This window comes from uncultured Granulicatella sp. (assembly GCF_963515095.1).
Taxonomy (GTDB): Bacteria; Bacillota; Bacilli; order Lactobacillales; family Aerococcaceae; genus Granulicatella.
The window spans coordinates 1-115,343 of the sequence record NZ_CAUPXD010000002.1 but is presented as its reverse complement, the minus strand read 5'-3'; the positions used below and the strand labels follow the sequence as shown (position 1 = coordinate 115,343).

The following is a 115,343-nucleotide window of genomic DNA, read 5'->3' as shown; positions in this document are numbered from 1 at the left end:
TAGCTTCTTCTATTTTTTCTTTCGTCAACAATCTAGTTTCCTCTGTAGCATTAGAAGTACGAGGTAAATAAGGTCTACAATCTTGTGTATCTAATCCTTTTTTTCCTTCAAACCCACCTTCATATTGACTAGCGGCAGTTGCTCCACCCCATAATATTTTCATGACATTTCCAACCTACTTATCATAATCTAAATTTAAATTTCTGCCACGGTTTAAGTTCATCTAATATAAAATGTTCAATATCAACAACTTTACCAACCACATTCGATTTCCCAGAATTTTCCATATCTTTCAAAGCAATTTGTAACTCACCTGCATAATGTCCATATTCACTACTTTCAATAATGATATCTCCTCTCTTAATAACACTAGGAGCATTAAAAACTTTGAAATTATGACCTTTATATTTTACTCTACTTTGGGTTGAACGAATGAAATAATCATTTTGATCTCCTCTATTAAAATGAAACTCTTCTAATACAATTTTCTTTTCAATTTCAGGAATATCTTTAACTAGTTCAACATTGAATGTTACAAGATTCAAATTTAATCCTTTTAGACTTTCTAATTCATCTTTAGTTGGGTAACAATTAGAAATTAAAATATCATCTACTAATTCCATTGCAATATGATGTTTCACTTGAACATCTAATGGTAAATTGCGATGAATTTCTAATGTCGGTAACCCCTCTGTTGTTGGCCATGGACCAAAAGCTCTTTTATCTTGCGAAGTCACAAACGCTGCGGTATTTAAGCCATATTTATTAAATCTTTGTGTACATTCCTTATAAAAATCTAAATTCAATCCTGAAAAACGATGTGGATAAAAATTATGACATCCGTATAATTTGTATTTATTCGGTCTATAATCCATTATTGTGTCTATTGTATGAACATTATTACTCATATTAATTTCAACAATTAATCCTTCAGGATTATACGTCATTATAGATTCTTCCAACCCAGAAAATCCCGCATCCAAACGAATTCCATCTGCTCCAATTTCTTTAAAAAAAGATAAATCTTTATAAGATATATTTAATTCCCCGAATACTCTTGGAGACACATCCACAATAACTTCATAATTTAACTCATGCGCATAAGTATTTATTTCAGTAAATTCTTTTTTTATTTCTTCTGCTGGTTTATTTACAGATAACAAACAAGAAAACACTCTAGAAAAACCTAATTCACTCGCATCTTTAAGATAACTTTTAATTTCTTCTAAAGTACTCTTCTCAGGATAAATCGACAATCCTAATCTTTTCATTCACTTACTCCTTAAAATATATTAGTAAAAAGCCCTGTTACAAGAACAGGGCTAAAAGATACATTCTTACTGCTCTTGTTCTTGAGCTAATAATGATTTGTCATACATTGCGAAGAATGGATAATAAATTAAAATTGATAATACAATTAATACAACATTTAACACAAGCGCTCTCCAGTCGCTTCCTGTTGCTAAAAATGCACCAATTGGTCCAGGAAGTGTCCACGGAGCACTTGCTACAACTCTACTTACTAACCCTGTAGACATTGCAACCCAAGCAACTACACTATTTACTAGTGGAGCTAAAATAAACGGAATAATTAATTGAGGATTTAACACAATAGGTGTACCAAAAATTAATGGTTCATTAATATTACAAACAGCTGGAATTAAAGCTGTTTTTCCAAGCGATTTACCATAAGCTGATTTTGAACGCCAAACTAGTAAAATAGCCAAACCAATAGTAGCCCCTGACCCACCAATCATTACAAACCATTGATAGAATGGTTCTGCAGCAATATTTGGAATAGCACTTCCACTAGCAAAAGCAGCAGTATTTTCATCTAATAATACTAACCATAGTGGTCTTGCTAGAGAACCTACAATTGACCAACCATGAATACCAAATGACCAGAAGAATTGTGTTAAGAAAATAATAATGATTACTGAAAAAATAGAATCTGTTGCTTGTACTAAAGGTGCAACAATCCCTCCTACAATTTTATGAACATCAATACCAATAAACATTGTAATTGTAGAAACTAATAATAATACAATAACTGTAGGCGTTAATGACTCAAAAGATCTAGCAACTGAAGCTGGCACTTGTGGTGGCATTGAAATTTTGAATCCACTCTTTTGAGTAAAACGATAAATTTCTACTGCTAAAAAGGCCGATAAAATACCTATGAACATACCTGCTGAACCTAAATTCGCCATCGGTAAAACAAAACCTGAAGGTAATGAAGATAAATAATTTTTTAATGGCTCACTAGTTTCTGCTAAAGTTTTTATTTCTGCAGAGGCAGCAGGAACAACTTTAGGAACAATTGTTAATAAATAAGCAAGTTCAGCTAAAATCCCTCCTGATAAACCATCTAAATCATATGAAGATGATAAAGAAAAACCTATACCAAAAACCGCATATAGTGTCATAATATACATTGAAACACGATATGGTAATAAAATTTTTGCTTGATTAGCTTGAATAAATTGTGTAATTCCCCAATCTTTTGGTAAAGAATTTGGTAAAAATGCGATTACTAAAAACATAGACGCAACAATAATAATTGGTAATGTTGCAATAATACCATCACGAACTGCTCTTAAATGACGCTGTTCGGCTAATTTTGCCATCGGTGTCGATAGCTTTGTATCCATAAACTCTGTTATTTTATCAAACATAAATATCCCCACTTTCCTATTTTATTTCCAATTCTTCTTTAATTTGTTGAAGTAATTTTGGTCCTCCAAGAGGAGTGTAACCTTGAGGTTTTATTAACAAGCAAGGAACACCTGCTTCATCTGCGCTAGCTTTCAATACATCATAGCGATGTCTAATTTGCGGTGCTACAAGTGAAATGTTATAGTCTTCTTTTACTTTTTCAGCAAAAGCTTGTGTACCACATTCATCTACCACTAATTCCAATCCTTCTTTTGCACCAGCATCATGTAATGCTTTAGCAACTATAGCACTTGACATGCCACCTGAACAAACTAATAATATTTTCATAATTTCACCTCCACTTCTTTATAAAATTACTCCAGTCATAACAATAAAGTAATAAATTATTCCAATAAGAATAGACCAAATTAAACCTATAAACCAAAATGATTTTGTGATACCTATTTTAGAATTTATAAAATACTGAGAATAAGATATTGTAAAGCCTGCAATAAGACTTCCCACAATAATAAATGGCCATTTAAAATCAATTTGAATCAAATTACAAAAAGCTGGAATCAAGAACATTGATAGGATAATTGAAACAAAAATCAACGTAATACTTTTATACCCAAACATAGGAATATCATAATCAGTAATCCCTAAAGAGGTTTTGTATTTTTTATTCTGTTCCGTATTTTTTACAGTCCACTTTCTAAATCTAGCCATTCTTATTCCTACTCTCTATTCTCCAACTTCCAAAGTCTTTCATTCATTCGAATAATATTTTCTGCCAATGTTCTAACTTCTATTGAAGTCATTAAATGATCTTGCGCATGAACAAATAGCACTGTAACTTCATTTCTTTCTCCGGCTGCTTCTTTTTGAATTAAATCTGTTTGTACTTGATGAGCTTTATTTAAAAAAGTATCTGCCTCATTAAGGAGCTCTCTCGCTTCCTTAAACTTTCCATTTTCAGAAGCCTCAATTGCTTCATAGACTAATGCTTTTGCATTCCCACCATTACTAATAATTTCAAAAACAATCAATTCCATATCCTGCATCAAATTTCACCTCCTAAAATTTGAATAGCACTCTTAATATGCCCATTAGCTTTTTCTAATGCTTCCTCAGCGGAATTTCTATCTACATTCATAATTTCCATGATTAATGCTTTTTTCACATTATGTCCACTTTCTTCATAAAGTAAATCTGCCTTTTCTTGAGAAACGCCTGTAAGAGTTCTAATCATATTTTTTGATCGTATCACCAACTTTTGATTAGTTGGTTTTAAATCTACCATATAATTTTTATATACTTTCCCAAGTTTTATCATTACACTAGTAGAAATCATATTCAAAATTAATTTTTGAGCAGTCCCCGCTTTCATTCTAGTAGATCCCATAATAGCTTCAGCTCCTGTTACAGCTTCAATTGAGCACTCTGCATATTTTGAAATTTCTGCATTTGTAACACATGAAATAGCTGCAGTTAAAGCTCCTACTTCTTGTCCAAATTTTAGGCCTCCAATTACATAAGGCGTCCTACCACTTGCTGCTAACCCTATTAATACATCCTTTTCACAAAAGTGATACGACGATAAATCTACTACTGGCAACTCCATTGAATCCTCTGCGCCTTCTTGTGCAACAAACATTGCATCATTACCACCTGCTATAACGCCAATTACTAAATTATTATCTACTCCATATGTTGGGGGGCATTCTGCAGCATCTAGAATACCAAGTCGTCCAGAAGTACCTGCACCAATATAAAATAAACGTCCACCAATTCGAATCCGTTCTACTATTTTATCTACTAAAATCGAAATTTTAGGTATACATTTCTCAACTACTTTTGCTACACTCTGATCTTCCGCATTAATTTTTTGAAGAATCTCCTCTGTAGATAAAATATCTATATCAGTAGTACGTTCATTATTTTTCTCAGTATCTAATCTAATTATTTCTGTCATTATCCCACCTCCTTGTAAATTTATTTTAACATAAAAGCGCTAACAATGAAATAGTTTTTTATAAAAAACACGTCTTTTTTAAAATGTAATTTCGTTATTATGATTTTTTCCCCTTGTAAAACCAGTTGTGTCCTCCCCTCTAATCAAAAAACAAAAAGGACTCCCATAGTAGCATGAGACTCGCCTAGCGAGGCTGCTGCCGTCTTTCAGCTACTATTCCAAGAAGTCCATTTGTTACGTATATCATACACATACAAAAAAGATAGAAAGGATTTTTCCCGTAGCATGAGTGCTAGAATCTGTCACAACAGATTCTAGCACAGGAAAACTTGAGACCTTAGGCTCAAGTTTTAGCAATGAGACAGCTTTAGCTGGCTGCTTGCGTCTTAATGCTACAATTAGAAAAATCCTTTCTATACACAAAAAAGAGCCGAGACAACTCGACTCTTTTCTTATTGTTAAAATTATAGAGAAGCTACGTCTACTTTAACCCCAGGGCCAAAAGTAGTTGTCACAGCAACGTTACGTACGTATTGACCTTTAACTGTAGCAGGTTTGATACGTAATAATGTTTCGTGAATTGTTTTGAAGTTTTCTACTAATTTTTCGTTTTCGAATGAAACTTTACCGATTGGAACGTGGATGTTACCAGCTTTGTCAACACGGTAAGTTACTTTACCAGCTTTGATTTCTTCAACAGCTTTAGTTACATCCATTGTAACAGTACCTGTTTTAGGGTTTGGCATTAAACCTTTAGGTCCTAATACACGACCTAAACGACCAACTTCACCCATCATGTCAGGTGTTGCAACGATAACGTCGAACTCAAACCATCCACCTTGGATTTTTTGAGCTAATTCGCTGTCACCAACGTAGTCTGCACCAGCTGCTTCAGCTTCTTTAGCTTTTTCACCTTTTGCGAATACTAATACACGTTGAGTTTTACCAGTTCCGTTTGGAAGAACTACTGCTCCACGTAATTGTTGGTCAGCTTTCTTTGGATCTAATCCTAAACGATATGCAACTTCTACAGATGCATCAAATTTAGCGAAGTCTGTTTCTTTTGCTAATGCGATTGCTTCTTGAACTGAGTAAGCTTTTGAAGAATCGATTTTTTTAGCGGCTTCTAAATATTTTTTGCTTTTCTTTGCCATTGTATAATTTCCTCCTATTGTGTGGTTTTAACGGTTCTACCTCCCACAAAGTCCATGAGTGAAACACTCGTGCTAGGGACTTTTGGAAGCTGCATGTTTGTTAGCCTTCTACTACAAATCCCATTGAACGGGCTGTACCTTCGACCATGCGCATTGCAGCTTCAACATCTGCTGCATTTAAGTCAGGTGCTTTTAATTCAGCAATTTCTCTAACTTGATCACGAGTTACAGTAGCAACTTTTTTCTTGTTTGGTTCGCCTGAACCTTTTTCTACTTTAGCAGCTTTCTTTAATAATACTGCTGCTGGTGGTGTTTTACAGATGAAGTCGAATGAACGGTCTTCATATACTGAAATCACTACCGGAATGATTAAACCAGCTTGATCTGCTGTACGAGCGTTGAACTCTTTACAGAAGCCCATGATGTTAACTTGTGCTTGACCTAAAGCTGGACCTACTGGTGGAGCTGGTGTAGCTTTACCTGCAGGAATTTGTAATTTAACTAGTTTTACAACTTTTTTAGCCACGAGACATTACCTCCTTGATTGTTTCGCGCGTGGTTTAAATGGAGATGAAGATTTCTCCTCCCACGTTTTGTTCCAGTGCACATAAATGCACTTTGATATTTTAGCAAGAATTATTGTGAAATGCAAGCTGTTTTGTAACTTTTTCGATATATTTTTTGCCAAATTAATGATGATCTCTAAAATAACAAACTTTCAGATCAATAAAACGTTGTAAATCCCTTAATAACTGGAATAATGTTGCACGATATTCAAATTCATCTCTCGTTTTTGGTAGCTCTAAGTTTCTAAATTCATCAATATAATCTTGAATCTCATCCATTAAATCTAACCCAGTGTTCGTTAAGTGCAATTGTTCTGCTGTTGAATCAAACATTTCTGCTAATAACTCTGCTTCTCTAGCAGGACAATGAAAATCATTTAAATTTTTCGCCATCACTTCTAATAACTGTATTTGTTCCGCTCGCATTTCAAAATAACATAAATCTTTATTAAATTGACTAAATAACTGATTTTCACTTTCAATAAATAAAAGTTTTTGAGCCTGAGCTAACTTTTCTTTTGCTTCAATAATGAGTTTTGCATCATTTGTTCCATTTCCCATTCGTAAAAAGTATGCCATTTTTCTTAAAATATCTTTTAATTTATCTTCAATTTCTTGTCTTTTATCTTCAATATCTTGTTGATAGCTAGGCATATGCCAATTTAACAAAAGAGCTACTGCAGTTCCAACAAGCATTAACAAAGCCTCATTTAGTAATAACTCATTCGTGATTGTCTGACTTAACCAAAGGTGAATAGCTAACACTGAACTTGGAGCAATCCCTGCTTCTGCTTTTAATAAAAATGCAAGAGGAATATAAATGATTAAATACACTCCAAAACTAATGGTAGAATGTCCCATCACTAAAAAGACACAAACAGCTACTGTTAAAGCTAACAACATAGCCACTATCCGTTTCCAAGCTATTACAATAGAGGACTTTTTCGTATTTCCAACACTTAAAATTGCAATAATCGATGCTACCGAAGCTGACGATAATCCAAAATATTGTGCCACTAATAATGACCCAAATGCAGCCAATACCATTTTAATTCCTTTTAATACCATTCATTTTCCCCTTTCTAATTTCAACAATTGTTCTTTTCTATGAACTCCACCTGCATATCCGGTTAATGTACCATTTTTTCCAAGTACTCGATGGCATGGAATGAGAATACTAATTGGATTTTTTCCAACTGCTTGTCCGACTGCTTGAGCAGAGTATGTTGCTACACCTTTTTCTTTTGCGATTCTCTGCGCAATTTCTCCATAAGTCATCGTTTTTCCATAAGGAATTTCTTGCAATATTTTCCAAACTTCTTCTTGAAAAATGGTTCCTTTTGGTTGTAATAGAATCGTTATCGCAGTTTGCTTTCCAGAAAAATAATTTTCTAACCATCTTTCTACTTGTCGAAAAATTGGCAAATCATCTTTTATCTCAAGATCATGGTTGTCCTTGGCATCATTCACTTGCCCTACAAACCATAAACCTGTTAATGACTTTCCATCACTTCTTAATCGAACTTCTCCTAGAGGGGTTTGTATTCTACTCTCAAACACTTCTCAACCTCCCATTCCTTAGAATAAAAATAGTATACCATTTACTTACAAAAAAAGAAGTGGTATGTTTGTATTACTAATATTTTTAAGGAGTTCTTATGATTTTACACCAAGCTTATTTACACATTTTCGATAAAAACAGCGGAAACTTACTGTTATCCCAAAAAGAATTACCTTTATCGAATCCCTATATTACAGAATATTTTACAAAAATAATTGAAAAGACATTAAAAAGCGACCCTCGTCATGGTGTCTTACCTCCAGAAGAACCACTTCTAGGATTTTTAGCAGACGATAGCGTTCCTTTTATTGAAAAAACTCAACAACTTGCTCATAAATTATATGAAATTATCGCCCCTGCAGAAGATATCCCTGCTGCTGATTATGTATTCGCATCAGGCATTAATGATCAAGGTGGAACTTTCTTTGCGATTTTGCGATTAGATTATAGCTCTAAATATACGCATTTTTTAGATTATGAAGACGACCAAGTATTAAATACCGTTTTGCAAAATCATGCGATTTTACCAAATCCTTCTCAAAAATTATCAGAAGCATTCATTGTAGATACAAGCAATGGACAGTATCAATTAATCGAACGAAAATATATTGTAGAAGGTAAAAAAATACCGTATTTCTCTGAACAATTTTTAGAAATCACACCTCCAACAAGCACACAGGAACAAATCAAAGAAATTAAAAAAACCGTCACACATGTTGCTAAAAAATATGACGAAGAAAATTATCTAGCACTTGCAACGACACAACAAGCAATCTTTACACAGCTAGAAGAAAGTGATGAGATTGATGCAGGAATTATTTTCGATACAGTCTTCAAAGATAAACCTCTTGCAAAAGAAGCAGCTTACCAAGCCATTGCGACTGAAAAAATCCCAGAGAAAATTCCAGTTACAAATGTTCCAAAATATGAGAAGAAATATAGTAAACAAAAATTCAAACTCGATAATGGAATTGAAATTACTATTCCAAGTGACATATACGAAAACAAAGAAATGGTTGAATTTATCAACAATCCAGATGGATCCATTTCTGTATTAATTAAAAATATCGACTCAATTATGAATCGATTTAATGCATAAACAATCATGACCACCCGTCTAACGGGTGGTTTGAACCGGGGCTATAAGCCCTGATTACAAGCCAGCGCCTCAAGACGCTGGCTTTCACTTCGTTCAAGCCTTATTGCTTTTGACTCGTCACTTGCCTCTTAAAGAGGCGTTTGTATTACTTACCATCATCCCTGAAGGGATCCTCATACTCTTTTACACTTAATTTATCGATTGCTATATCATGTTTTTCTTGTTCTTGTATATACTTTCTTATGGTAGCTTCATTAAGTCCTACTGTACTTACATAATAACCTTCTGCCCAAAAATGACGGTTCCCAAATTTATATTTTAAATTTGCGTGTTTATCAAACATCATTAGTGCGCTTTTTCCTTTTAAATACCCCATAAAACTTGAAATACTTATCCTTGGTGGAATACTTACCAACATATGAACATGATCTGGCATAAGATGTCCTTCTATAATCTCTACCCCTTTATAACTACACAATCGACGAAATATTTCTCCCAAACTTTTCCTATATTGATTATAGATAACTTTCCGTCTATACTTAGGTGTAAAAACAATGTGGTATTTACACATCCATTTTGTATGTGATAAACTATTAGCTTTTTCAGCCATATTTTTTCTCCTCTCGCTATATGATAGGCTTGAACACCTTTATTGTATCGCGATTGGAGTTTTTTTGGTATAACCGTCGATGCGCACCCGCATAGCGGGTGGTTTATTTGTCACGCACCTACGGAGCGTGACGGACTGAAAGTCACATAATAAAAGACGATGACTATCCAAAGCCATCGTCTTTTTGACATTTCATTTAGTGAAGGTTTTCTATTCGCTAATCCTACACTAATTCACTCGTATGATTAGTGATACATACGAACCATTTGATCTTCTGTTTGATTAATATCAATCATAATACGATCATTTGCTAAACCAGCCATATCTTTCTTGTTAAAATCTGAAACATCTTTTGATAAACGTTTCATAGAAATAACTTCCCCTTGTTTATTTGCTAAAACAAGTAAGTTATAACCATTTTCTGAACTTTGTCCTAACAAGAATTTGTAACCTGGACGTAATGTACCTTCATTAGGATTTTTTAGTACATAAAGTTTATTATTCACAATTGTAAAATGATCTAAAATTACTAAACGTGGGTTGAAATGATCAATAACAAATTCATTGTTTTTCTCAACAATTGTTGAAGTAATCGACATTTCTGGTAATTTTTCTACACGTTTCCCATTTTCACCAAAGTAGAAGCGATCCATAAATTGTTGTAATCCTTTAACAACTGAGTTAGGATCAATCATTCCACCAGGTTCTTGATGATCTACTAATGTATCTAATAAGTCATAACCTACTTTTCCTAATCGAGCATTACTTTCTACAAACCATTCATTTTGTGCAATATAGACACCGTCTTTTGATTTATGAAGTAAGTATTCATCGCCACCCATACGATAAATTTCTGACACTAAATGATAAGGCGTATCTGTTAACATATAGCCATCTTTACCAATAACATATGAACGACCATCACTTGCTTTCACCGGTTGATCTGCTAGCATTGAACCATTTGATTCAAAATAAGACCATTTATCTCCTACTTTTGTCCAACCTGTTTGCATATCTCCTTGGTCAGATAAATAGTACCATGTATTTCCTTCTTGATACCAACCTGTACGCATTGCTCCATCTCCATTTAGAGAGTACCATGCTCCGCCAGTAAATACCCAGCCAGTTTGCATCACACCATTATTATCAAAGAAATACCATGTACCTTTATCCTTAGCCCATCCAGCTTTCACTAGTTTACCTTCTTGGTATAAATTCCATTGATTGCCACTTTGAACCCAACCATCATTTGTCGCAGCAAACACTTGACTGCTTGCTAATGCTGCTACTAAAGCTGTAGAAGCTAATAAACTACCAAACCATTTCTTTTTCATCTTTCATCTCTCCCCTTCATTATTGGTACTTTATCCAAAGAAATTCTGCAAAAATCTCTCTACAGTTATTTTACTCCTCCTCCAATTTAAAAAAAACATTTTTTCACATTCTTAACATTCCTTTAATTTTTTTGTAACAAAAAAGACTCTTCTTTGTAACAGTTGCTAAACGTAAAGCTAACCAACTCTGCTACAACAGAAAAGTCTTTCTTCTTTTATAATGGTTTCTTCAATGGAATACCAGGTTTTCGTGGATATTTATTTGGAGTTTCTTTTGTTTTTAAAATCGTTACGACATGACGATTTCCACCTTCATATGGTAAATCAAAGGACACATCGCCTTCCACTTTCCCACCTAAAATGGCAATCGCTTTTTTCGCTTCTTCTAACTCCACTTCTGTATGAGCAGCTTTCAACGCCAAAAAGTATCCTTGTTTCTTCACTAATGGCATACAAAATTCGCTTAGTACACTTAATTTTGCTACCGCTCTAGCTGTTACGACATCATAAGATGCTCTGAAATTCTTATTTTGTCCAAAAGTTTCTGCACGATCATGGAAACATTGTACATCTGTTAATCCTAACGTTTCCACTAAAGTGTTTAAAAACGTAATTCGTTTATTTAACGAATCCACAATTGTCACTTTTAAATCAGGAAATACAATTTTTAATGGAATACTTGGAAATCCTGCTCCAGCTCCGACATCACACAATGTTTGATTTGATAACTCATGATGAAATCCTAACGCTAAAGAATCATAGAAATGTTTCAAATACACTCCTTCTTCATCAGTAATCGCCGTTAAATTCATCTTCTCATTCCATTCCACCAATAATTGAAAATATTGATGAAATTGTTCTTTTTGCACATCTGTTAACGTAATACCATGAACTTCTTGGAGTCTTTGATAAAATTCTTCTGGTTTCATACAATTCTCCTATTCTTGAACTTTCGCAATTTTTCCTTGTTCGATATACACCATTAAAATCGATACATCGGCAGGATTTACCCCACTAATACGGCTTGCTTGCGCAATCGTTTCTGGTTGAATTAATTTCAAACGTTGACGTGCTTCTGTGGCAAGTCCATTAATAGCATCATAATCAATATTCGATGGAATACGTTTTGCTTCCATACGTTTTAATTTTTCTACTTTTTCAATGGCTTTGGCAATATAGCCTTCATATTTCACAGAAATCTCTACTTGTTCTTTCACTTCACGAGAAACAACTACCTCTTCTTCTGCAAAACCAATTAAGTCATCATAAGATAACTCTGGACGTTTTAATAAATCACTTAATAAAATGCCGTCTTTTAATTCTGCAGATTCTTTTTCTGCTAAAAACGCTTGAAGTTGTTCCGTTGGTTTCAAACGGATTGATTGGATACGTTTAATTTCCGCTTGAATGGCTGCTTGTTTTTCTTGGAACGCTGCATAACGTTCGTCTGAAATTAAGCCTAGTTCACGACCTTTTTCTGTTAAACGTAAATCTGCATTATCATGACGTAATAATAAACGATATTCCGCACGAGAAGTTAATAGACGATACGGTTCTGTCGTTCCTTTTGTCACTAAATCATCTACTAGTACTCCAATATACGCATCACTACGACCTAAAATAAATGGTTCTTCTCCACGAATTTTGCGAACGGCATTAATTCCAGCATAAAGCCCTTGACCGGCAGCTTCTTCATATCCACTTGTCCCATTCATTTGTCCAGCTGTAAATAAGTTTTCAACAATTTTTGTTTCAAATGTATTTTTTAATTGATGAGGAATAACAACATCATACTCAATAGCATAACCCGTTCTCATCATTTCAGCTTTTTCCAAACCTTCTACCGTATGAATCATTTGAATTTGAACATCTTCTGGTAGTGAAGTTGATAATCCTTGAATATAAACTTCTTCCGTATTTTCTCCTTCTGGTTCTAAGAAAATTTGATGGCGAGGTTTGTCGCTGAAACGTACGATTTTATCTTCGATAGATGGACAGTAACGTGCTCCTACTCCTTCTACAATTCCTGTAAACATTGGCGCACGATGCAAGTTCTCACGGATTTTTTCATGAGTTCCTTCATTGGTATATGTTAACCAACATGGAATTTGATCATAGCGGTAGTCTTCATCTTTAGAAGTAAAACTAAATAAGTTTGGTGTTTCATCTCCAGGTTGAATTTCTGTTTTGCTATAGTCAATTGAAGAACTCTTCACTCTTGGAGGTGTTCCTGTTTTAAAACGAGCTAATTCAAATCCTAATTCTAATAAGTTCTCTGATAATTTAATCGAAGGTTGAGAATTATTAGCCCCAGAAGAATATTTCAATTCTCCAATAATAATTTGACCACGAGAAGATGTCCCAGCTGTTAAAACGACTGCTTTTGAACGATAAATCGCACCCGTATGAGATACGACCCCTTTACAAACACCATCTTCTACAATTAAACGTTCCGCAATTCCTTGTTTTAAGTCAAGATTTTCTTGTTGTTCAATTGTTTTTTTCATTTCTTGCGCATATAGATGCTTATCTGCTTGCGCACGTAAAGCACGTACTGCAGGGCCTTTCCCTGTATTTAACATACGCATTTGAATATAGGTTTTATCAATATTTCTTCCCATCTCTCCGCCTAGTGCATCAATTTCACGCACAACAACTCCTTTAGCAGGGCCTCCAACAGACGGATTACAAGGCATAAATGCCACCATTTCTAAATTCATTGTTAATAATAATGTTTTAGCACCCATACGAGCACTTGCTAGTGCAGCTTCACTTCCGGCATGACCCGCACCTACTACGATAACATCATAGTTACCAGCTTCATAAGTTGTTACCATACTTCCTCCTACTTTCTATTGTTCATTCGTTGTATAAAATTCCACTTGATGGCGAATGTATTCACCATTTTCATATATAAATTTAGCTGAGAAAAATGGACGATTCTCTAATAGCCAACTCATAAAAATTAAATCGCCTTGCCAAGTTGGCTTCTTCAATACTTGATCATAAGGAACCCACTCTAAAGTGCCTTCAGGAGAGTCGATTAATTCCCCGGAAAAGTCCGTTACTAGAAACACATACGTGTACCAATCATGTTCGGGAGTAAATTCAGGAAAAGTAATAATCCCTTTTAAAGCCATTTGATGAACTGTCAAACCTGTTTCTTCAAAAATTTCACGAATGGCACATTCTTCTGGAGATTCACCTGCTTCAATTTTACCACCTACTCCGATGTATTTGCCTTCATGCACATCATTAGGTTTCTTATTGCGCTTTAGTAATAACAATTCTTTTCCATTATCGATATAACAAATCGTTGCTAATCTTGTCATACAATACTCCCTTTCTCCAACAGTGGCTTTCTCTTATTTTCCTAAACAGAATTGGCTAAATAATTGCGTTAGAAGCTCATCTTGAACGCTGTCTCCTGTAATTTCTCCTAACAAATCCCATGCTCTTGTAAAATCGATTTGAATTAAATCGACTGGCATTTCCATTTCAATCCCATTTTGCACTTCGACTAATGCTTGTTCTGCTTTTTCTAACAAGGCAATATGACGAGTATTCGATAAGTAAGTCGCATCTCGTTCATTCATTTGTCCTTGGAAGAAATATCCCGCAATTTTTTCTTCTAATTGATCAATTCCTTCTTTATTTAGCATAGAAGTTGTGACAATTTCTTCTTCCTTAGCATAAGGAGCAATGTTCTCTGTTGAAAGTTTTGAAGGTAAATCTGTTTTATTGAATAAAATAATTCGCTTCATTCCCTTTGTAGTTTCTAGTAAACGAATATCTTCCTCTTGTAATATTTCGCTTTGATTTAATAATAACAATACAAAGTCTGCTTCTTTTAATGCTTTACGACTACGCTCTACCCCAATTTTTTCTACGACATCATCCGTTTCACGAATTCCTGCTGTATCGATTAATTGTAAAGGAACTCCACGTACATTGACATATTCTTCAATCGTATCCCTTGTTGTCCCTGCAATATCAGTTACAATTGCCTTTTCTTCTCTTAATAGCACATTTAATAAACTAGATTTCCCAACATTCGGGCGACCCACGATAGCTGTTTTTAATCCATCTCGCAAAATCTTCCCTTGACTAGCTGTATTTAATAAAGTACGAATTCCTTGCAATACTTGTTGCGTCTTTTCTCGTAATAATTGCAAAGTCATTTCTTCTACATCATCATATTCTGGATAATCTATATTTACTTCTACTTGCGCTAATGTATTTAAAATTTCTTGACGTAAATTTTGAATTAAATGTGATAATTGACCATCTAATTGACGCATCGCTAATTGCATTGATTTATCCGTTTTTGCACGAATTAAATCCATCACTGCTTCTGCTTGAGACAAATCGATACGTCCATTTAAAAAGGCACGTTTCGTAAATTCTCCAGGCTCCGCTAATCTAGCTCCCATCCGTAGCACTAATTGCAACACTCGATTAATCGCCACAATTCCTCCATGGCAATTAATTTCTACAATATCTTCTCGTGTAAATGTTTTTGGAGCTCTTAAAACACTCACCATTACTTCATCATAGACTTCTCCAGATTTTGGGTCGACAATATGCCCATAATGAATCGTATGAGTCTTTTGTTCTTCTAATTGTTTTGTTCCACATTGATAAATCGAACTTGCGATTGAAATCGCCAAATCTCCACTAATTCTGACAATCCCAATAGCCCCTTCACCAGGTGCTGTCGAAATCGCAGCAATCGTATCAAATTCTGTTTGCATACTGATATCCTTTCTTAGCTTCATTGCACAAAAAAAGTGCACACTCCACCCTTTATCGATAAAAGGGTGGCTCGCACTTTGACTGCTTACCTATATTTCAGTGATATTATACAATACTTTTTGAACTTGTGCTAGTAGAAGGAGTGATTAGTAGACTTTTTTCGTTTTTCCTCTTTTATACGCAACACGAATTGCATAAGCATCTAACAAAATTCGACTAATAATTTGCAAAGGAAGGCGTGAACGTACCTCATACTCCGGAAAATAAGATCCTTCTGACTTAAATCCTACAAAAGTAATATCACTTAATTGTGCAAGTGGGCTTACTCCATTTGCTGTAATAACAATTATAGGAACTTCATTTTTATGACAAACCTTTGCTGCCTCTACTAACTCATCGGTATGTCCATTTAAAGAAACAATAATAGCTAAATCTTGTTCATTCAGTCGATGGCTAATAGTTTTAATAATATTTGGATCTACATATTGCTCACAAGTTCTTTCTAACAAATGAAATTTAATCTCCATTTCACTAGCTATCATCTCACTTAGTCCTCTTGAAAAAATAAACACTTTTCTTGCACCAAAGATTGCTTGCATAGCATCTTCTATTGTCTTACTATCCAATTGCTCTATCGTTTTTCTTACTTCTTGCTCATTCTTGTCAACAACGTCTTGAATTTTTTTATCGACAATTTCTAAACTATTAAAAGTTGGAAATTCCTTATTAGATAATTGATATTGTTTTTTCAAATCATACTTAAAACTTGTAAATCCATCATAACCTAACTTTTTCATTGTACGCACTATTGATGCTGTAGAAACATTAGCTTCTTCACTTAACTTAACAATTGATATTGACGGTATTAATTCTAAATGCTCTTCAATATATTTAAGAAGATATTTTTCAGTATTAGTAAGTCCCTGCATATTAAACATGATAACTCTCCCATTCTGTAAAGTTTTACTAATATAAATACCTATTCAGAAAACTTTTACAAAGTTATTTATGTAATAATAAGTATAACAAAAAAACAAAAGGAGGTGAACATATGATTTATACGTGTACCATGAATTTAGCTATTGATTTGTATATCAAAACACTCCAAATGAAAGCATCTGAAGTAAATAGAACAGAAGAAGCAGTTTACATGCCTAATGGGAAGGGGGTTAATGTAAGCTTCATACTAAAAGAACTAGGAATCGATAGTGTCGCAACAGGATTCAAAGCAGGATTCACAGGAGAATTTATCGAAAGTGAGCTACATAAAGCTGGTATCAAGACTGATTTTGTATCGATAAATGGTATTACACGAATTAATGTTTTTGCTCATGTAGTAGCTAATAACGAAGAATTTAAATTAGTAAATCAAGGCCCTACTGTCACTTCGAAAGAAGAGTTACAATTACTTTCAATTATTGATACTTTATCTTCTGAAGATACATTATTCGTTTCAGGCAGTCATCCTTTAGGAATAGAAAAAAATACTTACGAAAAAATTGCCGAAGCCTCTCTACGAAATGGTTTCAAATTAATACTTGATACTTCAGCAAATTTCGTACCCGAATTATTAAAATTTCATCCTTATCTTATCAAACCAAACGATGAAGAATTAGCTAGTTGGTTTGGACTGAAAGAATTATCTTTAGAGCAAATTAAAGACTACGGAAATAAATTATTACAGCAAGGTGCACAAAATGTACTAGTTTCATTAGGAGAAAAAGGAGCTATTTTAATTACACCAACAGAAACTATACATGTCAGCGCTCCAATAGGAAATGTTGTTAATACTGCTTGCGCAGGGGATACATTACTTGCTACTTTTGTCGGCTGCCAAATGCAAGGGATGTCAAAAGAAGATTCTTTAATTAAAGCTGTTGCTGCTGGAACTTCTACTGCATTTAGACCTGGATTAACAGATTTTTCAGATGTTCCAATATTGATAAAACAAATCAAACGCTTATACTAATAAGTAATAATAAAGGGGGAAAACAAAATGACAAAATATGATATTATTGCCGCTACTGGTTGCCCAACGGGAATTGCGCACACCTATATGGCTCAAGAAGCACTTGAACAAGCAGCAAAAAAAGTTGGAGTAAACATTAAAGTTGAAACACATGGACAAATTGGGGTAGAAAATGAATTTACGGAAGAAGAAATCGCAAACGCAAAAATAGTAATTATCGCAGCTGATAAAGATGTACAAGCTCATAGATTTGTTAATAAAAAAATTATTGACGTTTCTGTAGGGCAAGGAATTAAAAATGCAGATGAACTAATTGCTCAAGCATTACGTGGAGAAGGTATCGTAAAATATCCATCTGATGAACCTATTAAAAAAATTGAATCTACTCAAACCACTTCTAGTGGTAGCTCGATTGGGCGAGAAATATATAAACATTTGATGAATGGAGTTTCTCACATGTTACCATTCGTCGTTGGTGGTGGAGTATTAATTGCTGTATCATTTGCACTATTTGGAATTTATTCTTTTGATCCAAACCACGCAACTTATAATCCTTTTTCTGCTCAATTAAAAGAAATTGGTGGACTAGCAATGGGATTAATGACACCAATTTTAGCAGCATACATTGCACAAAGTATTGGTAATAGACCTGCTCTTGTTAGTGGTTTTGTAGCAGGACTTATGGCTAGTAACGGTGGTGCTGGATTCCTAGGCGGAATTATTGGTGGTTTCTTCGCAGGATATTTAGTTGTACTTTTAGAAAAATTATTTAAAAAATTACCAAAAACACTAGACGGATTAAAAGCTATTTTCCTTTATCCGTTATTAGGAGTATTAATCACTGGACTATTTATGAGTATTATTGTTAGTCCTATGGCAGAAATCAACCAAAACTTAATGGTATTCTTAAAAGGATTCCAAGATTCTAACCCTGTTCTTCTTGGTTTAGTAATTGGCTGTATGTGTGCATTTGATATGGGAGGTCCTGTAAATAAAGCTGCATATGTAACAGGTACAGTACTATTAGCAGAAGGAAACACTGCGTTTATGGCTGGTGTTAGCGCAGCTTGTATTGCACCTCCATTAATTACTACTGTAGCAGTTTTATTGTTCAAAGATCGTTTTGATGCCAATGAACGTAATGCAGGTTTAGTAAATTTCATTTTAGGGTCTACTCACATTACTGAAGGGGCTATTCCTTTCGTTGCAAAAGACCCTCTACGTGCAATGCCATCAATGATGTTAGGTTCTTCAATTGCTGCTATTTTAACTTATTTATTTGGAGTACAAGTTCCTGCACCTCACGGGGGATTTTTAGTACTACCTGTAGTTACACATCCATTATTGTGGGTAATCGCAATTGCGACTGGAGCAATTATAGGTGGAGTTGTCTTAGGAGCAACTAGAAAACCTTTATCTAAATAATATACAATCCTATATTTTTATATTATTCTATGCTATAAAAATAAAAGTTAGGAGGAATTTTAAATTGATAAATCAAAATGCAATTTTTTTCAACATAGAATTAAATTCTCAAGATGAGGTTTTTCATTTTTTATCAAGAAAAGCAATCGAATTGAGTATTGCTACTAATGAGGAATCTGTTTACAAAGGATTTATTGAACGAGAACAGCAAGGTACTACTGGTATGATGGATGGTTTTGCAATCCCTCACACAAAATCAAAGGAAATATTAACGCCTAGTATCATTATTGTTCGTTTAGAAAAAGGGTTAGATTGGAATAGTATGGATGGGAAACCTACTTCTTTCATTATTAGTTTATTAATTCCAGATAACGAAGCTGGAACTACTCATTTAAAAATATTAGCATCAATTGCACGTATGCTAATGAAAGCTGATATTAAAGAATCTTTACTCTCAGCAAATTCTGAACGTGAGATTGAAACTATTTTAAATAATTATCTTAAACAATAATTTAAGAAATTCTATTTTAAATTAAACTACTTCATATAAATACATTTTAATGTGGAATAAGAAATTTAACTACTTTCTTATTCCACATTTTTTAATCATAAACTGAATTAAAAGTTTTCTATTACATTCTATTTACTCTTCTTCGACTTTTTTCGTTTCTATATTGCTAATATTTGATAAAAAAGGTACAATTTATCTATCTATAACACAGGGGGTTAACAAATGTTAGAACATCCATTCAATCAAGTCGTTGAAAAAATTGCCGTTTCAGATATTCGTCAATTTGATGCAGAAGTTTCTCAAATTCCTGGAATCATCAAATTAACACTAGGTGAACCAAATTTCAACACACCAGAACATATTAAAGAAGCTGCTATTCAAGCCATTCGTGATAATCATTCCCACTATACTCCAAATGCTGGGATTCCTGAATTACGTCAAGCAACTGCAGCGTACTACAATAAAAAATTCAATTTAAACTATACAGCAGAACAAGTCATCACAACTATCGGAGCAACTGAAGCGATTAATGCTAGCTTCCAAGCTATTTTAAATCCTGGAGATACAGTTATTGTTCCTACTCCAGTTTTCCCATTATACATGCCAATTACAATGGTGAACCAAGGAAACTTTATTACAGTCGATACTAGTGAAGATGGATTTATTTTAACTCCAGAAAAATTACGTGCAACTATCGAAGCTCATCCAGAAAAAACTTTTAAAGCAGTTGTATTAGTATATCCAAGTAACCCAACAGGGGTAACGTACTCTAAAGAACAATTAGAAGCTTTAAGTGTTGTTTTAAAAGAATATGGATTATGGGCATTATGTGATGAAGTTTACGCAGAATTAACATATAGCGGAACGCATACATCATTAGCTTCATTCTTACCAGATCAAACAATCGTGATTACAGGTTTATCTAAATCTCACGCAATGACTGGATGGAGAATTGGATACATTCTTGGACCTGTTCCATTTATTAAAGAAGTTGTTAAAACTCACCAATATATGGTTACTTCTCCAAGTAGCTCAAGCCAATACGGTGCTTTAGCTGCAATGTTACACGGACAAGGTGACTGCGATATTATGAAAGTAGAATACCAACAACGTCGTGACTATCTTGCAAAAGAATTACGTCGCTTAGGATTTGAAGTAGCAAGTCCTGATGGAGCTTTCTATTTATTTGCTAAAATTCCTGCAAAATGCGGAACAGACTCATGGGCATTCGTTCGTGACCTTGCACAAAATGCTAAAGTAGCATTAATACCTGGGGTTTCATTTGGACCTGGTGGAGAAGGCTACGTTCGTTTCAGCTACGCTGCTTCAATGGAAAACTTAACAGAAGTAGTTGCTCGATTAGAAAAATATTTAGCTTAATACAAAAGGCTGGGATTCACCCCAGCCTTTTTACTTTATATTCATAATCTTACTGCAACTCTTCCACTAGAGTACAAACTGCTTCAAATGCATGTCTTGAAGCTAGTTCAAGAGTTGCTTCAAATGTATCTGGAGCTTCTCCTCCAACATGATCACTTACACCACGAATATTCAATACAGGAATGTCATAGAAATGAGCAACTTGCGCTAATGGCGTTGATTCCATATCACTTGCTACAATATCCGGTAAATGTTCACGAATATTTTGTACCGTTTCAATCGAGCTCATAAAAGAATCACTCGTTGCAATAAAACCACTATGAATTCCAAATTCTGTAATACGCGCCTGTAAAATGCGAACAACTCTTTCATTCAATTCACTATCTATGGGATACGATTCTGGCATTTGAGGAACTTGACCCCATGCATAATCAAAACCTGTCGCATCCACATCACTATATCCAAATTTCGTTGAAACAATGACATCGGCAAGCGCAAAATCTTCATTAAAACTCCCCGTAGTCCCCGTATTAATGATCAGTTCCGGTTGAACCTTATCACAAAGCCAAGCTGCTGTAGCAGCAGCATTCGCTTTTCCAATACCAGATTGAACAAGATAGAGATTCTCATGAACTTCAAGGATACGAATCGGACCTTTTGAAAACACTTCTTTTCTTGGTGCGTAGTGTTCTTCAAATGGATAAAGTTCTTCTTTCATCGCAGCAACTATCGCTATTTTCATGAATTATTTACCCCACACTTCAGAAATAGGTTTCTTCACTTCTACTTTTGTTCCTTGGAATTTATCTGAAATGAATTTTTGAACATCTGCATCATGATATAAATCTACTAATTTCTTATAATCATCATTAGATTCATTTCCACTCTTCACAACAATCACATTAATACTTGTAATAGTAGATTCATCTGCTTTTTCATAGAATAAAGCATCTTTCAATACATTTAATCCACCTTCAAGGGCAATCGTATTTCCGATAGCAATTAAATCTGCATCATCTAGCACACGAATACTTGTAGTATCATCAATTAATAAAAATTCAAAGTTTTTCTTATTTTCTACGATATCACTTGGAGTACCTGTACCTTCTTTGAAATCTGCTGATAATTTAATTAATCCAGCAGTTTCTAATAAACGAAGCGCACGTGTTGTATTGTAAGGATTATCTGGAATTGCAATTTTAGCACCATTTGGCAGGTCATTTAATGATTTTACTTTTTTAGAATAAAGTCCCATAGGTTCGATATAAGTTGTTCCAATCGGTGTCAGTTTAGAACTATTGGATGCGTTAAATCCTTGTAAATATCCAATTGATTGAAAGGCATTCGCATCTACGGAACCTTCCGCAACTGCTTGGTTTAATGGCACACCACCATTTAGTTCTTCAACTTCAATTTTTAATCCTGCTTTTTTCGCTTGATCTGTTTCAGCAATATGTCTCCAAATTTCCGCATCAGAACCAACAGAAGCAACTTTTACTGTTTTTAATTCTGATTTTGAATTTGAAGTTATTGAGTTTGATGTAGTTTGATTGCTGCAAGCAGCTAATGCTACAACTGCTGAAAGTGCCAATAAAGATTTTGTAATAGTTTTTAAGTTCATAAGGAAATCCCTCCGTTTAGATATTTACTAATTATTGAATAAATGACATTAAATCACTTTACGTTCAAATGGATCAATACTGATTCCTTGCTCTAATACTTGTTTAGCATATTCTTTTGCTCCAAATAAAGAGTGATCACGGTAATTCCCGCATTGAACAGCAGAAATACCTTGAATATCCTCAAATTGAATCTTTTCAACAATTTGTTCTAATGTTGATTTTAATGCACGAGCAATATCTTCTGCGGAACGTTCTTCCCATAAAATTAAGTGGAATCCTGTACGACAACCAAATGGTGAAATATCGATAATCCCATCGATACGATCACGGAGTAAATCTGCCAACAAGTGTTCAAATGTATGAATCACTCCGGTCGGCATTTCTTGTTTATTTGGTTGTAAAAAGCGAATATCAAAATTCGAAATGACATCTCCTTTTTTCCCGTATTCGTTTGAAATTAATCTCACGTAAGGTGCAATCACCTTATTGTGATCTAATGTAAAGCTTTCTACTTCAGCCATATTGAATTCCCCCTGTCATGATGAAAAAAGAATCATACTTTCAATAGAAAGTATTGCTTTCATTCTTTTCAAATCATTTTAATTAAGTTATATCGAAATGATACAAAAGAAACCTTGAAATATCAACGAAAAAACGACTTTTCTCTTATACTAAATAAATATAGTTTGTTATTCTTTTTAGTTATACCTGCATTGAATCTATATAATTCAGCTATATTAGTTGTTTGTGAATGATACTGAACATAAAAAATGGTTTTTCCTCTTACCTTACCGACACTTATATATTAACCCTCCTTTAAATAAACACAAAAAAGCCTGGGACAAATCCCAGGCCTATTCTCTCTATTATCCTAAAGTTTGCACTTTGACACCATCCGGTGTTCCAATTAAAACTGTTTCTGTCATATTTGTAAATAAGCCTTGTTCCACTACTCCTGTTAGAGCTTTTAATTCTGCTCCGAATGTCACAGGATCTTTAATCGGGAATACGTCTAAGTCAATAATATAATTTTGACTATCTGTTAAATAACGTTCTCCGTTTTCTAATACTCGGAATTTTGGACGATAGCCTTTTGCTTCAAATTTTTTGAATAATTGTTCTGAACCATACGGAATCACTTCTACCGGAAGTGGGAAGCGTCCTAAATAATCTACCATTTTAGATTCATCGACAATCCAAATAATACGCTTTGATTGTTCTGCAACAATTTTTTCAAATAGTAAGGCTCCACCGCCTCCTTTAATTCCTGAAAAATCAGGAGCAATTTCATCTGCTCCATCAACTGTTACATCAATGAAATCTACTTCGTCTACACTCTTCAATGGAATTCCTAACTTTTCAGCTTGTTCTTTTGTACGTTTTGAAGTTGTTACACCAATAATGTCTAAACCTTCTTCTTTCACACGTCTACCAATTTCTTCTACAAAATAATAAGCTGTAGAACCTGTTCCTAGACCTACTGTCATACCTGATTCAATATAAGTTGCGGCCTGTTTGCCGACCATCTCTTTCATGTTCACACGCATACCCTCCAATATGATTCAACTATCCTTATTATAGCATAAATTCTTTTACTCGTTTCAAATCTTCTTGTAATTGTTCATAGATTTGTCGCATTTCTTCAGCAGATAAACTCAATTCCACTTCAACCGTTTTCGTTTGCTCCTTCTCCTCTTCTTCTTGATAAAGAAAGACTTCTTCTTCATCCAATTGTGCTAGGTCGATTCCAATGACTTGAGAAGCCGTTGTTAAAATATTTTCTGGAGCAATGACCCATGTCATTACATACTCGTCTTCTAGTTGTTCTAATAACACTGCTAATCTAGATTGTTCAAATTCTGAAGAATACTCTTCTCCTTTTTCTATTAAGTTCTTCATCGCTTCCAGACATTCTTCCAATTGTGCTACAGATAATAAGTCTATCACTTCTTGATAAGCTTCTTCCTGTTGAGAAACTTGTAAAAAAACATCTGTTTGAATATTGTGAGTTTGAGGATGGATAGCTAAAAATTTTAATTCAAATATAAAATCCCCTTCTGAAATCTTCATGTGCTCACCTCTTTCTTCATTTTATTGCCATATCTATAGTACAAGTTTCTCTTTCATGTTTCAATCATTTCAAAGAAAAAAGGCTGGAGTTTCTCCAACCTTTTAACGTAATATTTCAATGACATCTTTATTCGCAGCTGATTTAGCAGGAAATACGCTAAATACAATTCCAATAAAGACAGATACTCCAACTGTTAAAGCTACTGCTGTCCAGTCGGTATAAATTTTAAATGGTAGGAAATTCGAAATCAGCATCGCAAGCAACACTCCTGTTACATATCCGATTATTCCACCAATCGATGTAATCATAATTCCTTCTAATAAAAATTGTAATTGAATCGAACCTTTAGTAGCTCCCATTGCACGACGAATCCCAATTTCTTTTGTTCGTTCAGATACTGAAATATACATCATATTCATCACGCCTACACCTGCAATGAATAAAGAAATTCCGGCTACTGCTGAAACAAAATAAGTTAAGCCATCTAACACTTTTCCAATAATATCCATTTGAGCTGCTACGTCAATAAAAGTATACTTCCCTGAAGTATGTTTTGAACCCACTTCATTTAAATGAGTCTCTACCTTTTTAGCTACATCTTTTGCGACATAGCCTGGTTTAACAAACACTTTTAGTCCATTCACGTTTTCTTCTTTTTTATGATAATGTTGATGAGTGGTAGCTGGAATATGGACGGCTTTATAAGGATCTGCACCAGTAAAAATGGCTTGCAGCGCATCAACTTTACTAGTTGGCTTCACGCCTTTAATATAATACACTTCTCCATCAATCGTTACCCCATATCCTAGTGCTTGTTTTGGACTAGAAAATAACAATTTTGCTAACTCTTCATCGATAATCGCTACTTTTTTATTCGCATCAATATCTACTTGGGAAATATTTTCTCCAACCGTCAAAGATTCTTTTGTTGCAGATTTTTCTAATCCAAGTACAATATGTTCTGTCGATTTCTTTGTTGGAATCGAAACTCCGAAAATATAATTTTGTTCCTTTGTTTCAGGAATTTCTGTTCCCGAAACTCCTTCAATACTTTCTACACCAATACGGTCTTGTTTTGAAAAAGCTTTTTCTACTTTTCGAACAGATTGTGGATTATCAGGTTGATAGAAAAATTGTACAGTTACTTTCCCATTATCTTCACCAGCTAATCCTGAAACAGCCATTTTTTGGAATCCTTTCCCCAGACTCATAATCGTAATAACAGCTGCAATTCCGATAATAATTCCTAACATCGTTAAAATCGTACGACGAGCATTTCCTTTTAAAGAATGCAGAGCGGATCCTAATAATACACTAAATTTCATATGGAATCCCCTCCTTTTGTTCATGAATCACTCCATCAATTACATGGATAACTCGAGAACAATACTTCGTCAATGTCGGATCATGCGTCACCATTACAATCGTTACACCATCTTCACGATTTAAACGATATAAAATATCCATAATACTCGCAGAAGTTTTACTATCTAATGCTCCTGTTGGTTCATCAGCAATGATGAATTTTGGACTATTCACGAGTGCCCGAGCAATTGCCACTCTTTGTTTTTGACCACCTGAAAGATGGCGAGGATATTTTTCTAATTTATCTCCTAGACCTACTTTTTCAAGAGCTTGTTTTACTTTTGCATGAGTTTGTCGAGGCGTTAATCCACGATATAATAAAGGTAGACGAACATTTTCTTCGACTGTTGCTTGTTCAATTAAGTTAAAATCTTGAAAAACAAAACCAACAGTAGAATTGCGTACTTTGGAAATTTGATTATCACTCAAATTGGAAACAGACTCATCATTAAAAGAATATTTTCCTTCATATTTAGAATCTAAAAATCCTAATATATTAATGAGGGTAGATTTCCCAGAACCCGAAGGTCCCATTATTCCAACAAATTCTCCTTGAGTAATACGGACAGTCACATCATTTAATACATGTAACTGCTCATCTCCAACTTTATAATATTTATGAATATGTTCTAGTTTAATCATGGGACTTCACCGACTCTTCCAATTGTGTAGAAGACACCGCTGCTCCATCTGTAATGTCTGAATCTGGATTTGCAATCACTTTATCTCCAATACTTAATCCTTCTTGAACAATCCATTGGAATCCTTTTTTCACACGTTTAATATTTTTACGTTTAGCTACCCCATTATCATATAAATAAACATATTCTTGTTCTCCATCTTTTTGAATCGCTTGTTCTGTTAATACTAATCCTTTTTGAGGGATTTTTACTTGAACAGTAAATCCATTTGGAAGAGAAATTTCTGGTTTTACAATTACATCATAACGAGCAACACCATGGCCACCACCACTAGAAGCTGCACTTGGAGAAGTTGGCAAAGCTGGAACTGGATTAGCAGCACTTCCTGACGGATCAGTAGAAACAAATGAAATCGTTCCTTTAATCTCTCTATCTTGAGCTTTCACATAGATTGTTACAGAAGCTCCCTTTTCAACTGATTCATAATCATATTCAGAAACAGTTGTTTTCGCTTCGCTGTCTTTACTTGTAATTTTAATGAAGGCTAATTGTACATTTGTTTTTCCTTCTGGATTAATACTAATCGTTCCTGCAATATCTGCTGTTACACTTGAACTTGTTTTTTTAGAAAGACGTTCGATTTTTGTGTTTACATCTTCAATATTATTATTCATATCACGAATTGCTTTTTGAGTTCCCTCGATGGCTTGATCAAAGGCAGTCGTATCCACAGCTCCTACATGAGTCGTTTGATTCGTAGCACCTTGTTGATTTTGAGCAGGGACTTCTTTTTCTAACTCTTGTTTTGCTTGAGCTTTACGATTTTTTTGTGTTTCTAATTCTTGATATAGACGATCACGTTCAGATACTAGACGACTTACTTGTCGATTTAAATCGGCAACTTCGTCACTAATGGTTTCATTATCATATTCAAATAACACATCGCCTGCTTCTACTTCTTGGCCATCTGTTACTTTTACTTGAGCGACTTGCCCTTTTTGAGGGTCCACATGATAGCTTTGCTCTTTAGCCGTTTCAATATTTCCATCTAATACTAGAGGCTCCTGTTCTGTTAATTCCATAATCGTATAATGGTGTTCTTCTTTCTTATCTGGAGAGCGTAATTTTAAAAATCCTAATACGATTACAATAACGGCTCCTAATACCATTACGCTAATCATGCTCCATTTTAATGTTTTACTCATTGATAATTCTCCTTAACGTTTCACTACTTCTTGTGCCCATTTTTGGTATGTCATATATAACCATGCTAGTAATCCAGCAATAATCGCTGGGATAACAAAAGTAGTTACACTGAATTTTTGATGATTGAAAATATCATTAGCAATTTGCATTAAAATCGAAAAGACATGAATTCCAATTACATAAAAGAATAAATTCTTATCTGGTAACGCTTGAGTTTTAGCACTTTTTCCAATTTTGTGATATAAAATCGTTGCAAAAGTACATAATAAGAAGAATAATAGGAAAATTGCTACTCCAACTCCAGCTGTTTCAAAATTATGTTCTACACTCTGTTTTGCTAATTCTTCTTGCACACTTGGAACAAATGTAGACGCTACTCCGATTAATACAAAGAGGTTTGCAAAAATTCCAATAATATTCCAAACTTTTAATCCGGTAGCAATTTTACTAACAACTCCGGCATATTTTTCAACTTTTTGTGTATCCATGATCCATTCCTCCTAACAGTTGTTTTCAAACTTCTAAACATCACATCATTTTTATTTTTTTGCTACTTCTTGTGCCCATTTTTGGTATGTCACATATAACCATGCTAGTAATCCGGCAATAATGGCTGGAACAATATAAGCAGTGAAATCAAATCCTGACGGACTAATAAATTGACTTACAATTTGAATTACAATTGAAAATGCATGAATTCCAATCGCAAAGTTTAATAAATTTTTATCTGGTAATTGTTGTTGTTTCGCACTCTTTCCAATCTTATGATATAAAATCGTTGAAAAAATACATAGTAATAAAAAGATTCCAACAATCGCTCCACTCAAACCAATCGTTTCCGTATTAAAGGCTGGATTATTTAATTTTGCTAATTCTTCTTGAGTATTTGGCAATAATAGAAATACTAGTCCTGCTGTTGCAAAACCATTCCCAACAATTCCAATAATATTCCAAACTTTTAACCCCGTAGAAACTTTTCTTACAACTCCTGCATATTGTTCAACTTTTTGTGTATCCATGATACATTCCTCCTCAAAACTTTTTAAAAAAGAATAGGTTAGTTACTCTTTTAGCTAACTATATACCTAGCATCCTTTTTTGTCAATACGTTTCTTTATTTTTTATTACGCTTATTATACACCCGTTGTTCCCGTTTTCATATAGGAATATTTCTTATTTAATCATTCTTAAGAATAATTAAAAACGCTCTTTCAAAAAGAACGTTTTCTTCACTCTATTAATCTTCTAATTCACAGACAAGCGCTTGATAGCCAGCAAGAGAAAGTTGATCTCCTTGTCCATTCATTTGTGCTGGAATATTGGCTAGCAATACTTTTCTTACAGGCGTTGACAAAGTTACTGTTTGAGGTTCTGCTTGATAATTAACTAATACAAGCACACGTTTTTCCCCACGTCGCTCATAAGCAATCATGTTTTTCACTTCTTCTAAAACAGGAATAAATTCCCCTTCACGAATGGTTAATCCATAAACTTCATCACGATATAAAGCAGTTAGCGCTCTATAATAGTTCAAGATAGATTGTGGGTTATTTTCTTGTTCCTCTACATTAATCTCTCTTTGCGGCTGTTTTGAAACAAGCCAAGCTTTTCCAGTTGTAAATCCTAACTTCTCTTCACTATTCCATTGCATTGGAGTACGAGCATTATCACGACTATATTTTGAAATAGCCTTCAACGCTTCTTCATCCGTTAGCCCTGCCTCTTTAGCAACATGATATTCATTTAATGTATTAATATCATCAAATTCATCAATCGATTCGAAAATTTGATTTTCCATCCCAATCTCTTGTCCTTGATAAATAAATGGAATTCCTTTACGAAGCATTTGCACTGTGGCAAGAGCTTTTTTACTAATTTCTGTCACTTCACCTTCAGGAATATAATGAGAAACTCCACGTGGCTCATCATGGTTTTCAATAATAGTTGATAATACACCAATGGAATCCGCACGACGATGCGCCTTGAAAATACTATCTTTTAATTCTTCTGCTGTTGGTAATTCATGACTATACCAACCATTTCCTTTTTGTCCTAAAATCGTTTGTTTGAAATCAAAAATAGACGAGAACACTCCCTCTTCGCCAATAAAGAAATGTAATTCTTCATCGGTTTCATTAAATACTTCTCCTACTGTAAAAGCATGATAGCGCTCAAATGTTTTTTCCTTCATTTCTTGTAAAAATGGTTCAATTGGCTGCGCATTTGCTAATGAATAACGAACAGGAACAAGCCCATTTTCTTGTTCAGATGGCAATGAACGCCATTCTAAATCTTTTTTAATATTAATAATGGCATCAATACGGAATCCTCCGATTCCTTTTTCTAACCACCAATTAATCATCGTATAAATTTCTTCACGTACGACAGGATTTTGCCAATTTAAATCAGGTTGCCCTTTATGGAATGAGTGTAAATAATATTTATTTGTTCCAGGCACTTTATCCCACACACTGCCTCCAAAATAAGTTTCCCAGTTATTTGGTTCTTTTTCACTTTCAATAAAATAGAAATAATCTGCATAAGGGCCATCTGGATCTGCTAATGCTTTTTGAAACCATTCATGTTGATCAGAACAGTGGTTCACTACTAAATCCATAATAATTGAAATACCACGTTTTTTTGCTTCAGCAATTAGTTCTTCCATATCTTCCATTGTTCCAAACTGTGGATCAATCGCATAATAATCTGCAATATCATATCCTTGGTCAACAAACGGACTCTTATATACAGGAGACAACCATAAAATATCAATTCCCAAACTTTGTAAGTAATCGAGCTTTTCGGTAATTCCTTTTAAATCTCCAATTCCATCTCCATTACTATCATTAAAACTTTTTGGATAAATTTGATAAGCTACTTTGCCTTTCCACCAATCTTTTTCCATCATTGGTAGCCTCCTTCACAATCGTTAATGACTTTATTCTGATACAATTCCCTCACACTGTCAAGCAACAAAAAAAGGTTCTATCATTTATAGAACCCTTTTTTGTATTTATCTTTAACATATCGATACGCATTAAAAGCACTAGAAATCCCAAACAATGCAGCGACTAATGCATACCATTTATTATTAACCACTGCTTAATCACTACTAGTTAATCCATTGTTGATTTTTTCGATACTGATAATATTTATAAGCGTAGTCTACACTGCGACCTAGAAAAACAATTCCTAAAACAACAAGCGACTTCCTATATAGAATTGTTAAAGCAATCAGTACAACTCCAATAACTCCCGTTATAATTGCGTAGATTAAATTTTTCATCCTAAAACCTCTCTCATTCATTTCCTTTTTTCTGTTTGCCTTTAACATATCGATACGCATTAAAAGCACTAGAAATTCCAAACAATGTAGCGACTAATGCATACCATTTATTATCCACCACTGCTAGTAAAGCAAACGAAAGAGTACATAATGCATAAATAATAGTATTCCATAAATACAAAGGAATGTTCTTCATCTGCCTGTCTCCTTATTTCAATTTATCGTGTTCATAGGTATGAACTAATTCTAAGCCTTTAAACTGCTGCTGTCTTAACGCTTCATAAACAACAATTGCTGCTGTATTCGATAAGTTTAAGGAACGAACATGAGTATCATTCATCGGTAATCTTAAACAGCTTTCTTCATGTTCACGCATAAATTCTTCTGGTAATCCTGTTGTTTCTTTTCCAAAAATGAAAAATTGCTCTTCATCCTTTGCCAAATCAACTTCATCATAAGTATGATTCGCAAATTTTGTAATTAAATAAATAGGACGATTACCTAAATATTCCATAAATGCTTCTAGGGAATCATGATACGTAATATCCACATCATTCCAATAATCTAGACCCGCACGTTTTAAATGCTTATCATCTGTTGAAAACCCTAATTGCCCCACTAAATGTAGCGGTGAATTCGTAGCCGCACAAGTACGCGCAATATTTCCAGTATTCGCTGGAATTTGTGGTTCAAATAATACAATATGATTAATTGTCATAAGATCCCTCCTCAGGATTTTTTGGTAGTTTTTCGTGCAATGTTTGAATCGCTTCTTCTAATTCAGTCACTAACTCTGTTTCTTCCTTCGTTGTCGCTTCAACTTTTCGAGCTTTTTCTAACATTTCTGTAAAATAATGAATTAGTTCTTCACTCGATTCAGAAATAATCTCACTCACAGCCCAAGCTGCCGTTCCTTTCATGACAGGGCGCATATCTTCCTTCATCACTTTCAACAATAGCGGAACAGCTGTTTTATCACGGTAATTCGCTAGCGCAATAATAGCATTTCTCTGTAGCGGCTTCTTCCCTCGCCATGAACCAGCCATCTTTCCAAAACGTTCTTTGAACTCCTTATTCGAAATCGTCACTAATGGTTTTAACAATGGATGTGTTTCTTCCACAGACGGTTCCATTTCAGGATGTAAATGAAAATCTTTTCCTTTATTATACGGACAAACTTGCTGGCAAATATCGCAACCATAAATAACATGCCCCATTTTTTTACGATATTCCTTCGGCATAAAGCCTTTCGTTTGTGTTTGATACGATAAACAACGTTGGGCATTCATTTTACCATTTCCTAATAAGGCATTCGTCGGACAAAAATCTACGCAACGTGTACAATCTCCACACCCATAATCAACAGGAGCATCGACTGGAAATTCAATATTCGTAATTAATTCGCCCAAATAAACATAGGAACCAAATTCCTTTGTCACTAATAAACCATTTTTTCCTACAAAACCTATCCCCGCACGTTCAGCAACACGAACATCGATTAGTTCTCCTGTATCCACCATTGGTTTAAACGCAACATCTTCTTGATTCACTTCACTTTTAATATATTCAATTAAAGCTTCCATTCTTCTAGATAAAATAAAATGGTAATCTTCTCCCCAAGAAGCTCTCGCAAAAGCTCCACGTCGCTCACCTTTTACACGTTCAGGTTTCTGACTTGGTAAAGTAGGATATGCAAGGGCAATTGAAATAATCGTCTTAGGAGAATCAAAAATCTTCTCTGGGTAAATTCTCTCTTCTAAAATCGGATGTTCAAATCCTGTTGTATGTCCTAACTCTTTAGATTCTTGCATTCCTTGAGCTAAATGATCAAATGGTGCTGCAGAAGCAAATCCGATTTTATCGATACCAAGTTCCTTACTTTTCTTTTGAATTTTTTCTTTTAAAAGAGCTGTATCCATCGATTCACTTCCTTTCACTTTCATTGATTACTTTTCTTATTGTAACTCATTTCCACCAAAAAAACGATAAAAAAAAAAACGCTAGCCTTCGGTGTCAATCACGGCGAAAGTTAACGTTAGTCTAGAGAGTCGATTATTTAGCAAATACTTACTAAATAAAGCGATAAATTTATCTTAACTTTTTTTTATAAAAAAATCAACATTTTTTACAAAAAAAAGAATGAATTCCTTAACGGAATCCATTCTTCATTCATATTATAATCCAAAGTTAATATATGTTGCTTGAGCTGCAACGCCTGCTGGGATTGTACGTGTTGAAATAACATTTACACCTTGTACGTTCATTTCAGAGATGAATAATGAACCGTCAGCATTTACACGTTCAACGAATCCAACGTGACCATATACAGGGTCTGCTCCACCTACACCGCGTTGGAATACAATTGCTGTACCTGCACGAGGAGTTGAAGAAACTCCGTAACCTGCTGCTGCAGCGTTTGCTGGCCATTCAGCTGCATTTCCTAATCCTGTAGTTCTAATTGGAGAACCTAATTGAGCAAAACGGTTATACATATAGTAAGTACATTGTCCGAAGTAACCACCGTTTAAAGCTGCTACAAATGATGGGTCTGGAGCTGCAAATGAGCCACCTACCACGATATTTGCGGCTTTAGCTGGTGTTGCACTTTTAGCTGCAATTGTAGCTGGAGTTGATACTGTTGCTGCTGCAGGAGTAGCCGCTGCTTGTGCAACTGATTCTTCTGTCGCTTTTAACATTGCTTCTTTAGCAGCTTCTGCTGCTTTTTGTGCTGCTGCTTTTTCAGCATCCGCACGAGCTTTTTCTGCTGCTAATCTTTCTTTTTCTTGAACTAAGCCATCACGCGCTGCAATTGCTTCTAATTCTTCGTTTGAAAGATTTGCTAAAGTTGCTTTATGTTTATTAAATGTTGCACTTAACTCAGATTGTAAGTTTTGTAATTGTGCTTCGTTAGCTTCTTGTTGAGCTAAATTTGCTTTTTGAGCTTGTTCTTTTGTTTCAACTTGCTCTTTATCACGAGCTTGTTCTTGCATTAATTGACGGTTTGCACCTACTAAGTCAACAATTACCCCAATACGATTCACTACATCAGTAATAGAATCTGCATTTAGTAAGAAGTCTAAGTAAGAACGTGCTCCATTTACTTGTACCGCACGAGCTTGATCTTTTAATCGTTCATTACGTTCTGCGATTAATGTTTCAAGTTTTGAAATTTCTGCTTTAAGCACTTCTAAGTTTGCTTTAGCAGTTTCTTGTTCTGCTTGTACTGAGTTAATTCTTGATTGTACATTTGATAAATCTTGAGATAATTGGTCAACTTGACTTGCTACCGCTTGTTTTTGATTATTTAAATTTTGAATTTGAGAATTTGCTGAGCTAATTTGCGAATCAATATCTTGAGCGTTTACTGATGGTGCTAATGCCCCTAAGGCTAACGCTGTCCCTGTTACTACGAATGTTAATAACCTCTTGTTCAAATGATTCCCTCCAAACGATTTCTTATTTATATACATGGCACTATATGAAAGTGCTTATAATCTTGACTGGTATCATCATACCATACGACTAAAGTCTTATGTTAAATTTCGCAGAATTGTATCTTCATTGTAACAAAACTGTAACATTTCGTTTTAAAGCTGATATAATTGCTTCTTTAGCATCCTTATTTGTCATATTTTTTATGACAATTCTATAAAAAAGGCTAGATTCCTCTAACCTTTTCTACATCATTATTTTAATTTGACTAAGAAATATTTTTTCTTACCACGACGGACTAATACAAAACGTCCTTCAAAGGATTGTTCTGGAGTCCATACATGCTCTAAATCTGTAATTTTTTCTCCATTAATTGAAATTGCTCCATTTTGAATGTCCTCACGAGATTGACGACGGCTTGGCTCAATTCCTAAATCTACTAACCATGTTGCTAAATTTTGTTCTACTTTTTCACTTTCAAATGTTGGCATATTTTTGAAGCCTTGTTCAATTTCATCCGCATTTAATTGTTGAACATCTCCAGTGAATAAAGCATTTGTAATTTTCAATGCATCTTGTAATGCTGCTTCACCGTGAACAAAACGTGTTACTTCTTCTGCTAAGCGTTTTTGTGCTTGACGTTTATGTGGTTCTTCTTGTACAGAAACTTCTAATGCCTCAATTTCTTCTTTTTCTAAGAATGTAAAGTATTTAATATATTTAATCACATCACGGTCATCTTGGTTTAACCAAAATTGGTAGAATTCATATGGAGTTGTTTTTTCTGGGTCTAACCATACTGCCCCACCAGCTGATTTTCCGAATTTAGTACCATCAGATTTCAACATCAATGGAATTGTTAATCCATAAGCACGAGCTTCTGCTCCTTCCACTTTACGAATTAATTCTAAACCTGCTGTAATATTTCCCCATTGATCAGCTCCACCAATTTGCAATTGAACATCTTCTTTACGGAACAATTGTAAAAAGTCGATGGATTGTAAAATTTGGTAAGAAAACTCTGTAAATGAAATCCCTACTTCTAAACGACTTGCGACAACATCTTTTGCTAACATTGTATTTAAGTTGAAATGTTTTCCATAATCACGTAAGAAGTCTAATAATGATAATTCTTTAGTCCAATCATAGTTATTTACTAAACGAACTGCTTCTTGGTCTTCTTGACTAGTTAAGAATAAACGTTTCATTTGAGCTGTTAATTTTTCAACATTATGTTGTACTTGTTCTTTTGTTTGTAGAACACGTTCACTTGTACGTCCACTTGGATCTCCAATAGAACCTGTTGCTCCTCCAATAACAATAACTGGACGGTGACCTGCTAATTGGAAACGACGTAAAATCATAAATGGAATTAAATGCCCAATATGCATACTATCTCCTGTTGGATCCACACCACAGTATAATGAGACTGCCTTTTCTTGCGTTAATTGACGCAAACCTTCTTCATCTGTCATTTGATTAATGGCTCCACGCCACATTAAATCATCAATAATATTCATACAAATCCTCCTTATAATGTTGCAATTTTCTTACACAGTTTTCTAGCAAATAAAAAAGTCCCTAATAGCCCAAAAGCTATTAGGGACGACTTTGCCGTGTTACCACCCATTTTGTAGTTAAAAACTACCTCTCAAATCCTTATCGCGGATAGACGCTGTTTGCCACAGTTTGCTCTCAAGTGTACTTCGATTCTAGGTTGGATTGTCTTGCACCTACCGACAATTCTCTTTTTGCTCCGATGCTAGTCTCTACTGCGCTTGATCATTGCTCTCGATTTAATTTGTTATCAGTATACTGACAATCTTTGAAACTGTCAACTGCTTTCCTAGCGAATCCAAGCTCCAGTTGCATCTACTTGATAACCATCTGATGTTTTTTCAGAAACAGCCATTTTACCACTATCTTTTAAGAAATACCATTTACCTGATGACTCAACCCAGCCTGTCTTCATTTCGCCTGATGGTGCAAAATAATACCAAGCATCATTCCATTGCACCCAACCTGTTTGCATACTACCTGAAGTGTTGAAGTAATACCATTTTCCATCTACTTGAACCCAGCCAGTTTCCATTGCACCAGATTCATTTAAGTAATACCAAACTCCATTCAGCATTTTCCAACCTGTTTGCATTCTTCCAGATGTATCGAAATAATACCATTTATCTTTTACTTCTACCCAACCTTTTGAAACAACACCACGTTCTGGAATGTAGTACCAATGTCCATCATCGAACACCCATTTTTCTTGTAAATAGCCTTGTTCATTAAAGTAAAAATAACCTTTATCTGGTACAGATGTATGAATATCATCGCCTTCAACAACATTAATCAACCCTTGTTGAACAACTGGTAATACTTGCCAACCTTTTAATGGTTTAAAGTTATCTCCAATAAATACCCAAGTATTATCGACTGCTTGCCATTTTAACGCACGTTTTCCATCACGATATAATACTTTGCTGCCATCTTTTTCAACTTTCCATTCAGGCGTACTATATCTAAATGGTTGTCCACACTTCGATACAGGTACATGTGCATCCCCTTTAACAAGAGCGTTCTCTTGAACTACACATTTTGGAATGATCCCTTCATTTTCAGCAGCTTGAACATTGTTTGTTGCTACAAAAGTTGATAACGCCATTGCACCTAATAAAAACTTCATTTTACTCATCATTTTCACTCCCCTTTACTTATGTGAATATTATAGCAAACTCTTCTTTTATTTGTCTATATCCGATGAACATATAATAAAGAAGTATATTTTCCATTTTAAAATAGCGAATCGTTATGTTTCGAAGTTCGTTTCATCTTTATACAAAAATAGGGCTCGCCCTCAGATAGAAATCTATCGTCAGACGACTGCCCTATTCAATCAAAATCGTTATTATTTATTAACGTTTTCCCATTTCCAGCTTACTACTTCTGGAATATCTTCACCGTGTTCACGGATATAGCTGTGGTGGAATTCCACTGTTTCATCCATTTTCGCAGCAAATTCACTAGCTTTGTCACCATATACAGCAACTGCAGCATCTTTTGCAACGTGGAAGCGGTCCATTTCAGAAAGAACACGCATATCGAATGGAGTTGTAATATCTCCATTTTCACGGTAACCGTGGATATGAACATTGTGGTTGTTACGATCAAAGAATAAATCACGAATCATACCTTCATATCCGTGGAAGCAGAATACTACTGGTTTGTCAGCTGTAAATAATTTATCGAATTCTTCATCAGATAAACCGCGAGGGTCAACTTTTGGAGAACGTAATTTTAAGATATCTACAACGTTGATGAAGCGGATTTTCAATTCTGGGAATTGTTTATGCAAGATTGAAATACCTGCTAATGCTTCTAAGTTTGGTTCAGTACCTGCAGCAGCAATCACTACATCTGGCTCTTCGCCATCTTTAACAGTTGAAGCCCAGTCAATTACTTTGTATCCTTCGCTTACTAATTCTTTAGCTTCTTCTACTGAGTAGAATTGAGGACGTGGGTGTTTAGATGAAACGATTAAGTTAATTTTATCTTCTGAACTTAAAGCTTCAGCCATAACTGCCATCAAGCTGTTTGTATCTGCTGGTAAATATTCACGTACAAATTCTGGTTTTTTCTCAGCTAAGTGAGTTAATAAACCTGGATCTTGGTGAGTATATCCATTGTGGTCTTGTTGGAACACTGTTGATGTTGCAATCAAGTTTAATGATGGATAGTTTTTACGCCATGGAGCGTGAGTTTTAGATTTACGTAACCATTTGAAGTGTTGAGTAATCATTGAGTCTACAACACGTAAGAATGATTCGTATGAAGCGAAGAATCCGTGACGACCTGTTAATACATATCCTTCTAAGAATCCTTCTGCTTGGTGTTCTGATAATTGTGAATCGATAACACGACCAACTGGTGAAATCCATTCATCATAGCTTTCATCACGACGACCAACCCATTGACGGTTCGTTGCTTTGAATACTTCGTTTAGACGGTTAGATTTAGTTTCATCTGGTCCGAAAATACGGAAGTTTTCTGGGTTAGCTTTTACTAAGTCAGCTGCAAATTTACCAAATTCAATCATATCTTGTTTTTGGATAGCACCTGGAGTTGAAGTATCAACAGCATGTTTAGTCCAATCAGTAATTTCCATTGGTTTTACAACCCCTGCATTAGTGATTGGGTTCATGCTCATACGACGGTCACCTTTTGGTGAAATAGCAGCAATTTCTTCTACTAATTTTCCGTTTTCATCGAATAATTCTTCTGGACGGTATGATTTCAACCAGTCTAATAATGCATCGATGTGTTCCATTGATTCACCTGATACTGGAATTGGAACTTGGTGAGCACGGAATCCACCTTCGATTGGTTCGCTGTTCCATTCTTTTGGACCAGTCCATCCTTTTGGTGTACGTACTACTAATACTGGCCAATGAGGCATTGTTGCTTCTTCAGCTTTTTTAGCACGAGCTTCTTTTTGAATTGCTTGAATTTTTTCAATTGCTTCGTCTAATTTTTCAGCCATTAATGGGTGAACTTTTTCAGGATCAGTTCCTTCAACGAAAATTGCATCCCATCCTAAACCGTTAAAGAATTGAGTTAATTCTTCATCAGTACGACGAGCTAAAATTGTTGGGTTGTGGATTTTACCACCGTTTAAGTAAAGAATTGGAAGTACAGCACCATCATTTACAGGGTTGATGAATGTGTTTGAGAACCAACCAGCTGCTAATGGGCCTGTTTCTGCTTCTCCATCTCCGATAACTGCAGCAGCAATTACGTTAGGGTTATCTAAGATAGCACCTGTTGCGTGAGATAATGAGTAACCTAATTCTCCACCTTCGTGAATAGAACCAGGAGTTTCAGGAGCAGCATGTGATGCAATTCCTCCTGGGAATGAGAAAATTTTACACAATTGTTTGAAGCCAGCTTCATCTTGCGTAATATTTGGATATAATTCAGTATATGAACCGTCTAAGTAAGAGTTAGATACCATTACTTGTCCACCGTGTCCAGGACCTTCAATGTAGAACATATCTAAGTCATATTTGTTAATAGCACGGTTTAAGTGTGCATAAATAAAGTTTTGTCCTGCGATTGTTCCCCAGTGTCCAATTGGATGTAATTTAACGTCTTCTTTTTGTACAGGACGACGTAATAGTGGATTATCTTTCAAGTACATTTGTGCTACTGAAATATAGTTAGCTGCGCGCCACCACGCATCCACTTTTGCTAAGTATTCTGGTGTATCAAATTGTGTCATTTATAATTCTTCCCTTCTAGTTTTCTCTTCCAAAGAAAATTTGAAAAATGGCGTTTCAAAAATCCTTCAAAAAATAACCGTCAAGTATTTAACATATCTTTTTTTGCTTGTCAAGAAAATTTTAAAAATCAATCATTATTTTATACTATTTTCTATTTATTTTAGGAATTATTCCGAAAAAACGGTTATCATTTTGAGTTTTGAAAACGTTCATAACCACTTTTATTTGACTGTTTGGCTACAAATTTCTTTAGTGGAATGATACAATTTTTTAAGACCTTTGTTAGAGTATTCAATAGAAATTTACATAATTTTTAAAACAAAAAATCTAATCGAAAAAATCTATTAAATCCCCATAACAACAGGTATTTCATCATATCATTTAAACGCTACCATTGCAATATATTTGCTTCATGCTCTATATCACAAAAAAATCCCTCCATCATTCGACAGAGGGGGAGTGATTTATTCGATTTCTTCTACAAATTCAGCATCGATTACTTGAGGAGCTGATTTTTCTTTATAAACTTCAATGTTTGCTAAATCATCTTTTGCTAAGTGTTTTCTTAATTTTTCTGCCATGGCATTAAATGTAATATACGTCAATGCGCCCGAAGTTACTGCGCCAACAACTGGAACAGCTTTTGACACTCCATTAGCAAAGATTTTTTTAGACATTTGAACGCCGAGAATAGATGCAATTTTTTTAACGATTGGATAAATGAATCCTTTTGTAAATGCATGTTGAGGTAATTTTTTTGCAACTTGTTTTGCAATTTGCGCGGATAAAGCATGGACCGTGTTTACTGCACTATTAACCCCAAACATGATTCCGATGAATAAAATGAGTAAATTTTTCGTTTCTTCATTCATTTCTTTGGCATCAAAATTCAGTTCACTCCAGCCATATAAATAAATTAACTTTTGCAACACTCGTAAAATATGAGCAAAATATTGTGCCAAATCTGCTGGAAGTGATCCAAGAATCGCAAAACCACCTGGAAGTCCCGCTGCTGCAGAAATCGTACTTACTTGAGTAGCCTCTCCTTTAATACAACTCTTTGCAATTTGATTAATCTCTTCTACTGGAATTCCTGCATATGCCGGATTATATTGAATCGCTAATTCAACTACTTCTGGACGATATCGATCCCTTAATTCTTTTCTTAAAAATAATTCTCTATCAATTTTTACCATGGGAAGTTTTGTCGTTTCCAATAGTAATCGATCAATTTTTAATAATTTCAACATTCTGTCTCCTAATTTATTCCAATACTTTTTGCTTGATTATAGCATAGGTTAAAGCGGGCGTACACTAATGGCATCATAAACCTGACTTTTCTTTGAAATTGTGGCAAGAGACGATAGCAGCCCCCTTTGGGGTCTCATATCCCACTATTTGAGAAAGTCTGGTTTATTTTTGACGTAGAAAATTGATTGATAAGTGTCTTTTAGAATTGATATAATTTGCTTATAAGGAGGGGAATGATTGATGACAGACAGTGCGTTTTTGTACACACTTAATCCAGATGGGTCAGCGATCATCGGATATGAAGATTATGATGTCGATATTTTTTATGGGGACGATTATGAAGTCACTTACTTATTAGATGCAGAGAACTTTACTAATCTCTTGCATCATCTAAATATTCCTTTGAATCATGATACTAAAAAACAATTAAAAAAAGAATTTGGAAAACATTTTGACTCTAGAAAATTTGAAGAGTTTTGTAAGGAACATGTTGTTACTTATGAACGGAATGTACGGATTGGATAATTAGTCAATAAAAGTTTTAAGGGAGAAACATCATGAACAATCAACAAGTACAAAATTTTTACTATGATAAAAAGGATACTCCTTGTCCGATAACAGAATCTTTAATCAAGTCAGGCTATCAACAAGAACGTGAGGGATATATTACTTATGCCAAAGAGCATGGTGTTGAAGTGAATTATCTTGAAGCAAAACCTACACAGTGGTGGCATCTAATCGAATGTTATTGTGCTCAATCAGATCCTCTTAAACCATTCCCTTATTCTGTCAAATGTGGGGAATTGTACTTTTGGATGGCAGAAGTGTCAGGGGCATTTAGCCAAGAAGAACTTTTGAAGTTAAAAGATCAAGCAATTGCTGCTTGTGATAGAGTTATTAGAAGGAATCACTCCCTTCCACCTCTAAAAACTGCCAAAGGAAATTTTATTATTAGGGATTATTGCTTTAACAGGATTTGTGAGGTTGTTGAGAAAGTATGAATGAAAACTCCTGCTGACTAAATTTTCAGCAGGAGTTTTTGCTCATTATTTTCTATTTTTTACTATATTTTCTATCTTCTTCAATTCCCCTAAACAGTCATTTTCAACTTGGTTTAAAGTATATTCAGTATCATTTGTCTGTTCTGTTTCATCTTTTATTTCTATTGATTCACCAAACAGTTTTTCACCAATCTCTATATTATCATCTATTTTACTTAGTAATTGCTCAATATGATAGTTCCAATCTTTCATCCTCATCGTACATTCTTGTTTTGCTTTTTTCTCTGCAAAACCCAAACATTCCGAAACTAATTGATTAAAACTACTCAGTTCTTTTTCAGTCAAATGTCTTTTGGAGTCAGAATATGTTGGAAGTTCTCCTTTAACAAGTTTTACTCCCTGATTATCACCCGATTCAGTTGTTGTTTGTTGGTATATAGGAAAATGTAATTTATTTCGAACCGTAGCAAAAAATCTTTTAGCTTCACCACTATCCTTATTATAATCAACGGATGTTGCAAACAAATCTAATAGTTGACGATAAAATACTTTCTCACTAAGATGAATATCACGAATCCGTTCTAAAAGTCCTTTAAAATAATTGTCTTCCCCTAAATGTTTAAACCGCTCATCATCCATAGCAAAACCTTTAATGAAATATTCTTTTAGAGTTGTAGAAGCATACTTTCTAAATTGTATTCCTCGTGGAGATTGCACACGATATCCTATCGCCAAAATCATATCAAGATTGTAGTAGGCTACTTTACCCTTTGTAAGTTCATCTTCTATCTCACCTTGATTAGTGGCTGTAAATTGATAGTTAATAACCACTTTTTCATCTAATTCTTCATCTTCCAAAATATTTTTGATCTGTTGACTGATAGTTTGTTGAGTTGTTTGAAATAATTCCGCAATCTGGAGTTGAGTTAACCATATCGTTCCATTTTTTAGGGTAAGATTAATCTTTGAATTTCCATCTTCTGTGTGATACAAAATGAAATGAGCCATCACTTTCAACTCCTTAATTATGGTGTTCGTTAATTTATTCATTTTCTCCAATTTTCCGATGTTATTATAACATTATTTTCTCAACTATTTAACAATACATACAAAAAAGCACACAACTAAAAGATTCTATCCTTAAAGCCGTGCGCTCTTATTTATAAATTAATTCATTCAACGAACCAAAAATTATCTAATCCAACCTCTTAATAAACCTCTTTTGAGTTTTATCGCATACATATCCGATACTCTCATAGAATTTATGTGCTTCTACACGATAGTCTGCTGAGTTTAGTCTAACAAATGAAACGGAATCATTTTTAGCATTTACTTCTAAATAACGCATTAATTCTTTGCCAATTCCTTTACCTTGAAACTCCGGCATAACAGCTAACCCCAAAATGTTCAAACCGGCATAAGAATAAAGACTTTCATATACTTCAGCATGCACAAATCCAACTACTTTCTGTAACTTTTCATCTTCATATACATAAACATAATGATGATTTACATCCTCTGATAGTTTTTGTATTTGTCTCATGACTATCTCAATAGATACTGAATACCCTAAAGAAACATTACATATCCTTTGTATTGCTTCAGCATCTTCTATTTTTATATTTCTAATCATGCGCTACTCCTCCATAGTCATTTAGAAATAATATCTCCCAACTTATTCCCAAATATCTTAGGTATAAATTGAGGGATACTTAAATATTATTCCCTACTCCCACTCGATATGTTCATTGATATTGTTTTGTATAAATGTCGTAAAATCAAGGTTTTTATTATCAAATTTAGCCTTATTCTCCGTTTTATTTCTGTTTATCTGATTTTTTGCAAGCATATTGCAAACACAAAGCTATATCATCATTTAATAAAATTCAACTGAACCTGTATCCAAAACGGGAGATTATCATAATGTTGTTTAATTATTTCTCTTATGTTTTCTTCTGACCATTCACTTTTTTCGTTTTCTTTAAAATCCAGAAAAATTTTTTCAAATAAATAAAGTGATGTCTCACGCGGAATCCCCATTTCAATCATCGATCTTGCAATATTATTTATTGCACCTAATTGCATACAAACCAAAAAACTACTCTCTGGATTTTTTATATCATATATAGGCTTTAATAACAAAGGAATATTAAAAGATATTGTTTGTTGCAACAACTCTATTGTTTCATCAATTTTTTCTGCACCACTATCCCCTTTGTATCTATCATTATTAAATATATCATACAACTTCATTCCGTTAGCCCAATCTAATCCAAGTGAAACCATTATACTTCTTGATCTTCCATTCCGATATAAAGAGGGGATATATTTATTATACATAAATGCTGTTTCTTCTTTATCTCTAAGCCATTTGAGTATCTTATCTAGTTTGTTTTTCGCACCTTTTTCAAATGGAGTTTTAGGCACAATCAAGTCAAAATCCGTATAAATTTTTTCTAGAACAAACGGATCCCAATATCGATTTTTATAACATACTTCTTTTGGTATAGTTAAGTTTTCAAGTTTTAAGATTATTGCAGCTACCTGTTTTTGCGTAAGTTTTATTCCTACATTATCCATTCTATATTTTGAATCTTTTCCATATCTTAAAATTGACTGTCTTATGTATGATATTATATATCCATATTTTTTCATGGTTTCATCCACAACTTTGTCATTCTTAAGAGCATCTTCAATTTCCCATTTATACTCTTGAAATCTTTGTTCATAACCAGTCAATAATTCTTTACTTTCATCCTCAAATAATTCTAATTGCTCATAACCTTCTGTTGCTGCGAATGAATCCTCATCCATTACAAAAGTTCTTCCCACATAATCTTTTAATAATCTTCCCGCTCTGCCACGAAGATTAGCCATTTCATAATTCGTTAATTCTACCGCTTCCGAAGTCTTCTTAATATATAAATGAGGGTTCCTAATAAATATATTTTGTGCAGGCAAATTTACTCCTTGAAGTAGCGTAGTAGTGCATACAACATTAGATACATTTTTATTCGCTATAGCCACCTCCAAAGTTCTTCTCACATGCATAGGTAATTTCCCATGGTGATATGCAACACCTTTTATAAGTGTTTCACATAAAGAATAATTTTCACTTACAGAATTTCGATAATATTCTACTAAGTCTAAATTACATTGTGTTACAGGAAACTCTAACGCAACAGCTATTTTTCTCGCAGTTGATGATGTCGGTGCAAAAATAATATTTTGTGAATTCCTACCAATTTTATTCACAATACAACCCAAATATTCCAAATAATCATTAGTATATATTTTCTTGCCATAACACTTTATAAGATTAGTATTTTCAATCTCTATTACTAATGGCTTTTTAGTAATAGTACAGTACTGTTTTAAAAAATATCTTTTATCTTTTTTCTTAATACTATAAGTCAAATTTAAAACCGGGCTAATATTCGTCGTATGATTAATAGTCTCAATACCAAAAATACTCTCTCCTACTTTATCAATTTCTTCTATCCTAGGACCAGAAATAATAATTTGGTCAACATTCTCTTTGTACCTAAATTCTACTAATGTATCGAATAATATTTTCGCTCTTTGATCTGAGTCCTCTTCAATCCTCTCTATATTTTGAATCTCATCTGCCACAAGTATCAATTTTTTAGAAAACGCCTCATCAAAATTATCAAATGCTGCAATAGCTTTTTCTTGTGTCATTACATAGATATTCTTTCTATCTTTTACTTGTTTTTCATCAAAAGAATTAGTAATCCAATAATTCTCAACACCATTTGCTTTTAATTCACGATTAAAGTCCTCCATTACTTGGTTGAGTAGACTCAAAGTAGGAACGATGTATATAATGTCAATATTTTCAGCTCGCAATCTATTTACTATTTTTAATAGAATTACAAATGATTTTCCTGCAGAAGTCGGTGCAGAAATCCCCAAAATCTTATCATTATCCATGCTATCCCAAATTTTCTTTTGAAAATTTGTTAGTAAATACTTCCGACTACCTATATTAACCTCATTATTTAACTGATTTATTGTTGCTGTTATCTCATCAATATAACTATCTAAAACAGTAAATTCACAAGTAGCTCTATCAAAATTCTCATCACATATAATAGCTGAGGTTGGATAACCTATTCTGGATAAAAATTTTACGATGATTTTTCTCAAATCATATTCTTCAAAATTAATATGTTCCCACATTAGACCAATAACAGTAATAATATAATTAACATCGGGGGAAGTAACCATAATAGATTCATAATCTAGGCATCTAATAGATTTGTATATTAATGTTTCATCATAGCTAACTACTCTATCAGCATTTATCAGTCCCATTTTATACGCAACTGAAGTAAATTCAACATTTAACCATTGCTCAAGAATATTGTTCTTTAGTTGTTTCATGAAGCGAACCCTTCCTTCCTCTATATTAGTTTCTGAAATTTTTCAGCTAGTTCTTTTAAATCCCAAACAGGAAATACTATATAAGTAATTCTCGACAATATTGGATTTTTACTAATATCAATCTTATTATTGTCAAAATTTTTATATCTTTCTTCGATTATTTTTTCAATATCCTTTCTAATGGTATCCTCATCTGTTTTGTTGATTTTGGATAACTCATTATAAGTCACTATACTTACCAGCTGAATTTCTACAGGCTTCAATGTATTATTTAGATATTTTTCAGCAATTTTATTCATCTCATCATCTAAAAAATCTTCATGTACATATAACTCCACCTCTGATCTATGCTTATTATATGTATTTAATATGCTATCTATAGCATCAGAAAACGCTTCATTAAATTTATATTTAGATGTATATGTTTTTGCTTCTCCTAATATGATTATATTTTTGCCATTTTCTATTTTAAAATGTATTGCATCCGCTCCAAATCTTTCATGGTCGGGTGATGTTGCTATATTCATTTTTCTAAGCAAAGGAACTGCTTTCATACATTTTTGGATGAAATGATATAACAGCAATTCTCCCATTTGACCTTGTATTAAAATATTTTCACTATTTTTATTAGCTCTAAATTTATTTTTAGCTTTTCTGCCAATATATTGCGAAGCTGACGCCTCAGATTTACCATTTTTAACTAACTCATCCTTGATTTCTTTATATTTTTCCGAACTATAAATCCAATCAACAATACTGTCTGATAGTTCTTCAACAAATCCATCTCTAAGCTCTTGTATATCTTGATATTCTATATATGCACCAATATGTTCTTTGTTATTTGGAAGAATATCATATCGTTTGACAACTACGCCAATCATATTGAATAAAGAATCATTTTTTATTAACCGTTTTAATACATCTTTTTCTTCCAAATTTAACATCCTCCATTAATATTACATAAGGACTTATGCCTTATACTCTCCAGTAGCCTCTTTTATCATCCCATCATGCCAATCTATCGTTTCTAATGACATTTCATGATACTTATCAAATACTTCATAGAGATACTTATAATTAACTCTTTTTCAATTATCTTCTTAAGAGAATCTGTATCCATTGAAATAATCTTCATGCCTGTGATAGTTTCTTCATCTCTAGTATATGGAATTATCTTTCTATACCTAAAATCTGAGATCACATTTTTATCTAAGTATGTGCTTACAAATAGGCTATAATCAAATAGATTATTAAATCTAATTCTATAATCTCCTAAATGTCTTGAAACAGGTTCCATTTCCATTCTTCTTTGATTAGAGCCATCTGCAAGTGTCGCTTCAAGTAGCAACGAATGCTTTGGATAAGAAATACATGCCTCATATTCATATATAATATCTGCATAGCCTCCGGCTGCATGTGTCTTAGGTAATAAATTTGCTTCTAATGATAATTTCATGAAATCAAAAATATTTCCCTGTCTTTCGCTTACCTTGTACCATATAATACCTAAAATATATTCAAAAATAGTTCGTATTGCCGCTTCATCTGTAACAAGTTCTTCAATTCTCTTATCATCACGTTTTTCAAAACAATTTAACAACTCTACAAGAACAGAATCATTAAATTTCTTATCAATTAATATATTGAATCTTCTATATCTTTCATCATTTACGTAAGTTGCTGCTTGTTCCGGACTCTTTATGGTGATTCCTAAATCTTTACTTAATGCAGCATACACTTTGCTCATGTCTAACTCGAAAGCTCTTGATATAGTTTCTAAAGGAACATCTACACTGAGATTATCATCTTTACTATCTGAAAATTAAATTTCTCTACAATATTCCGGGCTTTTGATTTATATTCTTTGCAGCGTTTAGTAAGGACTCATAATCATTCCCACCCTCAAGAAATATCCTTTTTAAATTCTCATATAGTTTATAATAAGGATTGTCATAGCTTCTACTTTTACGATTCATTCTCACTAAACATATTAAATTTCCATCAACATCAAAGGCAATAAATTCTCCTTACCACATTTTAATCTATTTAGTAGATATTATAAAATATTTTCCTTTTTTTATTAAATCTTTTGACAACAAATTCAAATACTAAATTGCATCTAAAAAGAGAGTATCATAAAAAAATACTCTCTAAAATTGTCACTACAACACCATATCATTATTCATACTGTAGTTATTTTCCTATTATTCTTCTTAATCGTACCAACCTTTAACTCTTTACCAGTTTAACTCTGACATCATTATCATTTATATCAACTTTCTTCAGTTACAATTTTTCATACTATGTTACTAATAAATTATATTTATTAAAATTTTCAAATTAAATAAAAAATCAGTTTATTAAAACAATTCCCCATCCTACTCCCACTCAATCGTAGCAGGTGGTTTGCTTGTAATGTCATACACAACTCGGTTCACATGTCCTACTTCATTCACAATTCTTGCACTAATTGTTTGTAAGACTTCCCATGAGATGCGTGCGAAGTCACTTGTCATACCATCGATACTTGTCACTGCACGAATGCCGATTGTGTAATCATAGGTTCTTCCGTCTCCCATTACTCCGACACTGCGGATTCCTGGTAAGACTGTGAAGTATTGCCATACATCTCTTTCAAGTCCGTTTTTAGCAATTTCTTCTCTTAAGATGGCATCACTTTCTCGTACGATTTCTAGTTTTTCTTCAGTTACTTCTCCTAGTACTCGAATGCCTAGTCCTGGTCCTGGGAATGGTTGGCGCCATACGATTGAATCTGGCATGCCTAATGCTGTTCCTAAGGCACGGACTTCGTCTTTGAATAGTGTGTTCAGAGGTTCAATTAATTCAAATTGCATATCTTCTGGTAGTCCTCCCACATTGTGGTGAGACTTAATGGTTTGAGCTGTTTTTGTTCCTGATTCGATAATATCTGTATATAAAGTTCCTTGTGCTAAGAAATCCACATCCGTTAATTTTGCGGCTTCATCATCGAATACATAAACAAATTCATTTCCAATAATTTTACGTTTTTGTTCTGGATCACTAACACCTTTTAGTTTGGATAAGAAACGTTCTTGGGCATTCACTCGGATAATATTTAATCCAAATTTCCCAGAGAGGCTTTCCATTACTTGGTCGCCTTCGTCTTTTCTAAGTAAGCCGTGGTCTACAAAAATACACGTTAATTGGTCGCCGATTGCTTTTTGTAATAGAACACCTACAACGCTTGAATCAACTCCACCTGATAAACCTAATAATACTTTTTTATTGCCAACTTTTTCACGGATTTTTTCAATTTCCATCTCAATGAAGTTTGCCATCGTCCAATCACCTGTTGCACCACAAATATTGAACACGAAGTTTTTCAACATATCATTTCCATGAATACTGTGACGTACTTCTGGATGGAATTGTACGCCATAAATATTTCGTTCTGGGTTTTCAAATGCTGCAAATGGTGTGTGGTCATTCGAAGCTGTTACAGTGAAACCTTTAGGGATAGCTGTAATTCTGTCACCGTGGCTCATTAAGACTTCTTCTGAAGTAGACAATCCTTGGAAAATTCCTGAATCTGTATTAAATACTTCTACTTTAGCAGGACCATATTCTCTTGTCGGTGAAGATTCAACAGTTCCTCCAAATAAATGAGTTGTTAACTGCATTCCATAACAGATTCCTAATACTGGAATTCCTAATTCAAAAATTTCAGGATCTACTGTAAAAGCACCCGCTTCGTATACACTATGAGGTCCTCCAGAGAAAATAATCCCTTTTACATTTCCATGCTTTTTGATTTCTTCGCCTGTAATATCATTATGAAGTAACTCACTGAATACTCCAAACTCACGAATACGACGTGTAATCAGTTGATTATACTGACTTCCAAAATCTAATACAATAATTTTTTCTAACGAAGTGGTTCTTGTTGACATAAAAAGCCTCCTTAGTCTTATTATCTATATTGTAGCAGAAAATCACGAAAATTACCTTAAATATTTATAAAATTCGTTCGGGTTTTTGTTAAATTTTCTTATTTTCCATGTATTATCCTTCCATTCAAAAAAAGAACCCACAGAGACATTCATCCTGCGAGTTCTTTTTCCATTTTTTAGTATTTCTTTACTTGGACATAGTCAATATGATGTCCGTATGTTTTATGCAAAATAAAGTCTGCACGTCCTTTTGTTGGTAAGATGTATTCCTTTAGATTTTTCAAATTCGTTTTTTTCCATACATCTTTTGCCATAGCAATCGCTTCTTCTCGGTCTCCAATCGCAAACTGGTAATAAAAATTATCGGGTTGAGTTTTTGCTCGTTCCATTAATAATTCAAAACGTTCTAAGTACCATTTTTCAATCAGATTTTCTTCTGCATCTACATAAATTGACCAGTCAAAGAAATCACTGACGTAAATTTCTCGATTTGGTGGTAATTGTAATACATTAATTCCTTCAACAATTAAAATATCAGGTGGATAGATCACTTGTTTTTCATTTGGAATAATGTCATAAATTTCATGAGAATAAACGGGCGCTTCGACAGCTTCTTCTCCTGTTTTAATAGCTAATAAGAAATTCACTAATGATTCCATATCATAACTTTCTGGGAATCCTTTTCGGTGTAAAATCCCTTTTTCCACCAAATCCTTTGTTGGCCATAAAAATCCATCGGTTGTCATCAACTCAACAGTTAATTCTGGATATTTTTGTTGGAGCATTGTTTGCATTAAACGAGCTGTTGTACTTTTCCCAACTGCCACACTTCCTGAAACTCCAATAATAAACGGAACTTTCTTCTTCGGTTGTTTTAAGAAATATTGTTCTTGTTCATGAATTTGCCCGTGTTTTTGATAATAGATATCAAAGTAATCTAATAAGGGTGCATATACTTCTTGTACGTCAATTAATGAAATTCTATCATTCAATGATGTTAAATGTTCTAATTCGTGTAATGTTAGTGCCAAGTGATGAGCGTTTTGATATTGTTTCCATTCATCTCGGCTAATATGATAATACGTCGATGTGTCTGTCACAACGATTCTCTCCTTTTGTTGAATTCCTTTTCTTGCGTATTTTACCATAGATTTTTTAGGATGACTAACGATTGGGTCTTTAAAATTCCGTTAAATCCTCGCTTGTTCGTTTACACCTTTAGTGGTTTTTAGTATGATAAATAAGAGAAATTATGAAGGAGTTTTATCATGGAATATACAACAGCTTCCGGTATGGGACAGTCTACTGGAAAAGTCATTTTAATGGGGGAACATGCAGTCGTCCATCATCAACCTGCGATTGCGATTCCTTTTTCCGGTGTGTCGGTTCAAGCAGATATTCAACCAAGCTCTCATCCGCTAAGCATTCATTGCGACTTTTATAGTGGTTTAGCTTATGAAATGCCGGAAGTATTAAAAAGTTTAAAATTTACAATTCATGAAGCATTGAATCAAATTGAACAACTTCGTCCTGAATTAGGAATTATTCCCACTACTCGTTCGTATTGGAATAATGGGAAAGTAGAAAAAGGCGAAGCATCCTTCGTACAAGCACCTTCTATTGAGATTACGATTACTTCTTCGATTCCTGCAGAACGTGGCATGGGATCAAGCGCAGCTGTTTCAGTAGCGGTAGTGAGAGGATTGTTTGATTATTACAATGTTCCTTTAAGCGATACACTATTATTTGAAATTGTACAAGCTTCTGAAAAAATCGCTCATGGAAATCCAAGCGGTATTGATACAGCAACGACTAGTGGAAAAGAAGCTGTATTTTTTATAAAAGGAGAAGCTTTACAACCTCTGTCCATTCAACTAAAAGGAACTTTAATTGTGGCAGATACAGGTATCACAGGGCAAACACTAAAAGCTGTTCAAGCTGTACAAGAAAAAATCCAACAAGAACCCATTTCTACTCAAAAAATCATTGAAGAAATTGGAGAACTAGTACACACTGCTAAAACTTGTCTAGCAAAAGGAGACGTTGATACATTAGGAAGTCTTCTGACTCAAAACCATGCACTTCTTCAACAATTAGAAGTATCAAACGAAACATTAGACCATCTTGTTCAAACGGCCCTTGAAAATGGAGCGATTGGTGCCAAAATGACAGGTGGCGGACTAGGTGGCTGTATGATTGCTCTTGCAGTAAATCTTGAAGAAGCTGAAAAAATTGCTGAAGCTTTACAAGAAGCGGGAGCTGTACAAACATGGACACATTCATTTTCCAATGAATAAAAAGGAGCTTATATGAAAACAACAGGAATTGCACGTGCACATACAAATATTGCACTGATTAAATATTGGGGGAAAAAGGATAAAGCATTATTTCTTCCAATGAATAGTAGCTTATCCCTCACATTAGAGGCTTTTTATACCGATACAAAAATTACTTTAGATGAAACTTTAGAAAAAGATGAATTTTATTTAAATAATGTTTTGCAACAAGAAGCTGAAACACAAAAAATTTCAAATTTTTTAGATTTATTCCGTATTCCTGCAAAGGAAACACGATTTGCTCGTATTGAGAGTTATAACTTTGTTCCTACTGCAGCTGGTTTAGCAAGTTCTGCTTCAGCTTTTGCCGCTTTAGCAGGAGCGATGCATCAAGCAATGGGATGGGATTTATCAAGAAGTGAATTATCAACATATGCTCGTCGTGGAAGTGGAAGTTCTACGAGAAGTTTATTTGGTGGCTTTGTTGAATGGAATCAAGGAACGAATTCAGAAGATAGTATGGCGATTCCTATTGACGATGCTTCTTGGGATATTGGAATGCTCATCGTCGTTGTTAATGGTGCTGCTAAAAAAATCTCCAGCCGTATTGGAATGGAACAAACAGTTGCCACTTCTCCTTTCTATCCTGCATGGGTAGAAAGTGCAAAAACTGATTTAGAAGAGATTAAAACAGCTATACAAGAGAAAAACTTTACTCGAATGGGAGAAATTGCCGAATTTAACGGAATGAAAATGCATGCGACAATGCTAGCAAGTCAACCTCCGTTTTGTTATTTTGAACCAGATAGTCTGATTGCTCAGCAACAAGTCGTTTACTTACGTGAAGTATTAGGAATTCCTGCTTATTACACAATGGATGCTGGTCCGAATGTAAAAGTTCTTTGTAAAGCGAGTGATTTAGACAAAGTTCGTGACCATTTCGAACAATATTTTGCTTCTGAAAAACTCATTTCCTCTCTTCCAGGAGAAGCAATGAGAACTCTAACAGAAGAAGAATGGCAAGAAAGCATTCAACATTTCAATCAAAAAGGAACATCATTATGAATATTCAAGCTACTGCTCCTGGAAAATTATTTATCGCTGGTGAATATGCAGTCGTTACTCCAGGACAACCGGCACTTATTGCAGCTGTCAATCGCTATTTAACCGTTGACTTAACTCCTTCTCTTGAAGAAGTTGGAACAATCTATTCCACTCAACAACCGGATTTAACGCTTCATTGGAAAAGAGAACAAGAACTTTTACAAATAATCGAAGAAAATCATCCATATACATTAATGACTACTGCGATTGAAGTTGCTGAAACTTATGCGAAACAACGAAACTATTGGAATGAAGAGCTCTATCATTTGAAAGTGACAAGCCAATTAGACGATGTTCACTCGAATATCAAATTTGGTCTTGGCTCTAGTGGAGCTGTTGTTGTTGCGACCATTGACACTATTTTACAATGGCATCATATTCCTGTTGAACCTCTACTCGTTTACAAATTAGCAGCTATTACAAATACTCTGCTTGGTAGTAATGGTTCCTTAGGAGATATTGCTTCTAGTGCCTTTGGAGGTATCATTTTATATCAACGAATCGATGCAACATGGATTCAAGAGCAATTACAACAGCATTCCATTTCAGAAGTTGTCAATAAAAAATGGACTGGCTTAGTCATTCAGCCATTATCTTTACCAACAGCGCTAAAAATGCTTGTTGGATGGACAAAAGAAAAAGCCGACACTTCTTCGTTCGTATCATCTGTCACTCATACAAGAACGCAAGCGGAAAAGGATGCGTATTACCAACAATTTTTAAAACAAAACACAACAATTTTAAAACAAATAACGACTGCTTTAACAAACGAAGATACAGAAGTATTTCTACAAGGAATTACGGATAATCGAGCTCTCTTATTAGACTTTGCTAAAGAGATGAATATTGTACTCGAAACTCCATCCTTAACAAAACTTTGTCAAATTGCACTTCAAGAAAACGCCAGTGCCAAAACTTCTGGAGCTGGCGGAGGCGATTGTGGGATTTGCTTTATTACAAAACCTCAACAAGAAGACACCATCACAACCCAATGGGAAAAAGCTGGTATTCTTCCACTAAACTTAGAAATAGCCCCTTCAAAAGGCGCTATTAGAAAGGAGCTCTCATGACACAAGCCTATACACAACAAATGAAAAGAAAAGATGAACATGTGGGTCATGCAACTCAACAATATCAATCCCAGTCGAATTTAGAATTACGACAAACTCGTTTTGTCCATCATCCTCTATCTGAAATGGCTGTAAATGAAGTTTCTCTTCAAACAAAAATGGCAGGCTTCACTTTAGAAACTCCATTTTTCATTAATGCGATTACTGGTGGAAGTCCTCGAACAACTCTCATTAATCAACGCCTAGCACAATTGGCACATGAAACAGGAATTGCGATGGCAACTGGATCGATGAGTATTGCCATGAAAGACCCTTCTACTGCAGAAAGCTTCACCATTATTCGAAAAGAGAATCCTAACGGAATTGTATTGGCGAATTTAGGAGCCCATTATACGGTTGAATCTGCTAAAAAAGCAATTGACCTCATTGAAGCAAATGGAATTCAAATTCATGTGAACACGTTACAAGAATTAGTGATGCCAGAAGGCGATCGCTCTTTCCATTATTGGTTAAAAAATATTGAGGAAATCGTAACTAATGTAGACGTTCCCGTTATTGTCAAAGAAGTCGGATTTGGATTTAGTAGAGAAGCAATACAAGAACTAATCAATATCGGAGTTCAAACGATTGATATTAGTGGACGTGGAGGCACAAATTTTGCAGCCATTGAAAATGCTCGAAGAGAAGATACTTTATTTGATGAATTAGAAGACTGGGGACAAACAACGGTTCAGTCCTTAGTAGAAGGTTATGATTTATCTTGTGAACTCATTGCTTCTGGGGGCATTCATTCACCATTAGATATCGTAAAATCCCTTGCCCTAGGAGCAAGTGCTGTAGGAATGTCTGGAGAATTTTTACACCTAATTCGCCCACAAGACTCCCTACCAACAGCCATACAAACCGTTAATGACTGGAAGAATCAATTGAAAAATATTTACACCCTATTAGGCATTTCAAAAACCGAAGCATTACGCCAAACAGACATCATTCTTCCACACACAACCGCTCACTGGTGCAACGCCCGCCACATAGACTGGACAACCTTCGCAAACAGAAGTAGAAATAGAGCAATTGAATAGTTGGGTTGCTTAATAATTGTATAACTTTAAAAAATGCGAAAATTTAAGGGGATAGTCTGCCTTTTTTTGGGAACAGAGGTTAATATTGAATAAGTATGTCCAAAAATGAAAATAAAAAAAGGCTACAGCGTAAATAATCCGATTCTCATAATTATTGAAAGTATCTATCATTTATGTTAGTTTTGTAGGGAAAATTTAAAAAAGGTTAGGAGCAACTTTATGAACAAATTTTTAAGAGTCCTATTTATCCTAGTCATCCTCGCCATGACTGGTGCTATTGTTTTTCAGCTATTCTTTCCAACTTATATGGGAAGTCATTCGGGGTACGGTATTTCTGTCGGATGGCAGAGGGAGATTGGTATTTGGAATATAGCAGTCCTTGTGATTCTGATCGCTGTCAATCTCAAGTATGATTGGTTTTATTTGAGAGCTGTTCTAATGGCTTTGATTATTGGAGGCCTTGGGATTGGGACTAATCATTTCCTTAGCTATCTTCAATATCATCACTCAGTCAATGCTATTGGTGCACTTGAAAATTATCTTTTAGTCCTTAGCTGGATTGTAGGTTGGAGGCTTGAAAATTCCTCAAGAAATAAAGTTTAATTTCTCTGAAGTTATCGCTGTCAAGCACAAGTTAAAATGTCCCGACAAAATTAGTTTAGTTCAGGTGTGAGGCTGTCCAAAAGTCTCAAATTTTAGCCATGAGACCGCAGGTCTACTAGCGTCCGTCACTACTTCAAAAACTAAATAGAAAAACCAAAGATTTGTTTTAATAGCAAAAGCAACCAAAACCGCAGCAGCGGTTTTAGTTGCCGGAAAATTTGAGACCCTAGGCTCAAATTTTAGCCATGAGATTCGCTTTTGCGAAGCTGCTGGCGTCCGTTGCTATTCAAAACAAATCTTTGGTTTTTTCTATTCTACGACACAAATAAGAAATGTACGATTCTTAATAGATAGGCAAAAAATCCGATTATCAACAAGCAAATCATCACCACATGTAAATAAACTCCAACCATCGAAGTATTTACAAACGATTGAACCGCATTTACCTTCGAAAAAATCAAAATATAAATCAACCCTATCCAAAATCCTAAACTTAATAGGCGCTTCATAAACTCTCCTTCATTCAGGGATTACTTCATTACAAAATATTGAATAAACAAACTAGTCGCTCCTACTACAAACCAAGTTGCCAACCCTGTAGCAATCGGTTTAGCTCCCGCTTCACGGAAACTCTTAAATGATACTTGGCAACCAATTCCTGCTAATGCCATTGCCATTAACCATTTAGAAGCTAATTTTGCATATGGGATAAATTCTTTAGGGAAAATTCCCACACTTGTCACAACAGAGGCAACTAAAAACCATAAAATAAACATTGGGAAAATTTTCTTCCAATTTACAGATTCCCCAGATTTCTTTTGACGTCTTGCCTCAATAAGTGACAAAATTAAACAAGCTGGTAAAATCATTAACGCACGTGTTAATTTTACAATGGTAGCAATATCCCCTGCTCCACTACTATAACTATAACCAGCTGCCACTACACTTGAAGTATCATTAATTGCTGTCCCTGCAAATAATCCAAATTGTGCATCTGTCATTTGTAACACATGTCCTAAAAACGGGAATAAGAACACAGCAATAATATTAAATAAGAAAATCGTTGAAATCGACAAGGCAATTTCCTCATCATCTGCTTTAATAATTGGCGAAGCTGCTGCAATTGCAGAACCTCCACAAATCGCTGTCCCAAACCCTACTAATGTTCGTAAATGATCTGACAATCCTAACCATTTTCCTACAAGAGCTGCTGTTAAGAAAGCTGCTACAATCGTAACCAGTGTTACTTGTAAAGACTCTAATCCTGTTTGTTGCACTTGAGCAAATGACATTGTAAACCCTAATGCAATAATCGAATAATGTAATAATTTTTTAGCGGAATAATTAATTCCTGGTTTAAAATCACTTGGTAATGTATAGAAATTACTTACTAACATCCCAAAAATAATCGCAAATACCGCACTTCCAATAACCGGCATTACGTCTCCTAAAATAACAGCTAATACTGCTAATCCAAAGGTTAATAAAATTCCTTTACTTCGTTGAACCCATTGTTCCATTTTTCTCCATCCTTTCAAAAACAATTACACACAAATGTATCACATCTTCGTTCTTTTTCCATGAACAATTGTTACTCTCCTACAAATTGTTGTAATTGATTTGATAAGGCTGCAAATTCTTCAATAGTTAGTGTTTCTGCTCGACGATTTGGTTCAATCGAAACAGAGTTCAACGCTTCTTGAATTTGTTCTTTTGTTAGTTTTCCTGGCACATAAGCTTTGACCAAATTATTCCATAATGTTTTTCTACGTTGGACAAAACTATTTTTTACTAAATCAAAGAAGAACGCTTCATCTTTGACCATTACTAGAGGTTCTTCTCTACGTTCCAATACTAAAATAGCTGAATCTACATTTGGTGCTGGATTAAAAACTGTTTTAGGAACAATAAATCCGATTTTGGCATGGCACCAATATTGAATCGCCACCGTTAATGAGCCATAAGCTTTTGAATTTGGTTGAGCAGTCATTCTTTCTGCCACTTCTTTTTGCATCATCATTGCAAATCCATCAATTGGTAAACCTGATTCTAAGAGATTCATAATAATCGGTGTCGTAATATAATACGGCAAGTTTGCAACAACTAGTAATCTCTCCTCCACATTGAAGTGTTCCTGAATCACTGTTTCTAAATCAACTTTTAAAATATCTTCATGAATCACAGTGACATTATCATGATCTGATAAAGTATCTTCTAATACTGGAATTAAACGTCCATCAATTTCAAAGGCTAAGACTTTTTTAGCAGCTCTTGCTAAGCGTTGCGTTAATGCACCAATCCCTGGTCCAATTTCAATGACATTTGTTTCCTTGTTAACATCTGCCACATCTAACATTTTTGTTAAAATATTCGGTTCAATTAAAAAGTTTTGCCCTAAACTCTTCTTCACTTTAATACCATGACGTTCCATAATTTCACGTGTTCGAGTCGGCGTGGCAATATCTTTTTCAAACATCTTTTTAGCTCCTTTCCTGTACAATTTGTACCGCATTTCGTAATTCTTGCTCTGAAATGCCAAATAATTTCAATCGTTTTGTTAATTGCTTTCCATTTGTATGTCCAATTCGTAATTCTTTAGACACTTCTTTTCTTAAATAAGACGAGTGAGGATAGCCAATCAGTCCTAGTTCTAAAATCACCGATTGAGCAATCTCTTCTTGAATGTCTGCTACTGGTTTATACACATGCTCCAATGCTTTTTGAATACTTTCATCGCTAGCATGTTCTACCCCAAGACTTTTATGATTCGTTTTTCGAACGGCTTCTTCTCTTTCAATAAAAGCATGACTTACCGTCGGAATCGCTTCTTGAATAATCGAACGAATTCTTTGTCCTGGATAATCTGGATCTGTAAACACAATGACTTCTCGAATTTCACTTGCCTTTTTAATTAATGCAAGTGTTTCATCATCAATAGCTGAACCATTCGTTTCAATCGTTTCAATTTCTGGAAAAACTTCCTTTAATCGACGAGTGTCATCTCGCCCTTCTACTACTATAATTGGATTCATTTTAATCCTCTTTCTTCAAATCGAAATAGCTTCATTGCGTTTTCTGTCGATGCTTTAGCAATTTCTTCCCAAGCCATTTCTCTTTCCTTAGCAATTGTTTCAACAACATAGCGAGTATATCCTGTTTCGTTTCTCTTTCCACGATACGGAACAGGGGCCAAATAAGGGGCATCTGTTTCAACTAAAAAACGATCTAGTGGAACGATTTTCGCACACTCACGAACTTGTGGAGCATTTTTAAACGTCACAACTCCACTAAAAGAAATATGCATTCCTAAATCTAAGAAACGTTTCATATATTCCACATCGCCATTGTAACTATGCATAATTCCGCCGATATCTCGAATATCTTCTTCTTTTAAGATACGATAACAATCTTCTGTCGCATCACGATTATGAATGACAATCGGTAATTTCATTTCTTTGGCAATGGCAATTTGGCGACGGAATACTCGTTCTTGTTCTTCAGGTGTAGAGTCATCCCAGTAATAATCTAATCCCATTTCCCCCATTGCCACTACTTTTGGATGAGTTAATTGTGTGATTAATGTTTTCTCAATTTCTGGTGTATAGGCATGTGCTTCAACCGGATGCCATCCTACAATCGCCACTACTTCTTCAAATGTTTCACTTAATTGGAGAGCTTTTTCAATCGTTGGTGTATCAAATCCGACAACCGCAAAACGTGTAACGGCTAATTCCTTTGCACGCTTAATAACGTCTGCTTCTTCTCCTTCGAATTGCTCTACATTTAAATGTGTATGTGTATCAAAAATCATTTTGAATTCTCCTACTGAGTTCTATCTAGTTGCTCCATTTAAAAACGGGTTACTTGCAATTTCATCTTGTAATGTTGTTGGTTCTCCATGTCCTGGGAAAACAACCGTATTTCCTGGTAACGGTAATAAATATTGTTCAATTCCTGCCATTAATGTCATATGACTACCATATGAGAAGTCGCTACGTCCGACGCTACCTTTAAATAGAACGTCTCCTCCAATAACAAATCCATTATCTTTGAAGATAAACACTGTACTACCTGGAGAATGTCCCGGAATTAACGCTAATTCAGGCTCAAAACTTCCAATTTTCCATTTTCCTAAGTCTGCTGGATAGTATCCGTCAGCAGGCTCTACCGTAATATTTTCGTTTGAATATAATGAACGATTGAAATCTGTATTCGTTAAAAATTCTTTTTCAATTTCATTCATATACATTGGAATGTTGTATGCTTTTCTTAATTCGTCTACTGCTCCAATGTGGTCTCCATGCGCATGTGTTAACACAATCGCAATTGGCTTCAATCCTTCTTCTTCAATTAATTCTTTAATATCCTCTGCTTGTGCACCTGGGTCAAAAATTAATGTTTCTTTATTTTCATCAATTAAAAAATACACGTTCTCTTGTAGGCGTCCTACTGTTAAACTTAATAATTCCATTGAAATTCCTCTTTTCTGATTCATAGTCTACTATAGTTTAGATGCTTTTATGCTTTTTTACAAGTCATGAGGTTACGAAATGCCTTTTTTAATAAACAAACTAGCAACATTTTCCACTAACAATAAAAGGCATACCCGAATTCTCGAATATACCTTTTAAAACCTATATTATGCTTTCATTTGTTTTGTAAAATTAATTGCTTTATCGGCTGCTAACATAACTGGAATTCCCACTAACATGACTACAATTTCGCCAACAAAAGTTTCAAAGTAGCTTAACCAAAATGGTAATTCTAATACAAGTTTTAACTCAATCGCTACTAAGAAAATCATCACACTAAATACGATGGATAATAATAACATTTTGCCTTTTAAATCTTTGGCAAATCGGAACACAAATGAACCAATCACTAAAGATAAAATAGAATGTCCTAAACCAAATACTAAATCATATACTCCTAAACCAGAGCTAGACATAAAAATAGTATTGGCTAAAATAACACCCGCAATAATCCCATACCCATACTTTTTATCAAAGACAAATAAATGGTTTAACATTTCTGAAATACGGAATTGGACATTCCCAAAAGACATAAAGGCAAATACTGTTGTAATCACCACATATAATGCTGCTACAATTGCGTTGATCATCAACACTTTTACATTGTTTTGTTTCATTTCTTTTCCTCCTAGTTTTTTGAATCGAGGGATGGTTGCGAACCTCGAGCGTCCAAAACGCTAGGAATTATTGTACTATAAACTTCTTGAAAATACTAGGAATATCCTGAACGAACCTTTGACAGAATAAGAATTTAAACAAAACTCATACTCCTACCAACTAACTACGCAATAGGTCCTAATAAAATATTTGCCCATGCATCATGGAGAGATTCTTGATCAGATGGTTGGAATAAGCCAGCTAATACATCACGATATAAGCGTGAAAGTTCTGTTGTATTATAATAAGAACTTCCTCCACTAGCACGTACAATTTCTTCCACTGCTTTTTTCGATACTTCAACCGAACGATTTTTAATCGAAGATAAACGTGGTAACCAAATAAAGCTATATTCTTCGCTTGATTCCAATGTTTGACTTAATTCATTAATTTGTGGTTGAATGCCATCTAAAATAATAGCTGCTTCAGCAATTCTCCAACGAATATTTTTATCTTGAGAATACGGCGCATCATTCGATACAGAATGACGAGTTTTTACCGTTTCAATTCCGATTTCTAACGCACGTTTTCCAATTCCATGGTAAGTAGCAGCTAATAAAATTTCAAAATAAGCAAAAATACCAAACACAACTGGATCAAAACTTGGACCAGGAGCTACTTTTGTTAAAATTTGCTCTTCTGCAGCATAAATACCTTTTAATTCGACCGTGTTTGATTGAGTTGCTTTCATTCCTAATGTATTCCAATCATCTTTTACTTCGAATGTTTCTGCATCAGGTGTTAAATAAGCAAAGACAGACAATGGAGATTCTCCAGAAGTGTCTGAACCAAATGAAACTAATTTATCGCAATATTTTCCCATCGATAGGAAAACTTTCTTCCCATAAAAACGATAGCCGCCATCTTCTTGTGGCTCTGCTTTCGAAATAGATCCAAATAAAACTCGGTCATTACTTGGTTCAGAAATACCAAATGCTAACAACTTCCCATCAGCCGCATCTCGTAAAATTTGTTCACCCTTCTTATTACCAAATCGAACCATATGCTTTGCTAAGCCAACAATAATTTGGTGCATATTAATACCAAGAGCTGTTCCTGGTGCTGCCATTGCTAGTCTTGTTTGTTCTTGGGCAATTTCTTGAAGAGATAAGCCATATCCCCCATATTCTTTTGGCACAAAAGCTTTATAATATCCCGCTTCTTTTAATGCCTCATAATCTTCCTTTGGCCACGCATTTTCCAAATCATATCGCGCTGCTCTTTGATGAATTTGTGCTAGTAATTCCTCTGATAAAAACATAAAATCCCTCCTATAAAGTTATGATTACGCTTTAAGTATACGGCAATACCTATACGGATACAACGAATCAAACTTACATTTTCTATGATATTCAACTTTTCTTTATTCTGTGCTACAATATTCTCAATCTTTCTATAAGGAGGCTTTATGAAAAATCAATCCTTACCTGTTTGGAAAACCGTTCGATTCGTATTGAATAATTTATTTTCCAACAAAATTATGTATGTTCGAAATGCTGCCTTCTTACAATTTTTTGTATCCTTTGTTGGCTTTCGAATTTTATCAACCTTATTTAAAGGCATTATTTTTTTGTCGGGACAAAGTAATTTTAATTTTAGCAATATGAAATTATTTTTCTCCTCACCTATTATTATTTTAGCGTTTATTGCGTATTTATTTGCCGTCATTTTATTTGTCTTTATTGAATTTTCGATTCTTACCTTTATGGTGTATGGAACAATTTCTAAGACACATTTCTCATGGCGAACGAGTTTAAAAAATGCTTTTGGAGAAGTGAAGGAATTTTTTAGCCCACAATTTATTTATTTCTTATTGTATTTATTAACACTATTACCTTTAGGAAAATTTGGGATGACTTCGTTTTTAACCGAACAATTGTATATTCCAAACTTTATTACAGAAGAAATTCAAAAAACGACTGCTGGAGCTATCGGTTCTATCCTTTTATTTGTAGTACTAGCTTATTTTCATCTTCGATTCATTTATGCTATTCCACTACAAATTTTGACGAACCATTGTTTTTTAGAAAATCTGAAAACAAGTTGGTCTCTCACAAAGAAGAAATTATGGAGACATATTGGTATCTTCTTACTTGTTGAAATCGTCCTATCCCTTATCGGATTTTTAGTGACGTTTATTCTTACAATTACTTTAGGCTACTTATCTTCTATAATGGATAATGTCTTTATTGTAACAAGCCTGTTCGTTCTATCAAAACTAGTTATTTTCTTTATGGCAATTTATACAAAAATTTCTTTAGTGATTATTTTAGTAAAACTAGCAGATGATCAAGATGCCGTAGATGTAACGATCAAGCATCATATTCCTGAAATTCCCTTTAAAAGTACCATTATTACAGCGGCTGCTTTTATCGGTTTAACGATTTTCTATTCTAGTGAAGCTATTACAAAATATCATTGGGAAAACTCTTCCTCAGCTGCTATCGTCGCTCACCGAGGATTTACCGAATATGGGGTTGAAAATTCTCTTGAAGCTTTAGAAGCTGCTGCAAAAGAAGGTGCCGATTATGTGGAAATGGATATTTTACTAACAAAAGATAATCAATTTATCGTCATGCATGATTATAATTTGAAACGATTAGCCCGTCTCAATAAAAAAGTTAAAGATATGACTTATGATGAAATTGTTGGACTTCCAATTTACCAAAATGATTATGAAAGTCATATCCCTTCTTTTGAAGAATTTGTTACAAAAGCAAAGGAACTCAATGTCAAATTACTCGTTGAATTAAAACCTCATGGTTTTGAAGGAGCTGACTACACCGACCTCTTTATTGCTAAAATGAGAGAATTAGGTGTTGAAAAAACTTACAAAGTAATGTCTATCAACTTAAACGTTATTGAAGAAATTGAACGAAAAGCTCCCGAAATGGATACTGGATATGTCATTCCACTCCAATTTGGCGGATTTGGAAATCCTGCTGTAGACTTTTATGTAGTGGAAGATTTCTCTTATCATGACTTAACAACCATTGCTGCTCAGCAACAGGGTCATGAAGTTTATGTTTGGACAATTAATGAACCCGAAGAAATTAATAAATATCTTCACAGCTCTGTTTCAGGCATCATTACTGACCACCCTGATATCGCCAAAGAAGAACAAAAACACTTACTCGAAGAAAGTACCCCTGTTGAACGTGTGTTAGATGCTATCAATGTTAGTGTGAAAAAATAATTTTATAGGCAAGAATCGTCAAATCTGAATGATTCTTGCCTTTATATTTTTAGAAAAACTCCTATTCTGTTCTCTAAATAAAGTTATCCCAGCCTTATTTTCACTAATTTTTTCGTATATAAGTATTTCATAACGGATATTTAAGAATTATTTTAACTTTTCATTATACTCACTTTATTTTTATCTCTTATAGTAAACACATACAAAACTTAGGAGGTTTTACTATGAAAAAAAATATGCAAGAAAAAATTACTCGTTGGTCAATTCGTCGTTTAAGTGTTGGTGTAGCATCCATCGTTGTTGCTAGTGGATTCTTTATGATTACCTCTCCAGCAAATTCCGTACTAGCAAAAGAAGGCAATGTTACACTGGTTACTCAAACAATCCCAGATAAGGTTAATAAAGAGAAAGAATCAAACCCGAATGATATTAATAAACTTATTAAAAATGCTGCTGATACAGCCTTAACAAATTCAAATGATTCATCTACTTCCCCAAAATCAACTGAAAGTACAACAAATAAACCTGTTGAAAACAAAGTCGAAGATAGAGCTGCAACTCCAGCAGAAACTACTCCTATTACTTCACCACAACAAGTAAAAGATTCCGTAGCAAATAATATTAAATCAAACACTGAAGTGCCTGCTAGCTATCTTGAAAAAGCAAATGTTCCTGGCCCTTTCCTTGCTGGAGTTAACCAAGTGATTCCTTACGAAGCTTTCGGTGGTGACGGTATGTTAACTCGTCTATTACTGAAATCTTCTGAAAATGCACCTTGGTCTGATAATGGAACTGCTAAAAATCCAGCATTACTTCCTCTTGAAGGTCTTGCTAAAGGTCAATACTTCTATGAAGTAGACTTAAATGGAAACACTACTGGTAAAGAAGGACAAGCTCTTCTTGATCAACTTCGTGCCAATGGTACTCAAACTTATCAAGCTACTGTAAAAGTTTACGGTAATAAAGACGGTAAAGCCGATTTATCTAATGTTGTTGCTACTAAAAATATTTCAGTTACTTTAAACGGATTAACTCCTGCTCAAAAGGTAAACGAATCTGTAGTCAACAATATTAAAGCACAAACTGAAGTACCTGCTAGCTATCTTGAAAAAGCCAATGTTCCTGGACCTTTCCTTGCTGGGGTTAACCAAGTGATTCCTTATGAATTCTTCGGTGGCGACGGTATGTTAACTCGTCTATTACTGAAATATTCTGAAAATGCACCTTGGTCTGATAATGGGACTGCTAAAAATCCGGCATTACTTCCTCTTGAAGGTCTTACAAAAGGTCAATATTTCTATGAAGTTGATTTAAATGGAAACACTAAGGGTAAAGAAGGACAAGCTCTTCTTGATCAACTTCGTGAAAATGGTACTCAAACTTACCAAGCTACTGTAAAAGTGTACGGTAATAAAGACGGTAAAGCGGATTTATCTAATGTTGTTGCTACTAAAAATATTTCAATTGCGTTAAACGGATTAACTCCTGCTCAAAAGGTAAACGAATCTGTAGCCAACAATATTAAAGCACAAACTGAAGTGCCTGCTAGCTATCTTGAAAAAGCCAATGTTCCTGGACCTTTCCTTGCTGGGGTTAACCAAGTGATTCCTTATGAATTCTTCGGTGGCGACGGTATGTTAACTCGTCTATTACTGAAATCTTCTGAAAATGCACCTTGGTCTGATAATGGAACTGCTAAAAATCCAGCATTACTTCCTCTTGAAGGTCTTGCTAAAGGTCAATACTTCTATGAAGTAGACTTAAATGGAAACACTACTGGTAAAGAAGGACAAGCTCTTCTTGATCAACTTCGTGCCAATGGTACTCAAACTTACCAAGCTACTGTAAAAGTTTACGGTAATAAAGATGGTAAAGCCGATTTATCTAATGTTGTTGCTACACGTGAAGTTCGTATTACTTTGCATAAAGAAAGCATGGCATCCAACAATTCTTCTTCAACTACAAATACTACTTCTGTAACGAAAGAAGACCATGCTAAAAAAGATGAGATGAAACCAACGACTATGGAGCACTCTCAACAAATGAATTCTCAAGCAATGAAACAAGAAAAATCTAAAAAAGAAGACCTTTCTACTCCAATGATGAAACATCAAAAAGAAGAAGCAAAAGAAATGAAAAATAACGATTCTATGAAAAAAGAAAGTAAAGCTACTCTACCGGTAACAGGAGAAGCTACTACAAACACTTCTGCTTTAGGAGTAATCTCAGCTGGATTAGCATTTGCTCTAGGTATCTTAGGATTAAAAACTAAAAAAGAAAGAATCTAAGTTTAATTCCCCTAAAAATAGTGTTATACTGAGCAAAAGTATAGCACTATTTTTATCAAAGGAGTCTCTAATGGAAAAAACAATATTACTCGTAGATGACGAGTTTGAAATTACAGATATCCAAAATCGTTACTTATCACAAGCTGGTTATACGGTTTTTGTGGCCCACGATGGAGTTGAAGGATTAGAACTATTTAAAAACAAATCCATTGATTTAATTATTACTGATATTATGATGCCCAAAATGGATGGATATGATTTTATTAGTGAAGTTCAATATTTATCTCCCGACCAACCGTTTTTATTTATGACAGCTAAAACTAGTGAACAAGATAAAATATTTGGCCTTAGTATGGGTGCTGATGACTTTATTACAAAACCTTTCAGCCCTAGAGAACTTGTACTTCGCGTCAATAATATTTTTAAAAGAATTTATCGAGGGGGAAATCCTAGTCAAGTACAATTAGGAAATCTAAAATTAAACCACGAAACGTATGAAGTTTATGTCGACAATCATCTACTTAATTTAACAATAAAAGCTTTTGAACTTTTATGGATTTTATGCAAAAATCCTGAACGAGTTTTCTCAAAAACAGAATTATATGAAAAAGTTTGGCAAGAAGAATTTATAGACGATACGAATACACTAAACGTTCATATCCATGCTTTACGACAAGAATTATCTAAGCACTCTAGTTTACATACCCCAACAATTAAAACCGTATGGGGTTTAGGATATAAAATTGAAAAACCAAGAGGTTCATTATGAAATTAAAAAATTATATTATTATTGGTTATCTGATTTCTACTATTTTAACCATACTCGCTGTTTTTTGGGCAGTTCAAAAAATGTTAATCGAGAAAAGTGAAATTTACTTTTTAATAGGAGTTACATTATTCGCTAGCTTCATTGGCGCTGTGATTAGTTTATTACTTCTATCCCCTATATTCTCTTCTCTTAACGAACTTAAAAAGAAAGCAAAAGATATTGCCAATAAAAATTTTAATACTCCCGTCACCATTAAAGGCCCTATTGAATTTCAAGAATTTGGAAAAGCTTTTAATCATATGTCAGACGATTTAAAAAAATCCTTTGATTCACTAGAAGAAAGTGAGAAAGAAAAGAGAATAATGATTGCTCAACTTTCCCATGATATAAAGACTCCTATTACTTCTATACAAGCAACCGTTGAAGGGATTTTAGATGGAATCATTACTCAAGAAGAACAATTTCATTACTTAACAACGATTAACCGTCAAACGGAACGATTAAATAAATTAGTAGAAGAATTAGATGACTTAACGCTTAATACACAAGAAACGGAGAATCATTCTCAAAAAAATGAGGTGATTTTCTTAGATCAACTATTAGTTCATGCTATGAATGAGTTTCACCTTTTAATTGAACAAGAAAATAGAGATATTCATATACAAGTTCTACCAGAATCTGCTAAATTTACAAGTCATTATGATAAATTGTTACGTATTCTAGTCAATTTATTAAATAATGCCTTTAAATATTCTGACCCTGGCACACCAATCGATGTAAAAGGGATTTTAGAAGATAACACTCTTACAATTAGTGTATCGGATAAAGGAAAAGGAATTGATGCTAAAGAATTTGAACATATCTTTAAAAGACTCTATAGAGTTGAAAGTTCAAGAAACATGAAAACTGGAGGCCATGGACTTGGTCTAGCTATTGCTCAAGAATTAGCTCATCAACTGGGAGGAAAAATTACTGTTCAAAGTCAAAAAGATGTAGGAAGTACCTTCATCCTTTCTATCCCATTTGAAAATAAAAATTCTAAATAAGAAAAAGGAATGAACGTGCCGTAGGGTTTGTTCATTCCTTTTTGATTTATCACTTCTCAATAAATTGACTCGCTAATTGGTATACTTGTTTCACAGATTTTTTCTCGATATTCCAAGTATCTAATTCTTCCTGAATGAGTTCAGGGTATTTCTTACTAATATCCCGTAATGCATTTCCAACTGATTTTCTCACATATTCACTACTATCTTCTTTTAATGCAGCAATTCGTTTAATCGCTTCTTCAGGGTGTTCTTTAAAATAAGGTCTGCTCGTCCAAATTCTCAATCCCTCTGTCACAGCTCTTCTTGTATTCGGATGAATATCCCCCAACCATTCATCAATGACCGGTAGTGCCTGTTCATAGCCTATTTTCCTACAATATTCATCAAACGATTTAGCTAACACTTCTTGAACTCGCCAATTTTCATCTTTAGAAACTTCCTTTTTCATAAAGTCTAAAATTTGTTTTTCTTCTGATAAATATCCAAATAAAAAAACACCATACATACGAAGTGACCCCAAAAAGTCTAACTTTTTGGGGTCACTTCATTCTTTTATTCAAAATTATTTAGTAATTTTTGTAACTCCACCCATATATGGAACTAATGCTTCAGGAATTGTTACACTTCCATCTGCTTCTTGGTAGTTTTCTAAGATCGCTGCTACTGTACGACCAACTGCTAAACCAGAGCCATTTAATGTGTGTAATAATTCAATTTTTCCAGTTTCAGCTTGACGGTAACGAATTTTCGCACGACGAGCTTGGAAGTCTACACAGTTTGAGCATGAACTAATTTCACGGTAAGTATCTTGTGCTGGAATCCACACTTCAACGTCATATGTTTTAGAAGCTGAGAATCCCATATCTCCTGTACATAATACAATTGTACGGAATGGTAAGCCTAAACCACGTAATACATCTTCCGCATTATCTGTCATTTTTTCTAATTCATCAAATGATGTTTCAGGAGTTGCGAATTTCACCATTTCTACTTTGTTAAATTGGTGTAGACGAATTAATCCACGAGTATCTCTTCCGGCACTACCTGCTTCTGAACGGAATGAAGGACTTAATGCTGTGAAATAAATTGGTAATTGTGCTTCTTCTAAAATTTCATTTGCATAATAGTTTGTCAATGGAACTTCTGCTGTTGGAATTAATGTTAAATTACGTTCATCATTAATTTGGAATACATCTTCTTTAAATTTAGGGAATTGCCCTGTTCCATACATTGATTGTTCGTTTACTAAATATGGTGTAATCATTTCTGTGTAGCCATGTTTTTCCACATGTAAATCAATCATGTAGTTGTAAATAGCACGTTCTAAACGAGCTCCTAAACCTTTATAGTATAGGAAACGGCTTCCTGATACTTTTGCTCCTCTTTCAAAGTCTAAAATATCTAATGCTTCTGCTACTTCCCAGTGTGGTTTTGGTTCGAAATCAAAGACACGTGGAGTTCCTTCACGACGAATTTCTACGTTTTCGTTTTCATCTTCTCCTACAGGAACATCTGCTGCAGCAATGTTTGGTAAGCGTGAAGCGATGTATTCTAATTTTTCTTCTACTTCTGCTAATAAAGCATCTGTTGCTTTTACATCTTCCCCAACTTGTTTCATTTCTGCGATTTTCGCACTTGCATCTTCTTTATTACGTTTTAATTGAGAAATTTCTTCCGTTACAGTATTACGATATTGTTTTAATTGCTCCGTTTTTAAAATTAATTCACGACGTTTTTCATCTAAATCACGTAATTCTTCTACTACTTGACGTTCTACTCCGCGGTTTTGTAAGCCAACCACAACTTCTTCAAAGTGATCTCTCACTCGTTTCATATCTAACATATTGATTCCTCCATTTTCTTTCGTTTTGCTTGTTGAAAATTTGTTTAAACCATTGTAAAAAAATACACACAACTCATCCCCGACAAATTGTCACTGGGACGAAGTTGTGTGTTTCACTTTTATCTTCGCGGTACCACCCGTATTCAATGTTTCCATTGCACTCATTTGCGATAACGGTTTGCTCCGGATGGCTTAATCAATGCTTTCGCCATGCATCATAGTATGTGGATTCGCTTGTCATACTTTACTAGCTTTCACCAAACGCTAGCTCTCTACAAAAGACTTCAAGTTACTATTCATACAGTTTTATATGTCTGTATTTTACAATATTCTCTAAAGTTGTGCAACAGGTAATCCATAAGAATTAACGATTCAAGACTATACGCGTTTTAATACCATCTAAGTCTGTAAAACTAGCTTCCTGTTCTCCAATTTCAATATTTTCAGCAAATTTCTTCGCTCTTTCAATCGTATCTTGATACAATTGCTCATCTTCGAAAATAACGGTATAGTATGCTAATCCTCGCATTCCTTCTGTTCTAGTGGTTAAATTTTGCCCACCCCATTCATTGACGGCTAAATGATGATGGTAATTTCCAGATGCTAACCATGAAGCAGAACGAACAGAGAATTTATATTGAACTTGAAGGACATTTTGATAAAATTCACTCGAAATACTACTCTTACGAACTGATAAATGAACATGTCCCATTCGACTACCTTCTGGCATTTTATAAGGACTTTCTAAAGGAGTTGCTAAGCGATACAATCCTTCTGCATCCATTGCTTCTGTTGTCCCAATAATACGTCCATCTTCTTTAATATCCCATTCAGAAACAGGTCTATCTCGATAGACTTCAATTCCATTTCCTTCAGTATCTTCTAAATAAATCGCTTCACTATAATCATGATCACTAGCTCCAATTAGCGGAACAGAGTTATCTACAAAATGTTTAAAAATCTGCGCTAAATCTTCCCTAGAAGGAAGTAAAATCGCCAAATGATAAAGTCCATAACTACCTGCAACATCTAGTAATTCCTCAGTTTTGATTAATCGAACTAAAACAGTCTTGCCCACACCTAAATCAATCACCGACTCTTCTTGATGAATCAGGCTAAGTCCAAGAACTTGTTGATAATATTGACTTTGTAAGTCTAAATTACGTACATTTAAGGCAACATATCCTAATTCGAAATCTGATTGATACATAAAGCCTTACCACCTCTATTTTCAAGAAACTTCTTTTAAGCTCCAAATACTTTAAAACGATTTTCTGTTTGAACTTCTTTTTCTCTAGCAGGTGCAACAATCGCTCCAAATGGTGCTTGAGCACGTAATTTCCAGTTTGCTGGAATGTCATATTTTTCTGCTAATTTTGCATCTACTAATGGATTATAATGTTGTACATTCATTCCGATATTTTTTTCTGCTAATGCTAACCATGTTGCATATAATGAAATTCCATGAGCCTGTTCTGACCATAATGGGAAATTTTCAGCATAGCTAGGAAATTGTTCTTGAAGACCTTTTACAACATCTTGATCTTCATAAAATAAAATAGTTCCTTTAGCTTGCGCAAATCCTTCTAAACGTTGTTTTGTAGCTTCAAATGCTTCAGCAGATGTTACTTTTTCTAATTCTGAATAAGCAATTTCATTCCAAAATGCATCTGATTCTTTATCTAATAAAATAACAGCGCGAGTTGTTTGTGAGTGGAATGCTGATGGAGTTTGAAGAATAGCTCCTTGAATTGTATCCACTAATTCTTGATTAGATAATTCCACATTTTTTCCTAATACGTAAATTGAACGGCGTTTTGTTTGTAATTCTGTAAAGTTTGTCATATTGATTTCCTCTTTTCTCTAATTGTTAAATGATTTATCGAGTTTAGAATGAGTGTTCTAACTCTTTTTCTTTATAAATTAATTCTATATAGAAATAAATCGCTTGTCAACAAAAACGTTCTATATAGAAATATTTATCGTTTATAAAAAAAGAGACGACCTCCGTCGTCCCCCTTAACCATTGTATTTCTATGCTTCTTGAGCATGTAAGAATCCTTTCACTTTCTGAATGATACTAGCGAAAAAGTCTTTAATTCCTTGGAATATTTTTCCTACAAATCCTCTCGCTTGTCGATAACTATCTGTCACAATATTTGATGGATCGATTTCATAGCCTGCAAATGCTGGTACATGACCTTCAGCTTGACCATCTACATATCCTAAATCTTCTCCAGGCATTTGGAAATATAGCTCTCCAATCGTTTTTCCTGCAGTAATTGGTGCTTTTAAAGCATTATTTTCATCTAATAATTCTTTAAATGGTTCAAAACGAACTTTTACTTGGCTCATAGCCGTTCCCTTTGGAACAGCTGCTACAAAATTATCACCATAATCCACACTAATTTTCTCATCAGAACCACCGTTGACTGGATAAGATTGGATATTTTGAACCGATTTCCCTGGAATTCCTACTACTAATCCTTCATATTTCTTAAATAATTCATCTAACATTTTCGCTGTTACTTTAAAACGATTCAACGGTTGCTTAGATCCCATGGATACAACAATAACTGAAAAATTATTACGAGTTGCGGTTGTCGTAATAGAAGCTCCACTCAATTCAGAAGTTCCTGTTTTTAAACCATTTACCCCATCATAACCAAATAATAATCCTGGAATTAAATAGTTAAAATTATCCATCTTTGTCATCCCAGCAGTTCCTGGTCTAAATTCCTTTGTTGCAACTGAAGAAATTTTTAAAATTTCTGGAAAATCTAATACTAAACGTCTTGCTACAATCGCAACAGAGCGAGCAGACATACTATTTTCTGCATCATCTCCAAAGTCTGGATTCTTTTCTGTTGTTCCATATTTATTTGGCAATCCTGTCGCATTCACAATCGTTGCATCTTGAATTCCCCAAGATTCAACTTTTTCCTTCATCCGTTCTACCCATTTAGCTTCACTTCCAGCTAAATGTTCTGCCATCGCAATAGTTGCAGCATTTGCAGAATAAATCGAACTGGCTTCAAATAATTCTTGAATGCTATATTTCTCATTTGGCCATAATGGCACATTTGATAAAGAATAATTAGCACTTAATTTACTAACTCTTTCACTAATGGGAATTTTTGTTTCCCATGTAATTTCTGAATTTTTAATCGCTTCTAATATTAAATACTGACTAATCATCTTACTCATCGAAGCAATGCCTCGAACATCATCCTGATTTTTTTCCATCAAAATTTTTCCGCTTGTTTGTTCAATAGCAATGTAAGATGCTACATCTTCTAATGCGGCAATTTCTTCTGCTGTTTTAGGTCTTTCTGGTTCATCAGCGTGAACCATTGTTTGCATCGGACTTGCTAAAAAACAAGCGATTAAAGTTGTCACAACGGCTTTCATCCATTTGAATTTTTTCATATATATATCTCCACAATTCTCTCTTTTGCCTATCCATCGTATCGAATTTTTTACGAAAAAACAACTCTATTTATATTAAGGTTTTATTACTTTTTTTAATCCGCTTTACATAAAGTTTTCACTTAAAATCCTGAATGATTTCGAAGAAATTCTACCTCTTCTTCAGTCGATTTTCTTCCTAAAATTTCATTACGATGTGGATAGCGTCCAAACTGTTCAATAATGTTTCGGTGCATCTGTTCATATTTCGCACGTTTTTCCATTCCAGGTTCAGAAAATAATTTTTCCGCCTCTTCGTGAATCGCTAATGACTCTGAATGCATAAATGGCATATATAAAAAGCTTCGTTCAATGACCGTCAATTCTTTTGAATACGGTAAGGCTTCTTGTGCTAATACAAGCGCCATACCATCATATAAAAATGCTCTTGCATCATCACGATATAAATTCCTAGAAAATTGATCTAATACGATAATTTCTGCTAATCTTCCCTGAACAGTCTTTCTCCAATGACTTAATTCTCCAGCAATAGCAGCTTGATGAATCTTTAAAAAACGTCGATTAATCTCTTCATCTAACACATCTGATTTTACAAACCAGTCTTTTGGTTCTAATTCCTCAAACCAAAATTGTAATACTTCTTGAGCTTCCATACTCTCCTCATTTCTATGCAAAGAAAGAAGAACTCCTTATCAAAGTTCTCCTTTATCTCTTATCCAATTTTTGCTTTTTCTTTGTCACTTAACACTTGATTCATTCGTCCATACTGATAACCTGCTAAGTCTAATGCAACATAACTGAATCCAATCGAGCGTAATGTACTTTCAATTTCTTGACGATGTTCTAGCAATGTTGGAATTAAAGCCTGAGATACTTCAATTCTTGCTAGATCTTGATGAACACGTACACGAACTTGTTCGAATCCTAATTGAATTAAATATGCTTCTGCTTCTTGTACCCAACGAACTTTTTCTGCAGTAATCTTTGTACCATATGGGAAACGAGATGCCATACTGCAAGAAGGAACTTTATTCCAATTTTCTACGCCAAGTCTTTTGGCTAATTGACGAATTTCACTCTTATATAATCCAGCTTCTTGTAATAAGCTACGAATGCCTTCTTCATTACGAGCTTTTACTCCTGGACGAAAATCATCTACATCATCCATAATCGTACCATCTGATAGTACTGTAAATCCTTCTTGTTCTACATGTTGTTTAATTGTTTGGTACAATAATTTCTTGCTGTAATACCAAATTTTAGGAGTATTTGCTGCAATTCGTGGATCTGATAATTCTTCCATTTCTAATCCTATCACACGCGCTCCCATTTCATTAGCCAGATCAATGGCCATATCGAACTCGTAATCCGGGAATAATTCAGAATTCACTACAGCTGCTAAAACATTCTCACTTCCAAGCGTGTCCAATGCTACCTTTAATAAGTAACTACTGTCAATTCCACCTGAGTAAGTAACAACAATTTTCCCAATTCCCTTTAATAATTCTTTTAGTTTTAGTTCTTTTTCATCCATAATGGTTCTCCTTAATACAGGCTCTTATTAGCCTTCTCTTCCAGTAAAATCTGCTAAGTAACTAATATCTTTTACAATAATTTTCTGATTTTTGATTTCGACAACGCCTTCCGATTTTAAATCATGAATAATACGATTCACACTATTACGAGTAGAAATACCACAAAACCCTGCAATATCTTCATTCGTTACTGCAAAATCAATCAGTATGCCGTCTTCCGTTTGTATCCCAAACTGCTTTACTAATTTATAAATAAAAGCACATACTGCACCTTTTTTTCCATTCATCGTCATATATTGTAACGATTCGATATTTTCAGATAATTTTTGACGATAATATTCTCGAATATAGTCTTGTAATTTTCGATCTTCTTTAACATATTCCCAAAACTTAATCCGCTGAATTCTATAAAAACTTGCTTCATCTGATTCTACTCGTACATTAAAAGGTGCTGAAGTATAATTCGATACTTCGTCTCTTAATAATGAAACAATATCGATAGGGGTAATATACGCTAAGTTAAATTCTCGACCATCTTTTAAGATAATACTTGTTTTAACAACCCCTTCTTTCAATACATATGTATAAGATTCCTCTAATCCGTGATACGCTAAATACATGTGTTTTTTCTTTTTAATCACAGGTGCATTATGCGCTTCAAGAAAGTTTACAAGATAATTTTCTTCCATTTTTATACTCCTTTTTTTCAAAAAATTCACTTGCATTTCTTAAACATTATTATCCTCTTGATAAAAATATTTTTGTTAACATATGTTAACACTATTTGTATTCACATTCAAAAGAAAAAATTATATACTATATTGTGTTAGCTATTAACAAAGGAGATGTTAAAAATGGTAGACATTAAATTACCTTATGACAAACAAATAATTACTGCTAGCATTCCTGATAAAAATTTTGCAGGATTGTTAGAATCAGAAGCTGAGAATTTTTCAAATCCTCTTTCTGAACAAGAAACTGTTGAGAAATCAATGGATAATCCTATTGGTAGTAAATCATTAGAAGAATTGGCAAAAGGAAAAAAAGATATTGTTTTAATTAGTTCAGACCACACTCGTCCAGTTCCTTCTCATATTATTACTCCAATTATTTTACGTCGTATTCGTAGTGTTGCTCCAGATGCTCGTATTCGTATTTTAGTAGCAACAGGGTTCCACCGTCCTTCAACTCGTGAAGAATTAATTAATAAGTACGGTCAAGAAATTGTAGACAACGAAGAAATCGTAATGCATATTTCAACAAATGATGACGATATGGTAAAAATCGGTCAATTACCTTCAGGTGGTGACTGCATTATTAACCGTGTTGCTGCAGAAGCAGACTTATTAATCGCTGAAGGATTCATTGAATCTCACTTCTTTGCAGGATTCTCAGGTGGACGTAAATCTGTATTACCAGGAATTGCCTCTTATAAAACAATTATGGCAAACCACTCTGGTGAATTTATTGACTCTGATAAATCAAGAACAGGTAACTTAAAACACAATTTAATCCATGAAGATATGGTTTATGCAGCACGTACTGCTAAATTAGCTTTTATCGTTAACGTAGTATTAGATGGAGAAAAACATATTATCGGTTCATTCGCTGGTGATATGGAAGAAGCTCACCATGTTGGATGTGAATTCGTTCGTGGATTAGCTCATGTTAAGAAAATTCCTTGTGATATCGCCGTTTCAACAAATGGTGGATTCCCACTTGACCAAAATATTTATCAAGCGGTTAAAGGAATGACTGCTGCTGAAGCTACTAATAAAGAAGGCGGCGTTATTATCATGGTTGCTGGATGCCGTGACGGACATGGTGGTTCAGGTTTTTATCACAATTTAGCTGATTATAAAGAACCAAAAGACTTTTTAGAAAAAGCGATTAACACACCACGTTTAGAAACAATTCCAGACCAATGGACTGCTCAAATTTTAGCACGTATTTTAGTACATCACCGTGTCATTTTTGTTTCTGATTTAGTAGACCCTACATTAATTACAGATATGCATATGGAAATTGCGAAAACATTTGACGAAGCATTAGCACGCGCCTTTGAAATTGAAGGCCCAGATGCTAAAGTTACTGTTATTCGTGATGGTTTATCTGTTATCGTTGAAGACTAGGAAATTATTATGGATAAAAAAGAGATTCTTATTCGCTTTCAAGAGGGACAGCTTTCATTAGAGGAAGCTGCCTCTCTACTAGAAGGCATCGACGATATAGGATTTGCCTCTTTAGACCTTTCTCGTAATAAAAGAAATGGATTTCCAGAAATTATTTATGGAGAAGGAAAAACAAAAGAGCAAATCGAAAAAATTATTGAATCATTAGAAAAAGAAAATCTTCCTGTACTAGCAACTAGAGTCGATAGCGAAAAAGGACAATACTTATTAGAAAAAATTCCTCACGGATTTTATTACGAAACCGCTAGAGCTTTTGTTGTTAATCCTTCACCAATTCATAGTGAACATTACATTGCTGTAGTAACAGCAGGAACAAGTGATATGCCTGTAGCAGAAGAAGCTGCGATTACTGCTGAAACATTTGGAAATCCTGTGAAACGGATTTATGATGTTGGAGTTGCTGGTATCCATCGACTATTCAATCGTTTGGATGATATCCGTGGTGCTAGTGTCATTATTGTCATTGCTGGTATGGAAGGTGCTCTTGTGAGTGTAGTCGCAGGATTAGTAGATGTCCCTGTCATTGCAGTGCCTACAAGTGTAGGATATGGAAGTAACTTACAAGGTCTAACGACTTTGATGAGTATGTTAACTTCTTGTGCTTCTGGTGTGACAGTTGTCAATATTGATAATGGATTTGGCGCTGCTTATTCTGCTAGTATGATTAATCAGATTCGAGGTGTTTCATCATGACACATTTATATTTAGAACCTTTATCTGGCATTAGTGGAGATATGCTGAATGGTCTTCTTATTGATTTAGGAGCTAGTTCGGACTATTTACAACAAGAACTTAAAAAATTAGCTGTAGATGGCTATCATTTACATATTCATAAAATTGCTAAAAGCAGTATTTATGGAATTGATTTTGATGTTCATTTAGAACATGGAGAAAAAGACCATGGAGTCCACGGAGATTTTACGCATGAACATGAGCATCATCATGAACATGGTCACCATCATGAACACGATCACCACCATGAACACGATCATCATCATGAACACAATCATCATCATGAACACGATCATCACCATGAACACGATCACCATCATGAACACGATCACCATCATGAACACGATCACCATCATGAACACAATCATCACCATGAACATAGCCACCATCATCACGATGACGTTCGTGGCTTACAAGAAATTATTGAAATTTTTGAAAATAGTACCGTTTCTGACTTTGTAAAAGAAAAAAGTATGGAAGTGTTCCGTGACATCGCTCGTGCAGAATCTGCCGTTCATCAAGTTCCAATTGAACACATTCATTTCCATGAAGTTGGAGCGATTGATTCGATTGTAGATATCGCTAGTTTCTTCATCTTATTTGAAAACTTAGGAATTACAAAAGTATATAGCGCACCTTTAGTCGAAGGTAGTGGTACTATCAAAGTCGCTCATGGCGTAATGCCAGTGCCTGTTCCTGCAGTCATGCAATTAAGAAAAGGTACTTCTATCTTAATTCATCAAGATTTTGATATTAAAACTGAACTCATTACACCAACAGGTATCGCCTTGCTAAAAGCAATTCATCCAGACTTTACCATTCCAGAAAACTTAGAAATCACTACTGTAGGATATGGATTTGGTAAACGAGATACTGGAAAATTCAATGCTCTACGTGGAAGTTTATGTCATCCAACTACTCACTCGTTCAAAGAAGTACATCAATTAGACGATGATATTTATCAAATCGACACTACAATTGATGATCAAACACCTGAACAAATGGGGTACTTAATGGATTTCCTATATGAAAAAGGAGCACTAGATGTCACTTATTTCAGTGTTTTAGCGAAAAAAAATCGCCCAGCGATTCATGTAACTCTTCTAATTTCTCTCACACAATTAGAGGAATTTACTAATATTTTATTTGAGCAAACAAGCACAATTGGATTTCGTTATCAAAAAATTTCAAGAAAAGTCATGCAACGAACTTTCCAAGAAGTCGAAACTAGTTTAGGGATGATTCGACTAAAACAAAATACCTACCAAAACATCTCTAAAGCAACTCTCGAATATGAGGATTGTGCTAGACTAGCCAAACAGCATCAATTACCAATTGGAAAAGTTTATCAACTATTAGAAAAAGAAATATTATTATAATTTAGAAATAAAAAGGAGTCTTATATTTTATATGTTTACACAAGAATTTATTCACTTATTATTATCAGAATTTATGGGAACTGCCCTTATGATTATCTTTGGGGTCGGCGTACACTGTGATGATGTCTTAAAGAAAACAAAATATGCTGGAACAGGACACTTATTTGCTATTACAACATGGGCATTCGGTATTACTGTTACATTATTCATCTTTGGTGGAGTTAGCTTAAACCCTGCTATGGCTTTAGCAAAAGTTGTTTTAGGATTATTACCTGCTGAACAATGGTTATTCGTATCCATTGCTGAATTTTTAGGTGCATTTGCTGGTGCTGTTATCGTATGGTTCATGTATGCAGACCACTTTACAGCTTCTGAAGGTCAAGTAGATGGAATTGCAATTCGTAACATCTTCTCTACAAACCCTAACTGCCGTAACTTACCTCGTAACTACTTCGTCGAAGCATTTGCAACATTTATTTTCTTAACAGCTATCTTAGCTACTGAACATGTGAATAAAGATCAACTCCAAATCGTTGTTGGTTTAATCGTTTGGGCTGTTGGTATGGGTCTAGGAGGTACTACAGGATTCGCGATGAACCAAGCTCGTGACTTAGGTCCTCGTTTAGCTTACCAAGTATTACCAATCAAAAATAAAGTAAATAATGACTGGCAATATGGATTATTAGTGCCAGGTACTGCTCCATTTATCGGTGCTGTAGCTGCTGCATTATTTGTTCGTTATTACTTAGGATATTTCATGTAAAACAAAAAAGCTGCTAACGCAGCTTTTTTTGTTTGCTCTTATTTTGACATCGCCAACACATCATCTAAATCTTGTTGGATGATTTGGTTTGGATTAATGGATGGATTATTACCGAATCGAGTAGCTAGACGTAATCTTAATTTCTCATTAAAGTTACGAATCCAACGACCATTACTACGGTCATTCGTACGAGCATATGCTGTTGCAACAGCTTGACGATATGCTTCTTCATCTACCGTTAAGGAATCACTACCTAATTCATACAATCCAATTTGAGCAATTTCTTCAGATGTATAATCTTCAAAATCAAATGTATTTGGAACACGACTTGCTAATCCTGAATTTGTTTCTAAGAAGGTACTCATTTCTTTATGATATCCTGCAAAAATGACAACCATATCATGACGATGATCTTCCATAAACTTCAAGATTTCATCAATCGCCTCTTGTCCAAAATTATCATTAGGACCATGTTTTAAAGAATAAGCTTCATCAATAAAGAGTACGCCACCTAATGCAGCATGTAATTGTTCTCTTGTTTTAATGGCAGTTTGCCCTTGATAACCACCAATTAAGTCCCCACGGGAAACTTCTACCATTTTATTCGTTGCAATCATGCCTTTTTGATACAATAATTCACCAATAATTCTAGCAACAGTTGTTTTACCCGTTCCTGGATTTCCTAAGAATAAAGAATGTAACGTAATATTTTTTGTTTCAATTCCTTGTTCTTGTCTTACCTTCGATAATTCTACTTGGCTAATAAAGGCGCTGACTTGTTCTTTTACTTTTTCTAAACCGATTAATTGATTTAATTGCTCCCATGCATCAGCTTTATGATCGGATTCTTCATAACTTCCTTGTGACAATGCTTTTTCAATATCTTGGTTTTTAATTAAAGTCATCTCTTCGCCATCTTGTGACATCACACGGAAAATAAATTCTTGCATAATTTGCTCATTTTGATTACGAATCCATCGAGCATTACTCTTATCTAATGAACGTTTATAAGCTTTTTTAATGTTACGAGCATAAAATTCTGGATCTTCAACTTTTCGAGCTTTTCCTTCAAAAATTTTAAGTCCCATTTGAACAATTTCATCAGGTGAATAATCTTCAAACACTAACTGATGTGGCACACGAGAATTAAAGCCTGGATTAACATCGAAAAATTGTTCCATTTCTTTTGTATATCCTGCAAAAATCACCATAATATCATCACGATGGTTTTCCATATACGTCAATAGTTCATTAATTGCTTCTTCCCCTGTGCTATTTGAACCTTTTTTATTCAAAGCATACGCTTCATCAATAAATAACACGCCGCCTTTAGCTTCTTCTAATTTCTTACGAGTCTGTTCTGCTGTTTGATTCACATATCCAGATAATAAATCAGCCGCTGATACTTCTACAAATTTGAACTCTTCCCCTTTTAAGGCTCCATATTGAAATAGGATTTGTCCCATTAAACGTGCTACAGTTGTCTTACCCGTTCCTGGATTTCCTAAGAAAGCTGCGTGCATCGTCATTTTTTCTGGAGGTAATCCTTGTTCAATTTGTAATTGATTATATCTTGCTTGTTGAATTAATTTATCAACTTTTTCTTTGACAGTTTTGAGACCAATTAGTCCTTGCAACTCTGCATAGTAATCAGTATTCGTTTGATGATCTTTTTTTGCATTTACTATTCGAATAATTTCCCCGTTTTCACTTCTTTCTGGGGCGACTTTATGTTTCTGAGAAATTCTGCATTGACTTGTTTCATCTGTTTCATAATTCAGTTTTGTAGCATCTCCATTTAAATGAATAAAGTCATTGGCAACGAAGCACGAACCTTCTTTCACACGGATTATAGTAGAAGTTTCTTTTTCCACTTCAACACTATCTCCAACAAATAAAGCATTTGTTGTTAAACTAATAGGAATATGTTGACTTTCTTTATTTAAAAATCGTAATCTCCCCTGTGAATATAAAGTGGAGTCTCCATCAATCGCAAGATTATGCTTTATAGCGCCATTCACCATACGAATATGGCTATTTTTTAACTTCATAAAGTCTACATTTAAGTTTTTGAAAACTCCTGTACAAGACTTTTGTAAGTAAATCGTATAATAATCCTTTCCAACACCATGTATTAGACTATCTTCAATCACTAGTTCACTTTTGCTTGCATTTAAAACAGCTTGACTTCCACCCTCAAACGTTCCAGAAACTTGACTTGAAAGAATCGATAGTTTTGAATCATCAACCCATAAAGAAGTAGGTCGGCTGCACTCCATTTTTGAACGTACAAATGCTAATTCAGAATTTTCACGAATTAATAATCGATTTTGAATCGTAGAATTTTGAATAGAAATAGCTGAATGAATAAATTTCATCCCTAATTGGTGTTTGTCCGGTAATTTTGTCGTAACCTTCTTAAAATTGACTTTACTTTTTTCTTCTGAAAATATTAAGAAATGATCATTTTCTGGAAAATCTGTTTGCAATACACAGTTTTCAAAAGTAACTTCCGATTCTCCTGTAATATGAAACATATTGGCATTTTGTAATACTGACATCCACAAGTTTTGAAAAGTCACTTTAGCCTTATTAGAAATTTTAATCTTTCCCGTAATCGTATTTAAATACCTATTCCCTTCTACATGACCAACAATTGTAATATTTTTTGTCATCTCAGTAACAGGTTCTTTTGTAAAATTCATTGTCAAATGAGGAGTAAATTCTATAATATCTCCATCCTCAGCTGCTTCATAAGCCGCATCAAAATCCCAAGTATCTTCAGTTACACCCACAAGAAATCTTGGCATATTCTCACTCCTTATATCTTTATATTTCGTCAAAAATTCTACGTATAGTAGTTTTATTATACCAATATTAGATTAAAAACTCTATTAAAAAAAGGCTTCGTTCACGGAACAACCTTGGAACAAAACCTCTAAAAACGTTGATATATCAATAACTTAAAAGGAGAAGAGGAGATTTGAACTCCCGCGCCGCTTTCACGACCTATCGCATTTCGAGTGCGACCCCTTCAGCCTCTTGGGTACTTCTCCATTATTAACAATAGTATATTCCTTTTCCTCCAACTCCTCAAGATTTTTCCAAAAAATTATATGAAATTCACAACTTATCCACAGAGTTATCCACATGTACACATGTTCGCTACTAAATTTTGTTTTTAAATTGCCTTCTATCCCCCATATATTGGTCAATACCCTTTTTTTGTAATTTTTCTGTTATATCATGTTCGATTACTTTATCCACAATTTTATTCCACTATCCAAAGTTATCCAAAACATCTATAATCGTTGATATAACAACGTTTTATCAACATTAACTATAAACTTATTCACAACTTACCATTCACTTGTGGATAACTTATTTTCAAAAAAAGCCTATGATATCAACGATTTTAAAAAATATTTTTTCTTTTTTTCTGTACAACTAAAAAAACTATCCACATAGTTATCAACATTTTTGTGGATAACTATGTGGATACCATCATTTTATTCTATTTTTATAAACTTGGACTATCTGAGCTTGTTAATTGAATCGTTGTTGTTTGTTTTTGTCCATTTCTATAGTAAGTAACTTCCATACTAGAACCAACTGTTTTACTATATAGTGCTTTTCTTAATGTTTGTACACCTGTAATTGGTTTACCATCAATTTCTGTAATGACATCATATTGTTTTAATCCGCCTTTACTTGCGCTACTATCATCTTGAACATCTGCTACAACGACACCTTCTTTCACATCGTTAGATAATGCTAATTGTTGACGTCCTTGAGAAGAAACAGATGTTAAATCTACCATTGAAATTCCTAAGACTGGACGAATCACTTTTCCTGATTTTTCTAATTGATTAATAATTGAAACGACTTCATTACTTGGAATTGCAAATCCAATTCCTTCTACACTAGACTTACTAATCTTCATAGAATTAATTCCAATGACTTGTCCTGCTGCATTGACTAATGCTCCACCAGAATTTCCCGGATTAATAGCAGCATCTGTTTGAATAGCCGTTACTACCCAATCTTGTTTTCCATCGCCATCCACATCTGTTGGAACAGAACGATCTTTGGCAGATACAATTCCTTGAGTGACACTTGTAGCAAATTCAGTTCCTAGAGGTGAACCGATAGCAATAGCTGTTTGACCCGCTTTCACTTCATCAGAATTTGCAAATTCAGCTACTGTAGTCACTTTATCTGCTTTAATTTTTAATACAGCTAAATCAGTCCACTTATCTGCACCAATTAATTCTGCTTTTTCACGAGTACCGTCTGCCATTAATACTTCTAATTCTTGAGAACCAGAAATGACATGATTATTTGTTACGATATAAGCATAGCCATTTTCAACTTTATAAATAACTCCACTACCTTCAGAAGCAGTTGTTAGATCACTATCTTCTGTTTTTTGATTTTGTCTACGACTTTGTCCGTGGCTTCCAAATAAGTTATTTTGATTTAAACTTTGTTTATTAATAACAGATACAACTGCATTTTTTACATTCGCAACAACATCTGAAACGTCTCCAGCACCCTTATTCGATAAAGCTGTTGGGCTTGTTTTTACAGTTGTCGTACTTGTTGTAGTTGATTTTGCTCCAGTTAATTGATTTAATGTTCCTGTTGCACTCATAGCGCCAAATCCAATAATAACGGCTAACAATCCACCCGTTACTCCTCCAACAAAACCGGAACGAAAAGCTTTTTTCTTTTTAGCACTTCTCTTTTCTACCGGAGTAGGTTCTTGTGTAATTTCTTCATTTAACGCTGTATTTTCTTGTGTAGTTTCTACTTCTTCATGGAATTCATTTGTCATGAATATCCCTCCTTTTTCACTTTAGCAATCACTTCATTGCTTTCTTTTGATACTCTTATACTAATCTAGCTTTTTGAAAAAAGTTTGAAGATAGTGTAATTAAATCGTTATAAAGCTGTTAAAAATCCCATTATTATTTGAAAATTTTATTAAACTCTAAACAATTCTGTCGGTTCATATGGGTCTGTATGATACACTTCAAAAGTTTCATGAATGCCACAATCGTGTTGTAATAAAATCGATTCAGCTGTTTGATACGCTAATTCTTTCAAATTATTATCTTGACTTAAATGACCTAGATAAATTCTCTTCGTCTTATCTCCCAGCATTTCGCACATTGCTAATGCTCCATCTTCATTAGATAAATGTCCTTTATCACTCAGAATTCTTTGTTTTAAATGCCAAGCATAATTTCCCATGCGTAACATATCTACATCATGATTACTTTCCATTAAATAAGCATCTGCATTATATAATAATCTTCTTAATTTCTCGCTAACATAGCCTGTATCGGTTAACATCACAAATTGCTTTTGATCTTTTTGAAAGGAGTAAAATTGAGGACAAGCTGCATCATGAGATACAGCAAAACTCATTACATCAATATCTCCAAAAGTTTTTGTTACTCCTGGTTCAAATAAGTGCTTTTGTTCTTGCTTAATTACGCCGATATTTTTATTTTCCATCGCTTTCCATGTTTTCTCATTGGCATAAATATCCATACCATATTTTCTTGCTAATACTCCGATTCCTTTAATATGATCCACATGTTCATGCGTCACTAAAATCGTATCAATATCTGCGACTGAACGTCCTATTTTTTCCATTTGAGCAGTAATTGCTTTCCCAGTTAACCCACAATCAACTAAAATTTTTCGTTGTGGCGTTTCAATATAAGTCGCATTTCCCGAGCTTCCACTCGTTAGCAAACTTACTAAAAAACTTGATTCACTCATGCTGTTTTCCTTTCTTAATCATCTACATTTCTACTACGGATTCGTTGTATTCACTGTTTCTGTTGCTTCATTTGTTAATACTGTACCACGAATCGCATCTACTCGACGAACGAGAGTTTGTCCATCTGCTTGTTTAAATTCTACATACCATGCTGGAGAATAAATTGATAAATCTTTTAACGCTAAAGACTTATAATACGATAATCGGACAACAGAAACTGTAGAACGAGTTGGAATTCTTCCGGCTAAATATAATACTTCCATTGCTTTTTGAGAAGTAATTAAAGCACGATTAGCCCCTAACACCTCAGCATTCCCCGCAAAAGTTTGTTCATAACTAATCACTTGATTATTCGCATTTAACGTAAAAATAATTTGACTACTTCCATCCATGACCGGAATTTGATTTGCACGTTGCGCATAAATCACTTTTCGTGTTGTCGGATTATAATTAAACCAAGTATATTGATTTCCGTTAATAATCGAACCACTTTCTACATAACTTGTTAATTCTGCAAAATTATCCATTGTAGCAATACTATTCGCATCCAATGTTAATTGAATCGGTGCTAATAATTGAGAAGAAATAACCCCTTTATCATAAGTTGCAACTTGGCTTGGTAAAATGCTGATTAAATGTTCAATGTTAGTTGGACTAATTTGAATAATCGGAAGAGATTCTACCGTTGTATTCACACCTGTCACCGTTATACCGTCCGTTCTCATTTGTTCCATCACATTGATACTTGTATTCAAAGGCGTCTTAATTTCTTTTTTCATTTGCCAAAATGTTCCAAACAAAAAGATATCTAGAAAGAGAAAACTGATAATTAACACTAATGTTGAACGTCTAAAATCCATCGTTATCTCCTCCTTGTTCAAGCGTTGGTAAAGTCAATTCTTCTAAAGTTTTCCAAGTATGATCTATTTTAATAAACCAATTTGGGACAAACTCAACAATTTGGTTACTTTCACGGCTTAATTGCCAAGCATATCCTAAACGAATATCTTCTAATGTATCTAATGCAACGCCTTTTCCTAAAATTTGATCCATTAAGTCTTTTCCACTCATTAAATCAATCGATTCATTTTTAGATGGAATGGGTGTTTCTGCAATTAAAGAAGACACACGCATTTTTTCAATTCCTGTTGCTGTAATAATAAATTGAGATAACCCTTCTTTAGCATTTGAAAGAATCGGATACTTTCTTACATAACGCATATATTCTACAATTTTTCGTTCACTATCAAAGTCTGAAAAACTCATTCCTAATTTCCATCCACCTAATTTCTTCATTTGTGCAAAAGATTGTTGTAAATGAACGGTTGGAGTTAACTGTTCATCATCGACTCGATTTTGGTAATAAGAAATAACATTCGTAGAACGATCCATTTTTAATTGGGATAAATTATCATTATATATAATCGATTGTCCATCACTTCTATTTCTTAACTCAGAAGGATTTGCAAAAAGTTGAGTAATATAAAAACTCATCGGAATTTGTTCCATTAAGTATGTTTGTTTTTCAAGAGGAATGGTATTCACTTCAATAAAAATTTGTTTATGTTTCAAAATATAAGATTCTACTAAGTGAAATTTATCCTCCTCATAATATTTAGCAAATTCTGTTTGAATATCTACATCTGACTTAGCTTGAAATACTTGCTTTGTATAATCATTAATAAAGTAAACATTCTTTTGATCATCATGGCGATAAATGATACGACTAAACGTTTCTTGTTTATATTCGTCAGGCACATCATTAAAATATCTTGTCATAACTCCAAATGTTACTGGAGCATCAAATAGTAACTGACTAAATGAATCTCGAATAACTAATTGTTCATAATTTTCTTGAGAGAGTACTTCTTTTTTCGATAAGTCTTTATATTTTCCTACAAAGAAATTATTCACCGAGTCTAGAATCGAAGCATCACTAGTCATTTTCACTTTATTTTCATGAGAATAAACAAAGCGTGTTGGTCGAAAAACATCTTCTAACGTATAATTGACTCTTGTTTGCGTACTAGCATCTTGATTAGTAGAAGCGACATTTCTCGTAAATCCATTTGGAGAAAAAATTTCTACTGGACGAAAAACAACAACTGTTGTTAATACTGAACTCAATAAACTTAATAAACAGAGTAGTGCTACTAAAAATCTTAAACGGATTCTCATTCCCATTCACCATCCTCTTCAAATGGAATATACGGTAAGGAAACAAAGAAGGTTGAACCCTTGTTTTCAATACTATTCACCCAGATTTTTCCGCCATGTAATTGGACTACTTCTTGCGCAATCGCTAATCCAAGTCCACTACCTCCCATTGCACGAGAACGAGCTTTATCTACACGATAGAATCGATCGAATAGATGAGGAATATCTTTTCGGGAAATTCCTAACCCTTCATCACTCACACTCACAATAATATCCGTATGAGTTTCCATTAAACGAACAATAATACGTCCTCCATCTGGAGAATATTTAATCGCATTATTAATAATATTATCTAACACTTGAGTAATCTTATCTTGGTCTAATTCCACCCATAAATCACGTTGCGTAATATCCGTTAAAATACGATAATTTTTATCACGATAAGGCTCAGACTGCAATACCATTTCAAATCGACTGACAATATGAACTACTAATTCATTCATATTAATAAATTCTTTTTCCAATCCTAAACGATTTTGGTCCATACGAGATAAGTTTAACAAATCTGTAATCATTCGCATCATACGTTCTGTTTCAGTTTCAATGACTTTTAAAAATCCTGGAGCAATCTCTTTATTTTCCCACGCTCCATCAACTAATGCTTCAGTATAACTCTTAATACTTGTTAATGGCGTACGCAATTCATGCGATACATTGGATACAAAGTTTCTACGCTCTCTATCAATTTTTTGTTGTTCAGTAACATCTGTTAAAACGCAGACTAGTCCACTAATAAAACCAGATTCACGCTGAATAACAGAAAATTCACATTGAATAATGGAATCTTCTCCATCATCTTCCAAGTGGATCAAACGCTCTTGTTGCGTTTCTAATAACTCTCTGAAACTTACTTTTTCTTCCAACGGTAAAATAGATAATAATGGAATCCCAATCACTTTTTCAGACTTTAAATTCAAAATATCCAATGCTGCCGTATTCATAATGACAATACGCCCACGTCTATCTGTCGCAATTACTCCATCACTCATATGACGCAAGACACTGTCTAAGCGTTGACGTTCTGACTCCGTACTTTCTTGAGCTTCTTTAATTTTGAAGGATAAATCATTGATTGCTTGACCTAATTGACCTAACTCATCATCACTGTATATTTTAACTTCGCCCGTATAATTTCCTTCCGCAATTTTTTCCGTTTGCTTTTTCATTTCCGCAATCGGTTTTGTAATTCCTTGAGAAATTAAGAAAGTAATAATAATAACCAACACAATGGCAATTAAAGATGAACTAACGAAAATAACCCCGATATCTTTTACTTGAGCATACCTCGACTCGATGTTAGTCGTCACAGAAATAATGCCTAGAGGATTTCCTGAATTGCCACTACTAGACGAAATTGGGGAAACAATTTTCCAATAACGCGTATCATGTTCCGTATAATTATAAGTATATACTGTGTTCGTTAATAACACTTGTTGCGCATCTGATTCCGTAGTTCTAGTTCCAACAACCGATTGTTGAGACTGATTAGTCGTTCCTAATATATACCCTTGCGAATCTAAAACTCTTGCTTCCACAATACTACTACCCGTCGGATAATCTTGCAGAATTTTCGAAATTTCTGTAATCTTCACTTCATCCTTGTCTTCTCTATCTAAAATAGGTTGCACACTATTTTTCAAAAATCCAACTTGTAATTGAATTTGTTCTTGGAAATTTGAAATCATCTGTGTTTCTAATTGACGAAGAAAGTTTGCAACAATCAATTGCAACGAAATCATCAGCATGAAAATAAATAACACAGGAATTTTAAATTGAATGGAACGAAAGAATCGTTTCACTTTTTGCATTGTTTTTCTCCTTTATAGATAATAAATGCGCCTTTCTTCCCAGAATAGTTCTTGGTAAAGAAAAGCGCATCTTTCTAAGCTTCTTTTTCTTGTTCTGGAGTTTTAATATAGTACCCTACTCCACGTCTTGTCATAATCCATGTAGGATGACTTGGTGTGTCTTCAATTTTCTCACGCAAACGTCTCACAGTTACGTCTACTGTACGAACATCTCCGAAGTAATCATATCCCCAAACCGTTTGTAATAAATGTTCTCTTGTAATGACTTGCCCAATATGTTTTGCTAAATAGTGAAGTAATTCAAATTCACGATGTGTTAATTCAATTTCTTCTCCTCGTTTAGAAACGACATAGGCATCTTCATGAATAATTAAGGAACCTAATACAATTTCATTTGCTGGTTTTTCTTCCTCAGGTTCACTTGGAGCGACATGTTGACGACGTAAATTAGCTTTTACACGTGCTGTTAATTCTCGATTTGAGAATGGTTTTGTCACGTAATCATCGGCTCCTAATTCTAGTCCTAATACTTTATCAATTTCTGAATCTTTTGCAGTTACCATAATAATTGGAACATTACTTGTTTTACGAATTTCTCTGCAAACTTCTAATCCTTCAATTTTTGGTAACATCAAATCTAAAATGACTAAATCTGGATTTTCCTCAGCAAAAACTGTTAATCCTTCTTCTCCATCAAATGCGGTAACAACTTCAAAACCTTCTTTTGACAAACTAAATTTGACAATATCTGAGATTGGCTTTTCGTCATCTACTACTAAAATCTTTTTCATAACTAGCTCCTCTCTTACAATTAAGCGTTCAGGAAGACTATTCACTATCCCAAACATCTTCTAAAATATTGGTTTGATTTCTATCAGGACCTACTGAGAATGTTGAGATTTTCACTCCTACTAATTCTGAAACTCTACGTACATAGTTTTGCGCTTCAATTGGTAATTCATCCAATGTACGGCATCCTGTAATATCTTCACTCCAACCTGGAAGTTCTTCATAAACTGGTTCACATTGTCCTAATTCTACTAAACTTGCTGGATAATGGCTAATTTCTTCTCCATTTGATTTACGATAGGCAACACAAATTTTTACTGTTTCTAATCCAGTTAATACATCGATACTATTTAAGCATAGATTTGTAATACCTGATACACGTTTAGAATGTCTCATCACAACACTATCAAACCATCCAACACGGCGTGGACGTCCTGTTGTTGTTCCATATTCACGACCAACTTCACGAATACGGCTTCCAATTTCATCAAATAATTCTGTCGGGAATGGACCATCTCCTACACGAGAAGTATAGGCTTTACAAACACCGACTACTTTTGTCACTTTTGAAGGACCAACACCACTACCAATCGTTACTCCACCTGCTAATGGATTAGAAGAAGTTACAAATGGATATGTTCCTTGGTCAATATCTAACATTACGCCTTGTGCACCTTCAAATAATACGCGTTTTCCATTATCTAAAGCATCATTTAATAATACAGAAGTATCGCAAACATATTGTTTAATTTGTTGTCCATATTCATAATATTCTTCAAAAATTTCTTCAAAATTCATTGGATTTGCATCATATAATTTCGTAAATTGACGGTTTTTATCTTCTAAATTCAAACGTAAACGTTCTTCAAAAACTTCTCGATCCAATAAATCCGCAATACGAATCCCTACACGAGCGGCTTTATCCATATATGCAGGGCCAATTCCTTTAATCGTTGTACCGATTTTCTTGTCCCCTTTTGCTTCTTCTTGTAAACGATCCAATTCAATATGATATGGCAAAATCACGTGCGCACGATCTGAAATTCTCAAATTATCAGTCGTAATATTTCTTTCATGTAAATAGGCTAACTCTGTTACTAAAGATTTTGGATTAACAACAACTCCATTTCCAATAATACAAAGTTTTTCTGGCGAGAAAATTCCTGACGGAATTAAATGCAATTTATACGTTTCTCCACCAAACTGAATCGTATGTCCAGCATTATCGCCCCCTTGATAACGAGCAACATACTCCGCTTTTTCACTTAGGAAATCAGTAATTTTACCTTTTCCTTCGTCTCCCCATTGTGTACCTACTACTACTACTGATGACATATTCGCACCTCTTTAATTGATTTTTTTACATTGGTGGCATTGTAGCTTCTAAACTTTTCGATGCTATCGATGTAAATTTATTGTATTCTTTTATAAACATTAATTCTACGGTTCCTCGTGGACCGCTACGGTTCTTTTCTATAATGACTTCAATAATATTATTCGACTCTTGTTGTGGAACATTTCCATCTTCATCTGGTTCTTGTCGGTAATAATCATCTCGATATAAGAATGCTACAATATCCGCATCTTGCTCAATCGAACCTGATTCACGAATATCCGACATTACCGGACGCTTGTCTTGTCTTTGCTCTACTCCACGTGATAATTGAGATAAAGCAATAACTGGAACACTTAGTTCTTTAGCAAGTTTCTTTAAATTTCTTGAAATTTCTGAAACTTCTTGTTGACGACTTTCTCGTCCATTTCCTTCAATTAATTGTAAATAATCAATCACAATTAATCCTAAATTATTTCGTTCTTGTTTTAATCGTCTACATTTTGCACGAATTTCCGACACTCGAATACCAGGTGTATCATCAATATAAATTGGAGCATTCGATAAAGTACCCGATGCTACAAAATAACTACGGAGTTCTTCTTCTGTTAAACGACCATTTCGCATATTACTTGCATCAATACTGCCTTCCGAACATAACATCCGGTTTACAAGAGATTCCGCACTCATTTCTAAACTGAAAATGGCTACCGTTTCATTTGTTTTTGTTGCAACATTTTTAGCAATATTTAATACAAACGCTGTTTTACCAACAGATGGACGTGCTGCTAAAATAATTAATTCATCCGAATGAAGTCCTGAAGTCATTCGATCTAAATCAATGTATCCTGTTGGAATTCCTGTAATTTCTCCCGTATTTTTCATACGCTCTTCAAGAGATAAATACGCTTCGTTCAAGACTTTTGTAATATCTACAAATCCTGCTCGATTTCTCTTTTCAGAAACTTCTAAAATACTTCGCTCAGCTCTATCCAACACGACTGCTACTTCATCTGTTTCACCATATGCATCTGTTGCAATATCCGTAGAAGTTCGAATTAATTTTCGTAAAGTTGATTTTTCACTAACGATTTTAGAATAATATTCTACATTCGAAGCAGTTGGAACTTTTTCAGCTAATTCTAGTAAATAAAATTGTCCCCCTGCATTTTCTAGTTGTTTATTTTGATTTAAACGTTCTGCAACTGAAACAATATCAATGGGCGAAGAATCATTATTTAATTCCACCATCGCTTTAAAAATCACTTGGTGATTTACTCGATAAAAATCTTCTGGCACTAAAAATTCCATCACAGGCACAATTGAATCTGGATCTAATAAAATTGCTCCTAAAACAGATTGTTCTGCATCTAAATTTTGTGGTGGAATTCTTCCTTCAAATTGTTCATCCACTAGTCCATTGACACCTTCTTTCATTCCATACATACGGTGTCATTTTACCATAAAATCTACAAAAGAAACAGACAGAACCTTTCGTAGAACAGAAAAAATCCAAGACGGTTTCTCCGTCTTGGATTTTCTAAGAAGTGCCTTTTCTAATGATTAGTCTTGATGTTTCATTGTTGGGAATAATAATACGTTACGGATTGATTGGCTGTTTGTTAGTAACATTACTAAACGGTCAATACCGATACCTACCCCACCAGTTGGAGATAATCCATATTCTAATGCTTGTACGAAATCTTCATCTAATGGATGAGCTTCATCGTTACCTGTTTCTTTTTCTTCTACTTGTTTCATGAAACGTTCACGTTGATCGATTGGATCTGTTAACTCTGTAAATCCATTTGCATATTCTTTTGTACAAATGAAGCATTCGAAACGATCTGTGAAGCGTGGGTCTTCATCATTTTTACGAGCAAGTGGAGACACTGCTACTGGATGTCCATAAATGAATGTTGGTTGAATTAATGTTTCTTCTACAAATGTTTCGAAGAATTCATTCACTACGTGACCATAAGTCATTGAGTCTTCAACTTTCACACCTTTTTCTTTAGCAATTGCACGAGCTTCTTCATCTGTCATTTCTACCCAGAAATCTACTCCCGTTACTTCTTTAATCGCATCTACCATATGAACTCTCTTCCAAGGAGCTTTTAATTCCACTTCATATTCTCCATAAGGAACTTTTGTTTTACCTAAAACTTCTTGGGCAACGCTTGATACGATTCCTTCTGTTAAGTCCATAACATCTTGATAGTCAGTGTAAGCAGTATAGATTTCGATAGATGTAAACTCAGGGTTATGAGTTGTATCGATTCCTTCATTACGGAATACACGACCAATTTCATACACACGTTCCATACCACCTACTACTAAACGTTTTAAGTGTAATTCTGGAGCGATACGCATGTATAATTCCATATCTAAAGCATTGTGATGAGTTGTAAATGGACGAGCATTCGCACCACCAGCTAATGTATGTAATACTGGTGTTTCCACTTCTAAATAATCACGAGAATCTAAGTAATGACGAATTTCACGAATAATTTTACTACGTGTTACGAAACGATCCATACTATCACGGTTACTAATTAAGTCTAAGTAACGTTGACGATATTGTTGTTCTACATTTGTTAATCCATGATATTTATCCGGTAATGGACGTAAAGCTTTTGTTAAATGAACAAATTGAGTAGCTTTAACAGATAATTCACCAGTGTTTGTCACCATAACTGTTCCTACAACACCAACGATATCTCCTAAGTCAGCTTTATCAAATAATTCATAAGCTTCGTCTCCGACAACATCTTTACGAACATAAATTTGAATTTGACCTTTACCATCTTGAATATGCGCAAAACCAGCTTTTCCTTTTCCACGTTTTGTCATAATACGACCTGCGATTTGAACCGTCACTTCTTCTTGTTCAGCTAAGCTTTCTTTTGTCGCACCTTCAAATTGTTTATGAATTTCTTCAGTGGATTGTTTTTGTTTAAATCCTGTTGAAAAAGGCTCTACTCCTTTTTCACGTAATTGATGCATTTTTTCACGGCGAACTTGTAATTGATCATTCAGTGTTTCTTGTACTTCTACTTCGTTAGACACTGTATTTCCTCCTTTTTTGTGACATGAGTCACTGTATTTCTAGTCTATTGTACCAATTATTGACTGATAAATAAAGCGTTTATGATTATGTTTATTTTTCTTTATTAAGCCTTCCTGACATTCTGGTCTTTTTCTTTTATCTGCGTCAACATTTTTTAAACATACATATAAAAAAGACGATAGATTTTTCATTTTCTATCGCCTATTGCGTCTCTATTTCACCTGATAAACTGAATTCTATACTCCATTCTCATGAGCCAATTTATGTTCACAACTATTGATAAAATCTTCATGTTTATGATGATGGAACTCTTCATTTCCAAAATGATAATGCTCATGAGTATGCATAATCACATGAGTATGTGTAACTCCATTATGTGTATGAACAATCGTATGCATATGCCCATGAAGATGATTTTTTATCATAGTATCATAAACGACAAACGCCGTTCCAATGAACATAAAAGCTAGTCCCACAAAATATTCTACAGCTAGTTTTTCTCCATTTACTGCAAACGCTAAAAATGAGCCTACAAAAGGTGCCACTGCATAATAGGCACTCGTCTTAGCTGCACCTAAATTTCTTTGTGCTCGTATATATAGAAAAATACTTAATCCATATGAAACATAGCCAAGCAACATAATCATGACAATATATTTCATTTCTGGAATCTTTTCACCAAGTAAGACAGCAATAACAAATGCGCCTCCTCCGGAAAAAATTCCTTTTAACAAAACAATCTGATATGTACTTTTCTCTGATATCTTTCTTGTACAGTTATTTTCAAGCCCCCAGCAACAAGTTGCTAAGATAACGAAAAGAGAGCCTATAGAAAACTGAAAACTACCAATTCCCTCAAATGACAAAACAATACTTGATAATGTAATAAACCCTATTGCAATCCACAGTTTTCCTGATACTTTTTCCTTAAAAATTAGTAACGCTATTAATGTAGTCGCTACAATTTCAAAATTACCGAGGAGTGAGGCATTAGATGCTGTCCCCATTTTTATTCCTATCATTAAAAATATAGGTGCAACTATATCTAATAGAATCATTCCAACCGTATAAGGTAAATCCTGTTTTGTAAGTCTCTCTGATTTATCTTCTTTTTTGATATGAAATAAATACATCATTCCAACCCCAACACCCGCTCCAAGATACAGAAAAGCTGCTAAAAAAGTTGGTGGAATATTTTCCAATAGAATTTTTGAAAACGGTGTATTAATAGCATAAAATACAGCTGCTAACAACGCTAATATAATCGCACTTGTCTTTGTTTTTTCCTTCAAAATATCTCATCTCCAATACTAGAAAAATATAAGAAGCTATTCTTAATCAGAACAGCCTCTATTTTTAGTGGTAATAGTAAATTCGATAAATTCTTACTCTACTTCTTTTCCACGTTCTAACTGTCTTTCAACACGCTCTAAATGTTCTTGGACAAATTGGTCTAAAATTTGTTTCACTTGAGATACTGTTGTAGACTCATTAATCGCAACTTTTGTTTTCGTTGCACGAGGAATTCCTTTTAAATAGTAAGCTGCTAATTTACGGAATTCTTTTGTCGCTACTGACTCACCTTTTAAAGTTGCTAGTCGGTCTAAATGAGTTTTAGCAATTTCAATTTTTTCAGGAACTGTATTTTCTGGTAATAATTCTCCCGTTTCTAAATAATGAACCGTTTGTTTAATCATCCATGGATTTGCTAGAGCAGCTCGTCCAATCATGACTCCATCAACACCTGCAACTTCAATCATTTTCTTAGCATCTTGAGGAGAACGCACATCTCCATTTCCAATTAATGGAATGCGTGTTAAGTTTTTCTTCACTTCACCAAGAATTTCCCAGTTAGCTTTCCCATCATACATTTGTACACGAGTTCTACCATGCATCGCAACAGCACTTGCACCTGCTCGTTCTGCAGCAAGGGCATTTTCAACGGCATATAAATGTTCATCATCCCAACCGGTACGCATTTTTACGGTTACAGGTTTATCCACTGCATCCACTACTGCAGCAACCATTTCATAAACTTTATTCGGATCTAATAACCATTTTGCACCAGCTTCAGCTTTAATCACTTTATTAACAGGACATCCCATATTAATATCGATAATTGCTGCCTCTGTATTTTCAGCTACATATTTGGCAGCTTCTACTAATGTATCTTTATTTCCTCCCATAATTTGGACGCTTAATGGATATTCATTTGGTTCAATATGCAACATACTTAATGTTTTTTCATTTCTAAATTGAATCCCTTTATCACTAATCATTTCGCAAACAACTAAGCCTGCTCCAAATTCTTTTACCGTTACACGAAAAGCTGAATTACTAATTCCGGCCATCGGTGCAACGACTACTGGATTGTCAATTTGAATATTGCCAATCTTAAAACTCATTTCATTTCCTCACTTTCAATCATTCTGCTTAGCTATTGTACCATAGATAGCTATCATTCGTGTATTATCACGGTCTATTTTTAGGCTACAAAACATTTGTGAATTTTTTCGAAATATCACTAGCATTCTAGAAAAAGAAATGGTACACTATTTATAATTATTTTTTAATCATTTTTTAAGAATATATAGGAGGAAATTTATGTCTCGAAAGAAAATCACTGACATTATTATTTGTGGATTTGCATTATTTGCCATCTTCTTTGGCGCTGGAAATTTAATCTTCCCCCCTTATTTAGGCGTTATCTCTGGAAGTAATTGGGGCATTGCCAATATTGCTTTTTTATTATCAGACCCACTATTACCGATTCTTGGGGTTATTGTAACAGCTCTATTAGGAGGGCAAGCAACAGATTTAGGAAAAAGAGTTAGTAAACATTTTTCTATCATTATTGGAGCGATTTCCATTATTTTAATTGGACCATTATTTGCCGTTCCAAGAACCGGAGCTACGACTCATGAGATTTTTGTACAATCATTTGTACCCACTGCTCCACAATGGATTACATCTCTTATCTTTTTTGGATTAACGTTATATATTGCGATTCATTCGCACACCGTTATTGATGCTATTGGAAAATATTTAACACCGATTTTATTAGTCATTTTATTACTTGTATTCATTGCAGCTGTAGTTCAGCCAAATGCAGGTTTCCAAACAACAACTTCTGCAGGATTATTTTCCCAAAGCTTCAAAGAAGGCTACCAAACAATGGACGCACTTGGAGCAGCTTTAATGGCAGGAGTTGTCATTTCAGACTTAACTAGACGTGGGTATACTGAGAAAAAAGAACAACATCAAATGATGTTTGGAGTAGGAATTGTATCTTTCATTTTACTAGCATTAGTGTACAGTAGCTTAACGTATGCCGGAGCTACAGTAAGTACCGTTTACGATTCAACCGTTCAACGACCTGCATTATTAATCGGACTAATTGAACAATTATTAGGCTCATTTGGTAAAGTCGCTATGGGAATTGCCGTATCCTTTGCTTGCTTAACAACATCTGTTGGATTAATTACAACTTGTGGACATTATTTTTCAACCTTAACAAATGGAAAATTAGAATACAAAAAAATTGTTGTAGTGTCAGTCGTTCTTTCATTCCTTCTATCACTTTTAGGAGTGGATGCCTTATTACAATTAGCAGTTCCAGTACTAAGTGCAATTTACCCAATGGTCATCGCCTTAATCTTCTTATCGATTTTTGACCGCTACATTGTTTATAACTGGACTTATACTGGTGCAGTTGTTGGGGCATTCTTTATTGGAGGAATTCAAGCGATTCATCTATTCTCACAAATGCAAGGAGGCAACTTCCTAGCTGAATTAGCAACTTGGACAAATACCTTACCATTACATCAATTCGGATTCGAATGGTTAGTACCCGCTATTATCGGATCAGTTTTATTTACTGTTATTAGTAAATTTACTGGAATGGGGAGTAAGAGAGTCGAAGGATAATATAAAAAACCGAAGAGTTTCAAAAAATGAAATTCCTCGGTTTTTATTGTATATCTCTTAATTATTCTCCAATAACCACAACTCGATACTTTCTTGTTCTTTCTCGAGTTTTATCGAAGTCTGCAAAATAAACATAACCTGTTTTTCCTATTGCAAGTTTACCATCAACAACAGCTAAGGTTTCACTAGAACCTACTATTGTCGCTTTTAGATGGGCATCTCCATTCCATAATGCACTTCTATCACCGTTAGGTAACCATTCTTCGGGATTAGGCCAAGACTCCACTTCCTGATAATGTTTTTCTCCAGGATAATGATAACTATCCGCACTTAAATGAGGTGGAATAATCTTTTCTAAAATAGTATTTAAATCTAATTGTAAATAATCTACACCATTTTCATCTTTATCATGTGTATCCTCTTCAAAGAAAACAGAACATGTTGTATGTGCTGTGATAACTGTACATATTCCTGATTGAATACCACTTTCAGTAATAGTTTGATGTATAGAATTTGTAATATCAATATATGATACTTGACCTTCTTTTGTATCTACTTTAAATTCTTTTTGAAATACAGTCATTTTTTCTCCTCATTCATTGCTTTGTCAATAGCTTCAATCATTAATTTTAACATTAGTTTCGGATCTTTTGCTTTAACAATTCCACTTGTGCAGCCTGTACCATCTGCACCGAGCTTAATTGTACGATAGACATCCTTTTCATTCATAATTCCAGCACCTTGCATCATTAAAATATCTGAATTAACAGATTTCACTTGATGATTAGTTTCTAAAATATATGAATCATCACTTATTTGCCCCGTTCCAATCAACTCAGTAGGTTCACACAACATAATTGTTGGATTTAACATTGCCAACATTTGTGCTTCTTTAATAGAATCTGCACACAAAATTGTTATAAGTCCTAATTTCTCAGCTTGATTGATAGAAGCAACTACTTGAGAAGTTGTTAATGGATGTTCTGCATGATTTAAAAAAGTAGCTCTTGCTCCAGCGTTATATAATGAAGCTGGCAAAACTGCTCCCATTCCTCTACCACAATCAATTCCATCTAAGTGTTGAGCTGTCACAATAATATGTTTCGTTTCGCTAGATACTTTATGAATATCTGCATATGGACACGTCACAAAAATACTAATTTCTGGATACTGTTCAGCTAATCGATCAGCTTCTTTGGCTAATTCTAATAATTCATTTCCAAATAAATATGACTTCGGATTAAAAATGAAAAATTTATCTTTAATAATTCCCATTTGTTTTCTCCTTCTATTTAGTTTCAAACACATGGTAATAATGTTTTAAAATAGTCTTCATACCTTCTCTTGAAGTTTTTAATACATCAATATAGTTTGTAAAGGACTTTTCAGTAACTGATTTTGCACCAGCTGCCATAAAATCACTATAAATATTAATTTTTGAAATTCCTTCTCGTGCACAACGATTCAAATTATCATCTCCAGATCCGGATCCACCATGTAAAACTAATGGAATAGTTAATACATTTCGTAACTCAGATAAACGTTGAAAATTAATTTTCGGAATACCTTTATACAATCCATGAGAAGTCCCGATTGAAACTGCTAAAGAATCAACATTGGTTTTTTGAACAAATTTTTCAGCATCTTCTACATTTGTATAAATAGACTTTATTTCGTCATTCAATACATTTCCATTTGCTCCAACAAAACCAATTTCTGCTTCAACATCAACTCCAAATTCATGGGCAACTTCAACAACCTCTTTTGTTTTTCTAACATTTTCTTCAAAAGAATCTAAAGATGCATCAATCATTACGGAATTAAATCCTAATTGAATTGCTTTTTTTATAAATGCTAAATCTTGTCCATGATCTAGATGTAACACAACTGGAGTTTTTGCTTTTTCCTGAAAATATTTTCCAATACTAGCAGCCTCTTCTAAACTTAAATAAGGAGAATGTACTTGTGCAAAAGCTAAAATTAATGGAAGATTTAATGCTTCACTGACTTCTACATACGCTTTGGCAGAATTCCAATCAATAAAGTTTGTTGCTGGAATTGCAAAATTACCTTGTTTTGCTTTCCCTAATACATCTCTCATATATGCTTTCATTGACTAAGCCTCCAACGCTGCTTTCAATTCACTCCATAAAGCGTCAATTCCCATACCCGTCAATAAAGGTAATCCCATAATCACTTTATCTTTAATTGAATCAGGTACAACTGTTGTAGAAATTACAATATCATATTCATCAATACGATTAACTTCTTCTGAAACTTTAGATTGAAAAACTTGAACTTTATCTGAATAATTATTATCAGCTAACCATTGTTTTACTTTTCCAGCAACAACTGTTGATGTTGCAATTCCAGAACCACACATAATTAATAATTTTTTCATAATCTTATTCTCCTATTTCTCTGCACGAACTTTATTTACATAATATAATCCTGCTAATGAAGCTACTAGAACTACTGACAGAATTACCCAAGGTGCAGTTTTTCCTGCAAACACAAACAACCATGTTGGCCATAATCCACCTTCTGCTAAAGCGGTAATACTTGTATTTCCACCTAAATCAAAGTTTGCTGCTTGAGCTGCTTTTGTTACTAATGGAGCTACCCATGAAGTAATGTAGAAAATACTTGCAATATAAATTGTTCCCCCAACAACTGTACGAACAATATTTCCTCTAAATACAGCTGCCATTAAACATACTACAAATGGAATTGTAGCTAAGTCACCAAATGGTAATGTTTGGTTTCCTGGTAAAATTACTGCTAATAAAATTGTAATTGGAACTAAAATTAATGAACTTGATAATACTGCTGGATGTCCAACTGATAAAGCAGAGTCCATACCAATATTTACTTCACGACCAGGGAATCGTTTTTGAACAAATTCATTTGCAGCCTCAGAAATTGGAGTAAGACCTTCCATTAAAAGTGATACCATACGAGGCATAATGACCATAACAGCTGACATCTTAACACCTAATTGTAAAACACCTTTTGGATCGTAACCTGCTAATAATCCCATAACAATACCAATTACAAGACCTAATACTGTACTTTCACCAAAAATACCAAATTTCTTTTGAATACTTTCTGGATTTGCTTCAATTTTATTAAATCCAGGAATTCTATCAAACACCCAATTTAATGGAATAGCTACTAAAAATCCAGGTGCTGATGTTCCATGTGGGAATGTAATGTTAGGGAATCCATAGAATTTTTTAATAGCTGGAGCAATAATATCTGCTAATAAATAAATCATTACTAAATATACAATTGTTGCATATAATCCTAATGTAAAATCTTGAGTAAGTGCATATACTAAAGATGCTACAAAAGCTGCATGCCAGAAATTCCACATATCTACCATTAATGTTTTTGTTAATCCTAAGAATAGTAATAAAACATTAATTCCGATACCAATTGGAATAGCTAAACTTCCTAATAATGTTCCATAAGAAATTGCTGCTGCTGCAGGCCAACCAACGTCAATTGTTGTTAAATGTAATCCAAATCTTTCAACCATTGCTTGAGCTGCCGGTCCTAAGCTACCTCCTAATAAATCAACTACCATATTCAATCCAACAAAACCAACCCCGACAATTACACCTGATACAAATGCTTTTTTAGGTTTAGTTCCTAAAATCATACCAAAAATAAATATTAAAATTGGTAATACTACTATTGCGCCTAAATCGATAAATTTTTGAAATAATGCCAACATAATTTTTTCCTCCTAATAACTTAAATATTCAGATTAAACAGTCTGATTCTGTTTGTTTAGTAAATTTTCCTCCTTTCTTTTTTACTAAACTGTTTCCTTTATTATTTTATATTTTTGATTGCTAACAAATCTTTTACTTCTTTGGATGTTGTATATTCATCCATATTCATTAATCTCTCCATGATTTCTTTATCCTGAAGAATTTCTATTAATTGTTGTAAAATCGTTAATTGACTATGAGCCTCTTTCAAAGCAAGCATAAAAATTACTTTTACAGAAACTTCCACATCATTTGTCCCCATTTGATAAAATGAAACTGGATTTTCTAACGTCATTACTGCTATTTGTTCCTTATTAACATGTTCTACATCTGTATGTGGAATAGCAATTCCATATTTTTCAAACTGTAGTCCTGTTGGAAATACTTTTTCTCTATTTAAAATAGCTTCCTTATACGATTCTTTTACAATCCCTTTTTCAATCAGTTTATCTGACAAATAAGTCAATGCTTCTTCTTTAGAACTAATGTTTTTAACACTAATTTCAAAAACTTCTTTATCTAGCATTTTGACTCACCTCCTCAAGTATTTTACTTTTAATTTTTTCTCCATCTGACATCAACATTAATTTCGACATCAAGTTTTGATTCTCTATTACAGAATATAAAGCTATTAGACTATCTTTAAACACTGAAATATCCTGTTCTGCAATTGCTATTAATAACACTAAACTGACTAAATTTTTTCCCCATTCAATAGGTTTATCTAAACTCATTAAAATTAGTTCAGATTGCTTAACAACTTTAGGATCACAGTGTGGTAAAGCTATCCCTGTATAAACACTTGTACTTCCTAACAACTCTCTTTGAATGATAGATTCTCTAAATTCTTTAGTTTGATTTCCAACATTACATTCGAGTATTAGTCTCTCTATACATTCCTGTTTATTTTTTACATTTACCTTAATTAAATTCGGTTCTTTTAATAAAGTATTCAAAGATGCTACATTAAATTCTCTTCCATTTAAAGATGTTTTCATCATCCTATAATTATCTGTACTTTGTTCAGAATAAAACTGTTGAATCATTCTTAACTCTTCTTTTGTAATAATAGGACTAACTTCTATAACAGGTATATTTAGTTCTGGCAGTCCAATAGTAGAAATTACTAAATCAATATTTTTTAAATCATAGAAATCTAGCTCTCTTAAACTAATAGTTGTTAGTTTTTCCTCACTAGAAAAGATTCTACGTAGCTTATTCATGATTAATTCAGAAGTAGCAATTCCATTTTGACAAATTACGACAATATTCAATGGTTTCATTATTTTTTCAATAGCTACTTGAAAATGTATAACAATAAAAGCCAATTCTTCATTCGGTATACTTAATTCATAATATTGAGATAAAGTTCTTATTGATAACCAAATAACATTAAATAAACTAGAATATTGTTTTTTTATTTCCTCCAAAGCAGGGTTAGAAATAAAATTTTGATTTCGTAATCTTATAATCATTTTTGAAATATGAGCACTAAGCATCATCTGTAAATGCTCGTCTGTTGTAAGATTTAAGCTTAATAAATTAGAAACCTTTTGTATCAATGTTTTTACTTGTTCGTTAACATTTTTCATATATTCAACAGACTGAATATTGAACCCGAAAGCTAATAAATTATAGGCCATTGCTTCAATTTCATAAGGAGAGATTTTTTCAAGAGGAAAATTTAGAATAATCTCTAGCAATTCTCCAGCAAAGAAATATACTTCTAGATGGTTTACATCATTAACTAAGTTACTTAATCTATTAGTTAAAATTTCATTAGCCTCGTTTCGTTTTTTAAAAATTAAACAATCTAGTAATAATGAAAATGAATAATCATCTGTAAAATGAAACTGATACTTATCAGATAGTTTAATAATAGCTTTCTGACAATTGTTTATATCTTCTCTCGAAAAAAACAATTCCAAATTTTTTAAACGCTCCCTACCATTTAACACAGATTTCACAATGAATATTTCAAGAGCTTTACGTATATTTCTTTCATTTCCTTTTAAAAATATTTCATCCTTTTTTATCTTCAACTTCACATCAAAGGAAGCAAATATACCATTCAATTTATCAAGTAATCTATGAATCGTAGAATCAGTAACATACATTTCCTCAGAGAATTCAAACAAATCTACTTTTTCATGATTAATGAATATCTTTCTTATTAATTCTTTTTCACGATATTCAGGAGAAAATGATACTTTCATTTCACCATTCAACTTCATTATTTTTGTATGAATTTTCTTATTTTCTAATTGTGATAATAATTTAATTCCTTTTCTTGGAATTTTTATAATTTCTGTTTCTATTAAATTATCTTTCAAAAAGTCATTAATCTTATCAATATCCTGATAAACGGTTTTAGTCGAAACCTTATATCTATCAGCTAATTGATTAGCTGATAAATATTCTATATTTTTCATTAAGTACTCTAATAATAGTACTTGTCTTTTATTCATCCCTTCACCCCTAACTCAATTTTCCATTGAATTTAATGGTACCGTTTACTTGATATTAGTATAAAGTAAATAATTACCATTTTTTAGTCAATGTACTTCCATATTAATGTGGAAGTGTTTCTATTTTTATCCCTTTAAATTTAGAAGTCAACAACATTTATTCCTATAAACATCATAAAACATCACTATATATAAAGATTATTTCTACAATAATACAAAAAAACAACCCGCCTACTTCCTAAATAGTAAAACGGGTTGTCCACATTTCTTATTATTCTATTTTTTACATAACTTCAACTGAAATCCTATTTCCAACTTTCTTCAATAAACGTATCACGTCCAGACATACCACGGTAACGGTAGTAATGGTCTGGATTTTTCTTATAAAAATCTTGGTGATACTCTTCTGCTGGGTAAAATGTACTAGCTGGTTCAATTTTTGTGACAATATCTTTTTTAAAACGTCCACTTTCTTGCAAAGCTTTTTTCGAAGCTTCTGCGATTGCTTTTTGTTCTGGAGAGTGATAAAAAATCACTGGTCGATAAGAATCGCCTCTATCTACAAATTGTCCCATTGCATCAGTTGGGTCTGTTTGTTGCCAATAGACTTCTACTAATTGTTCATAAGAGAAGATTTCTGGATCAAAGGTAATTTGTACCGCTTCTGTATGTCCTGTTGTTCCTGAACAAACTTCTTTATAAGTAGGATTTTCCTTATGTCCCCCTGTATAACCTGCAATGACAGATTCAATTCCTGGTTGTGTATCAAATGGTTTAATCATACACCAGAAGCATCCTCCTGCAAATGTTGCGACTTCTTTTGCCATCGTTATTCCTCCTCTTTTTCTAGTGAAACATCTTGTCCGAAAATTTTCATTTTTATCGCTAGTCCTGTTCGAGTTCCTGCTGTTCCACCTAGCCCTGTTTCTCTTAATTCACTTGGCATTCTTCTACCAATTGAACGCATAGCTTCAATCGTTTCATCTGCTGGAATGACGTTTGTAATCCCTGCTAACGCCATATCAGCCGCAATTAATGCATTTCCTGCTCCAATCGCATTTCTCTTCACACATGGGATTTCTACTAAGCCGGCAACAGGATCACACACTAATCCTAACAAATTCCCTAATGCAATCGAAAAAGCTTCTGAACATTCTTGTGGGGTTCCTCCGGCAGCTTCAACAGCTGCAGCTGCAGACATCGCACTAGCACTACCAACTTCTGCCTGACAACCACCCATAGCGCCAGAAATCATCGCATTATTGGCTACAACCATTCCGAATGCTGAAGCAGTGAATAAAAATCTCACTAGTTGTTCATGAGTCAACTCCATGCTATCTGCAATGGAAAATATAACGCCTGGTAATGTCCCACTTGCTCCCGCAGTTGGTGTCGCACACACAATTCCCATTGCTGCATTCACTTCATTTGTTCCTAGAGCGTACTGCACTCCTGCTAAAATATTATCTCCAGATAAAGTTTTTCCCTTTTCGCGATATTTTTTCATTTTTACAGCATCGCCACCGGTTAATCCTGTTGGAGAGAATACACCTTGACCCTGTACACTTCTTTCTACCGCATTTTTCATTGTTTGAAGATTTTTTTCCATCTTCGCCCAAATAAATTCTCGACTTTGTTGGGTCATTTCCATTTCTTGTTCAATCATCACTTCAGAAATAGATTTATTTTGGCTAGTTGCTAATGCGACTAATTCCTGTATGCTAACAAACATCACGAAATTCCTTTCTTATTTTATGTAAAAACATAGATTGTTTTTTCTTGTTGAATCAATTGTAATTTTTCTTGAAGAGTTGGAGAGATTAATCCATTCAATTCATATTGTATAAAGCGAGATGAACCTTCCTTCAATTCCTTTTGTTTTCCAATCGAAATACCAAATTCTTCTAATAGAGGTTCCACTGTTGAAGCTTCTTCAATAGGTAGAATTTCTAAAATAATCGGTAATGGTCCTGAAAGATTAGAGATGAATCCATCTACTTCCACATATTTGATTTCCACAGTTCCTCCACCAATAGAAGTCCCAATTAAACGGACTCGTCTTGTGGCAGACATCAATGTTAAATCTGCCGTATTCGCATGATCGACTGGACTTGGTTCATCTCTTTCGATAAATTCAATGGAAACGCCTTGTTCCGTAGCAATCTCCACTGCTTGTGGAACACGTTCATCATCCGTTTCAAAACCCAGAACACCACTAATAATCGCAAAGTCCGTTCCATGTCCTTTATGAGTTTGAGAAAATGATTCGTAATAAATGCATTGAACACTTGTAGGAGTTCCTCCAAACAATTGTCTGGCACATCTTCCAATCGCAAGCGCTCCTGCCGTATGAGAACTTGATGGTCCAATCATAATGGGACCGATAATATCGAAACAACTTTTATAATTGAACACTTTATCCACAATGATACCCCTCTCTTTTCGTACCCTTTATTTTACTTTTTTTCTAGGAAGCTCGTCAAGTTTCCAAGCATCTTCCCCTATTCAAAAAAGTACGAACACCTAATCGTTTTTTGCTATAGTCCTTATCTAAAACCATCTTCTTCATTCTATAGTCTGCAACAATTATTTTTCATTGTCTTCCTTGACTTATGCTCTTAATAAACTTACAATATAGTTAACTGGTAATGACCAGTAGACGTTACATGATTTGGAAAGGAGGAAATGATATGGTAGAAACTGAACAAGTGCCACTTTATTCCAAACTTAGTTTTGATCTCATCGAATATATTACGACACATGGGCAGGTTCACCAGAAAATGTTGTCGGAAAGAGAAATCTGTAGAGAGTATGGAGTTAGCAGAACCACTGTCCGTACGGCATTAAAAGAGTTAGAAACATTGGGCTACATTTACAAACGCCACGGAAAAGGCACTTTTATTTCTAGCCAATGGAAAGAACGTCAAAATTTACTAGAAGGTTACAGTTTTACAGAACAAATGAAAGAATTAGGAAGAACTCCTTCTACCATCATTACAGCTTTTCACTACTATAAAGCTGATAGTTATATTGCTCAACAATTAGGAATTCAAACAGGTGAATATATTTATCGACTCAAACGGATTCGATTTGCAGATGGTATTCCAATGATGAAAGAGACAACTTTCTTACCCGCTAGATTATTTCCTGAACTTACACAGGAACAATTACAAAATCGTTCCTTGTATGAAGTTTTTTCAGATGATTTTCAACAGAAAATCAATTATGCAGATGAAGAATTTTCAGCGAGTATTTTAACAAAAGATGAAGCTCCAATATTGGAAGTCCCGATGCACGCTGCTTGCTTGCGTTTAAAAAGAACAAGTGTCAATATCGAAAATCATGTGATTGAATTTACATTGAGCGTTGCTAGAAGTGACCAATTTTTCTATAAAGTTCGTTATCATAGAAATAAACATTAATCAATCAAACATGGGAGGTTTTTGAAATGTTTCAATTTTCAAAAGAACAACTAGAAGCACTAACAGCGGAAATCACAACTCGTGAAATTCGCCAACAACCAGAATTATGGCAGGAAGCATTTGATTATTACTCAGAAAACTTAGATCGTATTCAGTCATTCTTAGGATCATTACCACATGAACGTTATCGTGTCATTTTCACCGGTGCAGGTACATCTCAATATGTAGGAGATACAATTTTACCTTATTTAAAACGTCATGGTCGTGAAGATCGTTTTGAATTCCAATCAGTAGGAACAACTAATTTAGTGAGTAATCCATTAGATTATTTCAAAGCAGACATTCCAACAATTTTAGTATCTTTTGCACGTAGCGGTAATTCTCCAGAAAGTTTAGCCAGCGTTCAATTAGGACAACAAATTGTCAAAGACTTCTATCAAATTACCATTACTTGTGCTCCAGAAGGAAAATTAGCTCTAGCAGCACCTGGAGATGACCGTAATTTATTATTAATGATGCCTGCTCGTTCAAATGATGCTGGTTTTGCAATGACTGGTAGCTTTACTTGTATGACATTAACAGCTTTATTAATTTTTGATGAAGGACACTCACTTGAAGAAAAAGCTGCATTTGTAACAGCTATTCGTAAAATGGGAGAAAGTGTGTTAGAACGTGAACATGTTTTACAACAATTTGTAGACTTAGACTATAATCGTGTGATTTATCTTGGTTCTGGTCCATTAGCAGGTCTAGCTCGAGAAGTACAATTGAAAATCTTAGAATTGACAGCTGGTAAAATTGCTACAATCTATGATTCTTCTATGGGATTCCGTCATGGTCCTAAATCATTCGTAGACTCTCGTTCATTAGCATTTGTATTTGTTTCAAATGATGCTTATACACGTCAATATGACTTAGACATTTTAGAAGAAATGTATGGAGATAGCATTGCACCTTTAGTATGTGCAGTGGGTGTATCTGTAGAAGGTCAATATGAAGGAACTAGCTTTGATTTTGCAGAAGAATTTTCATCAGTTCCAGATGCTTACTTAGCACTTCCATATGCAATTTTCGGTCAAACGATTGGATTACTATCTTCTGTTAAAGTTGGCAATAAACCTGACACACCTTCTCCAAGTGGAACAGTAAATCGTGTTGTAAAAGGTGTCACGATTCACCCATTAAATGTTTAACTCGTTCATAAATATATTATAAAAAAGATTTAAAGGAGGGATATTATGACTACTTATATTTATGCAAAACAATTTTATTTTGAAAACAGTGTAAAAGGTCCTGGATATTTACCAATTTTAGATTCTGGAGTATTCGGAGAATTTCAAGAAGAAAAACCAACGGACGGTTCTATTGTTGACTACTCTGCCTATAGCATTGCCCCAGGTCTTGTGGATACACATATTCATGGATACAAAGGCGCAGATGTAATGGATAATGATGTAGAAGGCTTAAAAACTATTTCTGCTGGTTTACCTAGTTGTGGAGTTACTTCATACTTACCAACTACTCTAACCGCTTCTAGAGAGTTACTAAATGATGTTTGTCAAACAATTGGAGAAAATGCCGCATCTATTCCTGGTGCTAAAATTAGAGGGATTTTCTTAGAAGGTCCTTTCTTCAGTGAAACGTATAAAGGTGCCCAAAATCCTAAATACATGGGAGATCCAAAAAAAGAAATTTTAGATGAATGGCAACAAAAAGCAAATGGTTGGGTGAAGAAAATTGCGATTGCGCCTGAACGTGATGGAGCCGTTGACTTTATCAAACATGCTGTCAAAGAAGATATCTACGTTGCCTTAGCTCATACAGATGCAACATATGAAGAATGTAAAAATGCTGTTGAAGCAGGTGCAAATATTTTCGTCCATACTTATAACGGTATGCGTGGACTTCACCACCGTGAACCTGGTGTTGTTGGAGCAGCCTTAACTCTTCCAAATGAATTTGATGTATTTGACGAATTAATTTGTGATGGTCACCATGTTCATCCAGTTTCTGCGAATATTGTCATGAATTGTTGCGGCAGACACCGTACAGCTTTAATTACAGACTGTATGCGTGCTGGTGGATTAGGCGAATGTGAATCTACATTAGGAGAATTTGACGTTATTGTAAAAGATGGTACAGCTCGATTGAAACATAATGGCAGCCTAGCTGGTAGTATTTTAGAACTAATCCAAGGTGTTCAAAATGTTGTCAAATGGGGAATTGCGACTCCTCATGAAGCTTTATTAATGGCAAGTCTAGTTCCTGCAAAATCTGTAGGAATTGACGATGTTTGCGGGCATCTAGAACCAGGATATGCAGCTGATTTTATCGTGCTAGATGATGACTTACAATTACAAGCCACTTATTTAGACGGTAAAGCTTACTTTGAAAAATAATAAAAGCTAGACAGAGAATATAAGGCGTGAGAAATCCTTAAAAACAAGTTTAGGAGTGTTAAATATGACAAAACATACAGTTACAAAAGGAAAATACGAACATCTATGTCGTTTATCAAACAAAAATCATGTTATCGGTGCTTTAGCCATCGACCAACGTGGTTCTCTTAAAAAAATGATTGCTGCTGGAAATCCAGACCAAAAAGGTGATGAAGGAATTATTCATTTTAAAGAATTAATTTCTGAAGAATTAACAAAATATTCAAGCTCAATCTTATTAGATCCTGAATATGGATTACCTGCTGCAGAAAAAAGAAATGCAGATTGTGGATTATTAATTTCATATGAAAAAACAGGTTATGATGCTACTGAAGTTGGACGCTTACCTGACTTATTACCAATCTGGTCAGCTAAACGTATTAAAGAAATCGGAGCAGATGCAGTAAAAGTATTACTTTACTATGATATTGATGAAGATCCAGCAATTAACGATATTAAACATGCATGGGTAGAACGTGTTGGTAGTGAATGTACTGCTGAAGATATTCCTTTCTTCTTAGAAATCGTTTCTTATGATGCAAGTAATGAAGATGTAAAATCTGCTCACTATGCAAGCTTAAAACCTCATAAAGTAAATGATGCGATGAAAGTATTCTCTGACCCACGTTATCAAGTAGATGTATTAAAAGTTGAAGTCCCTGTAAATATGAACTTTGTAGAAGGCTTTACAGCAGACGGTGTTGAACCAGTTTATACTCGTCAAGAAGCTTTAGCATACTTCAAAGAACAATCAGAAATCACACACTTACCATTTATCTTCTTAAGTGCAGGTGTATCTGCATCATTATTCCAAGAAACATTACGTTTCGCTCAAGAAGCAGGTTCTAAATTCAATGGAGTATTATGTGGACGTGCTACTTGGAAAGATTCAGTAGCAGTTTACGCAACTGAAGGCGACGAAAAAGGTCGTGAATGGTTAGCATCAACTGGTCGTCAAAATATTGAAGACTTAAATGTTGTTTTAGATGCATCAGCTACTTCATGGTTAGATCGTGTAGAAGTAAAATAAGTTCAAACATACAAAAAAGGTTGGAGTTATTCTCCAGCCTTTTTTAATTGGTTTTTTAATTTTTTCATTCTCAGTTTTTGTATCCACTCATACAATACAATTAAAATATATCCTACTGAACCTAATTCAATTAATAATATACTTAATTGTATGTTAGTCCATAAATATACTCCAAAGAAAAAGATAGAATATGCTAAGATTTGTCTAACACTATCCGGTGCTTTTCTCTTAATATACCATTCACAAAATCCTTCATGGTATGAACGGCTAACATTATAATCTTCACATAGTTCTCTATACCATTCTCTCATATTCTCACCTACTTTTGACATTTGCTGTATTTTACACAATTTGTATAGTCTTGTCAATAGACTAATCTAGTCTTCCAGCACAAAAAACCACCTAGCCGTTGGCTAGGTGGTCTTCATTTAAATTCTATTTTTATGCTAAAGCATCGTCCATAGATAAGATTTCGTGGAATACACGTTGAGTTAACTCAGCTTTTTGTTCTGGAGTTAAGTATTTAGTGTTTACACAGTATCCAGAGATACGTACGATTACGTCTTCACCAGATAAGATTTTATCTTTAACGTCGTTTAAGTCCATTACGTTTAAGTTAACGTGTTGACCGCCGCTTTCGAAGTATCCATCTAAGATTGTTACTAAGTTATCTACTTGTTCATCACGAGTTTTACCTAAAGCACGAGGTGAAACTTGAGTTGTTAATGAGATACCGTCAGCTGCATAACTGAAGTCTAAGCTTGATAATGATTTCAAGTTATCTAACCAACCACCTTTAGCTTTGTTAGATGGGTTAGCACCTGGTGAGAAGAATTCAAGTTTAGACAAGTTCACAGAACCATCTTCGTTGAGGTATACACCTTTGTGGACTGGTGAGTTACCAGTTTGTTTAGAGTAAGCAACGTTAGATGTGATAGTCAAAAGTGATACAGTAGCTTCTGCGTCTTTGTAAAGTTTGTGGCTACGTAGACGAGTTGTGTAAGCTTCGATCAACCATTCTGCCAATTCGTTTGAACGAGGGTCATCTTCACCCCAACGTGGGTATTCACCGATTGTTTCGTAATCGTAGATGTAGCCATTTTCATCACGGATTGGTTTAACTGTAGCGTATTTGATAGCTGACAATGTATCAACAGTGTTAGCAAATCCACAGATACCGAATCCCATGTTGGCACGTTGTTTAGTTGGCAAGAAGGCCATTTGAACAGCTTCGTAGTTGTACTTATCAGTCATGTAGTGGATGATGTTCAAAGCATCTACGTAAGTGTCAGTCAACCAGTCAAGAGATTTTTCAAAGTTAGCTTTAACTGATTCAAATTCAAGAACTTCGTCACGGATTGGTTCGATGTCAAATACTTTATAGTCTTTATGAACATCGTCGTAACCACCGTTCAAACCAGTAAGAAGGGCTTTCAGTACGTTAACACGAGCACCGAAGTATTGGATGTTGTGGCGTTGTTCTTCGTTTTCTGGGTCAAGTGGAGACACACAACATGAGATACAGCTCATTTCACCGTATCCGTCTTTAGCCATTGTTGTTACACCTTCGTATTGGATAGAAGAGTGTTTGTGGCTCATGTGCATACAGTAGCGACGGAAGTTGTATGGCAATTTATCAGTCCAAAGAACTGTCAAGTTTGGTTCTGGAGAGTTACCGATGTTGTCAAGAGTGTTCAAGAAACGGTAGTCCATCTTAGTAACACGGTGACGACCGTCGTTACCCATACCAGCCATAGAAGTTGTGATGAAGGTTGGGTCACCTGAGTACAATTGGTCGTAAGCTTTTGTACGAGCAAATTTAACAGTACGCAATTTCATAACGAAATCGTCAACGAATTCTTGGATTTCTGATTCAGTAAATGTACCACGAGCCAAGTCACGTTCAGCGTAGATATCCAAAACGATTGGCACACGTCCAAGAGAAGTAGCAGCACCGTTGATGACACGGCAGACAGCCATAAAGGCGATGTTTGTCCATTGGATCGCTTCTTTTGTATCGAAGGCAGGACGACGTACGTCTACACCATAAAGGTCACCCAATTTAACAACTTCTTGAAGTGCTTGGTATTGAAGGTTTACTTCTTCACGAAGACGGATTGATTCTTCATCGATTTCAGTAATAGAGTTCCAGTCGTTTGCTTTTTCAGCCATCAAGTAGTCAGCACCGTAAAGAGCCAAACGTGCATAAACCCCGATGATACGTCCACGAGAGTATGCATCTGGAAGACCAGTTACAGTGTGAGCGTGACGAGCACGACGGATGT

108 protein-coding genes, 1 tRNA gene, 1 pseudogene, 1 riboswitch and 2 other annotated features (1 of these 113 running past the window's edge) are annotated in these 115,343 nt (G+C 34.3%); of the genes and pseudogenes, 25 read left to right on the top strand and 85 right to left on the bottom strand.

Going from position 1 to position 115,343, the window contains the following annotated elements:
• The 11 genes from RWL86_RS01255 to RWL86_RS01205 all read right to left on the bottom strand — a co-directional run.
• Positions 1-163, bottom strand: the 5' end (the start) of a protein-coding gene (locus RWL86_RS01255) for a glycoside hydrolase family 1 protein (RefSeq protein ID WP_314076794.1). It extends 1,268 nt beyond the left edge of the window; 163 of the gene's 1,431 nt are visible here — the first part of the coding sequence; it begins with the start codon at positions 161-163; its stop codon lies off the left edge, out of view.
• A gap of 19 nt (positions 164-182) precedes the next feature.
• Positions 183-1,271: a MupG family TIM beta-alpha barrel fold protein gene (locus RWL86_RS01250; RefSeq protein WP_314076793.1), complete on the bottom strand. Its 1,089-nt coding sequence runs from the start codon at positions 1,269-1,271 to the stop codon at positions 183-185.
• Between the two features lie 66 nt (positions 1,272-1,337).
• Positions 1,338-2,675: a PTS transporter subunit EIIC gene (locus RWL86_RS01245; protein ID WP_314076792.1), complete on the bottom strand. Its 1,338-nt coding sequence runs from the start codon at positions 2,673-2,675 to the stop codon at positions 1,338-1,340.
• Between the two features lie 16 nt (positions 2,676-2,691).
• Entirely contained in the window at positions 2,692-3,003 is a 312-nt protein-coding gene (locus tag RWL86_RS01240; RefSeq protein ID WP_314076791.1) for a PTS sugar transporter subunit IIB, read from the bottom strand.
• 18 nt (positions 3,004-3,021) lie between these two features.
• Entirely contained in the window at positions 3,022-3,384 is a 363-nt protein-coding gene (locus RWL86_RS01235; RefSeq protein WP_314076790.1) for a hypothetical protein, read from the bottom strand.
• 8 nt (positions 3,385-3,392) lie between these two features.
• Entirely contained in the window at positions 3,393-3,719 is a 327-nt protein-coding gene (locus RWL86_RS01230; protein WP_314076814.1) for a PTS lactose/cellobiose transporter subunit IIA, read from the bottom strand.
• On the bottom strand, positions 3,719-4,630 hold the full coding sequence (gene murQ, locus RWL86_RS01225; protein WP_314076789.1) for an N-acetylmuramic acid 6-phosphate etherase: 912 nt from the start codon (positions 4,628-4,630) through the stop codon (positions 3,719-3,721). The genes RWL86_RS01230 and murQ overlap by 1 nt, the downstream gene beginning before the upstream one ends.
• Positions 4,631-5,094: 464 nt before the next feature.
• Positions 5,095-5,784, bottom strand: coding sequence for a 50S ribosomal protein L1 (rplA, locus tag RWL86_RS01220; RefSeq protein WP_006703243.1), 690 nt, complete (start codon positions 5,782-5,784; stop codon positions 5,095-5,097).
• A gap of 100 nt (positions 5,785-5,884) precedes the next feature.
• A complete protein-coding gene (rplK, locus tag RWL86_RS01215; protein ID WP_005607816.1) occupies positions 5,885-6,310 on the bottom strand; it encodes a 50S ribosomal protein L11 in 426 nt (141 codons plus the stop codon).
• A gap of 163 nt (positions 6,311-6,473) precedes the next feature.
• Positions 6,474-7,418 (bottom strand): aromatic acid exporter family protein, encoded by a 945-nt coding sequence (locus RWL86_RS01210; RefSeq protein WP_314076788.1) that lies wholly within the window; start codon positions 7,416-7,418, stop codon positions 6,474-6,476.
• Entirely contained in the window at positions 7,419-7,910 is a 492-nt protein-coding gene (locus RWL86_RS01205; RefSeq protein ID WP_314076787.1) for a methylated-DNA--[protein]-cysteine S-methyltransferase, read from the bottom strand. It lies immediately after the preceding gene.
• A 98-nt stretch (positions 7,911-8,008) separates the two neighbouring features.
• Here RWL86_RS01205 and RWL86_RS01200 point away from each other — a divergent pair, with 98 nt between their 5' ends.
• Positions 8,009-9,010, top strand: a complete 1,002-nt coding sequence (locus RWL86_RS01200; RefSeq protein WP_314076786.1) for a nucleoid-associated protein — start codon at positions 8,009-8,011, stop codon at positions 9,008-9,010.
• 145 nt (positions 9,011-9,155) lie between these two features.
• On the opposite strand, the gene tnpA is transcribed toward RWL86_RS01200, so the two are convergent.
• The 7 genes from tnpA to RWL86_RS01165 form a co-directional block, all read right to left on the bottom strand.
• Positions 9,156-9,620: an IS200/IS605 family transposase gene (gene tnpA, locus RWL86_RS01195; RefSeq protein WP_006703546.1), complete on the bottom strand. Its 465-nt coding sequence runs from the start codon at positions 9,618-9,620 to the stop codon at positions 9,156-9,158.
• Positions 9,621-9,865: 245 nt separating this feature from the next.
• The gene (locus RWL86_RS01190; RefSeq protein WP_314076785.1) at positions 9,866-10,954 is read right to left on the bottom strand and encodes an N-acetylmuramoyl-L-alanine amidase family protein; all 1,089 of its coding nucleotides are present in this window, start codon (positions 10,952-10,954) and stop codon (positions 9,866-9,868) included.
• Positions 10,955-11,169: 215 nt separating this feature from the next.
• Positions 11,170-11,883: a 16S rRNA (guanine(527)-N(7))-methyltransferase RsmG gene (rsmG, locus tag RWL86_RS01185; RefSeq protein ID WP_314076784.1), complete on the bottom strand. Its 714-nt coding sequence runs from the start codon at positions 11,881-11,883 to the stop codon at positions 11,170-11,172.
• Positions 11,884-11,892: 9 nt separating this feature from the next.
• Positions 11,893-13,791, bottom strand: a complete 1,899-nt coding sequence (gene mnmG, locus RWL86_RS01180) for a tRNA uridine-5-carboxymethylaminomethyl(34) synthesis enzyme MnmG (protein WP_314076783.1) — start codon at positions 13,789-13,791, stop codon at positions 11,893-11,895.
• Between the two features lie 15 nt (positions 13,792-13,806).
• Positions 13,807-14,286 (bottom strand): 8-oxo-dGTP diphosphatase, encoded by a 480-nt coding sequence (locus RWL86_RS01175; protein ID WP_314076781.1) that lies wholly within the window; start codon positions 14,284-14,286, stop codon positions 13,807-13,809.
• 33 nt (positions 14,287-14,319) lie between these two features.
• Positions 14,320-15,708 (bottom strand): tRNA uridine-5-carboxymethylaminomethyl(34) synthesis GTPase MnmE, encoded by a 1,389-nt coding sequence (gene mnmE, locus RWL86_RS01170; protein WP_314076780.1) that lies wholly within the window; start codon positions 15,706-15,708, stop codon positions 14,320-14,322.
• A gap of 147 nt (positions 15,709-15,855) precedes the next feature.
• Complete coding sequence (locus tag RWL86_RS01165; RefSeq protein WP_314076779.1) at positions 15,856-16,647, bottom strand: MurR/RpiR family transcriptional regulator; 792 nt, start codon at positions 16,645-16,647, stop codon at positions 15,856-15,858.
• A 113-nt stretch (positions 16,648-16,760) separates the two neighbouring features.
• Here RWL86_RS01165 and pfkB point away from each other — a divergent pair, with 113 nt between their 5' ends.
• From pfkB to RWL86_RS01145, 4 genes are all read left to right on the top strand, one after another.
• Positions 16,761-17,678 (top strand): 1-phosphofructokinase, encoded by a 918-nt coding sequence (pfkB, locus tag RWL86_RS01160; RefSeq protein ID WP_314076778.1) that lies wholly within the window; start codon positions 16,761-16,763, stop codon positions 17,676-17,678.
• A gap of 27 nt (positions 17,679-17,705) precedes the next feature.
• Positions 17,706-19,103, top strand: a complete 1,398-nt coding sequence (locus RWL86_RS01155) for a PTS fructose transporter subunit IIBC (RefSeq protein WP_314076777.1) — start codon at positions 17,706-17,708, stop codon at positions 19,101-19,103.
• Positions 19,104-19,167: 64 nt separating this feature from the next.
• Complete coding sequence (locus RWL86_RS01150; RefSeq protein ID WP_314076776.1) at positions 19,168-19,614, top strand: fructose PTS transporter subunit IIA; 447 nt, start codon at positions 19,168-19,170, stop codon at positions 19,612-19,614.
• A gap of 222 nt (positions 19,615-19,836) precedes the next feature.
• Complete coding sequence (locus tag RWL86_RS01145) at positions 19,837-20,994, top strand: aminotransferase class I/II-fold pyridoxal phosphate-dependent enzyme (RefSeq protein WP_314076775.1); 1,158 nt, start codon at positions 19,837-19,839, stop codon at positions 20,992-20,994.
• A gap of 49 nt (positions 20,995-21,043) precedes the next feature.
• Here the strand turns inward: RWL86_RS01145 and RWL86_RS01140 are convergent, their stop codons facing one another.
• The 19 genes from RWL86_RS01140 to RWL86_RS01050 form a co-directional block, all read right to left on the bottom strand.
• Positions 21,044-21,736 carry a 5'-methylthioadenosine/adenosylhomocysteine nucleosidase gene (locus RWL86_RS01140; protein WP_314076774.1) on the bottom strand — a complete coding sequence of 231 codons (693 nt, stop codon included), beginning with the start codon at positions 21,734-21,736 and terminating at the stop codon, positions 21,044-21,046.
• Between the two features lie 3 nt (positions 21,737-21,739).
• Positions 21,740-22,615 (bottom strand): MetQ/NlpA family ABC transporter substrate-binding protein, encoded by an 876-nt coding sequence (locus RWL86_RS01135; RefSeq protein ID WP_314076773.1) that lies wholly within the window; start codon positions 22,613-22,615, stop codon positions 21,740-21,742.
• 48 nt (positions 22,616-22,663) lie between these two features.
• Positions 22,664-23,137 carry an S-ribosylhomocysteine lyase gene (locus RWL86_RS01130; protein WP_006703230.1) on the bottom strand — a complete coding sequence of 158 codons (474 nt, stop codon included), beginning with the start codon at positions 23,135-23,137 and terminating at the stop codon, positions 22,664-22,666.
• A gap of 345 nt (positions 23,138-23,482) precedes the next feature.
• Entirely contained in the window at positions 23,483-24,163 is a 681-nt protein-coding gene (gene rpiA / locus RWL86_RS01125; RefSeq protein WP_006703229.1) for a ribose-5-phosphate isomerase RpiA, read from the bottom strand.
• Positions 24,164-24,191: 28 nt separating this feature from the next.
• Positions 24,192-24,686, bottom strand: a complete 495-nt coding sequence (locus tag RWL86_RS01120) for a hypothetical protein (protein WP_314076772.1) — start codon at positions 24,684-24,686, stop codon at positions 24,192-24,194.
• Positions 24,687-24,788: 102 nt separating this feature from the next.
• Positions 24,789-26,012, bottom strand: coding sequence for an ABC transporter permease (locus RWL86_RS01115; protein ID WP_314076771.1), 1,224 nt, complete (start codon positions 26,010-26,012; stop codon positions 24,789-24,791).
• Entirely contained in the window at positions 26,002-26,694 is a 693-nt protein-coding gene (locus RWL86_RS01110; protein WP_314076770.1) for an ABC transporter ATP-binding protein, read from the bottom strand. The genes RWL86_RS01115 and RWL86_RS01110 overlap by 11 nt, the downstream gene beginning before the upstream one ends.
• On the bottom strand, positions 26,687-27,898 hold the full coding sequence (locus tag RWL86_RS01105) for a biotin/lipoyl-binding protein (protein WP_314076769.1): 1,212 nt from the start codon (positions 27,896-27,898) through the stop codon (positions 26,687-26,689). Before RWL86_RS01105 ends, RWL86_RS01110 begins: the two co-directional genes overlap by 8 nt.
• A gap of 12 nt (positions 27,899-27,910) precedes the next feature.
• Positions 27,911-28,387 carry a hypothetical protein gene (locus RWL86_RS01100; RefSeq protein ID WP_314076768.1) on the bottom strand — a complete coding sequence of 159 codons (477 nt, stop codon included), beginning with the start codon at positions 28,385-28,387 and terminating at the stop codon, positions 27,911-27,913.
• Positions 28,388-28,438: 51 nt separating this feature from the next.
• Entirely contained in the window at positions 28,439-28,918 is a 480-nt protein-coding gene (locus tag RWL86_RS01095; RefSeq protein ID WP_314076767.1) for a hypothetical protein, read from the bottom strand.
• 218 nt (positions 28,919-29,136) lie between these two features.
• Positions 29,137-30,807: an alpha-glucosidase gene (locus RWL86_RS01090; RefSeq protein WP_314076766.1), complete on the bottom strand. Its 1,671-nt coding sequence runs from the start codon at positions 30,805-30,807 to the stop codon at positions 29,137-29,139.
• A 391-nt stretch (positions 30,808-31,198) separates the two neighbouring features.
• Positions 31,199-31,381, bottom strand: a complete 183-nt coding sequence (locus tag RWL86_RS01085) for a hypothetical protein (RefSeq protein WP_314076765.1) — start codon at positions 31,379-31,381, stop codon at positions 31,199-31,201.
• Positions 31,382-31,393: 12 nt separating this feature from the next.
• Positions 31,394-31,903 (bottom strand): tRNA (uridine(34)/cytosine(34)/5-carboxymethylaminomethyluridine(34)-2'-O)-methyltransferase TrmL, encoded by a 510-nt coding sequence (gene trmL / locus RWL86_RS01080; RefSeq protein ID WP_006703219.1) that lies wholly within the window; start codon positions 31,901-31,903, stop codon positions 31,394-31,396.
• Positions 31,893-33,104, bottom strand: coding sequence for a tRNA epoxyqueuosine(34) reductase QueG (gene queG / locus RWL86_RS01075; protein WP_314076813.1), 1,212 nt, complete (start codon positions 33,102-33,104; stop codon positions 31,893-31,895). Before queG ends, trmL begins: the two co-directional genes overlap by 11 nt.
• Before the next feature lie 255 nt (positions 33,105-33,359).
• Positions 33,360-34,619: a CHAP domain-containing protein gene (locus RWL86_RS01070; protein ID WP_314076764.1), complete on the bottom strand. Its 1,260-nt coding sequence runs from the start codon at positions 34,617-34,619 to the stop codon at positions 33,360-33,362.
• Between the two features lie 252 nt (positions 34,620-34,871).
• Positions 34,872-36,137: a tyrosine--tRNA ligase gene (gene tyrS, locus RWL86_RS01065; RefSeq protein WP_314076763.1), complete on the bottom strand. Its 1,266-nt coding sequence runs from the start codon at positions 36,135-36,137 to the stop codon at positions 34,872-34,874.
• 78 nt (positions 36,138-36,215) lie between these two features.
• Positions 36,216-36,412 (bottom strand) — a binding site (T-box leader).
• Between the two features lie 51 nt (positions 36,413-36,463).
• A complete protein-coding gene (locus RWL86_RS01060) occupies positions 36,464-37,312 on the bottom strand; it encodes a hypothetical protein (RefSeq protein ID WP_314076762.1) in 849 nt (282 codons plus the stop codon).
• Between the two features lie 210 nt (positions 37,313-37,522).
• Positions 37,523-39,892, bottom strand: coding sequence for a phosphoketolase family protein (locus RWL86_RS01055; RefSeq protein ID WP_314076761.1), 2,370 nt, complete (start codon positions 39,890-39,892; stop codon positions 37,523-37,525).
• 465 nt (positions 39,893-40,357) lie between these two features.
• Positions 40,358-41,143: a hypothetical protein gene (locus RWL86_RS01050; RefSeq protein WP_314076760.1), complete on the bottom strand. Its 786-nt coding sequence runs from the start codon at positions 41,141-41,143 to the stop codon at positions 40,358-40,360.
• A gap of 241 nt (positions 41,144-41,384) precedes the next feature.
• On the opposite strand from RWL86_RS01050, the gene RWL86_RS01045 reads away from it, so the two are divergent.
• Positions 41,385-41,669 (top strand): hypothetical protein, encoded by a 285-nt coding sequence (locus tag RWL86_RS01045; RefSeq protein WP_314076759.1) that lies wholly within the window; start codon positions 41,385-41,387, stop codon positions 41,667-41,669.
• Between the two features lie 32 nt (positions 41,670-41,701).
• A complete protein-coding gene (locus RWL86_RS01040; RefSeq protein WP_314076758.1) occupies positions 41,702-42,145 on the top strand; it encodes a hypothetical protein in 444 nt (147 codons plus the stop codon).
• Positions 42,146-42,190: 45 nt separating this feature from the next.
• Here RWL86_RS01040 and rhuM read toward each other — a convergent pair whose 3' ends face one another.
• The 7 genes from rhuM to coaA all read right to left on the bottom strand — a co-directional run bounded on the left by rhuM (position 42,191) and on the right by coaA (position 51,584).
• Positions 42,191-43,153 carry a RhuM family protein gene (gene rhuM, locus RWL86_RS01035; protein WP_314076757.1) on the bottom strand — a complete coding sequence of 321 codons (963 nt, stop codon included), beginning with the start codon at positions 43,151-43,153 and terminating at the stop codon, positions 42,191-42,193.
• Positions 43,154-43,340: 187 nt separating this feature from the next.
• Positions 43,341-43,778 carry a GNAT family N-acetyltransferase gene (locus RWL86_RS01030; RefSeq protein ID WP_314076756.1) on the bottom strand — a complete coding sequence of 146 codons (438 nt, stop codon included), beginning with the start codon at positions 43,776-43,778 and terminating at the stop codon, positions 43,341-43,343.
• Positions 43,779-44,017: 239 nt separating this feature from the next.
• On the bottom strand, positions 44,018-46,552 hold the full coding sequence (locus tag RWL86_RS01025) for a DEAD/DEAH box helicase (RefSeq protein WP_314076755.1): 2,535 nt from the start codon (positions 46,550-46,552) through the stop codon (positions 44,018-44,020).
• 20 nt (positions 46,553-46,572) lie between these two features.
• On the bottom strand, positions 46,573-47,487 hold the full coding sequence (locus tag RWL86_RS01020) for a DUF1837 domain-containing protein (RefSeq protein WP_314076754.1): 915 nt from the start codon (positions 47,485-47,487) through the stop codon (positions 46,573-46,575).
• Positions 47,488-47,579: 92 nt separating this feature from the next.
• Positions 47,580-48,299, bottom strand: a complete 720-nt coding sequence (locus tag RWL86_RS01015) for an AlwI family type II restriction endonuclease (protein WP_399534212.1) — start codon at positions 48,297-48,299, stop codon at positions 47,580-47,582.
• Positions 48,300-48,930: 631 nt separating this feature from the next.
• Entirely contained in the window at positions 48,931-50,484 is a 1,554-nt protein-coding gene (gene guaA / locus RWL86_RS01010) for a glutamine-hydrolyzing GMP synthase (RefSeq protein WP_314076753.1), read from the bottom strand.
• Between the two features lie 176 nt (positions 50,485-50,660).
• The gene (gene coaA / locus RWL86_RS01005) at positions 50,661-51,584 is read right to left on the bottom strand and encodes a type I pantothenate kinase (RefSeq protein WP_314076752.1); all 924 of its coding nucleotides are present in this window, start codon (positions 51,582-51,584) and stop codon (positions 50,661-50,663) included.
• 168 nt (positions 51,585-51,752) lie between these two features.
• On the opposite strand from coaA, the gene mvk reads away from it, so the two are divergent.
• From mvk to RWL86_RS00980, 5 genes are all read left to right on the top strand, one after another.
• Positions 51,753-52,781 (top strand): mevalonate kinase, encoded by a 1,029-nt coding sequence (gene mvk, locus RWL86_RS01000; protein ID WP_314076751.1) that lies wholly within the window; start codon positions 51,753-51,755, stop codon positions 52,779-52,781.
• Between the two features lie 12 nt (positions 52,782-52,793).
• Complete coding sequence (gene mvaD, locus RWL86_RS00995) at positions 52,794-53,825, top strand: diphosphomevalonate decarboxylase (RefSeq protein ID WP_314076750.1); 1,032 nt, start codon at positions 52,794-52,796, stop codon at positions 53,823-53,825.
• A complete protein-coding gene (locus tag RWL86_RS00990) occupies positions 53,822-54,934 on the top strand; it encodes a phosphomevalonate kinase (protein WP_314076748.1) in 1,113 nt (370 codons plus the stop codon). The genes mvaD and RWL86_RS00990 overlap by 4 nt, the downstream gene beginning before the upstream one ends.
• Positions 54,931-56,016: a type 2 isopentenyl-diphosphate Delta-isomerase gene (fni, locus tag RWL86_RS00985; RefSeq protein ID WP_314076747.1), complete on the top strand. Its 1,086-nt coding sequence runs from the start codon at positions 54,931-54,933 to the stop codon at positions 56,014-56,016. Before RWL86_RS00990 ends, fni begins: the two co-directional genes overlap by 4 nt.
• A gap of 219 nt (positions 56,017-56,235) precedes the next feature.
• A complete protein-coding gene (locus RWL86_RS00980; protein ID WP_314076746.1) occupies positions 56,236-56,619 on the top strand; it encodes a hypothetical protein in 384 nt (127 codons plus the stop codon).
• Positions 56,620-56,933: 314 nt separating this feature from the next.
• On the opposite strand, the gene RWL86_RS00975 is transcribed toward RWL86_RS00980, so the two are convergent.
• The 8 genes from RWL86_RS00975 to RWL86_RS00940 all read right to left on the bottom strand — a co-directional run bounded on the left by RWL86_RS00975 (position 56,934) and on the right by RWL86_RS00940 (position 63,069).
• Positions 56,934-57,128 (bottom strand): hypothetical protein, encoded by a 195-nt coding sequence (locus RWL86_RS00975; protein WP_314076745.1) that lies wholly within the window; start codon positions 57,126-57,128, stop codon positions 56,934-56,936.
• Between the two features lie 21 nt (positions 57,129-57,149).
• A complete protein-coding gene (locus RWL86_RS00970; protein ID WP_006703188.1) occupies positions 57,150-58,139 on the bottom strand; it encodes a YeiH family protein in 990 nt (329 codons plus the stop codon).
• Between the two features lie 71 nt (positions 58,140-58,210).
• A complete protein-coding gene (gene rsmA, locus RWL86_RS00965) occupies positions 58,211-59,095 on the bottom strand; it encodes a 16S rRNA (adenine(1518)-N(6)/adenine(1519)-N(6))-dimethyltransferase RsmA (protein WP_314076744.1) in 885 nt (294 codons plus the stop codon).
• A 4-nt stretch (positions 59,096-59,099) separates the two neighbouring features.
• The gene (gene rnmV / locus RWL86_RS00960; protein WP_314076743.1) at positions 59,100-59,651 is read right to left on the bottom strand and encodes a ribonuclease M5; all 552 of its coding nucleotides are present in this window, start codon (positions 59,649-59,651) and stop codon (positions 59,100-59,102) included.
• Positions 59,648-60,430: a TatD family hydrolase gene (locus RWL86_RS00955; protein ID WP_314076742.1), complete on the bottom strand. Its 783-nt coding sequence runs from the start codon at positions 60,428-60,430 to the stop codon at positions 59,648-59,650. The genes rnmV and RWL86_RS00955 overlap by 4 nt, the downstream gene beginning before the upstream one ends.
• A 21-nt stretch (positions 60,431-60,451) precedes the next feature.
• Positions 60,452-61,090 (bottom strand): MBL fold metallo-hydrolase, encoded by a 639-nt coding sequence (locus RWL86_RS00950; protein WP_314076741.1) that lies wholly within the window; start codon positions 61,088-61,090, stop codon positions 60,452-60,454.
• A 168-nt stretch (positions 61,091-61,258) separates the two neighbouring features.
• Positions 61,259-61,768: a QueT transporter family protein gene (locus RWL86_RS00945; protein WP_314076740.1), complete on the bottom strand. Its 510-nt coding sequence runs from the start codon at positions 61,766-61,768 to the stop codon at positions 61,259-61,261.
• A gap of 5 nt (positions 61,769-61,773) precedes the next feature.
• Positions 61,774-61,820: riboswitch (PreQ1 riboswitch) on the bottom strand.
• Between the two features lie 112 nt (positions 61,821-61,932).
• Positions 61,933-63,069, bottom strand: coding sequence for an acyl-CoA dehydrogenase family protein (locus RWL86_RS00940; protein ID WP_314076739.1), 1,137 nt, complete (start codon positions 63,067-63,069; stop codon positions 61,933-61,935).
• Between the two features lie 147 nt (positions 63,070-63,216).
• Between RWL86_RS00940 and RWL86_RS00935 the strand changes: the two genes are divergently transcribed.
• From RWL86_RS00935 to RWL86_RS00920, 4 genes are all read left to right on the top strand, one after another.
• Complete coding sequence (locus tag RWL86_RS00935) at positions 63,217-65,004, top strand: glycerophosphodiester phosphodiesterase (protein WP_314076738.1); 1,788 nt, start codon at positions 63,217-63,219, stop codon at positions 65,002-65,004.
• Between the two features lie 224 nt (positions 65,005-65,228).
• Complete coding sequence (locus RWL86_RS00930) at positions 65,229-67,292, top strand: SSURE domain-containing protein (protein ID WP_314076737.1); 2,064 nt, start codon at positions 65,229-65,231, stop codon at positions 67,290-67,292.
• A 70-nt stretch (positions 67,293-67,362) separates the two neighbouring features.
• Positions 67,363-68,061 (top strand): response regulator transcription factor, encoded by a 699-nt coding sequence (locus RWL86_RS00925; RefSeq protein WP_314076736.1) that lies wholly within the window; start codon positions 67,363-67,365, stop codon positions 68,059-68,061.
• A complete protein-coding gene (locus tag RWL86_RS00920) occupies positions 68,058-69,107 on the top strand; it encodes a HAMP domain-containing sensor histidine kinase (RefSeq protein WP_314076735.1) in 1,050 nt (349 codons plus the stop codon). The genes RWL86_RS00925 and RWL86_RS00920 overlap by 4 nt, the downstream gene beginning before the upstream one ends.
• Positions 69,108-69,156: 49 nt before the next feature.
• Here the strand turns inward: RWL86_RS00920 and RWL86_RS00915 are convergent.
• From RWL86_RS00915 to RWL86_RS00880, 8 genes and pseudogenes are all read right to left on the bottom strand, one after another.
• A pseudogene (locus RWL86_RS00915) lies at positions 69,157-69,645 on the bottom strand (DNA alkylation repair protein); the annotation flags it as partial.
• A gap of 27 nt (positions 69,646-69,672) precedes the next feature.
• Positions 69,673-70,953 (bottom strand): serine--tRNA ligase, encoded by a 1,281-nt coding sequence (gene serS, locus RWL86_RS00910; RefSeq protein ID WP_314076734.1) that lies wholly within the window; start codon positions 70,951-70,953, stop codon positions 69,673-69,675.
• Positions 70,954-71,044: 91 nt separating this feature from the next.
• Positions 71,045-71,263 (bottom strand) — a binding site (T-box leader).
• A 54-nt stretch (positions 71,264-71,317) separates the two neighbouring features.
• Positions 71,318-72,163 carry a VOC family protein gene (locus RWL86_RS00905; RefSeq protein WP_314076733.1) on the bottom strand — a complete coding sequence of 282 codons (846 nt, stop codon included), beginning with the start codon at positions 72,161-72,163 and terminating at the stop codon, positions 71,318-71,320.
• A 35-nt stretch (positions 72,164-72,198) separates the two neighbouring features.
• Complete coding sequence (locus RWL86_RS00900) at positions 72,199-72,798, bottom strand: nitroreductase family protein (RefSeq protein ID WP_314076732.1); 600 nt, start codon at positions 72,796-72,798, stop codon at positions 72,199-72,201.
• 189 nt (positions 72,799-72,987) lie between these two features.
• A complete protein-coding gene (locus RWL86_RS00895; protein ID WP_314076731.1) occupies positions 72,988-74,382 on the bottom strand; it encodes a D-alanyl-D-alanine carboxypeptidase family protein in 1,395 nt (464 codons plus the stop codon).
• Between the two features lie 122 nt (positions 74,383-74,504).
• Entirely contained in the window at positions 74,505-75,035 is a 531-nt protein-coding gene (locus RWL86_RS00890) for a DUF924 family protein (RefSeq protein WP_314076730.1), read from the bottom strand.
• A gap of 59 nt (positions 75,036-75,094) precedes the next feature.
• On the bottom strand, positions 75,095-75,916 hold the full coding sequence (gene larE / locus RWL86_RS00885; RefSeq protein ID WP_314076729.1) for an ATP-dependent sacrificial sulfur transferase LarE: 822 nt from the start codon (positions 75,914-75,916) through the stop codon (positions 75,095-75,097).
• 27 nt (positions 75,917-75,943) lie between these two features.
• Positions 75,944-76,606 carry a Crp/Fnr family transcriptional regulator gene (locus tag RWL86_RS00880; protein WP_314076728.1) on the bottom strand — a complete coding sequence of 221 codons (663 nt, stop codon included), beginning with the start codon at positions 76,604-76,606 and terminating at the stop codon, positions 75,944-75,946.
• Positions 76,607-76,771: 165 nt separating this feature from the next.
• Here RWL86_RS00880 and larA point away from each other — a divergent pair, with 165 nt between their 5' ends.
• The 4 genes from larA to larD are packed head-to-tail and all read left to right on the top strand — an operon-like array spanning position 76,772 to position 80,983.
• Positions 76,772-78,049: a nickel-dependent lactate racemase gene (gene larA, locus RWL86_RS00875; protein ID WP_314076727.1), complete on the top strand. Its 1,278-nt coding sequence runs from the start codon at positions 76,772-76,774 to the stop codon at positions 78,047-78,049.
• Between the two features lie 9 nt (positions 78,050-78,058).
• Positions 78,059-78,802 (top strand): nickel pincer cofactor biosynthesis protein LarB, encoded by a 744-nt coding sequence (gene larB, locus RWL86_RS00870; protein ID WP_314076726.1) that lies wholly within the window; start codon positions 78,059-78,061, stop codon positions 78,800-78,802.
• Positions 78,799-80,220: a nickel pincer cofactor biosynthesis protein LarC gene (larC, locus tag RWL86_RS00865; RefSeq protein ID WP_314076725.1), complete on the top strand. Its 1,422-nt coding sequence runs from the start codon at positions 78,799-78,801 to the stop codon at positions 80,218-80,220. The genes larB and larC overlap by 4 nt, the downstream gene beginning before the upstream one ends.
• A gap of 31 nt (positions 80,221-80,251) precedes the next feature.
• Positions 80,252-80,983, top strand: coding sequence for a D/L-lactic acid transporter LarD (gene larD / locus RWL86_RS00860; protein WP_314076724.1), 732 nt, complete (start codon positions 80,252-80,254; stop codon positions 80,981-80,983).
• Between the two features lie 38 nt (positions 80,984-81,021).
• On the opposite strand, the gene RWL86_RS00855 is transcribed toward larD, so the two are convergent.
• The 13 genes from RWL86_RS00855 to dusB form a co-directional block, all read right to left on the bottom strand.
• Positions 81,022-83,793: an AAA family ATPase gene (locus RWL86_RS00855; RefSeq protein WP_314076723.1), complete on the bottom strand. Its 2,772-nt coding sequence runs from the start codon at positions 83,791-83,793 to the stop codon at positions 81,022-81,024.
• A 158-nt stretch (positions 83,794-83,951) separates the two neighbouring features.
• Positions 83,952-84,039, bottom strand: a tRNA-Ser gene (locus RWL86_RS00850).
• A 464-nt stretch (positions 84,040-84,503) separates the two neighbouring features.
• Positions 84,504-85,820 carry a trypsin-like peptidase domain-containing protein gene (locus RWL86_RS00845; protein WP_314076722.1) on the bottom strand — a complete coding sequence of 439 codons (1,317 nt, stop codon included), beginning with the start codon at positions 85,818-85,820 and terminating at the stop codon, positions 84,504-84,506.
• 149 nt (positions 85,821-85,969) lie between these two features.
• A complete protein-coding gene (locus RWL86_RS00840) occupies positions 85,970-86,776 on the bottom strand; it encodes an MBL fold metallo-hydrolase (RefSeq protein ID WP_314076721.1) in 807 nt (268 codons plus the stop codon).
• A gap of 33 nt (positions 86,777-86,809) precedes the next feature.
• A complete protein-coding gene (locus tag RWL86_RS00835; RefSeq protein ID WP_314076720.1) occupies positions 86,810-87,637 on the bottom strand; it encodes a two-component system regulatory protein YycI in 828 nt (275 codons plus the stop codon).
• Positions 87,627-88,961 (bottom strand): two-component system activity regulator YycH, encoded by a 1,335-nt coding sequence (locus tag RWL86_RS00830; RefSeq protein WP_314076719.1) that lies wholly within the window; start codon positions 88,959-88,961, stop codon positions 87,627-87,629. Before RWL86_RS00830 ends, RWL86_RS00835 begins: the two co-directional genes overlap by 11 nt.
• A complete protein-coding gene (walK, locus tag RWL86_RS00825; RefSeq protein ID WP_314076718.1) occupies positions 88,952-90,802 on the bottom strand; it encodes a cell wall metabolism sensor histidine kinase WalK in 1,851 nt (616 codons plus the stop codon). Before walK ends, RWL86_RS00830 begins: the two co-directional genes overlap by 10 nt.
• A 74-nt stretch (positions 90,803-90,876) precedes the next feature.
• Entirely contained in the window at positions 90,877-91,593 is a 717-nt protein-coding gene (gene yycF, locus RWL86_RS00820; RefSeq protein WP_314076717.1) for a response regulator YycF, read from the bottom strand.
• Positions 91,594-91,630: 37 nt separating this feature from the next.
• On the bottom strand, positions 91,631-92,926 hold the full coding sequence (locus RWL86_RS00815) for an adenylosuccinate synthase (RefSeq protein ID WP_314076716.1): 1,296 nt from the start codon (positions 92,924-92,926) through the stop codon (positions 91,631-91,633).
• 25 nt (positions 92,927-92,951) lie between these two features.
• Entirely contained in the window at positions 92,952-94,337 is a 1,386-nt protein-coding gene (dnaB, locus tag RWL86_RS00810) for a replicative DNA helicase (RefSeq protein WP_314076811.1), read from the bottom strand.
• Between the two features lie 150 nt (positions 94,338-94,487).
• Positions 94,488-95,993 carry a lysine--tRNA ligase gene (gene lysS / locus RWL86_RS00805; RefSeq protein ID WP_314076715.1) on the bottom strand — a complete coding sequence of 502 codons (1,506 nt, stop codon included), beginning with the start codon at positions 95,991-95,993 and terminating at the stop codon, positions 94,488-94,490.
• Between the two features lie 237 nt (positions 95,994-96,230).
• Positions 96,231-97,289, bottom strand: a complete 1,059-nt coding sequence (locus RWL86_RS00800) for a DMT family transporter (protein WP_314076810.1) — start codon at positions 97,287-97,289, stop codon at positions 96,231-96,233.
• 90 nt (positions 97,290-97,379) lie between these two features.
• Positions 97,380-98,399, bottom strand: coding sequence for a tRNA dihydrouridine synthase DusB (dusB, locus tag RWL86_RS00795; RefSeq protein WP_314076714.1), 1,020 nt, complete (start codon positions 98,397-98,399; stop codon positions 97,380-97,382).
• Between the two features lie 199 nt (positions 98,400-98,598).
• Between dusB and brnQ the strand changes: the two genes are divergently transcribed.
• A complete protein-coding gene (brnQ, locus tag RWL86_RS00790) occupies positions 98,599-99,921 on the top strand; it encodes a branched-chain amino acid transport system II carrier protein (protein WP_314076713.1) in 1,323 nt (440 codons plus the stop codon).
• A 61-nt stretch (positions 99,922-99,982) separates the two neighbouring features.
• Here the strand turns inward: brnQ and RWL86_RS00785 are convergent, their stop codons facing one another.
• From RWL86_RS00785 to RWL86_RS00740, 10 genes are all read right to left on the bottom strand, one after another.
• The gene (locus tag RWL86_RS00785) at positions 99,983-100,504 is read right to left on the bottom strand and encodes a YjbQ family protein (RefSeq protein ID WP_314076712.1); all 522 of its coding nucleotides are present in this window, start codon (positions 100,502-100,504) and stop codon (positions 99,983-99,985) included.
• Positions 100,501-101,196, bottom strand: coding sequence for a triose-phosphate isomerase (locus RWL86_RS00780; protein WP_314076711.1), 696 nt, complete (start codon positions 101,194-101,196; stop codon positions 100,501-100,503). The genes RWL86_RS00785 and RWL86_RS00780 overlap by 4 nt, the downstream gene beginning before the upstream one ends.
• 13 nt (positions 101,197-101,209) lie before the next feature.
• The gene (locus tag RWL86_RS00775) at positions 101,210-102,034 is read right to left on the bottom strand and encodes a class II fructose-bisphosphate aldolase (RefSeq protein ID WP_314076710.1); all 825 of its coding nucleotides are present in this window, start codon (positions 102,032-102,034) and stop codon (positions 101,210-101,212) included.
• Between the two features lie 3 nt (positions 102,035-102,037).
• Positions 102,038-102,322: a PTS sugar transporter subunit IIB gene (locus RWL86_RS00770; RefSeq protein ID WP_006703146.1), complete on the bottom strand. Its 285-nt coding sequence runs from the start codon at positions 102,320-102,322 to the stop codon at positions 102,038-102,040.
• A gap of 12 nt (positions 102,323-102,334) precedes the next feature.
• Positions 102,335-103,660: a PTS galactitol transporter subunit IIC gene (locus tag RWL86_RS00765; protein WP_006703145.1), complete on the bottom strand. Its 1,326-nt coding sequence runs from the start codon at positions 103,658-103,660 to the stop codon at positions 102,335-102,337.
• Between the two features lie 101 nt (positions 103,661-103,761).
• Positions 103,762-104,226, bottom strand: coding sequence for a PTS sugar transporter subunit IIA (locus RWL86_RS00760; RefSeq protein ID WP_314076709.1), 465 nt, complete (start codon positions 104,224-104,226; stop codon positions 103,762-103,764).
• Positions 104,216-106,168 carry a PRD domain-containing protein gene (locus tag RWL86_RS00755; protein ID WP_314076708.1) on the bottom strand — a complete coding sequence of 651 codons (1,953 nt, stop codon included), beginning with the start codon at positions 106,166-106,168 and terminating at the stop codon, positions 104,216-104,218. The genes RWL86_RS00760 and RWL86_RS00755 overlap by 11 nt, the downstream gene beginning before the upstream one ends.
• 305 nt (positions 106,169-106,473) lie before the next feature.
• On the bottom strand, positions 106,474-106,995 hold the full coding sequence (gene msrA / locus RWL86_RS00750; RefSeq protein WP_314076707.1) for a peptide-methionine (S)-S-oxide reductase MsrA: 522 nt from the start codon (positions 106,993-106,995) through the stop codon (positions 106,474-106,476).
• A 2-nt stretch (positions 106,996-106,997) separates the two neighbouring features.
• Positions 106,998-107,900, bottom strand: coding sequence for an L-serine ammonia-lyase, iron-sulfur-dependent, subunit alpha (sdaAA, locus tag RWL86_RS00745; RefSeq protein WP_314076809.1), 903 nt, complete (start codon positions 107,898-107,900; stop codon positions 106,998-107,000).
• Positions 107,901-107,920: 20 nt separating this feature from the next.
• The gene (locus RWL86_RS00740) at positions 107,921-108,592 is read right to left on the bottom strand and encodes a serine dehydratase beta chain (protein ID WP_314076706.1); all 672 of its coding nucleotides are present in this window, start codon (positions 108,590-108,592) and stop codon (positions 107,921-107,923) included.
• A gap of 266 nt (positions 108,593-108,858) precedes the next feature.
• On the opposite strand from RWL86_RS00740, the gene RWL86_RS00735 reads away from it, so the two are divergent.
• From RWL86_RS00735 to lacD, 4 genes are all read left to right on the top strand, one after another.
• The gene (locus tag RWL86_RS00735; RefSeq protein WP_314076705.1) at positions 108,859-109,590 is read left to right on the top strand and encodes a GntR family transcriptional regulator; all 732 of its coding nucleotides are present in this window, start codon (positions 108,859-108,861) and stop codon (positions 109,588-109,590) included.
• Positions 109,591-109,616: 26 nt separating this feature from the next.
• Positions 109,617-110,783 (top strand): SIS domain-containing protein, encoded by a 1,167-nt coding sequence (locus RWL86_RS00730; protein ID WP_314076704.1) that lies wholly within the window; start codon positions 109,617-109,619, stop codon positions 110,781-110,783.
• 45 nt (positions 110,784-110,828) lie between these two features.
• Positions 110,829-111,989: an N-acetylglucosamine-6-phosphate deacetylase gene (gene nagA / locus RWL86_RS00725; protein ID WP_314076703.1), complete on the top strand. Its 1,161-nt coding sequence runs from the start codon at positions 110,829-110,831 to the stop codon at positions 111,987-111,989.
• A gap of 64 nt (positions 111,990-112,053) precedes the next feature.
• On the top strand, positions 112,054-113,058 hold the full coding sequence (gene lacD / locus RWL86_RS00720) for a tagatose-bisphosphate aldolase (protein WP_314076702.1): 1,005 nt from the start codon (positions 112,054-112,056) through the stop codon (positions 113,056-113,058).
• A gap of 26 nt (positions 113,059-113,084) precedes the next feature.
• Here the strand turns inward: lacD and RWL86_RS00715 are convergent, their stop codons facing one another.
• Both RWL86_RS00715 and pflB read right to left on the bottom strand, forming a co-directional pair.
• Positions 113,085-113,369 carry a hypothetical protein gene (locus RWL86_RS00715; RefSeq protein WP_314076701.1) on the bottom strand — a complete coding sequence of 95 codons (285 nt, stop codon included), beginning with the start codon at positions 113,367-113,369 and terminating at the stop codon, positions 113,085-113,087.
• Positions 113,370-113,499: 130 nt separating this feature from the next.
• A partial coding sequence (gene pflB / locus RWL86_RS00710; RefSeq protein WP_314076700.1) for a formate C-acetyltransferase occupies positions 113,500-115,343 on the bottom strand: 1,844 nt, incomplete at its 5' end.

Excerpts from the sequence above, each read along its gene's own strand:
- RWL86_RS01250 (WP_314076793.1), bottom strand. The coding sequence starts at position 1,271 with ATGAAAAGATTAGGATTGTCGATTTATCCTGAGAAGAGTACTTTAGAA.
- RWL86_RS01245 (WP_314076792.1), bottom strand. The coding sequence starts at position 2,675 with ATGTTTGATAAAATAACAGAGTTTATGGATACAAAGCTATCGACACCG.
- RWL86_RS01240 (WP_314076791.1), bottom strand. The coding sequence starts at position 3,003 with ATGAAAATATTATTAGTTTGTTCAGGTGGCATGTCAAGTGCTATAGTT.
- RWL86_RS01235 (WP_314076790.1), bottom strand. The coding sequence starts at position 3,384 with ATGGCTAGATTTAGAAAGTGGACTGTAAAAAATACGGAACAGAATAAA.
- RWL86_RS01230 (WP_314076814.1), bottom strand. The coding sequence starts at position 3,719 with ATGCAGGATATGGAATTGATTGTTTTTGAAATTATTAGTAATGGTGGG.
- murQ (WP_314076789.1), bottom strand. The coding sequence starts at position 4,630 with ATGACAGAAATAATTAGATTAGATACTGAGAAAAATAATGAACGTACT.
- rplA (WP_006703243.1), bottom strand. The coding sequence starts at position 5,784 with ATGGCAAAGAAAAGCAAAAAATATTTAGAAGCCGCTAAAAAAATCGAT.
- RWL86_RS01210 (WP_314076788.1), bottom strand. The coding sequence starts at position 7,418 with ATGGTATTAAAAGGAATTAAAATGGTATTGGCTGCATTTGGGTCATTA.
- RWL86_RS01200 (WP_314076786.1), top strand. The coding sequence starts at position 8,009 with ATGATTTTACACCAAGCTTATTTACACATTTTCGATAAAAACAGCGGA.
- tnpA (WP_006703546.1), bottom strand. The coding sequence starts at position 9,620 with ATGGCTGAAAAAGCTAATAGTTTATCACATACAAAATGGATGTGTAAA.
- RWL86_RS01190 (WP_314076785.1), bottom strand. The coding sequence starts at position 10,954 with ATGAAAAAGAAATGGTTTGGTAGTTTATTAGCTTCTACAGCTTTAGTA.
- rsmG (WP_314076784.1), bottom strand. The coding sequence starts at position 11,883 with ATGAAACCAGAAGAATTTTATCAAAGACTCCAAGAAGTTCATGGTATT.
- mnmG (WP_314076783.1), bottom strand. The coding sequence starts at position 13,791 with ATGGTAACAACTTATGAAGCTGGTAACTATGATGTTATCGTAGTAGGT.
- RWL86_RS01175 (WP_314076781.1), bottom strand. The coding sequence starts at position 14,286 with ATGACAAGATTAGCAACGATTTGTTATATCGATAATGGAAAAGAATTG.
- mnmE (WP_314076780.1), bottom strand. The coding sequence starts at position 15,708 with ATGCAAACAGAATTTGATACGATTGCTGCGATTTCGACAGCACCTGGT.
- RWL86_RS01165 (WP_314076779.1), bottom strand. The coding sequence starts at position 16,647 with ATGTTTAATATGCAGGGACTTACTAATACTGAAAAATATCTTCTTAAA.
- pfkB (WP_314076778.1), top strand. The coding sequence starts at position 16,761 with ATGATTTATACGTGTACCATGAATTTAGCTATTGATTTGTATATCAAA.
- RWL86_RS01155 (WP_314076777.1), top strand. The coding sequence starts at position 17,706 with ATGACAAAATATGATATTATTGCCGCTACTGGTTGCCCAACGGGAATT.
- RWL86_RS01145 (WP_314076775.1), top strand. The coding sequence starts at position 19,837 with ATGTTAGAACATCCATTCAATCAAGTCGTTGAAAAAATTGCCGTTTCA.
- RWL86_RS01140 (WP_314076774.1), bottom strand. The coding sequence starts at position 21,736 with ATGAAAATAGCGATAGTTGCTGCGATGAAAGAAGAACTTTATCCATTT.
- RWL86_RS01135 (WP_314076773.1), bottom strand. The coding sequence starts at position 22,615 with ATGAACTTAAAAACTATTACAAAATCTTTATTGGCACTTTCAGCAGTT.
- RWL86_RS01130 (WP_006703230.1), bottom strand. The coding sequence starts at position 23,137 with ATGGCTGAAGTAGAAAGCTTTACATTAGATCACAATAAGGTGATTGCA.
- rpiA (WP_006703229.1), bottom strand. The coding sequence starts at position 24,163 with ATGCGTGTGAACATGAAAGAGATGGTCGGCAAACAGGCCGCAACTTAT.
- RWL86_RS01120 (WP_314076772.1), bottom strand. The coding sequence starts at position 24,686 with ATGAAGATTTCAGAAGGGGATTTTATATTTGAATTAAAATTTTTAGCT.
- RWL86_RS01115 (WP_314076771.1), bottom strand. The coding sequence starts at position 26,012 with ATGAAATTTAGTGTATTATTAGGATCCGCTCTGCATTCTTTAAAAGGA.
- RWL86_RS01110 (WP_314076770.1), bottom strand. The coding sequence starts at position 26,694 with ATGATTAAACTAGAACATATTCATAAATATTATAAAGTTGGAGATGAG.
- RWL86_RS01105 (WP_314076769.1), bottom strand. The coding sequence starts at position 27,898 with ATGAGTAAAACATTAAAATGGAGCATGATTAGCGTAATGGTATTAGGA.
- RWL86_RS01100 (WP_314076768.1), bottom strand. The coding sequence starts at position 28,387 with ATGGATACACAAAAAGTTGAAAAATATGCCGGAGTTGTTAGTAAAATT.
- RWL86_RS01095 (WP_314076767.1), bottom strand. The coding sequence starts at position 28,918 with ATGGATACACAAAAAGTTGAACAATATGCAGGAGTTGTAAGAAAAGTT.
- RWL86_RS01090 (WP_314076766.1), bottom strand. The coding sequence starts at position 30,807 with ATGATGGAAAAAGATTGGTGGAAAGGCAAAGTAGCTTATCAAATTTAT.
- RWL86_RS01085 (WP_314076765.1), bottom strand. The coding sequence starts at position 31,381 with ATGAAGAACATTCCTTTGTATTTATGGAATACTATTATTTATGCATTA.
- trmL (WP_006703219.1), bottom strand. The coding sequence starts at position 31,903 with ATGACAATTAATCATATTGTATTATTTGAACCACAAATTCCAGCGAAT.
- queG (WP_314076813.1), bottom strand. The coding sequence starts at position 33,104 with ATGGATACAGCTCTTTTAAAAGAAAAAATTCAAAAGAAAAGTAAGGAA.
- tyrS (WP_314076763.1), bottom strand. The coding sequence starts at position 36,137 with ATGAATATTATTGATGATTTAATGTGGCGTGGAGCCATTAATCAAATG.
- RWL86_RS01060 (WP_314076762.1), bottom strand. The coding sequence starts at position 37,312 with ATGATGAGTAAAATGAAGTTTTTATTAGGTGCAATGGCGTTATCAACT.
- RWL86_RS01055 (WP_314076761.1), bottom strand. The coding sequence starts at position 39,892 with ATGACACAATTTGATACACCAGAATACTTAGCAAAAGTGGATGCGTGG.
- RWL86_RS01050 (WP_314076760.1), bottom strand. The coding sequence starts at position 41,143 with ATGTTGAAATTATTAAAAATTGATCGATTACTATTGGAAACGACAAAA.
- RWL86_RS01045 (WP_314076759.1), top strand. The coding sequence starts at position 41,385 with ATGACAGACAGTGCGTTTTTGTACACACTTAATCCAGATGGGTCAGCG.
- RWL86_RS01040 (WP_314076758.1), top strand. The coding sequence starts at position 41,702 with ATGAACAATCAACAAGTACAAAATTTTTACTATGATAAAAAGGATACT.
- rhuM (WP_314076757.1), bottom strand. The coding sequence starts at position 43,153 with ATGGCTCATTTCATTTTGTATCACACAGAAGATGGAAATTCAAAGATT.
- RWL86_RS01030 (WP_314076756.1), bottom strand. The coding sequence starts at position 43,778 with ATGATTAGAAATATAAAAATAGAAGATGCTGAAGCAATACAAAGGATA.
- RWL86_RS01025 (WP_314076755.1), bottom strand. The coding sequence starts at position 46,552 with ATGAAACAACTAAAGAACAATATTCTTGAGCAATGGTTAAATGTTGAA.
- RWL86_RS01015 (WP_399534212.1), bottom strand. The coding sequence starts at position 48,299 with ATGAGCAAAGTGTATGCTGCATTAAGTAAAGATTTAGGAATCACCATA.
- guaA (WP_314076753.1), bottom strand. The coding sequence starts at position 50,484 with ATGTCAACAAGAACCACTTCGTTAGAAAAAATTATTGTATTAGATTTT.
- mvk (WP_314076751.1), top strand. The coding sequence starts at position 51,753 with ATGGAATATACAACAGCTTCCGGTATGGGACAGTCTACTGGAAAAGTC.
- mvaD (WP_314076750.1), top strand. The coding sequence starts at position 52,794 with ATGAAAACAACAGGAATTGCACGTGCACATACAAATATTGCACTGATT.
- RWL86_RS00990 (WP_314076748.1), top strand. The coding sequence starts at position 53,822 with ATGAATATTCAAGCTACTGCTCCTGGAAAATTATTTATCGCTGGTGAA.
- fni (WP_314076747.1), top strand. The coding sequence starts at position 54,931 with ATGACACAAGCCTATACACAACAAATGAAAAGAAAAGATGAACATGTG.
- RWL86_RS00980 (WP_314076746.1), top strand. The coding sequence starts at position 56,236 with ATGAACAAATTTTTAAGAGTCCTATTTATCCTAGTCATCCTCGCCATG.
- RWL86_RS00975 (WP_314076745.1), bottom strand. The coding sequence starts at position 57,128 with ATGAAGCGCCTATTAAGTTTAGGATTTTGGATAGGGTTGATTTATATT.
- RWL86_RS00970 (WP_006703188.1), bottom strand. The coding sequence starts at position 58,139 with ATGGAACAATGGGTTCAACGAAGTAAAGGAATTTTATTAACCTTTGGA.
- rsmA (WP_314076744.1), bottom strand. The coding sequence starts at position 59,095 with ATGTTTGAAAAAGATATTGCCACGCCGACTCGAACACGTGAAATTATG.
- rnmV (WP_314076743.1), bottom strand. The coding sequence starts at position 59,651 with ATGAATCCAATTATAGTAGTAGAAGGGCGAGATGACACTCGTCGATTA.
- RWL86_RS00955 (WP_314076742.1), bottom strand. The coding sequence starts at position 60,430 with ATGATTTTTGATACACATACACATTTAAATGTAGAGCAATTCGAAGGA.
- RWL86_RS00950 (WP_314076741.1), bottom strand. The coding sequence starts at position 61,090 with ATGGAATTATTAAGTTTAACAGTAGGACGCCTACAAGAGAACGTGTAT.
- RWL86_RS00945 (WP_314076740.1), bottom strand. The coding sequence starts at position 61,768 with ATGAAACAAAACAATGTAAAAGTGTTGATGATCAACGCAATTGTAGCA.
- RWL86_RS00940 (WP_314076739.1), bottom strand. The coding sequence starts at position 63,069 with ATGTTTTTATCAGAGGAATTACTAGCACAAATTCATCAAAGAGCAGCG.
- RWL86_RS00935 (WP_314076738.1), top strand. The coding sequence starts at position 63,217 with ATGAAAAATCAATCCTTACCTGTTTGGAAAACCGTTCGATTCGTATTG.
- RWL86_RS00930 (WP_314076737.1), top strand. The coding sequence starts at position 65,229 with ATGAAAAAAAATATGCAAGAAAAAATTACTCGTTGGTCAATTCGTCGT.
- RWL86_RS00925 (WP_314076736.1), top strand. The coding sequence starts at position 67,363 with ATGGAAAAAACAATATTACTCGTAGATGACGAGTTTGAAATTACAGAT.
- RWL86_RS00920 (WP_314076735.1), top strand. The coding sequence starts at position 68,058 with ATGAAATTAAAAAATTATATTATTATTGGTTATCTGATTTCTACTATT.
- serS (WP_314076734.1), bottom strand. The coding sequence starts at position 70,953 with ATGTTAGATATGAAACGAGTGAGAGATCACTTTGAAGAAGTTGTGGTT.
- RWL86_RS00905 (WP_314076733.1), bottom strand. The coding sequence starts at position 72,163 with ATGTATCAATCAGATTTCGAATTAGGATATGTTGCCTTAAATGTACGT.
- RWL86_RS00900 (WP_314076732.1), bottom strand. The coding sequence starts at position 72,798 with ATGACAAACTTTACAGAATTACAAACAAAACGCCGTTCAATTTACGTA.
- RWL86_RS00895 (WP_314076731.1), bottom strand. The coding sequence starts at position 74,382 with ATGAAAAAATTCAAATGGATGAAAGCCGTTGTGACAACTTTAATCGCT.
- RWL86_RS00890 (WP_314076730.1), bottom strand. The coding sequence starts at position 75,035 with ATGGAAGCTCAAGAAGTATTACAATTTTGGTTTGAGGAATTAGAACCA.
- larE (WP_314076729.1), bottom strand. The coding sequence starts at position 75,916 with ATGGATGAAAAAGAACTAAAACTAAAAGAATTATTAAAGGGAATTGGG.
- RWL86_RS00880 (WP_314076728.1), bottom strand. The coding sequence starts at position 76,606 with ATGGAAGAAAATTATCTTGTAAACTTTCTTGAAGCGCATAATGCACCT.
- larA (WP_314076727.1), top strand. The coding sequence starts at position 76,772 with ATGGTAGACATTAAATTACCTTATGACAAACAAATAATTACTGCTAGC.
- larB (WP_314076726.1), top strand. The coding sequence starts at position 78,059 with ATGGATAAAAAAGAGATTCTTATTCGCTTTCAAGAGGGACAGCTTTCA.
- larC (WP_314076725.1), top strand. The coding sequence starts at position 78,799 with ATGACACATTTATATTTAGAACCTTTATCTGGCATTAGTGGAGATATG.
- larD (WP_314076724.1), top strand. The coding sequence starts at position 80,252 with ATGTTTACACAAGAATTTATTCACTTATTATTATCAGAATTTATGGGA.
- RWL86_RS00855 (WP_314076723.1), bottom strand. The coding sequence starts at position 83,793 with ATGCCAAGATTTCTTGTGGGTGTAACTGAAGATACTTGGGATTTTGAT.
- RWL86_RS00845 (WP_314076722.1), bottom strand. The coding sequence starts at position 85,820 with ATGACAAATGAATTCCATGAAGAAGTAGAAACTACACAAGAAAATACA.
- RWL86_RS00840 (WP_314076721.1), bottom strand. The coding sequence starts at position 86,776 with ATGAGTGAATCAAGTTTTTTAGTAAGTTTGCTAACGAGTGGAAGCTCG.
- RWL86_RS00835 (WP_314076720.1), bottom strand. The coding sequence starts at position 87,637 with ATGGATTTTAGACGTTCAACATTAGTGTTAATTATCAGTTTTCTCTTT.
- RWL86_RS00830 (WP_314076719.1), bottom strand. The coding sequence starts at position 88,961 with ATGGGAATGAGAATCCGTTTAAGATTTTTAGTAGCACTACTCTGTTTA.
- walK (WP_314076718.1), bottom strand. The coding sequence starts at position 90,802 with ATGCAAAAAGTGAAACGATTCTTTCGTTCCATTCAATTTAAAATTCCT.
- yycF (WP_314076717.1), bottom strand. The coding sequence starts at position 91,593 with ATGAAAAAGATTTTAGTAGTAGATGACGAAAAGCCAATCTCAGATATT.
- RWL86_RS00815 (WP_314076716.1), bottom strand. The coding sequence starts at position 92,926 with ATGTCATCAGTAGTAGTAGTAGGTACACAATGGGGAGACGAAGGAAAA.
- dusB (WP_314076714.1), bottom strand. The coding sequence starts at position 98,399 with ATGAGTTTTAAGATTGGCAATATTCAAATTGACAATCCAGTAGTCGTT.
- brnQ (WP_314076713.1), top strand. The coding sequence starts at position 98,599 with ATGTCTCGAAAGAAAATCACTGACATTATTATTTGTGGATTTGCATTA.
- RWL86_RS00785 (WP_314076712.1), bottom strand. The coding sequence starts at position 100,504 with ATGACTGTATTTCAAAAAGAATTTAAAGTAGATACAAAAGAAGGTCAA.
- RWL86_RS00780 (WP_314076711.1), bottom strand. The coding sequence starts at position 101,196 with ATGGGAATTATTAAAGATAAATTTTTCATTTTTAATCCGAAGTCATAT.
- RWL86_RS00775 (WP_314076710.1), bottom strand. The coding sequence starts at position 102,034 with ATGAAAGCATATATGAGAGATGTATTAGGGAAAGCAAAACAAGGTAAT.
- RWL86_RS00770 (WP_006703146.1), bottom strand. The coding sequence starts at position 102,322 with ATGAAAAAATTATTAATTATGTGTGGTTCTGGAATTGCAACATCAACA.
- RWL86_RS00765 (WP_006703145.1), bottom strand. The coding sequence starts at position 103,660 with ATGTTGGCATTATTTCAAAAATTTATCGATTTAGGCGCAATAGTAGTA.
- RWL86_RS00760 (WP_314076709.1), bottom strand. The coding sequence starts at position 104,226 with ATGCTAGATAAAGAAGTTTTTGAAATTAGTGTTAAAAACATTAGTTCT.
- RWL86_RS00755 (WP_314076708.1), bottom strand. The coding sequence starts at position 106,168 with ATGAATAAAAGACAAGTACTATTATTAGAGTACTTAATGAAAAATATA.
- msrA (WP_314076707.1), bottom strand. The coding sequence starts at position 106,995 with ATGGCAAAAGAAGTCGCAACATTTGCAGGAGGATGCTTCTGGTGTATG.
- sdaAA (WP_314076809.1), bottom strand. The coding sequence starts at position 107,900 with ATGTTTGTTAGCATACAGGAATTAGTCGCATTAGCAACTAGCCAAAAT.
- RWL86_RS00735 (WP_314076705.1), top strand. The coding sequence starts at position 108,859 with ATGGTAGAAACTGAACAAGTGCCACTTTATTCCAAACTTAGTTTTGAT.
- RWL86_RS00730 (WP_314076704.1), top strand. The coding sequence starts at position 109,617 with ATGTTTCAATTTTCAAAAGAACAACTAGAAGCACTAACAGCGGAAATC.
- nagA (WP_314076703.1), top strand. The coding sequence starts at position 110,829 with ATGACTACTTATATTTATGCAAAACAATTTTATTTTGAAAACAGTGTA.
- lacD (WP_314076702.1), top strand. The coding sequence starts at position 112,054 with ATGACAAAACATACAGTTACAAAAGGAAAATACGAACATCTATGTCGT.
- RWL86_RS00715 (WP_314076701.1), bottom strand. The coding sequence starts at position 113,369 with ATGAGAGAATGGTATAGAGAACTATGTGAAGATTATAATGTTAGCCGT.